The organism is Aliivibrio sp. 1S128, assembly GCF_001691065.1.
Classification (GTDB): Bacteria; Pseudomonadota; Gammaproteobacteria; order Enterobacterales; family Vibrionaceae; genus Aliivibrio.
In genome coordinates, this window is record NZ_MAJV01000107.1 from 1 (window position 1) to 115,343 (window position 115,343).

104 protein-coding genes and 1 pseudogene (1 of these 105 running past the window's edge) are annotated in these 115,343 nt (G+C 38.9%); 66 read left to right on the forward strand and 39 right to left on the reverse strand.

Annotated features, from left to right (window positions below):
• Together A6E03_RS14330 and A6E03_RS14335 are read left to right on the forward strand one after the other, a co-directional pair.
• The coding region (locus A6E03_RS14330; RefSeq protein ID WP_176703490.1) for a DUF2931 family protein at positions 1–261 on the forward strand (261 nt) is incomplete at its 5' end.
• Between the two features lie 5 nt (positions 262–266).
• A complete protein-coding gene (locus A6E03_RS14335) occupies positions 267–893 on the forward strand; it encodes a DUF2931 family protein (RefSeq protein WP_255310650.1) in 627 nt (208 codons plus the stop codon).
• A 37-nt stretch (positions 894–930) separates the two neighbouring features.
• Here the strand turns inward: A6E03_RS14335 and cra are convergent, their stop codons facing one another.
• The gene (gene cra / locus A6E03_RS14340) at positions 931–1,908 is read right to left on the reverse strand and encodes a catabolite repressor/activator (protein WP_065592715.1); all 978 of its coding nucleotides are present in this window, start codon (positions 1,906–1,908) and stop codon (positions 931–933) included.
• Positions 1,909–2,180: 272 nt separating this feature from the next.
• Between cra and fruB the strand changes: the two genes are divergently transcribed.
• Genes fruB through fruA form a run of 3 tightly spaced genes read left to right on the forward strand, consistent with a single transcriptional unit; the run spans position 2,181 to position 6,071 of the window.
• Positions 2,181–3,317, forward strand: a complete 1,137-nt coding sequence (fruB, locus tag A6E03_RS14345) for a fused PTS fructose transporter subunit IIA/HPr protein (RefSeq protein WP_065601122.1) — start codon at positions 2,181–2,183, stop codon at positions 3,315–3,317.
• 3 nt (positions 3,318–3,320) lie between these two features.
• Entirely contained in the window at positions 3,321–4,301 is a 981-nt protein-coding gene (pfkB, locus tag A6E03_RS14350) for a 1-phosphofructokinase (protein WP_065592717.1), read from the forward strand.
• 30 nt (positions 4,302–4,331) lie between these two features.
• Positions 4,332–6,071, forward strand: coding sequence for a PTS fructose transporter subunit IIBC (gene fruA / locus A6E03_RS14355; RefSeq protein ID WP_065601123.1), 1,740 nt, complete (start codon positions 4,332–4,334; stop codon positions 6,069–6,071).
• A 77-nt stretch (positions 6,072–6,148) separates the two neighbouring features.
• On the opposite strand, the gene A6E03_RS14360 is transcribed toward fruA, so the two are convergent.
• Positions 6,149–6,673, reverse strand: a complete 525-nt coding sequence (locus A6E03_RS14360) for a porin family protein (protein ID WP_065592719.1) — start codon at positions 6,671–6,673, stop codon at positions 6,149–6,151.
• 76 nt (positions 6,674–6,749) lie between these two features.
• On the opposite strand from A6E03_RS14360, the gene A6E03_RS14365 reads away from it, so the two are divergent.
• Both A6E03_RS14365 and A6E03_RS14370 read left to right on the forward strand, forming a co-directional pair.
• The gene (locus A6E03_RS14365; protein WP_065592720.1) at positions 6,750–7,364 is read left to right on the forward strand and encodes a LysE family translocator; all 615 of its coding nucleotides are present in this window, start codon (positions 6,750–6,752) and stop codon (positions 7,362–7,364) included.
• 154 nt (positions 7,365–7,518) lie between these two features.
• On the forward strand, positions 7,519–8,178 hold the full coding sequence (locus tag A6E03_RS14370) for an HAD family phosphatase (RefSeq protein WP_065592721.1): 660 nt from the start codon (positions 7,519–7,521) through the stop codon (positions 8,176–8,178).
• Positions 8,179–8,276: 98 nt separating this feature from the next.
• Here the strand turns inward: A6E03_RS14370 and A6E03_RS14375 are convergent, their stop codons facing one another.
• The 4 genes from A6E03_RS14375 to A6E03_RS14390 all read right to left on the reverse strand — a co-directional run bounded on the left by A6E03_RS14375 (position 8,277) and on the right by A6E03_RS14390 (position 10,788).
• Positions 8,277–9,107, reverse strand: a complete 831-nt coding sequence (locus tag A6E03_RS14375) for an SGNH/GDSL hydrolase family protein (protein WP_065592722.1) — start codon at positions 9,105–9,107, stop codon at positions 8,277–8,279.
• 12 nt (positions 9,108–9,119) lie between these two features.
• Entirely contained in the window at positions 9,120–10,001 is an 882-nt protein-coding gene (locus A6E03_RS14380) for a LysR family transcriptional regulator (protein WP_065592723.1), read from the reverse strand.
• Complete coding sequence (locus A6E03_RS14385; RefSeq protein WP_065601124.1) at positions 10,001–10,387, reverse strand: nitrous oxide-stimulated promoter family protein; 387 nt, start codon at positions 10,385–10,387, stop codon at positions 10,001–10,003. The genes A6E03_RS14380 and A6E03_RS14385 overlap by 1 nt, the downstream gene beginning before the upstream one ends.
• 185 nt (positions 10,388–10,572) lie before the next feature.
• Positions 10,573–10,788, reverse strand: coding sequence for a hypothetical protein (locus tag A6E03_RS14390; protein WP_065592725.1), 216 nt, complete (start codon positions 10,786–10,788; stop codon positions 10,573–10,575).
• Between the two features lie 326 nt (positions 10,789–11,114).
• Between A6E03_RS14390 and A6E03_RS14395 the strand changes: the two genes are divergently transcribed.
• The gene (locus A6E03_RS14395; RefSeq protein ID WP_065592726.1) at positions 11,115–11,633 is read left to right on the forward strand and encodes a YbhB/YbcL family Raf kinase inhibitor-like protein; all 519 of its coding nucleotides are present in this window, start codon (positions 11,115–11,117) and stop codon (positions 11,631–11,633) included.
• A gap of 48 nt (positions 11,634–11,681) precedes the next feature.
• Positions 11,682–12,467 (forward strand): AraC family transcriptional regulator, encoded by a 786-nt coding sequence (locus tag A6E03_RS14400; RefSeq protein WP_065601125.1) that lies wholly within the window; start codon positions 11,682–11,684, stop codon positions 12,465–12,467.
• A 75-nt stretch (positions 12,468–12,542) separates the two neighbouring features.
• Here A6E03_RS14400 and A6E03_RS14405 read toward each other — a convergent pair whose 3' ends face one another.
• Genes A6E03_RS14405 through A6E03_RS14415 form a run of 3 tightly spaced genes read right to left on the reverse strand, consistent with a single transcriptional unit; the run spans position 12,543 to position 14,881 of the window.
• Entirely contained in the window at positions 12,543–13,667 is a 1,125-nt protein-coding gene (locus tag A6E03_RS14405) for a M20 family metallopeptidase (RefSeq protein WP_065601126.1), read from the reverse strand.
• 9 nt (positions 13,668–13,676) lie between these two features.
• The gene (locus tag A6E03_RS14410) at positions 13,677–14,144 is read right to left on the reverse strand and encodes a YjiG family protein (RefSeq protein ID WP_065592729.1); all 468 of its coding nucleotides are present in this window, start codon (positions 14,142–14,144) and stop codon (positions 13,677–13,679) included.
• The gene (locus A6E03_RS14415) at positions 14,144–14,881 is read right to left on the reverse strand and encodes a nucleoside recognition domain-containing protein (protein ID WP_065592730.1); all 738 of its coding nucleotides are present in this window, start codon (positions 14,879–14,881) and stop codon (positions 14,144–14,146) included. The genes A6E03_RS14410 and A6E03_RS14415 overlap by 1 nt, the downstream gene beginning before the upstream one ends.
• A 465-nt stretch (positions 14,882–15,346) precedes the next feature.
• On the opposite strand from A6E03_RS14415, the gene A6E03_RS14420 reads away from it, so the two are divergent.
• A complete protein-coding gene (locus A6E03_RS14420) occupies positions 15,347–15,541 on the forward strand; it encodes a hypothetical protein (protein WP_065592731.1) in 195 nt (64 codons plus the stop codon).
• A gap of 135 nt (positions 15,542–15,676) precedes the next feature.
• A complete protein-coding gene (locus A6E03_RS14425) occupies positions 15,677–16,531 on the forward strand; it encodes a mechanosensitive ion channel family protein (protein ID WP_176703491.1) in 855 nt (284 codons plus the stop codon).
• Between the two features lie 71 nt (positions 16,532–16,602).
• Here A6E03_RS14425 and A6E03_RS14430 read toward each other — a convergent pair whose 3' ends face one another.
• Complete coding sequence (locus A6E03_RS14430) at positions 16,603–17,046, reverse strand: dCMP deaminase family protein (RefSeq protein WP_065592733.1); 444 nt, start codon at positions 17,044–17,046, stop codon at positions 16,603–16,605.
• Positions 17,047–17,255: 209 nt separating this feature from the next.
• Between A6E03_RS14430 and A6E03_RS14435 the strand changes: the two genes are divergently transcribed.
• The 5 genes from A6E03_RS14435 to A6E03_RS14455 all read left to right on the forward strand — a co-directional run bounded on the left by A6E03_RS14435 (position 17,256) and on the right by A6E03_RS14455 (position 22,776).
• Positions 17,256–18,641, forward strand: coding sequence for an MATE family efflux transporter (locus A6E03_RS14435; RefSeq protein WP_065592734.1), 1,386 nt, complete (start codon positions 17,256–17,258; stop codon positions 18,639–18,641).
• Between the two features lie 110 nt (positions 18,642–18,751).
• Entirely contained in the window at positions 18,752–19,303 is a 552-nt protein-coding gene (locus A6E03_RS14440; protein ID WP_065601128.1) for a sugar O-acetyltransferase, read from the forward strand.
• 192 nt (positions 19,304–19,495) lie between these two features.
• Positions 19,496–20,776, forward strand: a complete 1,281-nt coding sequence (locus tag A6E03_RS14445; protein ID WP_065601129.1) for a hemolysin family protein — start codon at positions 19,496–19,498, stop codon at positions 20,774–20,776.
• A gap of 293 nt (positions 20,777–21,069) precedes the next feature.
• The gene (locus A6E03_RS14450; protein WP_065601130.1) at positions 21,070–21,330 is read left to right on the forward strand and encodes a hypothetical protein; all 261 of its coding nucleotides are present in this window, start codon (positions 21,070–21,072) and stop codon (positions 21,328–21,330) included.
• Positions 21,331–22,776: an EAL domain-containing protein gene (locus tag A6E03_RS14455; RefSeq protein WP_065601131.1), complete on the forward strand. Its 1,446-nt coding sequence runs from the start codon at positions 21,331–21,333 to the stop codon at positions 22,774–22,776. It begins immediately after the preceding gene.
• A gap of 44 nt (positions 22,777–22,820) precedes the next feature.
• Here the strand turns inward: A6E03_RS14455 and A6E03_RS14460 are convergent, their stop codons facing one another.
• The 3 genes from A6E03_RS14460 to A6E03_RS14470 form a co-directional block, all read right to left on the reverse strand.
• Complete coding sequence (locus tag A6E03_RS14460) at positions 22,821–23,693, reverse strand: hypothetical protein (RefSeq protein ID WP_065601132.1); 873 nt, start codon at positions 23,691–23,693, stop codon at positions 22,821–22,823.
• Complete coding sequence (locus A6E03_RS14465; protein WP_065601133.1) at positions 23,693–24,409, reverse strand: ABC transporter ATP-binding protein; 717 nt, start codon at positions 24,407–24,409, stop codon at positions 23,693–23,695. The genes A6E03_RS14460 and A6E03_RS14465 overlap by 1 nt, the downstream gene beginning before the upstream one ends.
• A gap of 126 nt (positions 24,410–24,535) precedes the next feature.
• On the reverse strand, positions 24,536–25,135 hold the full coding sequence (locus A6E03_RS14470) for a DMT family transporter (protein ID WP_255310651.1): 600 nt from the start codon (positions 25,133–25,135) through the stop codon (positions 24,536–24,538).
• Between A6E03_RS14470 and A6E03_RS20105 the strand changes: the two genes are divergently transcribed.
• Entirely contained in the window at positions 25,115–25,327 is a 213-nt protein-coding gene (locus A6E03_RS20105) for a hypothetical protein (protein WP_065640704.1), read from the forward strand. The genes A6E03_RS14470 and A6E03_RS20105 overlap by 21 nt on opposite strands.
• A gap of 105 nt (positions 25,328–25,432) precedes the next feature.
• Entirely contained in the window at positions 25,433–26,230 is a 798-nt protein-coding gene (locus tag A6E03_RS14475; protein WP_065601134.1) for a RecX family transcriptional regulator, read from the forward strand.
• 87 nt (positions 26,231–26,317) lie between these two features.
• Here A6E03_RS14475 and A6E03_RS14480 read toward each other — a convergent pair whose 3' ends face one another.
• From A6E03_RS14480 to A6E03_RS14490, 3 genes are all read right to left on the reverse strand, one after another.
• Positions 26,318–27,541, reverse strand: a complete 1,224-nt coding sequence (locus A6E03_RS14480; RefSeq protein WP_065592742.1) for an HlyD family secretion protein — start codon at positions 27,539–27,541, stop codon at positions 26,318–26,320.
• Positions 27,534–27,917, reverse strand: a complete 384-nt coding sequence (locus tag A6E03_RS14485) for an MFS transporter (protein WP_065601135.1) — start codon at positions 27,915–27,917, stop codon at positions 27,534–27,536. The genes A6E03_RS14480 and A6E03_RS14485 overlap by 8 nt, the downstream gene beginning before the upstream one ends.
• Before the next feature lie 107 nt (positions 27,918–28,024).
• Positions 28,025–29,053 carry an AraC family transcriptional regulator gene (locus tag A6E03_RS14490; RefSeq protein ID WP_065601136.1) on the reverse strand — a complete coding sequence of 343 codons (1,029 nt, stop codon included), beginning with the start codon at positions 29,051–29,053 and terminating at the stop codon, positions 28,025–28,027.
• 163 nt (positions 29,054–29,216) lie between these two features.
• On the opposite strand from A6E03_RS14490, the gene A6E03_RS14495 reads away from it, so the two are divergent.
• A complete protein-coding gene (locus A6E03_RS14495) occupies positions 29,217–29,684 on the forward strand; it encodes a YhcH/YjgK/YiaL family protein (protein WP_065601137.1) in 468 nt (155 codons plus the stop codon).
• A 96-nt stretch (positions 29,685–29,780) separates the two neighbouring features.
• Here A6E03_RS14495 and A6E03_RS14500 read toward each other — a convergent pair whose 3' ends face one another.
• The 3 genes from A6E03_RS14500 to norR form a co-directional block, all read right to left on the reverse strand.
• Positions 29,781–30,812: a hybrid-cluster NAD(P)-dependent oxidoreductase gene (locus A6E03_RS14500; RefSeq protein WP_065601138.1), complete on the reverse strand. Its 1,032-nt coding sequence runs from the start codon at positions 30,810–30,812 to the stop codon at positions 29,781–29,783.
• 94 nt (positions 30,813–30,906) lie between these two features.
• Entirely contained in the window at positions 30,907–32,568 is a 1,662-nt protein-coding gene (gene hcp, locus A6E03_RS14505) for a hydroxylamine reductase (protein ID WP_065601139.1), read from the reverse strand.
• Between the two features lie 249 nt (positions 32,569–32,817).
• Positions 32,818–34,347: a nitric oxide reductase transcriptional regulator NorR gene (gene norR, locus A6E03_RS14510; protein ID WP_065592748.1), complete on the reverse strand. Its 1,530-nt coding sequence runs from the start codon at positions 34,345–34,347 to the stop codon at positions 32,818–32,820.
• A gap of 287 nt (positions 34,348–34,634) precedes the next feature.
• Here norR and A6E03_RS14515 point away from each other — a divergent pair, with 287 nt between their 5' ends.
• Genes A6E03_RS14515 through ccoP form a run of 4 tightly spaced genes read left to right on the forward strand, consistent with a single transcriptional unit; the run spans position 34,635 to position 39,167 of the window.
• Entirely contained in the window at positions 34,635–34,973 is a 339-nt protein-coding gene (locus tag A6E03_RS14515) for a cytochrome c (RefSeq protein WP_060992176.1), read from the forward strand.
• 5 nt (positions 34,974–34,978) lie between these two features.
• Positions 34,979–36,394 (forward strand): cytochrome-c oxidase, cbb3-type subunit I, encoded by a 1,416-nt coding sequence (ccoN, locus tag A6E03_RS14520; RefSeq protein ID WP_065592749.1) that lies wholly within the window; start codon positions 34,979–34,981, stop codon positions 36,392–36,394.
• The gene (ccoO, locus tag A6E03_RS14525; RefSeq protein WP_083190377.1) at positions 36,394–37,008 is read left to right on the forward strand and encodes a cytochrome-c oxidase, cbb3-type subunit II; all 615 of its coding nucleotides are present in this window, start codon (positions 36,394–36,396) and stop codon (positions 37,006–37,008) included. Before ccoN ends, ccoO begins: the two co-directional genes overlap by 1 nt.
• Positions 37,009–37,010: 2 nt before the next feature.
• Positions 37,011–39,167, forward strand: coding sequence for a cytochrome-c oxidase, cbb3-type subunit III (gene ccoP / locus A6E03_RS14530; RefSeq protein ID WP_065592751.1), 2,157 nt, complete (start codon positions 37,011–37,013; stop codon positions 39,165–39,167).
• Between the two features lie 93 nt (positions 39,168–39,260).
• Here ccoP and arsB read toward each other — a convergent pair whose 3' ends face one another.
• Together arsB and A6E03_RS14540 are read right to left on the reverse strand one after the other, a co-directional pair.
• The gene (gene arsB, locus A6E03_RS14535) at positions 39,261–40,304 is read right to left on the reverse strand and encodes an ACR3 family arsenite efflux transporter (protein WP_065601140.1); all 1,044 of its coding nucleotides are present in this window, start codon (positions 40,302–40,304) and stop codon (positions 39,261–39,263) included.
• Between the two features lie 173 nt (positions 40,305–40,477).
• Positions 40,478–40,819, reverse strand: a complete 342-nt coding sequence (locus A6E03_RS14540) for a helix-turn-helix transcriptional regulator (protein WP_065592753.1) — start codon at positions 40,817–40,819, stop codon at positions 40,478–40,480.
• A 211-nt stretch (positions 40,820–41,030) separates the two neighbouring features.
• Between A6E03_RS14540 and A6E03_RS14545 the strand changes: the two genes are divergently transcribed.
• Positions 41,031–41,390 (forward strand): hypothetical protein, encoded by a 360-nt coding sequence (locus A6E03_RS14545; RefSeq protein ID WP_065592754.1) that lies wholly within the window; start codon positions 41,031–41,033, stop codon positions 41,388–41,390.
• 83 nt (positions 41,391–41,473) lie between these two features.
• Complete coding sequence (locus A6E03_RS14550) at positions 41,474–42,133, forward strand: hypothetical protein (protein ID WP_065601141.1); 660 nt, start codon at positions 41,474–41,476, stop codon at positions 42,131–42,133.
• A 75-nt stretch (positions 42,134–42,208) separates the two neighbouring features.
• On the opposite strand, the gene A6E03_RS14555 is transcribed toward A6E03_RS14550, so the two are convergent.
• Entirely contained in the window at positions 42,209–42,673 is a 465-nt protein-coding gene (locus A6E03_RS14555) for an Lrp/AsnC family transcriptional regulator (RefSeq protein WP_065601142.1), read from the reverse strand.
• A gap of 149 nt (positions 42,674–42,822) precedes the next feature.
• Here A6E03_RS14555 and A6E03_RS14560 point away from each other — a divergent pair, with 149 nt between their 5' ends.
• Positions 42,823–43,791, forward strand: a complete 969-nt coding sequence (locus A6E03_RS14560; RefSeq protein WP_065601143.1) for a hypothetical protein — start codon at positions 42,823–42,825, stop codon at positions 43,789–43,791.
• 90 nt (positions 43,792–43,881) lie between these two features.
• Here A6E03_RS14560 and A6E03_RS14565 read toward each other — a convergent pair whose 3' ends face one another.
• Positions 43,882–45,006 carry a M14-type cytosolic carboxypeptidase gene (locus A6E03_RS14565; RefSeq protein ID WP_065592758.1) on the reverse strand — a complete coding sequence of 375 codons (1,125 nt, stop codon included), beginning with the start codon at positions 45,004–45,006 and terminating at the stop codon, positions 43,882–43,884.
• 55 nt (positions 45,007–45,061) lie between these two features.
• On the reverse strand, positions 45,062–46,216 hold the full coding sequence (locus A6E03_RS14570) for a PLP-dependent aminotransferase family protein (protein WP_065592759.1): 1,155 nt from the start codon (positions 46,214–46,216) through the stop codon (positions 45,062–45,064).
• Between the two features lie 116 nt (positions 46,217–46,332).
• Here A6E03_RS14570 and A6E03_RS14575 point away from each other — a divergent pair, with 116 nt between their 5' ends.
• Entirely contained in the window at positions 46,333–47,202 is an 870-nt protein-coding gene (locus tag A6E03_RS14575; RefSeq protein ID WP_065601144.1) for a GyrI-like domain-containing protein, read from the forward strand.
• Here A6E03_RS14575 and A6E03_RS14580 read toward each other — a convergent pair.
• A complete protein-coding gene (locus A6E03_RS14580) occupies positions 47,189–48,040 on the reverse strand; it encodes an EamA family transporter (RefSeq protein ID WP_065601145.1) in 852 nt (283 codons plus the stop codon). The two genes, A6E03_RS14575 and A6E03_RS14580, sit on opposite strands and share 14 nt — an antisense overlap.
• A 152-nt stretch (positions 48,041–48,192) precedes the next feature.
• Here A6E03_RS14580 and A6E03_RS14585 point away from each other — a divergent pair, with 152 nt between their 5' ends.
• Positions 48,193–48,810, forward strand: coding sequence for a DsbA family protein (locus A6E03_RS14585; RefSeq protein ID WP_065592762.1), 618 nt, complete (start codon positions 48,193–48,195; stop codon positions 48,808–48,810).
• Positions 48,811–48,863: 53 nt separating this feature from the next.
• Positions 48,864–49,723 (forward strand): annotated as a pseudogene (yghU, locus tag A6E03_RS14590) (glutathione-dependent disulfide-bond oxidoreductase).
• Positions 49,724–49,834: 111 nt separating this feature from the next.
• On the opposite strand, the gene A6E03_RS14595 reads toward yghU, so the two are convergent.
• Entirely contained in the window at positions 49,835–51,019 is a 1,185-nt protein-coding gene (locus tag A6E03_RS14595) for a putative manganese transporter (protein ID WP_065592764.1), read from the reverse strand.
• A gap of 347 nt (positions 51,020–51,366) precedes the next feature.
• Between A6E03_RS14595 and astB the strand changes: the two genes are divergently transcribed.
• A complete protein-coding gene (gene astB / locus A6E03_RS14600) occupies positions 51,367–52,701 on the forward strand; it encodes an N-succinylarginine dihydrolase (protein WP_065601146.1) in 1,335 nt (444 codons plus the stop codon).
• 103 nt (positions 52,702–52,804) lie between these two features.
• Here astB and A6E03_RS14605 read toward each other — a convergent pair whose 3' ends face one another.
• Positions 52,805–55,291 (reverse strand): molybdopterin oxidoreductase family protein, encoded by a 2,487-nt coding sequence (locus A6E03_RS14605; protein ID WP_065601147.1) that lies wholly within the window; start codon positions 55,289–55,291, stop codon positions 52,805–52,807.
• Between the two features lie 384 nt (positions 55,292–55,675).
• On the opposite strand from A6E03_RS14605, the gene nirB reads away from it, so the two are divergent.
• The 6 genes from nirB to A6E03_RS14635 all read left to right on the forward strand — a co-directional run bounded on the left by nirB (position 55,676) and on the right by A6E03_RS14635 (position 64,666).
• On the forward strand, positions 55,676–58,234 hold the full coding sequence (gene nirB, locus A6E03_RS14610) for a nitrite reductase large subunit NirB (RefSeq protein ID WP_065601148.1): 2,559 nt from the start codon (positions 55,676–55,678) through the stop codon (positions 58,232–58,234).
• Positions 58,235–58,257: 23 nt separating this feature from the next.
• Entirely contained in the window at positions 58,258–58,590 is a 333-nt protein-coding gene (nirD, locus tag A6E03_RS14615) for a nitrite reductase small subunit NirD (RefSeq protein WP_065592768.1), read from the forward strand.
• A gap of 9 nt (positions 58,591–58,599) precedes the next feature.
• Positions 58,600–60,069 (forward strand): NarK family nitrate/nitrite MFS transporter, encoded by a 1,470-nt coding sequence (locus A6E03_RS14620; protein WP_065601149.1) that lies wholly within the window; start codon positions 58,600–58,602, stop codon positions 60,067–60,069.
• 36 nt (positions 60,070–60,105) lie between these two features.
• Entirely contained in the window at positions 60,106–61,884 is a 1,779-nt protein-coding gene (locus tag A6E03_RS14625; protein WP_065601150.1) for a bifunctional protein-serine/threonine kinase/phosphatase, read from the forward strand.
• A gap of 155 nt (positions 61,885–62,039) precedes the next feature.
• On the forward strand, positions 62,040–64,184 hold the full coding sequence (locus A6E03_RS14630; RefSeq protein ID WP_083201867.1) for an LruC domain-containing protein: 2,145 nt from the start codon (positions 62,040–62,042) through the stop codon (positions 64,182–64,184).
• An 11-nt stretch (positions 64,185–64,195) separates the two neighbouring features.
• Entirely contained in the window at positions 64,196–64,666 is a 471-nt protein-coding gene (locus A6E03_RS14635; RefSeq protein WP_065601151.1) for a hypothetical protein, read from the forward strand.
• Between the two features lie 61 nt (positions 64,667–64,727).
• Here the strand turns inward: A6E03_RS14635 and A6E03_RS14640 are convergent, their stop codons facing one another.
• The gene (locus tag A6E03_RS14640; protein ID WP_065601152.1) at positions 64,728–65,918 is read right to left on the reverse strand and encodes a leucine-rich repeat-containing protein kinase family protein; all 1,191 of its coding nucleotides are present in this window, start codon (positions 65,916–65,918) and stop codon (positions 64,728–64,730) included.
• 224 nt (positions 65,919–66,142) lie between these two features.
• Here A6E03_RS14640 and A6E03_RS14645 point away from each other — a divergent pair, with 224 nt between their 5' ends.
• From A6E03_RS14645 to A6E03_RS14675, 7 genes are all read left to right on the forward strand, one after another.
• Entirely contained in the window at positions 66,143–66,943 is an 801-nt protein-coding gene (locus A6E03_RS14645; RefSeq protein WP_065592773.1) for a hypothetical protein, read from the forward strand.
• A gap of 168 nt (positions 66,944–67,111) precedes the next feature.
• Positions 67,112–67,765 carry a hypothetical protein gene (locus A6E03_RS14650; protein ID WP_065601185.1) on the forward strand — a complete coding sequence of 218 codons (654 nt, stop codon included), beginning with the start codon at positions 67,112–67,114 and terminating at the stop codon, positions 67,763–67,765.
• A 368-nt stretch (positions 67,766–68,133) separates the two neighbouring features.
• Positions 68,134–69,024, forward strand: a complete 891-nt coding sequence (locus tag A6E03_RS14655; protein WP_065592775.1) for a LysR family transcriptional regulator — start codon at positions 68,134–68,136, stop codon at positions 69,022–69,024.
• Between the two features lie 90 nt (positions 69,025–69,114).
• A complete protein-coding gene (locus tag A6E03_RS14660) occupies positions 69,115–70,209 on the forward strand; it encodes an efflux RND transporter periplasmic adaptor subunit (protein WP_065592776.1) in 1,095 nt (364 codons plus the stop codon).
• 9 nt (positions 70,210–70,218) lie between these two features.
• The gene (locus A6E03_RS14665; protein WP_065601153.1) at positions 70,219–73,314 is read left to right on the forward strand and encodes an efflux RND transporter permease subunit; all 3,096 of its coding nucleotides are present in this window, start codon (positions 70,219–70,221) and stop codon (positions 73,312–73,314) included.
• On the forward strand, positions 73,301–74,782 hold the full coding sequence (locus A6E03_RS14670) for an efflux transporter outer membrane subunit (RefSeq protein WP_083190374.1): 1,482 nt from the start codon (positions 73,301–73,303) through the stop codon (positions 74,780–74,782). The genes A6E03_RS14665 and A6E03_RS14670 overlap by 14 nt, the downstream gene beginning before the upstream one ends.
• Positions 74,783–74,923: 141 nt before the next feature.
• Positions 74,924–76,102, forward strand: coding sequence for a patatin-like phospholipase family protein (locus tag A6E03_RS14675; RefSeq protein WP_065592778.1), 1,179 nt, complete (start codon positions 74,924–74,926; stop codon positions 76,100–76,102).
• Positions 76,103–76,143: 41 nt separating this feature from the next.
• On the opposite strand, the gene A6E03_RS14680 is transcribed toward A6E03_RS14675, so the two are convergent.
• Positions 76,144–77,058, reverse strand: a complete 915-nt coding sequence (locus tag A6E03_RS14680) for a LysR family transcriptional regulator (protein WP_065592779.1) — start codon at positions 77,056–77,058, stop codon at positions 76,144–76,146.
• A gap of 189 nt (positions 77,059–77,247) precedes the next feature.
• On the opposite strand from A6E03_RS14680, the gene A6E03_RS14685 reads away from it, so the two are divergent.
• From A6E03_RS14685 to A6E03_RS14695, 3 genes are all read left to right on the forward strand, one after another.
• A complete protein-coding gene (locus A6E03_RS14685) occupies positions 77,248–77,559 on the forward strand; it encodes an Mg2+ and Co2+ transporter (protein WP_065592780.1) in 312 nt (103 codons plus the stop codon).
• The gene (locus A6E03_RS14690; protein ID WP_065601154.1) at positions 77,556–78,587 is read left to right on the forward strand and encodes an HlyD family secretion protein; all 1,032 of its coding nucleotides are present in this window, start codon (positions 77,556–77,558) and stop codon (positions 78,585–78,587) included. Before A6E03_RS14685 ends, A6E03_RS14690 begins: the two co-directional genes overlap by 4 nt.
• Positions 78,588–78,707: 120 nt before the next feature.
• Positions 78,708–79,220, forward strand: a complete 513-nt coding sequence (locus A6E03_RS14695) for a lipocalin family protein (RefSeq protein WP_176703492.1) — start codon at positions 78,708–78,710, stop codon at positions 79,218–79,220.
• A 47-nt stretch (positions 79,221–79,267) separates the two neighbouring features.
• On the opposite strand, the gene A6E03_RS14700 is transcribed toward A6E03_RS14695, so the two are convergent.
• Complete coding sequence (locus A6E03_RS14700; protein ID WP_065601156.1) at positions 79,268–80,527, reverse strand: hydroxymethylglutaryl-CoA reductase; 1,260 nt, start codon at positions 80,525–80,527, stop codon at positions 79,268–79,270.
• A 343-nt stretch (positions 80,528–80,870) separates the two neighbouring features.
• On the opposite strand from A6E03_RS14700, the gene speA reads away from it, so the two are divergent.
• Both speA and speB read left to right on the forward strand, forming a co-directional pair.
• Positions 80,871–82,763: an arginine decarboxylase gene (speA, locus tag A6E03_RS14705; RefSeq protein ID WP_176703493.1), complete on the forward strand. Its 1,893-nt coding sequence runs from the start codon at positions 80,871–80,873 to the stop codon at positions 82,761–82,763.
• Positions 82,763–83,689: an agmatinase gene (gene speB / locus A6E03_RS14710; protein ID WP_065592785.1), complete on the forward strand. Its 927-nt coding sequence runs from the start codon at positions 82,763–82,765 to the stop codon at positions 83,687–83,689. Before speA ends, speB begins: the two co-directional genes overlap by 1 nt.
• A 61-nt stretch (positions 83,690–83,750) precedes the next feature.
• On the opposite strand, the gene A6E03_RS14715 is transcribed toward speB, so the two are convergent.
• Positions 83,751–84,659, reverse strand: a complete 909-nt coding sequence (locus A6E03_RS14715) for a M15 family metallopeptidase (protein WP_065592786.1) — start codon at positions 84,657–84,659, stop codon at positions 83,751–83,753.
• A 358-nt stretch (positions 84,660–85,017) separates the two neighbouring features.
• Here A6E03_RS14715 and A6E03_RS14720 point away from each other — a divergent pair, with 358 nt between their 5' ends.
• Positions 85,018–88,074, forward strand: coding sequence for a DUF748 domain-containing protein (locus tag A6E03_RS14720; protein WP_065601157.1), 3,057 nt, complete (start codon positions 85,018–85,020; stop codon positions 88,072–88,074).
• Between the two features lie 82 nt (positions 88,075–88,156).
• Here the strand turns inward: A6E03_RS14720 and A6E03_RS14725 are convergent, their stop codons facing one another.
• Positions 88,157–89,209 (reverse strand): aldo/keto reductase, encoded by a 1,053-nt coding sequence (locus tag A6E03_RS14725; protein ID WP_065592788.1) that lies wholly within the window; start codon positions 89,207–89,209, stop codon positions 88,157–88,159.
• A 246-nt stretch (positions 89,210–89,455) separates the two neighbouring features.
• On the opposite strand from A6E03_RS14725, the gene A6E03_RS14730 reads away from it, so the two are divergent.
• On the forward strand, positions 89,456–89,665 hold the full coding sequence (locus A6E03_RS14730; RefSeq protein ID WP_176703489.1) for a hypothetical protein: 210 nt from the start codon (positions 89,456–89,458) through the stop codon (positions 89,663–89,665).
• Positions 89,666–89,694: 29 nt separating this feature from the next.
• On the opposite strand, the gene A6E03_RS14735 is transcribed toward A6E03_RS14730, so the two are convergent.
• From A6E03_RS14735 to A6E03_RS14755, 5 genes are all read right to left on the reverse strand, one after another.
• On the reverse strand, positions 89,695–90,486 hold the full coding sequence (locus tag A6E03_RS14735) for an ABC transporter permease (protein WP_065601159.1): 792 nt from the start codon (positions 90,484–90,486) through the stop codon (positions 89,695–89,697).
• Positions 90,487–90,654: 168 nt separating this feature from the next.
• A complete protein-coding gene (locus A6E03_RS14740) occupies positions 90,655–91,104 on the reverse strand; it encodes a PTS sugar transporter subunit IIA (protein WP_065592791.1) in 450 nt (149 codons plus the stop codon).
• The gene (locus A6E03_RS14745; RefSeq protein WP_065601160.1) at positions 91,101–92,357 is read right to left on the reverse strand and encodes a PTS ascorbate transporter subunit IIC; all 1,257 of its coding nucleotides are present in this window, start codon (positions 92,355–92,357) and stop codon (positions 91,101–91,103) included. The genes A6E03_RS14740 and A6E03_RS14745 overlap by 4 nt, the downstream gene beginning before the upstream one ends.
• 12 nt (positions 92,358–92,369) lie before the next feature.
• The gene (locus tag A6E03_RS14750; RefSeq protein ID WP_012552104.1) at positions 92,370–92,639 is read right to left on the reverse strand and encodes a PTS sugar transporter subunit IIB; all 270 of its coding nucleotides are present in this window, start codon (positions 92,637–92,639) and stop codon (positions 92,370–92,372) included.
• 284 nt (positions 92,640–92,923) lie between these two features.
• Positions 92,924–93,397 (reverse strand): hypothetical protein, encoded by a 474-nt coding sequence (locus A6E03_RS14755; protein WP_065592793.1) that lies wholly within the window; start codon positions 93,395–93,397, stop codon positions 92,924–92,926.
• 526 nt (positions 93,398–93,923) lie between these two features.
• Between A6E03_RS14755 and A6E03_RS14760 the strand changes: the two genes are divergently transcribed.
• From A6E03_RS14760 to A6E03_RS14780, 5 genes are all read left to right on the forward strand, one after another.
• Positions 93,924–94,583, forward strand: a complete 660-nt coding sequence (locus A6E03_RS14760; protein ID WP_065601161.1) for a response regulator transcription factor — start codon at positions 93,924–93,926, stop codon at positions 94,581–94,583.
• Between the two features lie 144 nt (positions 94,584–94,727).
• Positions 94,728–95,234: a hypothetical protein gene (locus A6E03_RS14765; protein ID WP_065592795.1), complete on the forward strand. Its 507-nt coding sequence runs from the start codon at positions 94,728–94,730 to the stop codon at positions 95,232–95,234.
• A gap of 50 nt (positions 95,235–95,284) precedes the next feature.
• A complete protein-coding gene (locus A6E03_RS14770; protein WP_065592796.1) occupies positions 95,285–95,944 on the forward strand; it encodes a fimbria/pilus periplasmic chaperone in 660 nt (219 codons plus the stop codon).
• Between the two features lie 31 nt (positions 95,945–95,975).
• On the forward strand, positions 95,976–98,390 hold the full coding sequence (locus tag A6E03_RS14775) for a fimbria/pilus outer membrane usher protein (protein WP_065601162.1): 2,415 nt from the start codon (positions 95,976–95,978) through the stop codon (positions 98,388–98,390).
• Entirely contained in the window at positions 98,383–99,282 is a 900-nt protein-coding gene (locus A6E03_RS14780) for a hypothetical protein (protein ID WP_065601163.1), read from the forward strand. The genes A6E03_RS14775 and A6E03_RS14780 overlap by 8 nt, the downstream gene beginning before the upstream one ends.
• Positions 99,283–99,341: 59 nt before the next feature.
• Here the strand turns inward: A6E03_RS14780 and A6E03_RS14785 are convergent, their stop codons facing one another.
• Positions 99,342–101,189 carry an SUMF1/EgtB/PvdO family nonheme iron enzyme gene (locus A6E03_RS14785; protein WP_065592839.1) on the reverse strand — a complete coding sequence of 616 codons (1,848 nt, stop codon included), beginning with the start codon at positions 101,187–101,189 and terminating at the stop codon, positions 99,342–99,344.
• Positions 101,190–101,736: 547 nt separating this feature from the next.
• Here A6E03_RS14785 and A6E03_RS14790 point away from each other — a divergent pair.
• From A6E03_RS14790 to A6E03_RS14845, 11 genes are all read left to right on the forward strand, one after another.
• The gene (locus A6E03_RS14790) at positions 101,737–102,516 is read left to right on the forward strand and encodes an AraC family transcriptional regulator (RefSeq protein WP_065601164.1); all 780 of its coding nucleotides are present in this window, start codon (positions 101,737–101,739) and stop codon (positions 102,514–102,516) included.
• A gap of 146 nt (positions 102,517–102,662) precedes the next feature.
• Positions 102,663–105,821, forward strand: coding sequence for a bifunctional proline dehydrogenase/L-glutamate gamma-semialdehyde dehydrogenase PutA (gene putA / locus A6E03_RS14795; RefSeq protein ID WP_065601165.1), 3,159 nt, complete (start codon positions 102,663–102,665; stop codon positions 105,819–105,821).
• A gap of 14 nt (positions 105,822–105,835) precedes the next feature.
• Positions 105,836–106,543 carry an aldehyde dehydrogenase family protein gene (locus tag A6E03_RS14800; protein WP_065601166.1) on the forward strand — a complete coding sequence of 236 codons (708 nt, stop codon included), beginning with the start codon at positions 105,836–105,838 and terminating at the stop codon, positions 106,541–106,543.
• A 114-nt stretch (positions 106,544–106,657) separates the two neighbouring features.
• Positions 106,658–108,154, forward strand: a complete 1,497-nt coding sequence (gene putP / locus A6E03_RS14805) for a sodium/proline symporter PutP (RefSeq protein WP_065601167.1) — start codon at positions 106,658–106,660, stop codon at positions 108,152–108,154.
• A gap of 198 nt (positions 108,155–108,352) precedes the next feature.
• A complete protein-coding gene (locus tag A6E03_RS14810; protein ID WP_065592803.1) occupies positions 108,353–108,712 on the forward strand; it encodes a glutathione S-transferase N-terminal domain-containing protein in 360 nt (119 codons plus the stop codon).
• Between the two features lie 928 nt (positions 108,713–109,640).
• Positions 109,641–110,546 (forward strand): siderophore ABC transporter substrate-binding protein, encoded by a 906-nt coding sequence (locus A6E03_RS14820; protein ID WP_065601168.1) that lies wholly within the window; start codon positions 109,641–109,643, stop codon positions 110,544–110,546.
• A gap of 91 nt (positions 110,547–110,637) precedes the next feature.
• The gene (vctD, locus tag A6E03_RS14825) at positions 110,638–111,573 is read left to right on the forward strand and encodes an iron chelate uptake ABC transporter permease subunit VctD (RefSeq protein ID WP_065592805.1); all 936 of its coding nucleotides are present in this window, start codon (positions 110,638–110,640) and stop codon (positions 111,571–111,573) included.
• Complete coding sequence (locus A6E03_RS14830) at positions 111,566–112,516, forward strand: iron chelate uptake ABC transporter family permease subunit (protein WP_065601169.1); 951 nt, start codon at positions 111,566–111,568, stop codon at positions 112,514–112,516. Before vctD ends, A6E03_RS14830 begins: the two co-directional genes overlap by 8 nt.
• Before the next feature lie 8 nt (positions 112,517–112,524).
• Positions 112,525–113,286 (forward strand): iron chelate ABC transporter ATP-binding protein VctC, encoded by a 762-nt coding sequence (gene vctC, locus A6E03_RS14835; protein WP_065601170.1) that lies wholly within the window; start codon positions 112,525–112,527, stop codon positions 113,284–113,286.
• A 35-nt stretch (positions 113,287–113,321) separates the two neighbouring features.
• Positions 113,322–114,125, forward strand: coding sequence for a siderophore-interacting protein (locus tag A6E03_RS14840; RefSeq protein ID WP_065601171.1), 804 nt, complete (start codon positions 113,322–113,324; stop codon positions 114,123–114,125).
• A gap of 193 nt (positions 114,126–114,318) precedes the next feature.
• Positions 114,319–114,576 (forward strand): YdcH family protein, encoded by a 258-nt coding sequence (locus tag A6E03_RS14845; RefSeq protein ID WP_141677010.1) that lies wholly within the window; start codon positions 114,319–114,321, stop codon positions 114,574–114,576.
• Positions 114,577–114,685: 109 nt separating this feature from the next.
• On the opposite strand, the gene A6E03_RS14850 is transcribed toward A6E03_RS14845, so the two are convergent.
• Positions 114,686–115,343 carry the 3' portion of a DMT family transporter gene (locus tag A6E03_RS14850; RefSeq protein WP_065601172.1) on the reverse strand. The gene runs 239 nt beyond the window's last position, so 658 of the gene's 897 nt are visible here — the last part of the coding sequence; its start codon lies beyond the right edge, outside the window — the gene reads right to left on this strand; it ends in the stop codon at positions 114,686–114,688.

The window sequence follows — 115,343 nt, forward strand, 5'->3', positions numbered from 1 at the left end:
ATTCACTATGCCACTACATACCATGATATACGTTGTGGAAAGAGTAACAGGCTTAAACCATATAAAAATAATATTTTATTAGGCTTAGCTCCAGATGGAATGATTTCTGTATTTCTTAATGGCCGATGCTTTGATAATGAACTTCAATTTAAAGTTCAAGCCGTAGAGTATAAAGTAGTTGATGATTTTGTTTACCCAGAGTTAAGTGAAGAAGCCCAAGCTTATGTTGATGAGCGTGGTGTGCCTGTTGGTATTTGGTGAGTCTTGTGATAAGTATTCATAAGTCCATTCTTATTATTTTTTGTTTATTGCTCAGTGCTTGTTCCGTTAAACATCAAGTTAAATCTCAGCAGTTAAATGAATGGACAGTTTCAACTATATCCCCTAAAAACTATATAGCTGTTGCTGATATATTACTTATTACAGGAGAGAAGAAAGAAGGGGGATGGACTGGTTTAGTTAGTAATTATACTACTGAATCTTTAAGCCCTTTGAGTTGGGATGGTGCTGAGCGTTATCATTCAGGTTATTCAATTCAAAGTACTGAATTACCTGGACTAGTCTATATTCGTTGGCATTCATTAGCGAATAAAGTCACTTACAATAAAGCAATTAGGATTTCCGACGATATTAGAAACAAAATGCGTGAATACCACGATATACGCTGCGGTTATTATAATTTATTACTCCCATATAAAAATAATATTTTATTGGGTTTGGCTCCTGATGGAATGATTTCCGTATTTCTTAATGGTGGATGTTTTGATAACGATCTTCAATTCAAAGTACAAGCTGTAGAATATAAAGTTGCTGATGATTTTGTTTATCCAGAGTTAAAAAAAGAATCTCAAGCTTATGTTGATGAACACGGTGTTCCTGTTGGTATTTGGTAAGTGAGAAAACTGGCTGCCGCAACAGCCAATTTAACGACTAGCGAATAACAATCTTCCTAGGAATTAACTCGATTCCTGCTTGATAACGCTTTGCTGAAGCATTCAACCCTAATGCCAAGGCACTATCAGCAATCAGTTCGAATTGCTGTGGTAGAGAATTTACTTTAATAGGTAAAAAATCAAGCAAACGGTTATCACCAAAGGTGCCAAGTTTCACTGTTCCCATCAACTCTGGCTTTTCAATGAGTACATCCAAAATACCTTCAAGTAGGATATAAGAAGTAGTGATAATCGCGTCTGGAATCGTGTCTTCTTTTATCCATTGTTCAAAGGTTGCTTTGCCTGATTCACTATTAAAGTGCTCGCCATAGCCAGTGATACTCATTAAGCCTTTTTCTTTGGCTTTAGCTTCAAATCCCAGCTGACGCTGACGAGATATATTCAGTTCAGGTAAAGCACCAATTAAGCCAATTGATTTTACGTTCTCATTAACCACTGATTTGGTCAGTTCGTAAGCCGCATCAAAATCTTCACTGATCACACAACCAAAGTGCTCATCATCTAATGAGCGGTCAATCGCGATAATGGGTGTGCCTTTTTCTTGAATCGTTAAATAATACTCACTGCCATCAGGTAGACAACTTGCAACGAATAGGGCATCAATACGGCGACTGATTAACGCGTGTGCGACATTCTTTTCTGTTTCAGGATCATCATCAGAGCAGCCAATTAAAATTTGATAGCCAGCTTTACGAGAATTGTACTCTAATAATTTAGCTAGCTTAGCGTAACTGGTGTTTTCAAGATCAGGAATGATTAATCCAAATGAACGGCTGCTGCCTGCTCGTAATGCTGAAGCGGCGTGATCTGGTCGATAATTATGCTCATCAACCACCGCCATTACTTTTAATTGGGTCTTTTCGCTGATGCGGTATTTCTGTGCTTTACCATTAATGACATAGCTTGCGGTTGTTTTTGAAACGCCAGCAAGTTTGGCTATTTGATCTAATGTCATGGTGCAGATCCTTAAATTTGTGGGTCGGATCATATAAATTTAGATCCAATCATTTTATGAGTTGAATTATATGCTGAATCGTTTCAGTATAAAAGCTGAAAGGATTCAGCAAATTTGAAAAGCGTGAAGTTTGCGCTATTTTTACTCTTAGTAATAAATTTTTTGAGTAAATGTATTTGCTGAACTTTTTTTTAATGCTTTGCTGAATCGATTTAGCAGGGTGTAAATATGACCTTATATTGATTGATAAACTAAGCGAGAGGCTAAGACCCATGCTGACACTGACAAAGAATGACATTACGTTGCAACAAGAAGCAACGGATAAGACAACAGCAATCAAAGCGATTGCAAAGCAACTAACAGAAAAAGGCTTAGTTGCAGAGAAGTACGTAGACGGAATGCTAAATCGTGAGCAACAAAACTCAACGTTTTTAGGTAATGGTATTGCTATCCCTCATGGTACAACCGATACCCGTGACTTAGTCAATAACACCGGCGTTGCTGTGCATCATTTCCCACAAGGCGTTAACTGGGGTGATGGTAATGTGGTTTATGTTGCCATTGGTATTGCGGCTAAATCAGATGAGCACCTAGGTATTTTAAAGCAACTGACTAAAGTATTGTCTGCTGATGGCGTAGAAGAGAAGCTAAAACAAGCGAAAACAGAAGCCGATATTATTGCTTTATTAAATGGTGACGTACAGTTTGACGCTGATTTTGACGCCTCATTAATTCAATTGCTTTTCCCTGCAAGCGATATGATTCAAATGAGTGCGGTTGCGGGCGGTTTATTAAAAAATAGCGGTAATGCAGAAAGTAAATTTGTTGCGGAATTAGTAACTAAAGAACCAACGCATTTAGGTAATGGTTTATGGTTGGTAAGTACTGACAAAGGCGTTAAACGCTCAGGTATGTCGATTGTTACTACCGCTAATAGTTGTGAATTTAATGATCTACCAGTTAAAGGGTTAATTGCGATTGCATCATGTAATTCATCTCATAAAGCATTCTTAACGACGATTATTAATGCAGTTTCTGAGCAGCAACAAGATTCGATTTTGTCTGCGACTTCAGAGCAATTACTTTCGATGTTTGCACCGTCTTCAGAAGATGTGGTTTCTGACGTTGATGCAGATAATACCGCGGTCTTTAAAATTAAAAATGCACATGGTTTACACGCTCGTCCAGGAGCAATGTTAGTTGCAGAAGCGAAGAAATACGAATCAAAAATCACAGTGTTGAATTTAAATGGTGATGGCAAAGCGGTGAATGCAAGAAGCTTAATGAAAGTGATTGCGCTTGGTGTTAAACACGGTCACGAGCTGCAATTTACAGCAGACGGTGCTGATGCAAAAGAAGCATTAGCAGGTATTGGTGCTGCAATTGCTTCTGGTTTAGGCGAGGGTTAATTGATGAGTCTTAATTCAAAAAGCAAAGTAGTTACTATCACGCTAAACCCTGCGTTAGATTTAACGGGCAGTTTAGATGCGTTATCGGTTGGCTCTGTGAGTTTAGTTAGTAAAGGCTCACTTCATGCGGCGGGTAAAGGCGTAAACGTTGCTAAAGTACTGTCTGACTTGGGTGCTGAAGTGACGGTTACTGGCTTTTTAGGCCGTGATAATGAAGAGCTATTCTGTCAACTGTTTGAAGAGATGAAAGCCAATGATGAGTTCATTCGTGTCGATGGTGCAACTCGCATTAATGTGAAATTAGTAGAGCAAGATGGTCGAGTGAGTGATATCAACTTTCCGGGTGTTGAAGTCTCTGAACAAGCAATTGCCGAGTTTGAAGTTCGTTTGTTTGAATTAGCAAAAACACATGAATTCTTCGTATTAGCTGGCAGCTTAGCAAGAGGCATTTCTCCTGAACAGTGTGCTGAGTGGATTGAAAAGCTGCATCAAATGGGTAAAAAAGTCTTATTTGATAGCAGTCGTGCTGCATTGGCTGCAGGTTTAGACGCTCACCCTTGGTTAATTAAACCAAACGATGAAGAGTTATCTGAGTTTGTTGGTCGTGAATTAGATACACCAGAGGCATGCCAACAAGCCGCTCAAGATCTTGCACAAAAAGGCATAGAAAATATCGTCGTGTCGTTAGGCTCTAAAGGCGTAATGTGGCTTGGGAAAAATGACCAAGAGCAACCAGAGTGGATGTATTCCCAACCACCTAAAATGAATGTGGTAAGCACGGTAGGTGCTGGTGATACGTTAGTTGCTGGCCTTTGTTGGGGTCACATGCAGCAAGATTGGGATCGTTCACAAATATTATCTTTTGCTACCGCTTTATCTGCTTTAGCTGTATCGCAGGTTGGCGTTGGTGTACCAAATATCGAAGACGTAAAAGAATTACAACAACAAGTAACCCTACACAACCCTATTTCTTCAAACGTGTAATCACGTTTAGTCATAGATTAAGGACAAATTATGAAAAATATAGCTATCGTAACAGCATGCCCAAGTGGTGTAGCAAACAGCATTATTGCTGCGGGTTTATTAGAACAAGCAGCAACAAAACTGAACTGGAAAGCATCGATTGAATGTCAATCAAGCGTGTTACCTGTTGATGTATTAACACAAGAAGTCATTGATTCTGCAGATGCCATTATTATTGCAGCAAATACAACGGTAGATAACACTCGATTTGTAGGTAAAAAAGTATATCAAGGCTCAATTTCAGAATGTACAACAGACCCTAAAGCATGGCTAGAAGATGCAGTGAATAAGGCCGTGGAATTAACCGAATCTGATGTTGTGACAACGTCAACGGTTACCGCTGATGCGACAGGTCCTAAGAAAATCGTTGCGATTACTGCATGCCCAACGGGTGTTGCGCATACTTTCATGGCAGCTGAAGCGCTAGAAGAAGAAGGTAAACGACAAGGCCACATTATTAAGGTAGAAACTCGTGGCTCTGTGGGGGCAAAAAATCAGTTAACGGACCAAGAAATTGCAGAAGCTGATTTAGTTATCATTGCTGCGGATATCGAAGTCGCCCTTGATCGCTTCAATGGTAAGCGCTTGTATAAAACAAGCACAGGTTTAGCACTAAAGAAAACAGAACAAGAAATGGGTAAAGCTTTCTCTGATGCGACTGTTTTCCAATCATCAGGTAAAGCGCAATCTTCTCAAACCGAAGAGAATAAAGGCATGTACAAACACCTTATGACAGGGGTATCACACATGCTTCCTGTTGTTATCGCTGGTGGTTTGTTGATTGCACTGTCTTTTGTATTTGGTATCGAAGCATTTAAAGAGCCGGGCACAATCGCTGCTACATTAATGGATATTGGTGGTGGCGCGGCATTTGCGTTAATGATCCCTGTTCTTGCCGGTTTCATTGCGTTCTCAATTGCTGACCGTCCTGGTTTAGCGCCAGGTTTAATCGGGGGTATGTTGGCTAGCTCAACTGGCGCTGGTTTCCTTGGTGGTATCGCGGCTGGTTTCATTGCGGGTTATGCGGCAAAATTCATTGCAGACAAAGTGTCCCTTCCTCAATCAATGGAAGCACTTAAGCCAATTTTAATCATTCCATTCGTGGCGAGTTTATTCACCGGTCTAGTAATGGTTTACATTGTTGGTGGCCCTGTAGCAGGTATCATGTCTGCACTGACAGAGTTCCTAAACAACATGGGTTCAACTAATGCGGTATTACTGGGTGTTATTCTTGGTTGTATGATGTGTTTCGACTTAGGTGGTCCAGTAAACAAAGCAGCATATACATTTGGTGTTGGTCTTCTGGCTTCACAAACGTACGGTCCAATGGCGGCTATTATGGCGGCTGGTATGGTTCCTGCGCTAGGTATGGGTTTAGCGACATTCCTTGCTAAGAACAAGTTTGAAGCCGGTGAGCGTGAAGCAGGTAAAGCCTCATTTGTGCTTGGCTTATGCTTTATCTCTGAAGGTGCGATTCCATTTGCAGCGAAAGATCCAATGCGTGTTATTCCAAGCTGTATGGCAGGTGGTGCATTAACCGGTGGTCTATCTATGCTATTTGGTGCACAACTACTTGCTCCACACGGTGGTCTGTTCGTACTTCTTATTCCAAACGCGATTACACCAGTATTCATGTACTTGGTAGCAATTGCAGCAGGTACTGCGGTAACGGGTTTCACTTATGCTTTCTTGAAAAATAAAGCGGATGCGAAAGAAGTGGTCGCTGCGTAATAAACAGATAATTTAAAACAAAATGGGCGCTTCCAAGTGTATTGGAAGCGCCCATTTTTTATGTTTGGTGATTGTCCTTAAAACATGAAGTTTACGCCAGCACCAATTGAAGAGATGTAATCGTCAGAAGCGAGTGACATATATTGATATTCAAGATTGAAGCTTACAGAAGGAAGCAGCATCATTGTTGTACCTACAGCAACATAAGGTTTAGTTGACTCCGCCTCTTGTTTTAAGGTTTGATTATTTACCTTATATTGATATTCAACATTGGTGTGGTTTAAGCCAAACTTTCCATAGAAAGAGCCGTAATAAGACATAGGAAAATACATTTTTGCAGCAATAGTGGCACCTGTCGCTGATGCTTTATCATTATTGGTTACAATATCATTCATTGATGCTGTCATGTAGTAACTTAGATCCATCGCAAGCATTGGTGCGAAATGATAGTTATAACCAACTTGAGTCATTAAACCACTACCATGTGAGTCATCAATTTTCAGGTTAGCAAAGCTTGGCTGAATGTAGATTTGGTGTAAAGTGTCTGTAGCTTGTGCAGAGGTTGTTGCACCTAGCAACAAAAATGGGAGTAACCTTTTCATTATAAGCTCGTTTTTTTACCTAATGCGCGATTTTATTGTGAATGAGACAAGGTTGTAAAGTAAATTAAGGATTGAAATGACATTAACTATTTGGTTTTCATTATTATTAGTATCAATGCTTGGAGCAATGTCACCAGGGCCGAGTCTGGCGACTGTTGCAAAGCACACGTTATCTGGCCGACGAATTAATGGTATTGCAGCTGCATGGGCACATTCGGTCGGTATTGGTATTTATGCTTTTGTGACGGTTATTGGCTTGGCGGTGGTACTGCAACAATCCCCAATATTGTTTAAAACGATCAGTTATTTTGGGGCCGCTTACTTGGCTTATTTAGGCTACGGAGCATTACGATCAACAGGAGGTATTGCCGCAAAGTTAGAATCTGGTGAGCAAGTAAGTCTTATTGAATCGGCAAAAGAAGGTTTACTTATCTCTCTTTTGAATCCTAAGATCGCTTTATTTTTTATCGCATTGTTCAGTCAATTTGTGGCTGTAGGTAATGACCCATTAGATAAAGCAATTATAGTGATTACGCCTATTATTGTTGATGGTCTGTGGTACACCATTATTAGCTGTTTGCTGTCGGCACCTAAAATTGTTGATAAGTTAAGAGCCCAAGCTAAATGGATAGATCGCCTTTCTGGTGTTGTGCTTATTTTATTGGCAGTGCGGGTTGTTTTTTATACTTAAATTCCTTGTTTAGTCATTGATACGAAAGAGGAAATAGATTGATATTAAGTGTTCACTTTTTTTGATGTGTATTTTCACTTAATATAACGCCTCAGTGCATACAAGGTATGCGTAACGCATTCTATTATTTTGTTATTAATACATAAGGTTTCTCATGACATTTCAAGCTGCAATTTTCGATATGGATGGACTGCTATTAGACACTGAACGTGTGTGTATGGGGATCTTTAAAGAGGCATGTGAAGCTCAAAATGTTCCATTTATTGAAGAACTGTATCTTTCTATTATTGGCTGTAATGCAAAGCGTATTGAACAACTGTTTCGCGAAGGTTATGGACCAAGTGTTGACTACCCAGCATTAAATCAAGAGTGGCGAGTACGTTACACTGCTGTAGTTAAGCATCAAGCTATCCCAGTAAAAGAAGGGATTATTGAGCTACTAGAGTGGCTAAAAGCAAATGAAATCCCAATGGCGGTTGCGACATCTACACAGCATGATATTGCAATTAAAAAATTGGAATTAGCCGGTCTTGATGGTTATTTTGATGTATTAGCGACGGGGTGTGAAGTTGAGCATGGCAAACCTCATCCTGAAATCTATTTCTTAGCGGCAGAGCGTTTAGGTATTGCTCCTGAAGTATGCCTTGCATTTGAAGACTCTAATAACGGAACTCACGCCGCCGTTGCAGCAAATATGATCACCTATCAAATCCCAGATTTAGTAGAGCCAAGTGCAGAGGTCATCAAACTTGGTCATCAAATCCTACCGTCTATGATTGATGTGTTGGTTGATTTAAAAAACCGCAAAGCCTAGCTTGTTTTGAACTAAATAATGTAGAAGTAAAAGAAAGGCGGATCACTGTGTAGTGTCCGCCTTTTTTGTTTAACGTGTATCAGTAGATATGATCAGGATTAAGATAATAGAGTTTCTAATTTAGGTTGAAGTACTTTAATCCAAGCAGAATAGGCATTAGCGTTTAAATGTAGATCATCACAGGTAAATTCATTCGATAAGAAGCTATTAGGACTCAGGATCTGATTAACGTTCAAATAATGAATATTGTGTTGCTGACAATAAGATTCTAAACGAGAGTTTAACGCTGTCACTTTTGGGTTTAAATGAGCGAGTTTATTACCACAATATAAAGTGCTTTGAACCAATATAGGACAATCATTCTTTTGCCAATAAGTTAGCATTGCGATGTAATTATCAAAAACAGAATCAACAGTAAAACCTTGAGATAAATCGTTGATCCCTGCCATGATTGAAATGAGTTTAGGTTTAACGGCTAGTGTCGTTTCTATTCGACGTAACATTCCAAACGTGGTGTCACCAGCAATTCCTCGGTTTACGTGCGGAATGTGAGTAAAAACATCTTGCCATGGTCCCCATTCAGTAATTGAGTCACCAAATAGAACCATATCTACTTCAGGCGTAAATGTCTGATGTGAGTCGACTAAATGAATATAACGGCTCATGCTATGTCCTCGTTGAGCGATATCTATTTCTTTGCAAAGAAACTTAACTTGCTGGGTTGGATCTTCGATGGCACCCAGTTTTGGCAATAGTCCATCAATCTGAGAGGTAAGAGAGCTTAGTTTGGTGGTGAGTTGTAGTTCTTCTTTTAAAGCATGTAGCTCATTGATTAATGTATACACTGAGATAGATTGAAATTGGTGAAAAAGATCATATAAATCAATGCTATCATTTTTCAGTAAATAAGCGGTTAGTTTTGTTTTCATTGGTAGTTGTCTCTATAACTTTTCAAAAGTATGTTCAATCTCGTCTAACATCCATTCCATGGCATTACCTATGCCACTATCACGACGTTTTACCACTCCAATTTCAATCTGCAAGGCATCTGGAATATGGTAAGTCGACAATCGAATGGTTTTGTTTTGATACCATTCAGATTCTAATACGTGTTCAGGAACGAGAGCCCAACCAACATTACGGATCACTAATGCGGTTATGTAATAATAACTGTCGATGTACCAATGATTGGCAGAGATGGCTTTTTCATGTGAGTGACCAACTCTATCTCGAATAACTAATTGTCGGTGTTGGTTTAACTGGATGAGAGTCGGGGTCTTGTGTTCAGCAAGAGGATGTTCTGGGGAGACGACCAATGCTTGATTGAAAAAGCCAAGAGCGCGGTATTCTAACGAATCAGATAAAGTATTCACGCGAAATAAAAAGCCAAGGTCAGCTTTTTTTTCTTCTACCCATTTTGCAATATCTGCTTGAGACCCATTAATAATTGTCAATTTTAATAAAGGAAAAGTAACCGATATTTTTTGGAAGAAATCCTCAAATACATCAATAGGAACGGCTTCATCCAAAGCAACCGTTAATGCTATTTCTTCACCGGTCGCAGCGGTATCTGCACGAGCTTGTAGGCGTTCACACTGTTCAAGAATTGCCTGAGCCTCAATAAACATATCTTCGCCATCTTGTGTTAAAACAGGTAAGCGTGCACTCCTATCGAATAGATCAAATCCAAGGTCAGCCTCTAAATTTGCAATTGCGGTACTTATTCGAGACTGTGCCTTCCCCATTTTACGTGCAGCGGCAGAGAATGAACCACATTTAACTGAAGTAACAAAGGCATTGAGTTGATCTAATGTCCAATTCATTATTTTTCTCTTTTCTGTAGGCGGATATGACGATTAGAGCAATTAGGTGAAGGCTTAGGATTAACGACTCTTTTTTCTGAGAGTAAATGTCTAATGGTTAATATTGGATGATAAAGTAACATTCGAGGACCAGAAAAACGCATTACTAATCGCATCTGCTCTTTAGGCTCAGGCTTATAGCAATGGATAGGGCAGGTATTACAAGTGGGTTTGTTTTCACCGTATGGACAGCGATCTAAACGTACTTCAGCATAATCCATTAAGGCTTGGCATTCTGGACACAAGGAGTGAGAGTGGTGGTTTTTTTTGCAATAAATTTCAATCATTGCAGAAACGGTTTTAAATTCCGTATTAAGCTTTCCAAGCAGAATATTGCTGGTTTTCATGCATCACTCGTTCTTAATCAGTCATTATTGAACCAGTATAAAGGGGAAATGATATTGGGTGAAGTGTTCACTTTTTCAGAGATCGATTCTAGCTTAGTATATCTTTATCCCATAAAGCATATTGCTCCTAAGTATATGCGCTAAAAGCCATTTAGTTTATTTCTGAATGGCTTTTTTATTTGTGATTATTTATCTTCAGAAGTGTAGCTTGAATATGAACAGTAATAACAGCCGTTTGATTTTGGGTATATTTCTTTAGCTGCATTTAGTGCAGTACTGCACGCAGTATGATACCCAAGTGGTTCACACTTTGTAATGCCAGGGCTGTGGGTGCATGTTGCGGTGTGGACTTCATGATCGCCATTATCTTGTTCGTTTTTATCAACATAAAATAAACTCATAATTACCTCTAAAAATAATATATAAACGGATATCTGAATAATCACAATACGCTTATTAAAAGCGGTTGATAGCTAAAAACATGAATAGTTAGATGGGCGTCACTACAATCAGCGATCTTTTTACGTGTTCACTATTTTAGTATTTAATGTTTTGATCTGTGATTTTGTACCGAATAAAACACCTCATACGTAAAGGTTACTATAAGTATCATTTAATATTAATTATTAGTTATTAATGATACTTTGTGGTAATTCTGTCTGTGTAAATAGACTAATATTGTTTTTGTACTTACTTAACTCTCTTTCTAAAAGTAAAGGAAATTATTATGAACAAAGCATTATTAGTGTTACTTACTTTAGCGTCTTTCTCTAGCCAAGCTTTTGAGGTATCAAGTAAAGATATTCACGAAGGTCAGCTAATGAACAGTGAATTCACCTTTTCTGGTATGGGTTGTACGGGAGCAAACATATCCCCTCAACTAAGCTGGAAAGATGCACCAGAAGGAACAAAAAGCTTTGCTATTACCGTATTTGATCCAGATGCTCCAACAGGCAGTGGTTGGTGGCATTGGTTAGCACTTAACATTCCTGCGAATGTAAGCAGTGTTGCCCAAGGCTCTCCAATGAAAGATATACTACAAACTAAAAATGATTTTGGCACAATGAGTTATGGTGGCGCATGTCCTCCTGCTGGTGATGGGATGCACAGATACCAATATACAGTGTGGGCATTACCACAAGAGAAAATTGATTTACCGGCAGATATCTCACCTGCGGTAGTCGGTTATACATTAAATAGTATGGCATTAGACAAAGCGGTGTTGACTGCCACTTACGTTCGTTAGTTGATTTTATACAAAGGCTAAGAATGATAAATAAACGAGGAGTATGATATGGGTAATACGTTATTTAAAGTACAAACCTATTCAGGGTTGAATGATCAGCATTTACGTAACGTTCATATTTATGCTCCGAGTATTATTTGGGTTAAATCGGGCTGTAAAACCGTTTTTCAAGGAACAGATTCATTTGATATTGATGCACGATCGTGGCTATTAACCTCAGCTAACCAAGAGCTGAATTTCGTTAATAAAGCCTCTTATGAACATTTCTATTCTGTTCAGCTTTCTTTTTTATCAGCGCCACTAAAAGAGATGCTAGAAGAGAGTCAACATCGTGAGGTTAATCGTGAGCATGTTCATGCATTAAAAATCTCGTCTGCGTTAGCTTATGGCTTTACGATGTTACTTGAGATGAGTACACACTCACTAAGTGAAGAGGTACAAAAACTGCATGTAATGGCTTTCTACCAACAATTAGTAGAGTTAGGTGTATTACATGTCCTATTTTCTGAATCTCATGCCTCTTTTCAAAATCAATTAAGCGCTTATTTCTCAAGAGATCCAGCTGAACCTTATCAGCTTGAAGAGGTTTGTCATGATTTTTCAATGAGCAGAGCGACACTAATCCGTCGCTTACAACGTGATGGAACCAATTTTAGAACGGTATTATCGAACGTTAGAATGGGTCATGCACTGTCCTTAATGCAAGATAAACGGCAAACCCAGTTAGATTTGGCATTACAGTGTGGTTATCAATCGGAAAGTCGTTTTAGTCAGCGTTTCCATCAGCAGTTTGGGATCACTCCGAAGCAGTATATGAAGACGGTGGTGTATTGATTAGGTTGTATAAATAAAAAAACAGCGAGCACTTAGGCTCGCTGTTTTTATTTTCAATCATGAATAAGTAGAGGTCTACTTAGCCAGTTTCGTCAGCACACTCATCAATAATTTAATGCGAGGTTCGATTGATTCAAGCAGTAAGTACTCATCAGCACTGTGGAAACCTGCACCGATAGGGCCTAAACCATCTAATGTTGGAACACCTAAAATTGCCGTGTTGTTCGCATCAGAACCGCCGCCCACTTCTTGCCAGTTAATACTGATTTCAAGCTCTTGAGCTGATTCTTCAATCATCGCCATTAGGCCTTCAGTTTGAACTGACGGAACCATTGATGGTTTGTAGGCTTCACGTTCTACCGTGATAGATACGCCATCAACAAACGGTGTTTGAGTCATGCCATGTAATGCCGTATCCACTTGGTCATATTCAGCGTTATCCCAGAAACGAACATCAATCACTGCTGTTGCAGAATCAGGAACGATGTTCGCGCCAGCACCACCAGAAACCACACCTACGTTTAACGTAGTGCCTGATTCAAAGTTAGTCATTGCGTTCGCCGCTAAGATCCAGTTAGCCATTTCAGTGATTGCACTGCGGCCATTTTCTGGTTCATTACCTGCGTGAGCTGCTTTACCGCTGAAAGTCACTTTGTAGTTAGCCATGCCTTTACGTGCTTTAACTAAGCCGCCATCAGCACGTGCTGCTTCTGCAACTAATACGTTTTTCGCATTCTTCGCCGTTGCTTGGATCCAATCGACAGAATCTAAAGAGCCAGTTTCTTCGTCAGGATTCATACATACGCAGATAGACAGTTTATCTATTACAGCCTGGTCTAGATTACGCAGTGCATAAACTACGTTTAATAGGCCAGATTTCATATCAGAAACCCCTGGGCCATACGCTTTTTCAGCATCCATAGACATTGGGCGTTCAGCCGCAGTACCTACAGGGAAAACCGTATCCATGTGGCCAATCATCATTACATCAATGTGCTCAGCGTCTGGCTTGTTGCGAACTTCAAGACCAACACCTGCTTTACCACAATCAACGCGTTTTACAGACCAGCCGTTCATTGCTTCGTATTTAGCTGCCATGTGGTTAGCTATTACTTCGATGCCTTCAACGGTGTACGTTCCGCAATCCACATTGATAAGAGGGCGTAGTTCTTCTAAGTAATCGTTTAAAGAAAAGTTCATCTTGAATCCTTATAGAATCATGTTCATAACAAACATCGCACCGAATGCATTCAGTACAGAAATAGCGATCATTACAGGGATATAACGGCCTTCAGTACCGATAGGACCCATGATACGACCCATGTATTGCACTTGAGAACCCATTAGATAAATAGCAGGAGCAAGAATCGCAATGTGAGTACCATTCAGAATGCCTTGGTCAAACAGTGTGATAACCACACCTACCGCACCACCCATTGACATCCATGCGCCAATTAATACTGCAGCAGCTTCACCCGGTAAGCCAAAGATAGCCATAATAGGAGAGAACAGAGTGCCCATTAAATCCAATGCACCTGTAATTTGCAGTGCTTTGATAATAACGAATGCCATTAATACGTTAGGAACAGTAGAAGTCGTTGCAATAACCCAGCCTTTTTTAGCGCCTTCAACGAAGATGTCTGTCACCATTGGTTTTTTTGCTTTAACGTCGCTCATTATACTGTCTCCTCAGTCATTTTCTTGTCTTGTTTATCGTTGTCTTGGCCTTCTTTACCCTCAGTAATATTTAGGTAAATACGGAATAAGTTTGCGCCTACAAATTTGAAGGCAAACATCACAACAACAGCAAGACCGATAGAAGAAGGAACGGCTAAAGAACCATCTGGGTTAGTTAATGTAAATAATACCGCACCAGAAGAGAAGAAGTTAACAATTGCTGCACCAGCTGTAAATTGGAACATAGTGAAAACATCGGTTTCACGCTTGGTTAGGTGCTTCTCATCTTTTAACTGACGAGTCATAGCCGCACCCGCATCCGTACTTTGTAGGGAAGCGATTAAAGCGAGACCAGAGTTACCAGGAATGCCCATTAAAGGACGAAGAAGAGGAGTCAGAAGCTTACGAGCAGCATCAAGTGCACCGTAATGCTCAAGAACGTTGATCATACCAAGAGCAAACATAACAGTAGGAATAAGAGTCAATGCGAAAATGAAACCGTCACGAGCACCACTACCGCCTTTGCCGCGTAATGATGTTGTTGCTGCTTGGACGCCGTCTGCTGTTTCAGAAACAGAATAAGCGACTTGGCCAAAAGACCCATTTAGTGTGGTGAAGTCAAGAACACCGTACCATTCATTAGATTGCATTACGCCAGAAAAGAACACAACAGCGAAGGCTAATGCCACATAGCTGCCAATACCGACTTTACGAGCTTTATCAGCCGATTGAGTCATAATTACCTCGTTTAATTTAAGATTAGGAATTGTGATGGATTAACCATTTAGGGGTATTGTGAGGGAATGAGTTTTTCATGATTTGATTATTATCAATAAGTATTTCTAAAAGTATAAGATTACATAAGTAGTTTTTTATTTTGTGATCTATCTGAAAATGTAGGTTTTTATGTTGATTTATTAGAATTTTGTATGCTTAGTTGGAAATGGTAGGTAGTTGTATTGTTTTGTAGAGTGGTACATCTTTATTGTAAGTGATACTTGCGATAGCGTAGAGTTAATTATCTATAAGTTGTTGTTATTTTAACGTGTTATCACTTTTTTGAAGAAAACATAAGGAGAGGTTTGAATTTATTTAGAGTGTATCGTTTTTTTGTGAGATTGTTAGACCGATTATAGTTGTTCATCTTCGATTCAGAAATAGAGTGCTAAAGTGAATGCTCATTTATAAAAGAGAGTCATATTATGAAACAGCTATTAACTACTATTGTTGCTTTATTGGTTGGTTTTTTTGTATTGGTTTCGAGTTTATTTTTTGCGATTGGGTTTAGCATTGTTGCTTTTATTATGTCGAAAACGAACAGTAAAAAAGTAGATCAAATAATGGATAGAGAATCAAGAATCATCGAAGGTGAGTATTCTGATGTGACGAATTCTTAGTCATTGACGTTTAATTCGTTGTATTTTAGTGAATCAAGTTCGAGGAAATAGAGAGATAAGGGTGAAATTATCGCGTACCTATGGGATATTTACTGCGGATATTAAGTATGCAGTAATAATTTAGAAGAGGTGAGCGTGGAGAGACTGTTACTAGTCATAGATTTCTTATTAGCACATAAGATGATTTTTAGTGTGCTGATTATCAGTTTTATTTTTCTATTACGTCATTTTATGGTGAAGCATATCCGAGGAGATATTGCATTTTTAACCGAAGATCAGCGTAAGTGGATTTCTCGAACTAAAAATGGTTCGTTCAGCTTCCTTCTCATTATTTTATTTATTCTGTGGCAATCAGAAATTAATGAATTTGCTTTATCAGTGACGGCCATTGCCGTTGCTATTGTTGTTGCCTCGAAAGAAATAATTTTGTGTTTTACCGGCTCGATTCAACGAGCCAGTTCTCGTTCATTTCGTATCGGTGATTGGATTGAAGTTGGTTCTTTGAGTGGAGAAGTCATTGAACACAATATGATGGCGACAGTGATTCAAGAAATTGATTTACACCATGGACAATACGATTACACTGGAAAAACAGCCACTCTTCCTAATAGTATGTTCTTCACCTATCCGGTCAAAAACCTCAATTTTATGAAGCGCTATGTTTACCATAAGTTCTTTATCTGCGTGAGAGACTTTGTCAATTTGTACCCAATGTTACCTGAGTTACTGCATAAAATTGACGTCCATAGTGAAGATTTTATTGATGTTGCTCGCCGTTATAACAGTGTGATTGAAAAGCATGCAGGGGTTGATCTTCCTGGTTCAGAGCCACACATTCATATCACTACAACCTCAATGGGTGAGCAAAAAGTCTACTACATGATTTTCTGTCCTACAGAGAAAGCCTCTCATTTAGAGCAGCTTATCCGTCAGGATTTTATGGAAGCGTACGAGAAGAGATTTCCGAAAGAAGAAAAAGAGAATTTATAAAAGATAAGATTAAATCCTGTCTTGCTTGTTCTTTTCAGAACTCGATATATCAAGACAGGAAGTAAGGTTAGTTATTTCAGAGTATCTAATGGCAACCAAGTGACTTCTACGCCTGCTTGTGCAAACATATCTTGGCTAATTTGAATTTTTTCACCCCAGCGAGATAAAAAATCTTCAGTTTGCTCTGGGCAATATACCTTTGAAATATCGGTTTGAATGATTTTTGCCGCGCAGTTAGGGCAAGGAAAATGAGTAACCCAAATATCACAACCCTCTAAATCTCGCTTAGCAAATAAAATTGCATTCTCTTCAGCGTGCAGTGTTTTTAAATATTTCAGTTCACGCTCATCAGTATCAGCACTGTCTGACACACCGTGTGGATAGCCATTGAAGCCAACAGAAACAATACGGTTATGCTTAGTGATCACCGCCCCGACTTGTGTAGAAGGGTCTTTACTCCACGAACCGACCAATTCTGCCATTTGGAAAAATCGTTTTGCCCATTTAGTTTCCATCATTTCGCCTTTTGTCTCTATAGTATTAGTCAATATAAATTTATCTATATCATAAGCTTATAACACAGTTTGTGACTGTCAATAAGTGTAAAGCATCAATCGTTATTAATAATGCTCAATCTATCCGAAAACCGGATGGATACCAACTTTTTCAATCTTAAATACTGTCATAGAATCGCCTCAATTCATTGTTGTTACTGAGGTAAATTATGACAACATTTCATGCAGACTCATCCATTACTCGTACTTTTTGGCGTTATGCCATCCCTTCTATAGCTGCAATGGTGGTGAGTGGACTGTATCAAATTATCGATGGGATCTTTGTTGGCCATTATATTGGTTTTGAAGGTCTTGCTGGAATTAATATGGCCTGGCCTGCTATATGTATATTAGGGGCTCTTGGTGTCATGATAGGCATGGGAACCGGCAGTGTAATGTCTATTTACCGTGGTGAGAATAAATTAGACAAAACGAAAGTCGCGTTAACTACGGGGATTTGGCTATTAGCAATATTAAGTATTGTTGCTATTGTTTGTATTGTCTTTTTTGCTGAAAATATTTTGCATGCTCAAGGTGCTGAAGGTAAGAACTTTGATTTCGCGATGGATTACATCAATGTCTTAATGTTTGGTGGTTTTTTTACTGCGTGTGCAACGGCATTACCTATGCTAGTCAGAAACGACGAAGCTCCGAATGTAGCGACATTTCTATTGGTTGTTGGTGCGTTAATTAATATTGTATTAGATTATCTATTTATTGGTGTTATGGGCCTTGGCTTATCAGGTGCGGCATTGGCGACACTTCTTGCTCAATCTGTTGTAACCGTTCTTGGTATTCGATACTTCTTTACTAAACGTTCAAGTATTCAGTTATCACTTAAAGACGTTTTGTTTTCTAAAAATAAAGCAAAGCAATCACTAGCATTAGGTTCATCTGCATTGGTGATGTATATGTATGGCAGCTTTGTTGTAGCTATGCATAACGCGTTAATGATGCACTATGGTTCAGCTACAACAGTAGGAGCTTATGCGATAGTTGGTTATCTGTTTATGTTGTATTACCTACTTGCGCAGGGTATTGCGGAAGGTGCTCAACCGCCAATCAGTTATTATTATGGCGCTAAAGAAAATAAGAAAGTATATCAGATATTTAAATTGGCGCTTAAATGGGTAACGATTACCGGAGTAGCGTGGGTTGGTATTTTAAATATTTCACCAGAGCTAACAACGGCATTATTTACCAACGGCGATCAGTCATTAATTGCTGAAACCATTGTTGGTATTCGTTATCACCTGTTTGCCATATTTCTCGATGGTATTATTGTGTTAGTGACGATTTACTTCTTATCTGTCAGTGAAAGTAAAAAAGCGATGGTGATTTCAATCAGTAACATCATAATTCAATTGCCATTTTTACTTATCTTACCTAAATGGTTTGGAATTGATGGTGTATGGTTAGCGATGCCTATTTCTAATATTGCTTTGATTATCTGTATTACGCCGATGGTGTGGGGCCATTTAAAAGCACAAAAGATCATCAAACCATTGCCTTTATCGCACGTATTTGAGCATCAAAGTAGTGCATCAGTAGAATAGGGCAATACTTCAAAAAAGAGGAAGTATTTGATCTCATCATTTACTCTTTTAAATTAATACCAATCGAATAGACTCTGTGAGCTATTCGATTTTTTATATAAGGAAGAAAAATGACAGAGTTTGAGAAAATGATAAATGGAGAGATCTTTAATGGTGGTGATCCTGAGATAGATGCCATTAGAAGTCGAGCTACTCAAACTTTATTTGCGTTTAACCAAGCAACAGAACAACATAAGCGTAGCGAGTTGCTTAGTGAGTTATTTCATCAGTTTGGAAATAGCGTAATTCAATCTCCATTTTCTTGTGAGTTTGGTAAAACCATTTCGATTGGAGAGCAAACGTTCATTAATATGAATGTGATTATGCTTGATGGTGCGCAGATTACGATTGGTAATAATGTATTAGTTGCACCAAATGTTCAGTTTTATACCGCGTCACATTCTCTTGATTATAAAAGTCGCCGACGTTGGGAGACTTTCTGTAAGCCAATTGTAGTTGAAAATGATGTGTGGATTGGGGGAAGTGTAGTTATTAACCAAGGCGTGACGATTGGGGCTCGTTCAGTGATTGCAGCCAACTCTGTAGTAAATCATGATGTTCCAGCGGATTGTTTATATGGTGGAAGTCCTGCCAAATTTATTAAAAAATTAGATCAAAAATAGCGATTAATATATAAAATAGTGAACGGTTAATGTTGAATTATTTCAACTTATTTCTATATGTACATAGTAAGATTGTTGTTTAAAAATAGTTCAATATAATGATTGACCTTCTTGTAAATCAGGAATATAAGTGTAGAAAATTTCAGCATACTTTATGTTGATTTTCATTATTTTATTAATTCGAGGTTTACATTGGATATTGCCATTTTACTTTTTTTAATTGTGATTAATGGTGTGTTTGCTATGTCTGAGATTGCACTCATGACAGCAAAAAAGAGTCGATTACAAAAACTGGCAGCAGAAGGAAGTTCATCTGCAGCTAAAGCAATCAAATTGGCTGAAGAGCCAACACAGTTTCTATCTACTGTGCAGATAGGAATAACCGTTATTGGTATTCTTAATGGTATTTTAGGCGAAGCCGCACTGGCAGGGCCAATATCAGAGCTGATCATATCGTTAGGTGTTCCTGTAACGATAGCACCAACTATCTCAACTATTTCTACGGTTGTTGTTATTACGTACGTTTCTATTGTTGTTGGTGAATTAGTACCAAAACGTATAGCACAGTTCCATGCTGAGCGTATATCTACAGTTATCGCACCATTAATTAGTGTGTTAGCGTCTATTTCTAGACCTTTTGTCTTCTTACTCTCGATTTCTACGGATGCTTTGCTGCGCTTGCTTGGCCGCTCAAATCAAGATGGCGCTTCTATTACGGAAGATGACATCCATGCTCTGTTACATGAAGGTTCTGAGCAAGGCGTCATTGAGAAAAAAGAGCATACAATGGTACGCAATATCTTTCAGTTAGATGATCGAAAAGTGGCATCCTTAATGACGCCAAGAAGTGAGCTTGTTTATTTTGATACTGAACAATCATGGGATGAAAATTTACCCAAGTTATTGCGTTCAGATTATTCAATTTACCCTGTGACTCGTGGTGGAATGGATAATGTTCTTGGGTTTACAACCGCTCGGTTTTTATTGAAAGCTGCGCACCAAGAGCATAGAACTAAATGGGTAATGCGTAATTTATTACCATGTTTAACTATTTTAGAAAATAAATTTGCCAGTGAACTGCTTGAGTTATTGAAAACAACAGGTGATGAGATTGCATTGGTTGTTGATGAATATGGTGATGCTCAAGGGATCGTGACTCAAAAAGATTTACTTGAGGCATTAGCGGGTGAATTTAAATCCGAAAACCCGAATGATTCATGGGCTGAACAAATATCAGAAACGGAATGGGTGCTTGATGGTTCCATCCCTACTACGGTGTTGAAATATACCTTAAATTTAGACTCGTTACCTGAAGAGAAAGAAGCTGATTACCAAACATTAACGGGAATGTTTATGTGGTTAACAACGAATGTTCCTATGATTGGTGACACTATTCAGTATCAAGGTTGGAATTTTGATGTTCTTTCAATTGATAATAATAGAGCAAATAAAGTAAGAGTTACTCAGGTTTGAAAATAGAATCAATTCAGTAACAACCGAATTACTACGATAACTATATCGTAGTAATTTTTTTATCGAACTGGTTACTGAGGCTGTTATTAAACAAAAAGAAAGGATATGTTGAAAGCGATGAGAGATCGTATAAGTGCTTTCATTTGTAATGCATCACACTGTCTAGTTAATGGTGCATTTAGTTATAAATGATTAGTGATATAAATAAACGTTATGAATAATATAAAAAATTTATGGATTTTTAAGCCTTGCTTGTTTTTCGTTTTTTTTATTACAATGTATTATCCGTTTAAATGTCAGGCGCGAAAATAAATATTAAATATCAATATTTTGCGGGTGTGGCAAAGCGTTCTTATGGCGATTGTATTAATGAAAGTGAAACAGTAAAAAGTGCGGATATTTATAAAAAAGAAAATAGCGTAGGTGTTATTGTCAATAAAGTAGGAAAGGTAGAAGTGTTATCACCTTCGATAAATTTATTGTATAAGATATTATCTGAAGTAATGAATATAAAATATATATGGACAGTTACTGTATTGGAAGACGTAATCTAAATGAAATTTATTTTTAATAAATATGTGGTTAGCGTTATTATCATCTTTATTTTGTTTGAATATGCAATCTGTGTCGATTATCAACGGTATGTTGAATCAAATATCAAAAAAACGATTGAAAAAATTGATCTAAGGTTTGATAAAGCAGCAGCATCAGTAGATGAACTCATCGATCTCAAAGGCAAAACTTGCGAAGAGATGATGTTGCCATTACAAAAAAAGGTGGCACGTTCTTCGTCAATTAATAGTATCTCAGTCATCCAAGATGGTCAGTATTTTTGTAGTTCGATTGTTGGTAGTAATATATCGAAAAAAAGCATACCAGAAAAAGAGATACACATAAAAGAGAAGAATCTGTTAACGGGTCAACCAAGCATTTCATACTATCATCGCTATGATGATGAAAATGGACTTCAATTTTATATGAAAGAAATACCTTTAGAGTTAGAGGATTCTCGATTTGGGCAGATCTCGTTATCAAATTCACAATATGTAATATCGAAAGGGAATGTATTTAGCATTCATGCTTTAACTGATGAGAAAGTATATTCATCAAATAAGTATGACTTTCATTTATTGTTTAAATACGATAGATGGAGTTCTATTAAATCTTATATCGTTGATAAGCGACTAGATATTGTTATCTCATTGTTAATGTTGATTTTAATGCTGGCGTTGTTACGTATTTTGTCGAACACAAGTACGCGATTTAATTTTAATTTTTATAAATTAAGGAGCGCAATTAGACAAAATCAGATAACGCCGTATGTTCAACCGATAGTCAGTGCAAAAGAGCAAATTATTGGTGGTGAGGTATTAGCTCGATGGATTAAACCGTGTGGCACCATCATATCACCTCTGGAATTTATCCCTCAAATGGAGCGGTTTGGACTTATCGGTGAAATGACAAAATCGATCCTACGCCAGCTTCATGATAGTTATAAAAATTCGAGTCATAATGGTTTAAGAATAAGTGTAAACCTGACTGAAAGCTGTCTTTATAATGATGAGATTTATAGCTTATGTAAGCAGTTATCTGAAAAGTGTATTTTAGTCTTAGAATTTACTGAATCAACCGAGTTTGAAAATAGAGAAAAAATCACAAGTTATATGCAAAAATTTCGAGCGATTGGAGTGAAGTTTGCATTGGATGATTACGGTACTGGTTACTCTTCGTTGCAGTATTTAAATTATTATCAGTTCGATTTTATTAAGATTGATAAATCATTTATTGATGATATTGAAACCAATTCACAGTCACTTAAAATACTGGAAAATATTATTTTATTGGCGAATAATCTGGATATTAAATTGGTTGCGGAAGGGGTAGAGAATAAGAATCAACAACAGATATTAAATGAGTTGAAGATCTCATCACATCAAGGTTTCTTGTACTTTAAACCAATGCCACTTAATGATTTTAACGTGATAATTAACGCTAAGTAAAATGATAGGGAGAGGCGATTGTGTGTCTCCCTCTCCCTTATTATTTACTTATTCAATAACCAACTTGGATTTAATGATTGCCAAGAGATCTCAGTAGTTCGATACAACGAAATACTAATGAACAGTGAAATAGCACCAAGTAAACTATACAAGCTTAAGAATCCAATCCCTGCTTGTGAAAAACTCATGAAAGGATCTGAAGAGAGTAAAATCGTTGTTGGGATTTTATATATATGAGTTAGAAAGACGGCAATACCATCCCAGTTTAACACCCAAGTTGAAAGCAGTTTCAGTGCATAACCGCCTAATAGTAAGATAATTAAAGGTGAATTACTGACTTGAGATACCGCTAAAACTAATCCTGCAATAGGTAACATCACCACACTAACCAGTAGCATTCTTCCCATAAATTGCAGCCAATTGGTAATCACTGACATTAATGAGGAGTGTTCATGAAGCATCACTAATACAGTGTCACTTGATAAGCTCATTATCCAAAAGAATAGATTAGCGATAAGTACCAGAGCAGAAAAAATCAATGGAATAACAATTAAACCAAAAGCCAGTTTTATCGCGTGCGTATATTGGCTGGAGATAGGCATGCTACGCCAAAAGGCAGAGCTGCCTTCATTACGCTCTTTTCGTAATGTTTTTGAAAGGTAAGTTGTTGTTAGTGCTAATGATAAAATACCAACGATAAAGCTTAACCCGAGCTGTAGGTCATTTGAAAATTCAGAACCAAACGGAGTGACATTTCCTTGAGTTTCGACTGAAATAAACAAATTATCTTGTAGGCTAGTGTTCATCATTAAGCTAATGAAAAGTATCGCACCGCAAAGAAGAATAAACAGAGGAACACGAGTAATCGTCTTGTGTTCAATCAGCTCTTTTTCAAGCATATATAATGATGGGCGCATTAAATAGATTCCTTTTGAAGGGCAATAAAGAATTCAGCTAACGTACCTTGAGGTATGTTATTCATGCTCTCTTTCTTTACACATTTACCTTGTTTTAAGATCAATACATCCGTCAATAGATGCTCAATTTCGGCCACCTCATGGCTCGCAATAATTAAACAGCGTTCTCCTGCATCAAACCAAGTCGTTAAGTGCTGATAAAAAGTGTCGCGATATAATAAATCTAATCCTAAGGTAGGCTCATCTAAAATCAGAACTTTAGTATCGGTTGCTATCACTATCGCTAAATGGACTTGCACCTTCATGCCTTTTGATAGTGAGCTTATCTTGCTATTTAATTTGATATTGGTATTACTCAACACAGAAGTCGCTTTATTAATATCAAAGCTTGGGTGGATCCCCGAGGTATATTTTAAAAGTTGTTTTACACTCATCCATTCAGGTAACACGTTCACATCAGAAATGTACGCTAAATGCTGCATTAATTCGGCGTGTTGATCGATAGGGTGCAGACCATTAATACTGATCTCACCCTCATAGCGATGAGCCCCCAATAGGGCGTTAATCAATGTCGATTTTCCCGCGCCATTATGACCGAGTAAACCAAGCACTTGGCCAGCCTGCAAATCAAAACTGATATTACTTAATGCTTGTTGATTCTTATTTGAATCTGAATAGTGTTTTGAGACGTTTCCTACATGGACAAGATAAGTCATTCTGTGCCTTACATTATTGAATTACTTAGTACTATTGAGTAGAAATACCATGATAAGTTCCATAAAGAAAGAAGAGGGTGAAGATCATCTGTATTAGATAAGTATTCACCCATTCTAGAATGTGCTTTATTGAGTCGCTTTAGCTAAGTGAACTTTGGGTTTTCTTATTACTAAATAGACCGCAATAGCCGCAAGCGCGAACCCTACTGCCCCTTGCGTATCAAACTGTTCACCAAAGATTATCCATGCTTGAAATGCCGTCATTGGCGGAATGAGGTAAAAGGTAGAAGCCACACTTGAAGAATCACCTTGTTTGATTATATAAAGCAACAATAGAATAGCCGTAACGGAGACAACTAACACTAACCACATTAATCCAAAAATGAATTGCGCATTCCATGTCACTACCATCGTTTCATTTAATAACGCGACAGGTAAAAAAACCAATGAGGCAGCGCTGTATTGCCACACCATACTGCCAATGAGATCTGAATTCTGGCAGTATTTTTTTTGATATAACGTACCAAAAGTAATTCCAATTAAGGCAATGAAGGCAAAAAGATACGCAGTGTATTGGTTGCTGGTGTCTTGCCATTCCATGTTACCTTGCAGTACCAACGTGATCCCAAGTAAGCCAAGGAATAGACCGACCCAATGCAGGGGAAGTAAACGTTGTTGGTAGCTCGTGATCGCTCTGGTTATACCGTGGCAACTATTAATGTTCATCGAGAATTTCAAGCAAAGACGTTAAATGCGCCGTCTGATATTGATTTATTATCTCTTAGCAAAGCCATGTTCTGTACTCAAGATCAATTTAAGCATTGCATCCGTATTAGCTTTGCCTCTTATCGCGATAATGAAAAATGGAACAACGGGATAAAGACATTGGCTAAAATTATTGCGGAACACTGTAAATAAATCCCCTCAACCATCATCTATGACGTAATTAGCGTAATAGATGGCATCTTAGTTTGAGATACGTTAGATTCGGTTCTCATTAGCTCACCAAAGTCAGAGGTTACCATGTTCAGTCAACGTCCCGTTAAGCCAGCTAAAACCATTGATAATGTCTATGGTAGTGCCTTTTATCACCTTGAAGCTAAAGATCGAACCATAAACGAATTACGAAAGAAATTGATTGCGAAAACAGACAATCAAGAGTGGATTGATACGGTTCTGAATGACTTAGTTGAACGCGGTTATTTAAAACCAGATAACGATTTTGCCATTAAATTTGTTGAGATGGCTTTTAGTTCTGAAAAAGGCAGTCAGTTCATTTTGTCTAAGTTGAGAGAAAAAGGGATCAATGAATCGATTGTTAACGAGGCGATTGCTTATGTGACAAATCGCGATGAAATTTGCGAAGTGACTTTACTTAATAATCGATTAGCGGACATGAATTTAGAGTCACTCTCTAGTGATAAATTGTACGCAACCTTAACCAAATATGGGTTTAAATCAGCAGACGTTCGAGAAGCGATAAAATCTCACCCAGTGGCGTCAACGTTGTCATCAAAAATGAAAATTAAAGCCGACAAAGCTGATATTGTAAAAGAAATAGAAAAGCTGGCTCGTAAGCTAAAAGGTAAGTCAATTATCAAGCGAGAACTAAAACAAAAACTGATTGATATATCGAATTTTGATGAAGAAATTGAAAAATTAGAATTGGATGGAACCATTGATTTTTACGAGAATTGCCAAGCAAGATTGGATAAAAAACGCTTTGATTTAAGTAAATCAAAAGAAAAAAGCAAAGCGTATGCCTACCTTTATTCTCATGGTTTTAGTTCTGATGAGATCAAAGAAACATTAAATAATTAGATAAAGACCAGTTACGCTATACCTGTTAGAAAAGCCCTATTGTTCAAAATAAAGGACAGCAGGGCTTTTGGTATGATTAATGACTATCTACAGTGAATAGAAGAAGTAAATTTGCGATTTCATTCGAATGATAATGCCGCGAATAACATCTAAGAAAGCCATAAAGCCAACGGGTTTTTCACCTGATATCCACGCTAAACCTACTGAGCCAACAGGAATATCATAGCCTTGGTCTTCTTGCAGTTTCAAACGAACAAAATGGTGCTTGTTATTGACGTTTAATCCCGTAGTTTGGCGAACATTGGTTTCACGACCAAGTAAATTAGCTTGTGCTTCCCCTGTCGCTTCGATAATACCTTCTACTTCTGCGATGAATACTTTACCCGGATAAACCGCACTTGAAAACTCAGCAGGGCGACCCACTTTGACATTACGAATGGCTTGGTGGTTAACTCGCATTAATACATATTTTTCATTGGTGTACATTTGCATACGAGGGACAGTACCTACGTATTGCCCTTCACGAAGAATGAAGTTAGTCACATAGCCATCAGCAGGCGCATAGATCTTCGTATTGTCTAAATTCCATTGTGCTTGGGTGACGTTTTCTTTCGCATTAGCTAATTCATTTTCTTTGGCTTTTACACCGAATTTCGCATTGTCTAAATCCAAAATCGCTTTTTCGTTTGCTAATTTTGCTTTGTCTAATTGAGCAACGGCACTAGCAACATCAATTTCACCGATAGAAACTAACGTGCCTTGTTCATCTAATGCGCTTTGTGTAATCGTATTTTTTACTTTACGATTTTGGTCTACGTAGCGTTTTAGCGTGATTTTTTTGTATTTTAAATCTTGGTTTTTAGATTCGATTTGTTTTTGACTTACGACAATGTCACTTTCAGATGCTGAAATTGCTTGGTGTGCGAGTTTTACATTTTGTTTGGCGACATCAAGACCGACTTCACTGGCTTCTTGTGACACATTCGCCTTATTAAGCGCGATTTGATAAAGCTCGTCATCCAGTTCATACACCAATTGGCCTTTCTTCACTTCTTGATTTGGTTTGATATAAATGGTTTTGACTGTGCCCTTAATCTGGGTACTTGCCGGTCGTAATTGAATGTGAGGAGATTGGACGACGGAACCACCAGATAAATCCATTGGCGTATAGTTCAATAAACCAGCCCATACAAACAACAACCAAGATCCGCCGCCAATGTAAGCAAAACCTTGTGTGAATTTATTCCAAGGCATACCTATCATTCGCAGTAGGTAAATAAACAAAGCCCATACCGCTAATCCCTCAAGCATTGTGGTTCTCCTCTTGAGTTGATGCTGCTGTGCCGGTTTCTATTATTGGTGTTTGCGCTTGCGCTTGTGTCTGTAATGGTGAAGTCGGTTGATGCCAAATATCACGAATTTTAATTAATGCTTTTTCTGCATCGACAAAAGCACAAATGACCGCTAATACCCAAACCCAATGCCAGACAAACCCTATCCAAGTGAGGGCAGTAATTAATCCAATTTGTTGGTGTTGTTTACTGTGTGCTTTGTTAATTGGTAATTCATGAAGTTTCCAAAAACCATAAGCAAGCGCAATAATACTTCCAATCATAACAACGCTTGCAACAACATGTAGCCCGAGATCCTGACCTGATCCAACAAAGGGCATACTGACTAAACTCATAAATGATTTACCTTCAAAAATAATGAAGGGTAAGCATGGGGGCTAATGGCACATTTAGTCGATACGATAGGTTTAATTCTATCTATATTTTAGCATTTGTGATGTATTTAACTGTTTTTGTTTGGTGTGATTAATGTGTTTCTGTATTGAATAGGAGTCACACCATACAGACGTTTGAAAGCAACAGAAAAAGACGCGGTATTTTTATAACCAACACGTTGAGCAATGTGGTGAATTGATAAGTCACTACTCATTAAGGCGATGGCTTCATCACAAATACTATGCTGAACAATATCCGTAAATGAAATACTTTGATCCTGTAAGCGGCGTTGTAAGGTTAATGGGCGCATTCCCATTTTTTCTGCGATAAATTCAAGTGTTGGATAGCCAAAAAATAGCGCGTATTTTGTTAATTCAAAGACAATTTTTAAAATATCTTGAGGAAGAGGAATAAGCATATAACTCATGGCTTGTTCAACAGTAAATGCTTTTACCTGAGACGCAGGTAACTGAAATTTTCTTGGGTAAGTGATGTCTTTTACAGGAAACCAGACTTGAGTATTTGGACTGTTCCATACAATAGGACAGTTAAAAATAGCGTCTATTTCGCCTAATGCACCAATAGGCCCTCCTGCTAAGTGAATAGCTATTGGCTGGTAATTATTGCCATGAAACAATTGAAGTAAACGTAAGAAAGATCCTGCGGCTAATATACTTTCATGAATGCGAGCCTGAGGAATTAATGTGGGTGTGAGTATTCGCCATTTAGCGATAGAACCACTTAATAACATATTAACTTGAACGCCTGACTGCAGAGCATTATGCACTGTATTTAGGCGTTTTATCGCCATTCCTAAATTAGTCGAACTTGCAAGCAATTGCACAAAAGGGCCAAACAGTGTCAAGCTACCTGATTGAGTTAGCTTTGCGGTATAGGCAGGGTCTTGAGTTAAGTGCTCAATTTTACAAAGTAGAGATTCTAGATCTCTTAATGGCATTAGTTTTAATTGATAATCCAGTAAATGCGATGGGATATTAAAATCAGAATGAGTTAAGCCATAGTGCTTCATTGCATGATCAATCAGCATTTTTGCGATATGAACGCGAACAAGATAAGTCGCACTGAGCTTTGCCATGGAACCCCTTCAATGATCATTTTTGGTTATCGTAGAGGTGATTATATCGAACCTTATTGTAATTTATACTTATGTTGTGAATTTATTAAGAAAGGTAAGGATAATCAATTTATTATGCTACTATTTTCAGCAACCTATTATAGGTATTTATTGAGAGGTTATCGTGTTTAGAGGTAAATGGAGTGACGATATTCAAGGGGCAGCATTACACCCTGTTATCATTGAGATCATTCAAAAAGTAAAAGAACAAACAATAGAAAATACAGAAGTAGGTAGCTACCCATTAGAAGATGAGTCAGTCTATTTTATTGTCGATGATAAAACCGAGTTAAGAGAAAAACGTCGCTCTGAAATTCATCACAAATACCTTGATGTACAATTGATATTAGAAGGCACAGAAACCTTTGGATACAGTGACTATCCGTTACTGTCGATTGAAGATGACTATCTTGCAGAGAAAGACATCGCTTTTAGCAATGATGTTCAAGATGAACAATTTGTCACATTAACGGCGGGAGAGTTTATTGTCTTTAATCCTAAGCAACCGCATCGACCATTAGTGGCCGTTGATGATAAACCTGCGGCGGTGAAGAAGCTGATTATTAAAGTGAATAGTGCGCTGTTGGTGTAGTTATAGCTATATATCTAGAGTTAAAGCCGATGATTGATTTACCTTATAAAATTAGTTATTCATCGGCTTTTTTAGATTTATTGTAGAGCGAGTAACTTACACTAAACTGACTTCAACATCTGATTGAACTTGGCTTGAACATGCAAGCGTATAACCCTGAGCTAGTTCTTCTTCGCTTAGTGTTTCAGTACTGGTGCGGCTTACTTCACCTTTATCTACTTTACATTTACATGAACCACACATACCGCTGCGACAGGCGATAATGATCGGAACGCCGCTTTCTTCTAAAACATCGGCCAGTGTTGCCCCTTTCGTTATTTCTTTTGAAACGCCAAAAGCAGGGACTTCAAATTGCACTACGCCAGTGTTTCCTGCCGTTTCTGTTACTTCGGCTTCAATCGGGGTAAAGCTTTCTTGGTAGAAGTTATCCATGTTTAATCCCATGGCTTCAACATAGGCTTTCATGTCTTGCATAAAGCCCGTTGGGCCACATAAGAAAACCGTTCTTTCTGTTAGATCTGGGCACAGTGTGGCTAACCATTCTTGATCTAATCGCCCTTGAGGATAATCAGTATGTTGAGGATCTTTTAAGAGAAGCTGCAAGTTAAAGTTAGTGTGTTTTTCGTTTAGATACTGTAATTCATCAAAATAAATCGTGTGTTCTGGTGATCTCGCCATATGAATAAACGTGATGTCCACATTGGTTTTATTTGCTAACCAAGTTCGTGCCATCGACATGACAGGAGTAATACCACAACCTGCACTCAATAATGCAATTTTAGGTTTAGCTGAACAATCAACAGAGTTGAATGGACCAGTAGGAGCTAGCGCTAAAATGCTCTCGCCTTCATTGAATTGATCAATTAAATAGTTAGAAACTTTACCGCCATCAACACGTTTAATGGTGAATTGCAGGAAATCTTGATTTGGTATTGAGCTAATAGAGTAAGCTCGGTATTCCATTTTCCCGTTTAATTCAACGCCAAGACTGATGAATTGTCCCGGCTTAAAATCAAACGTGTTGTTATTGTCTGAAGAAAGTTGAAGGCTGATAGTATCATCGGTCTCTAGCCATTTTTTATCACAGCGAAGTTGAGCGGCGGTTATCGGCCAAATAAATTGTGTCATGGTTTTTCTCTATTCAGTTTATTTCAAGGATTGGTATTAGCAAAAATGCCCCAGATAACTGAGGCATACATTCATTAAGTGCGAAAAGCAGCGATTATGCGGCTAAAATCGTTTTTAAATCGTCTTCTACGTTGCTAATGCTACGCATATCGAATTTCTCTTGCATGATTGCAAGTAGGTTATCGGTTAAGAACGCAGGGGCCGTCGGGCCTGTGTAAATGCCTTTTACGCCAAGAGCGAATAGAGTTAATAGAATAACAATCGCTTTTTGCTCGAACCAAGAAAGTACCAGCGTTAATGGAAGTTCGTTAATGCCACAATCAAACTCTTTCGCGAGTGCAAGTGCGAGTTGAATCGCTGAGTAAGCATCGTTACATTGACCAACATCCAATAAACGCGGGATACCATTAATATCGCCGAATTGGTTTTTGTTGAAACGGTATTTACCACAAGCAAGCGTCAAGATAACTGAATCTTCAGGTGCTTGAGCAGTAAAGTCTGTGAAGTAGCTGCGTTCCGCTTTGTCACCATCACACCCGCCAACAAGGAAGAAGTGGCTGATGTTGCCTTCTTTTACTTGTTCAATAACCGCAGGCGCTGCTGCCATTAGAGCATTACGACCAAACCCAACCGTGATCATTTGTTCAATCTCATTATGTTTGAAGCCTTCTTGCGCTAGTGCACAATCAACAACCGCTGTGAAATCGTCACCTTCTAGGTGAGCAACGCCAGGCCAGCCAACAATGCTACGGGTGAATAGGCGATCGGCGTATAGACCTACATTTGGGTTCAATAGGCAGTTAGACGTCATTACGATTGCGCCAGGGAAGTTAGCAAATTCTTTTTGCTGGTTCTGCCATGCGCTGCCGTAGTTACCTACTAGGTGAGGGTACTTTTTCAGCTCAGGGTAAGAGTGAGCAGGCAGCATTTCACCGTTAGTGTAAACGTTGATGCCTTTGCCTTCTGTTTGTTGAAGGATTTTTTCTAAGTCATGTAAATCGTGACCAGAAACAAGAATACATTTACCTTCGATGGTTTTAACGTTTACTTGTGATGGCTCTGGGTGACCAAAGGTATCCGTCTCGCCTAAATCTAGCATTTCCATGATGCGGTAGTTCATTAAACCGATTTGCATAGAACAGTTTAGTAATGCGCTTAGCTCAGTTGGGTCCGTTCCCAACCATGCCATGATTTGGTGGTATTCAGCAAAAACAGCGTTATCAGTTTGGCCAAGAACACGTGCGTGCTCCATGTAAGCAGCTGCGCCTTTTAAGCCGTAAAGACAAAGTAGACGTAGACCAATCACATCTTCATGCTCTGAATCGTGACCACGGTTAACGGCCGCTTGTGGTGCCAATGCGATTAGTTCTTCTACGTTTGTTGGTAAATCAAATAATGCCGCAGGAGAAAGCTCAGATAATTCTGTGTTTGATAACAATGCCGCTGCACGAACTTGTTCTTCAAGTTGTTTTTTGTAAGCGTGCGCTTGTAATGCGAATTCGATAACACGTTCAGGGTCAAAGTTAACGTTTGTTAGTGTTGCGAAGAAGGCTTTTGGTGCCCAGTGATCGATTTCATCAATTACTACGTTTACTTTACGACCTTGTTCTGCCCAGAAAGAAACCCCTTGTAGTGTGTAAACTAGAATATCTTGTAAGTCAGATACTTCTGCTGTTTTACCACACATACCTTGTGCAAAAGAACAACCTTTCGTTGTCGGCGTTTGAATTGTTTGCTCACATTGGATACAGAACATAGTTGGAACTCCAGTCATTGAATACTTATTGTTCAAATCATGCTAGTTCAGTGTGTTCTACTTTATATAAGAAGATTGCTGAACCCGTCTTGATTTGAATCGACATTGATGAGTTCCTTATTGCACAAGGCGTGCCAGTTTTAAGTTATTGATTTTAAAGTGTATTTATTTGGTTGTAATATTGCTCGATGTACTTATAACATCGGCAATGTTGTTATAAGTACATCACTAGAGGTAATTGATTGATTTTTATAGCCCGAATTTTTTTCCCATTCGATATAAATTACCTCTGTCCATTTGTAAAAATTCAGCCGCTTTTGACCAAGTTCCATTCGATTCGGATAAAGCGTGTTCAATGAGTTGTTTTTGATAACTTTCTACAAGCTCTCGCATTGGTTGGCTTTCTTTAGGTAAAAGCAGTGATGTATTTTTAACATCGGCCGGGTGTTCTATATCCCCAAGAAAGTGCGCTAAGGTAATGGTGGTATCACTTTCTTGGATAGCTCTAAGTCCTGCACGCATTAATGTATGTTCAAGTTCTCGTACATTTCCTAACCACGGACTGTTCTCTAAATGCGTTAATGTACGTGGATGAATATGAAGATTAGGCACGTTAAATTGGGTGCGAACTTTATCTAATAAATACCCCGCTAATACAGAGATGTCTCCGTCACGATCACGCAGTGGTGGCACATTTATTGGGAACACATTTAAACGGTGAAATAAGTCAGCTCGAAAGCGTCCAGCTTCTACTTCTTGTTCTAAATTTCGATTGGTTGCGGCGATGATACGCACATTCACCATCACGTTTTTATCCGAGCCAACACGTTGAACTTCACCTTGTTGAATAACTCGTAATAATTTGGCTTGAATTAATAGGGGCAGTTCTCCTATTTCATCCAAGAAGATCGTGCCGTTATCCGCTAATTCAAACTTGCCTGCTCGATGGTTATTTGCGCCAGTAAATGCGCCTTTTACATGACCAAATAATTCACTTTCTGCGAGAGATTCTGGCAGTGCTGCACAGTTTACATAAATCATTGCTTGGTCATTTCGAGAAGATTGCTCATGCACTGCATGTGCGACTAATTCTTTGCCAGAACCGGTTTCACCGCTGATCAATACCGCATAATCTGAATGAGCTACCATTTTGATATTATTGCGTAATCGTTCTATTTGAGGGCTAATCCCAATCAATTCGCCTTTTTGATTTCGGGCTTGTTGGATTAAGGCTTGGTTGATGGATTTCTGTTGTTGGTTACTGTTTTTAAGAGTCTCAATCAAGGCTTTATTATGTAAGGTTGCCGCCGCTAATGCCGCGAAGGTTTCAATGGTGATGTTATCTATCTTTTTAAACGCCCCAACTTCTAGTGCGTCTAAGGTTAATACGCCAACTAACGTATCTTCCACGTATAAGCTGCATCCTAAGCAGTCATGCACCTCAATGCTTATGTGTTCATCCACTAATAATTGGCCATCAAAAGGGTCTGGTAAATCTGAATTTGATTCAAATCTAACTGGGTGTTTACTCTCTAAAATTGCTTGTAATCTAGGGTGTACCTTTGGTGGAAAGCAACGGCCTAATACTGCGGTGGATAGACCTTGCACGGCAACCGGTTTTAAGCACCCATCATTATCCAATACAAACAGGGCACTGGCATCACAAGGAAACACTTGATGAATCGAAGAGATTAAGCGTTGATAGTGCAGATCACTGGATAGGTTAGAGCTAAGATCCAATGCGATTTGCAATAAGACTTTTTCAATAGAAGGATTCATTGTGATACACCAAAATAGAAACAGAAAACAAGAGTATCAAATGATGTTAAAAATACATCATTCAAAGGTTAATCTATATCAAGGAAAAGTGAATTAGCAGATAAAACTATCATTAATAGGCGCTATTGGCTCTTATACCTTGTATTTAGGCTATTTAAAATAGTGAGTTGTGCACGAGTAAGTCACATTTAACGTGTATGTTTACGACTTTATCTGACGTAAATTAAGCACTCTTGAAATAAATAACCTACGCTTATTGTTATTGTTGATTCATAAGGGTTTTAAATATGAATAAGTGGTTTGTCGTTTATTTTGCTTTTTTATTTAGTGGTTTTCTTTCTGCTGAAGAGTCAAATCAGTTTGAGATTGGAAAACAAAAAGCCAAAGTATGTATGACTTGTCATGGTGCTGATGGCATTGCATTGATTGATCCCTACCCAAACCTACGAGGCCAGCGCGCTTCTTACCTTGTGTCTGCACTAAAAGATTATAAATCCCGCGAGAGAACGAGTGGGTTAGCCATTCTAATGCAGCAGCAAGCAGATACTTTATCCAATCAAGATATGAAAGATATTGCCTACTATTACTCGATGTTAGGTTCTGAGTCTCAAGATAAAATGGAGTGAAGGCGATGACAGATATCAGGGATTACGATACAAAAGTTGTACGCTATTTTATTATTGCCGCGGTGATTTGGGCGGTTATTGGCATGAGCGTTGGTGTCATGCTCGCCGCCCAGCTTTATTGGCCATCACTCAATTTTGATTCACAATATTTTCAGTTTGGACGGTTGAGACCACTGCATACCTCAGGTGTTATTTTTGGGTTCGTCGTTAATATATTAATGGGGACCTCGCTGTATATTGTTCAACGAACAAGTAAGATTGAGTTATTTAATAAAAGCCTGTCTTGGATGGTGTTCTGGGGATGGCAGTTTATTTTAATTCTCGCCTTGATAACCCTGCCATTAGGATACACAACGACGAAAGAATACGCAGAGTTAGAGTGGCCAATCGATATATTAATCGCCTTAGTTTGGGTGCTTTATGCGGTCCTGTTCTTCGGTACTATTGCGAAACGAACCGTCAGCCATATCTTTGTCGCCAATTGGTTTTTCGGGGCATTTATTCTCGTTATCGCGATGATTTTTATTATTAATAATTTGGCATTACCCGTGTCGATGTGGAAATCTTATTCTGTCTATGCAGGTGCGCAAGATGCCATTGTTCAGTGGTGGTGGGGTCACAATGCAGTAGGTTTCTTGTTAACTGCGGGCATTATTGCCATGAACTACTACTTCATTCCTAAAGTGTCAGAACGTCCTATTTATTCCTACCGTTTATCTATCATTCATTTTTGGGGATTAGTGGGCTTTTATACATGGGCGGGAACGCATCACCTGATCTATTCCTCAGTACCAGAGTGGGTGCAAAATATTGGTATCGTCATGTCGCTGATTTTGTGGATCCCATCATGGGCAGGCGCATTCAATAGTGCGATGACCTTACTTTCTAACAAAGCAAAATTGAAAAAAGACTACATTATGTTGTTCTTTTTCTCGGCCATTCTTTATTACTGCTTAGCGACGTTTGAGGGACCATTATTGGCGATTCGTTGGTTTAACATGGTTGCTCATAATACCGAGTGGATCATTGGTCATGTGCATTCTGCTGCCTTAGGTTGGGTTGGTATGTCTGCCATTGCTGTATTTTATTACTTTATTCCTCGTTTATGGGGAAAAGAAGATTTGTGGTCACTCCGTCTACTAAAATGGCATTTCTGGTTCGCTCATATTGGGGTTGCCCTTTACGCGATAGCCCTTTGGGTTGCAGGGATTGGTGAAGGGTACATGTGGCTTACCCAGCTAGATAATGGCTCACTTGCTTACAGTTTTGTGGAAGCGATGGACTTTAAAGCGCCGTGGTTGTTTGTTCGATTCCTTGGTGGTGTGTTCTTTGTCGTCGGTTTATTGATGATGGTCTTTAATCTGTATAAAACGGTTACCTCAAATTCGGTTCCCACAACAGCAATGGAGGGTAAATCATGATCTTAAGTAAAGACTTTACCCAATCGGTGTTCATCTTAATTCTTTCAACGGTTATTGTTGCGTCTTTTTCGCTATTAGTTTGGGTTGTGCCTAATGTATTTATGGCTTCTGATTTAAAGAAAATATCCTTGGCTAAACCACTGACGGCGATTGAACTTGCAGGACGAGATATTTATATCAGTGAAGGGTGTCATGTTTGTCATACTCAAATGGTGCGTCCGTTAGAAGCAGAAATACTGCGTAATGGTCGTGCCAATAAAGAAGCTGATGATATTTATGAGTTTCCAAATTTATGGGGCTCAAAACGTACCGGTCCTGATTTGACGAACATGGGACGTAAGTATTCCGATCAATGGCATGTGATTCATTTAATGAACCCTCGAAGTGTGATACCAACGTCTATCATGCCAAGCTATCCATGGTTGTTTGAACAAACACTCGATGGAGAGGCCATTTCTGACAAAATGCGAGCGTTACGTACGCTTGGTGTACCTTATACGGACGCAGACATTGATGGAGCTCGACTTCAAGTCATTGGGAAAACTCAAGGTGAAGCGTTAATCCGTTACTTGCAGAGCTTGGGTGTTGATACCATGCAAGATCAGGGAGAATAATTATGACTGGATTTTGGAACGTATGGGTCATTAGTCTTACTGTTATCTTCTTAGCGCTAATGGTCTATGTGGTGATTAAATATTGGCGTACCAATCACCTTGCCGATAAAGACAAAACGATTGATTCATTTGATGATATTGATGAAAACGACGGACCACCGCCACGCATTATGTTTGTGGGCTACTTTGTCGCTTTTGCTTGCTCTTTGGTTTTCCTCGTTTTATATCCGGGGTTAGGTAACTGGCAAGGGCTGTTAGGGTGGCAGCAAAGTGATGATACGGTTCAGGATCACAATAAGTCTTTGGATGAACAAATAGCTCAATTAGGTGAGGCTGATTTAACGGTACTCGCTGCCGAACCAAACATTGTGGCTTCCGGTAAAGGGCTATTTCAAACTCACTGTGCGGCGTGTCACCGAGCGAATGGACAAGGTCAAAAGCACTTCCCTAATTTAATTGATAATGTGTGGTTATATGGCGGGTCTGATGATGCCATTTTGCATTCGATTCAAAAGGGGCGTTATGGAGCAATGGCCGGGTGGATAAATATTCTTCCTAAAGAGGATATTCAAAACATCTCTTATTATCTGGCTTCTTTACAGCAGCGCCCACTTAATGCCCCTTCATTAAAGATAGACCTTGGTAAAACCGCCTTTATGAAAAGTTGCATTGCGTGTCATGGAGTGGATGCAAAAGGAAACCAAGCGATTGGGGCACCAAATTTATCTGATAATGTGTGGTTGCATGGAGGAAGCATTGAAGAAATACAGCACACCATTAATTATGGTTTGAATAACATCATGCCTGCGTTTGAAGAGCAACTCAGTGATAACGATATCCTAGCGTTAGGGGCTTTTATTACTGCTCAACGTGTGGCTTATGATGAAAAAATGGCCGCTATTCCACAAGAGGAATTAACACAAGGCGAATACCTTGCTTATGCAGGGGATTGTGTGGCTTGTCATAGTGCTGAAGGAGGTGAGCCATTTGCAGGAGGGCTGCCTTTTGTTACCCCATTTGGAACTGTGTATTCAACCAATATTACGCCTCATTACACAGAAGGGATTGGTGATTACAGTTATGAAGAATTCAAAGCGGCCCTTTATGATGGTAAAGGAAAACATGGCTACCTGTACCCTGCAATGCCTTATACGTCTTATCAATATGTGACAGAAGAAGATGTAAAAATACTGTGGGATTATTTGCAATCAATACCTGCGGTTTCACGTCGTAATGATGAAAATAGCATGATGTTTCCGTCAAATATTCGATTAGGGTTGTTAGGTTGGAATATCGTATTTATGGACAGAGACCCTCTTGATTTAACCAGCAACATACCAGAAGGGTCCACAAAAGAAGAGGCGGATATTTGGGCTCGTGGTAAATACTTAGTTGCGGGGCTTGGGCATTGTTCGGAGTGTCATACGCCACGTAATATTGCTCAGGCATTAGAAACGGATAAGATCTTCCAAGGTAATATTATTGACGGTTGGAATGCACCAGATATTTCGTCACGTGAGTTATATCAAGATCGTTGGGATGTGAAAACCCTGACTGATTTCTTACATACTGGGCATTCAGATAAAGGCTCTGCGTTTGGTGGGATGGCTGATGTGGTTAAGAACAGCACCAGCTTTATGACGCGTGAAGATGTTGAAGCAATGGCGACGTATCTATTGGTGGGCGATGAGAACAATACTATTCCACCAAATACGAAACAGTTGCAACCAACAGGATTCACAGAAGAAGCCAAACAATCTGATATGTATCCTTTATTTGTATCCACTTGTGGTGCGTGCCATGGTGAAGACGGTAAAGGGCGAGATCCTATTGCTCCGACGCTGTTAAATAACGGTATTATCATGCACCGAGATCCATACAATACCATTGCGGTGGTCATTCGAGGGCTTGAACCAAGTTATCTTAATGAAGAAAGAAACTTTATGCCGATGGTGAGCTTTCAAAATATATTAACGGATGCTCAGTTATCTGAATTGATCTCTTTTATTCGTAACTACTTGGGTGATCGCACAGAGGTTGTGACTATTGAAGAAGTGAAAGCGGTACGAGAAAAATTACAACAAGCAGGTTATGCTGGCAATTTCCATACTACGCCTGACATGTACGATAAGCGTGATCGTAATATTAATGTGGAATAGTTATTTTTAGTACGATAAGAATAGAAAGATAAAAAATGGGTCGTTGATAGATAATATCAACGACCCATTTTAATTTGGTAATTTAACTTAAAACTAAGCCACTGCTTTCACTTTATATGTACTTTTCAATCTCAATGCGACATTTACTAAGGCAATTAATACGGGTACTTCGATTAGAGGCCCAATAACGCCTGCAAATGCTTGGTCTGAATTCAAACCAAATACCGCAATAGATACCGCAATGGCTAACTCAAAGTTATTGCCCGTTGAAGTGAATGCGATAGATGCATTTTTATCATAAGGGATCCCTATTTTCTTACCGATAAAGAAGCTAGAGAAAAACATTAATACAAAGTAGATCGTTAGTGGAATGGCAATGCGAACCACATCCATTGGTAGCTCAAGGATCATTTCACCTTTTAAGCTAAACATCAGAACAATCGTACCCAATAGAGCAATCAAGGTGATAGGTGAGATTTTCGGAATGAAAACCGTGTTGTACCATTCTTCCCCTTTTTTCGCGACCAAGATCTTACGGCTTAAAAATCCAGCTAAAAATGGAATACCTAAATAGATAAGTACACTGTGTGCAATATCCATCATTGAGATATCAACAACCATACTTTCATAGCCAAAGATCGGTGGTAGAACGCTGATAAACAACCACGCCATTGCACTGTAAGTGACGATTTGGAATGCAGAGTTAATGGCAACTAATGCCGCACCATACTCTTTATTACCCCCGCCAATGTCGTTCCAAACTAATACCATTGCAATACAGCGAGCCAAGCCAATAAGGATGATACCCACCATATAACCAGGATGATCGCCTAAGAATGTCAGCGCAAGAATGAACATCAGAATAGGTCCGACAATCCAATTCATAATAAGTGAAAGAGTAATGGCTTTTTTGTCTTTCATGACAGGGCCAAGTAAATTGTAATTCACTTTCGCCAGTGGTGGGTACATCATTAAAATCAAACCAATGGCTAAAGGTATGTTGGTTGTGCCGACCGACATAGATTCATTCCATTCAGCAACTTGAGGAAACTGAACGCCAATAAGAACGCCGATAGCCATCGCTAGAAAAATCCATAGTGTTAAGTATCGGTCAAGAAAACTGAGCTTAGGTTGCATAAAACCTCCTTACGGTTTTATCTAATAAATGATTAGTTTCGTAAATAGTGCGCATCAATCGAATATCGTCGAATTACGATTGATATAACTAAAAATAATCACGTTCTCATTCATACTAATTATAGGCGTTAAATAAGTAACGTGATGATGTTTGAATTTTTAATGATTAGAAATTACATTAAAATTTGATTCATTAATTGATCAAATTGCGCAATGCATTCTCGATTAATTCGGTAACACATTTTTGGTGGTATTGATTCAGCAGTGATAAAACCTGCTTGTTTTAACACTCTTAAATGCTCGGATACCGTTGATTGAGCCAATCCTAACTCAGACACTAAGTCACTGTTTAAGCAGCCACCTGATTTCTCTAATGTCGATAAGATTTTTAAAATACGAACACGGGCAGGGTGCGCTAAGGCTTTCGCTAAGGCTGCAAACTCTTTTTCTTGCTCTAGGTCGTGACCAGAACTTGAAAAAGTGCATTTATCTGTCGGTTGGCATTGAGTTGTCATTATCTGCTTATTAAGTTAATCGTTAAATTACGATTGATAATAGTCTGATTAAAAAAGAAGGTCAAGTAATGCGTACCGAAAAATAAAATTCGTTTCAGTAGAATCGTGATTAAGTTCAAAATTTAATCAATAAATAGTGAAGTTCACACAAGTTTTTCATATAACGACCGATACAGTATTTAGATAAATAATCATTTTGTAGGGTAGATAAATGTTAAATGGAATTTCAACTCATTCAATGGCAAATCCTTATTCAAGATCTATTGCGAATTTGAGTTCAGTCCCTGTATCTACCTCATCAATAAATACAATTAAGGTTCAAGATAACCAAGTATCATTATCTAATGAAGGAAAAGCTTTATTGTATGCACTACAAGAAATTGAGCGAGATAATCAATTTAAAAAACAACAAAATACAGACGTGACAGAGCAAGTAGAATCATTTGCTCATGGTGCACTAGGTATTGATCATCCGGATACAATCGAAGAGGAAAATGATTCTTCTTATTCTGCCGGTCAATACGTTTCAGCTGCGCTTACTGTCGGCGGTATCTTATTAGCGTTAGTGTAGTCATTAATTTTTTATAACTAGTTGTATTTATTTTTATAAGTGACGTAAGGTAAGTCATGTAACTTATTTTATAGGCAATACTTATGGCTAGATTAGCAATGGCAGTGCAAGCTTTATTGGCGATTTCAATTTTCTACTTGGGCTACACTATTTACTCTTTTACGCATTCAATCAATACGGTTGTTGATCGCTACCCTGAGTTAATGAAAGAAGTTCATAAAACCGCGGAGAAACTTGAAATAGAACAATGGTTGTTATTAGCAAAGCATATTGAGGAACTGACGCCTCAAGTTCTCACTTTAGTTAATGAAGTTAAAAATACGGTGGGTGATGTAAACCTAACCGCCGCCTCGCTAGACAGTAAAATCCCTCTTATTCTTAATGAAGTAAAATCCATTCGCACTGAATCTTTGCCTGAGGTTATTACGGTAATGAACGCGGTCAATGACAAGACAGTGCCGGCGGCTTTGGTAGAATTAAAACATTATCGTGAGCAAGTTTTCCCTAAAGCGTTTGTAGAGAGTAAGGGATACCGAGTAACGACCATTCCTGCGGTAATCAAAGAGTCGGAAAGATTACGTAAAGAAGTCCCACCTATAATGATCAAGGCGGATCAGATTATTGATAAGACTGAAGAACTTTCTCAGCAAGCGACTCAAGGCGCGGTAAAAGGCGTGATTTTATCACCGTTTAATTTATTAAGAGAAGCAGGTACAGAGATCCAATCTAAAGTGCAACAATAAATAGCAAATGAGAAGTAATAAAGAAGCTGATTATTCGATCGGCTTTTTTGTTTTTCTATCAAACTTATGTGTTATCTATTCTGTGATTTGAATTTCTGTAGAGAATTTGATGGTTCTTAATGAGATGGACGTATGAAATTTACGAATGTTCAAATCGGTATGAAGCACGCGCTCTACAAAGTGTTCGTAGGCTTGTATGTCTTTAACTATGATGATTAACATGAAATCGTAGTTACCAGATATTTGATAACATTGGGTCACTTCTGGTGCAGCCTTCATTGATTGACGGAAATTTTGATATATATCACCTCGATCTCGCTCCATTTCTACAGAGACTAAGAAGGTCAATTTCTTTCCTGTTAATTCAGGGTTAACGAGGGAGACATCCCCAATAATTACGTTATTGTCGCGTAATCTTTTAATGCGCTTCAAACAAGCAGGAGCCGATAGACCGACAAGCTCGGCTAATTCAACATTAGGAATTCGATTATTTTTTTGTAAACGAACTAAGATATTACGATCAATTCTGTCTAATTCCATAATTTCTTATAACTCTATTTTTTACACTTAATATTTTTCAGTATAATTAAAATAAGAAATTAATTGTACTTTTTATGGCTGCTTTTGAAATATACGTCACGATTAAGTTGATAGAATAGAGTCTTCTTACATTCACATATGGACGTGATATGACTCCTTTTCTTAATTTTTTCAAAACGCTCTTTCAAGATATTATTAACGTAACATGGACACTGTTTAAGATTATGATACCAATCATTATTCTTATTAAAATAGTGGAAGAGATGGGAGGGATCGTACTCCTTAGTAACTTATTAAGTCCCTTAATGGAAACGGTCGGTTTGCCAAAGGAAATGGGCTTAGTATGGGCAACGACGCTATTAACCAATATTTATGGTGGGCTAATCGTGTTTATTAATACCGATATGCCATTAAGTGTGGCTCAAGTCTCTACATTGGGCAGCATGATGCTGTTAGCCCACTCGTTACCGATTGAAGCGGCGATAGCGAAAAAAGCAGGGGTGAATTTATCCATGACCTTACTCATAAGAATTGGAGGTAGTTTTGTACTTGCTTGGTTACTTCACCAAACATATCAAACAGGTGATTATCTTAACCAACCTGCAGTGACCTTATGGCAGCCGGATGCAGTAACCGATACGAGTTACTTGGCATGGGGGATCGGACAAATTAAAAACTTCGGCGTTATTTTTGGGGTTATTTCTGGGTTGTTGTTTACGTTGAAAGTTCTGAAATTACTTGGAATTGAAAAACTGATGGCCGTTTTATTAAGGCCTTTTTTGAAAATATTAGGGATAAGTAAAGAGGCAACCAACCTAACTATTATTGGCATTACACTAGGATTGTCGTTTGGTGGGGGATTATTGATTAATGAAGCCAAAACGGGACATATACCTGCAAGAGACGTGTTTACTGCCATTATGTTGCTCAATTTACTGCACAGCTTAATAGAAGATACCTTATTGATCCTATTAATTGGTGCGGATTTTAATACGATTTTTTGGGGACGATTAGTGTTTTCTGTGGTGGTTATATCAGTCATTTCTGCGGGTGTGAGAAGATTAAGCCCTCAATTGTGTGAAAAATACTTCTATCGTAATGTTGCTTTAGCTCAGTAAGGTAGAAAATGATTAGGACACAAAAAAGCCGATCATAAGATCGGCTTTTTTCATTTTATAACCTGTCGGTTTGGGGATGTTAGTGGCTAATTAAAGCTCGCCAACGGTTGCCCAAACGGCAGCTAATACGTCTTGACCAAAGGCAACGCTTCGCTCAGGAGACCAACCATACAGCTCATCAGCGTGGCTAATGTGATCTTTAAATGGCATTTCAACAGTATAAGAAAGACAGTTGAATTGCTCACCAACCCAGTTAGAACCAACCGTTAAATTTGCAGTACCCGGTGCGTCTTTATCGTAACCAATCTCGTCTTGGAATTCAGGAGTGATAACCAATAGAGCTTGTTTGAACGTAGTTTCTAGTTTCGCAATGCGGTCATTGTAAGAAGGAATACCTTCACCACCAGCCACGAAGTTGTATGGAATTGCTTCATCACCGTGAATGTCTAAAAACATATCCACGCCGGTCGCTAACATACGTTCACGAACTAAGAATACTTCAGGAGATCTTTCCATTGACGGCGTTTGCCATTCACGGTTTAAGTTCACGCCAATCGCATTAGTACGCAAGTGTCCACGGATACTGCCATCTGGGTTCATGTTAGGAACAATGTGGAATACTGCGCTATCCAGCAGGGCACGGCCAACGGTGTCAGTTTCATCTAATAAACGAGATAATAGACCTTCAATGAACCATTCAGCCATTGTTTCGCCTGGGTGTTGACGGCCTGTGATCCAGATGTTTTTCTTACCTTCAGCAGGTTCACCGATAGTCAGAATACTAATATCATTATTGTCTAACGTAACGCCCAGAGTTTCTAATTGGCAGCTGTGATGCGTTTGTGCACCGTGCAATAAATCTTGGTGGCGATCGTACGAGTAAGGTGCAAAGTACGCAAAGTACATTGAACGGTACTCTGGCATCACATTAAAGCTAAGCGTATCACCATCAAATTCTGTTGGAATGCGGAACCACTCTTCACGATCATAAGATGCGACAACATCATAATCTTGCCAGCCTTCAGGGTAAGCAGAATTTGCCAATCCTAAGATCTTAAATGAATGCTGCTGTTGAGGTTGGCTTTCTAGGCGAAAGTGAAACCATTGAGCGATCTCAGTTTGATTATCGGCAGGGATAGTTAATTGGATATCATCTGGCGTATTTGCCGCGACTACATGGATATTACCACTTTCAAAATTACTGAATATTTTCATTTATATACAACTCAAATTATAAAGATTATGACCATTAGTTTGTAATTGCAGAGGACTAATTTAAGGTCTCATTTAATACTTTAGCTAAACGGCTTACCGCTTCAACTAATTCTTCAGCATTAGCATTAGTAAAATTTAAACGTAGTGCTGACGGTGCGCCTTCAGGTTTTGGATAAAAAACAGGGCTTGGAACCACCGCAACGCCATTGGCTATTAATGTTTTAGCTAGGGCAAAGGTATCGCAATCTGGAAGAGATAACCAAATAAACATACCGCCATCAACAGGGTTTAGTACGCAGGTTTCAGGCAATTGCTTTTGCAGCTCTGCGAATAAAACATCATAACGAGTTTTATACAGTGCTTGAATCTGTTCCATGTGCAGACCAAAATCAGCGTGTTTTAATAAACCAACCAGTAGTGCTTGCATTGGTACGCTTGAATGCAAATCAGCACCTTGTTTTACTTTAATCAGTGGTTCTAAATAACTTTTCTTACCCGTTACCGCGCCGATACGTAAACCCGGAGAGGCAATTTTTGAGAATGAACGCAGCACAATAGAATCGTCTGGGCAGAAGGTTGACACCATTGGAAGCGCTTCACCAGTAAATCGAAGTTCTCGGTACGGCGCATCTTCAATGAAGGCGACCTTGTATTGAATACACAGTTCAGCCACTTTTTTGCGTGTTTCTAATGACCAACATACACCCGTTGGATTGTGGAAATCAGGCACGGCATAGAACATTTTTGGTGAATCTTGAATAAAGCATTGCTCTAGCTCTTCAAGATTAGGGCCAAAATCTGTTTGAGATACGGTTGCAATATTGGCTTGAACCAACCCAAATACTTGCATAGCGCCAAGGTAGCTCGGCGCTTCCATTACTACGGTATCATTTGGGTTCACATAAGCTCGTGCAATAAGATCTAAACCTTGCTGAGAACCCGTACAGATCATCGGCATGTGCGTGTCTGGTAATTGGTAGCTTTCCGTTAGTAATTCTAACAGAGGCCCATAACCTGCTGTCGCCCCGTATTGAAAGACTTCTGGCATATCAGATAGGCTTTCTAATGTCGGTTTCATTAAGTCAATTGGGAACGTCTTTTCATCAGGTAATCCACCTGCAAGTGAAATGACATTCTTGTCCGTGGCTGCCGCTAAAATCTCTCGAATGTAAGACGATTGGATTTGTTGCAGTGAATGAGCTATTTCCATATATGTTCCCAGTAAAATTAACGTATTTATTTTATCTCTTGATACTACAAGGCGTTGATTAACTTTGTTTGTCCGTTTATGCTTATAAATATGTCCATTTATGCTATTTTGAATTTATGAGCCAACAACACATATCAAGAATTAATGACGTCTTGTTTTATATTCATCAAGACATAAGTCAAGAACTTGCAGCAAAAGACTTGGCTGAAATCGCCGCCTATTCGGAACAGCATTTTCACCGTATTTTCAAACAAGTGGTGGGAGAGTCTATTCATCAATATATTCGTCGAACACGCATGGAATATGCGGCGAATCAGTTAATGTTTGATACGAACTCAACCGTTTTGGATATTGCGAATACGTGTGGGTTTAGCTCGTTATCATCATTTAGCCGGGCATTTAAATCGACGTTTGATATGTCTCCCGGAGAGTGGCGCAAGCACGATTTACAAGTATCAGATAAACCGTACCTGAAAGATCCTGAAATTGCTGACGGGTATTTAAGTGTGGCGGATAGGGTGTTGCCCCAACCCAAAATTACAGAGGTTTCAGAATTATTAGCGGCTTATGTGAGGCACGATGGTTATAACCGTTCTATCCGAAATGCATGGTTAGTATTAAAAGCGTGGGCAAATTCAGAAAACCGTGACTTCTCAACTCAGTTTGGTTTACACCATTCAAATCCAGCATGGATTAATCTAGATAAGTGTCGATATGTGGCGTGTATTGCGATTGATAAACCGCTGAAATATCGTGGTGTGGTAAACCAAATGGTCATTCCAGGAGGGTTGCATGCGGTATTTCGATTGTATGGTGTCTATGGCCAATTATTACCACAAATTAGTACGGTATTAGAAAAATGGTTACCGGCGTCAGGTTTTAAATTGAGATCAACGCCGGCGTATGTTCGTTATCACCGAAACCATTTTCTAAATGATGAAGAAATGTTTGAATTGGATTTCTATTTGCCGATTAGTTTTTACTAGCCAGATTGTGATTATCTGTTTTTCTTATTTTAATGCTTGATACCATGATTGAGATGATAACAATAATTAAGGCACATTTTTGACCGTTTGAAATGGGCTCATGATAAATCCACACTGCCAAAGCAAGATGGAAAGTAGGCTCAATATATTGAAGTAAACTTATCTTACTTAATGGTGTTTTAAGTATAGAGATACTTAATAATAAAATAGGAATTAATTGTAATGGGGCAGAACCCATTAATGTTGCCCAATTAATAACACTAAGCCCTTCTGAATGCGTCAAGATATACCATAAAGCAAGTGGTGCAAAAATGATGTGTTCAAAAAAAACTGCCCCAAATGTATTAAATTTCATTAATTTTTTTATCGCAATATAACTTGCAAAAGAGAGTGAAATTGCCAAGCTCAAAACAGGTAATTGCTTATCTAAATATACATAACTGATAATAGCGAATACCATTAAAAATAAAGCAATTTTTTGTGGTGATCCTAGAGTCTCTTTAAAAAAGGCAAAGCCCATAAAGAAGACGAAAACAGGGGTAATGTAAAATGCTAATGATGCGGCCATGATGTTATTGGTGATGGTGGCATAAACAAAACCAAGCCATGATAAATTCATTAGAATACCCGCTACAAAAGCGAGAGAAATATTTCTAACGCTACATTGCGCTTTATCTAATAAATTCGGTTTTAAGCAGAATACAACGATTAAAATAATGGCAGACCAAAAGATACGGTTAGACAGAATTAATGCAGGGCTCATCTCACCTAATTGATGAAAGTAGATAGGGACCAACCCCCATATCATAAAAGCTAAAGCCCCAAAAAATGTATACATAAAGAACCTTTTTAAAATCAATAATAGAGCAATAATTACGCACAGTTGCGGTGGCGCTGATTCTATGCCCTTATTTGAAATTTTGCTATTAAGTTATGCATCCCATATGATGAAAGTAACGATTGCTGATATTAATATAAAGGGATTAAATTATGTCAGAAGAAAAAGCAACACTCTATTACGTATATGACCCAATGTGTTCATGGTGTTGGGGCTATAAACCAACCTGGGATAAAGTAAAAAAAACGGTGTCTGGTGATATTGATATCGTGTATGTCCTTGGTGGGTTAGCTCCAGATTCTAACGAACCAATGCCTAAAGCAATGCAAACTCAAATTGCCTCCTACTGGCAGAAAATAGAAAACTATCTAGGCACTGAGTTTAACCATGATTTTTGGGAAGATAACACCCCTCGTCGTTCAACCTATCCATCTTGTCGCGCGGCAATTGCTGCTCGTGAGCAAGGGGCAGAATTATCAATGCTTGAAGCTATTCAACAAGCGTATTATTTGAATGCCAAAAACCCAAGTGATAACGAGGTTTTACTCGAATGTGCCCGTAATATTGGGTTAAACATGGAACGCTTTGAATTGGCGTTATTATCGCCAGATACCCACCAAATGTTATTAGATGAAATTGCATTTACTCGATCGATAGGCAGTAATGGCTTCCCTTCCTTATTTCTTAAAAAGGACGGTGAGTTTACTGAAATGCCAATTGATTATGAAAAATCAGAAGGAACCGTTGCTTTACTAAAAAGTCGTCTATGATTAATGCTAGAAAATAATAAATTTTCGATTTCCTCAGTGGATAAGGAACCATAATGACCACAGATTATACTCCTCCAAAAATTTGGGTTAATGACACTAATGGTGGCAATAAGTGGGCTAATATAAATAGCCCTGAATCTGGTGCAAGATATGAGAAAAATCTTCCTATTGGGGAGCATGCTTTACAGCTTTACTCCCTTGCCACGCCTAATGGACAAAAGGTAACGATTCTTTTAGAAGAGTTATTAGCATTGGGAGTGAAAGAGGCTGAATACGATGCGTATCTGATTAATATTGGAGAAAGTGAGCAATTCTCATCAGGGTTTGTTGATGCAAATCCAAATTCAAAAATTCCAGCGTTAGTGGATCATTCGATTGATCCTGAAGTTCATGTTTTTGAATCGGCTTCTATCTTGGTTCATTTAGCTGAAAAATTCGGTCACTTTTTACCAAAAGAAGGCAGTGCAAGAATACAAACGTTTAATTGGTTATTTTGGGCGCAAGGCTCTGCCCCATTTTTAGGGGGGGATTTGGTCATTTTTACGCGTATGCTGATGAAAAGCAGGAATACCCAATTAACCGCTTTTCAATGGAAGCGAAACGCCAATTAGACGTTCTTGATAAACAACTAGCGACGAATACGTATGTTGCAGGTGAAGAGTACAGCATTGCAGACATGGCGATTTGGCCGTGGTATGGCAACCTAGTGCTAGGTAACTTGTATGATGCGGCTGAGTTCTTGCAAGTAGAGGGCTATACCAATGTAGTGCGTTGGGCAAAAATGCTTGATGCAAGAGAAGGCGTTCAACGAGGGAAAATTGTAAACCGTTCTTGGGGTGAAGAGTGGGAGCAAGTGCCGGAGCGTCATAGTGCTGCGGATATTGATGTGGTGTTAAACAAGAAGCCAAAATAATCATAGTGACGATGTTTAGATCAAAAAAGGCGACAGTTGAATACTGTCGCCTTTGTTTTTTATTCGCACTTATTTAGTTAACTACTCTATCTAAATGAATCAGTAAGGTGGTTACATTTCAAATAAGAAGTAGTAACCATAACCAACCACAAAGGCAGGGACTGCTGAGTAGAAGGTCGCGACCATTGCCGCTTTTGGTGCTAATGCAATCGCTGGGAAAAGTGCATCGCCATCATTTGAAATTGCATTTGAAAGCTGTGCAGACATCGGCATTGCACCAGATAGGTACAGACTCGTGACTAATATTTGAGGACCACAGCCCGGTAATAAACCAATCGCTAAACCAATTAAAGGCATCCACATACCGTAACCTAAGAATACGGTGTGTAAATCGACACCTGAGAAATAGGTAGTCAGTTCAAAAATTAAGAAAGCCACAATCACCCAAGCTGAAACAAAGTTAGTGTCTTGCGCTGCTTTTTGAATAGGATGAGAAGTCACACATTTATTGTCTTCAGAAACTGTTGATTGATAATCGCCGATCTCTTTGGTTAATGACCATAACAACATACTACCAATGGCTAACGCAGCGCCAATCCACTCAATCGTGTGCTCAGGAACATGAAGCAATTGGTTGATATCAACTTGGAAAGAGCCTAACACCGCAACGACAGTCGCAGGAACCAATACCCACTTCCAAAATGCACCTTGTAGATTAATCGCTTTAACTTGTAAGCAAGGAATATCACGCTTAGGTTCTACCATTTCTTTTGCTTCTGGGCGTAAAAAGTCGTCTTTATGCAGGGCGTTTACGATGATGCCAGATACGGCACCCACAACCACACCTAACGCCATCACACCAAATCCGACTTTAGGTTGTGCAGCAATCAATAAGAAAGCCGCATCACCCATGGTAGCCGTTAAAACAGCAACCACTGACCCAAAGCCTACTTTGCCACTAATGTATTGCGTGGTAACAACGATGGCGCCGCCACAGCCCGGTAATGCACCAAGTAAAGAAGAGAAAACAACTTGGTTGGTACGAGATTTATTATATAAGGCCGTAATGCGGTTGGTTTTACCCATAATATTAGATAGGTAATGATAAATGACCAACGTGAAGGCCACATAAGTAGAAACTGCCCAAAATGCATCAGAAAGAGTCGTGACAGTGATGGTGCGTGTTGTTTCTGCCGCGACTAACGCGAGTAATGTAATAGGCAATAATAGACGCTTGTGTTGCAGTGAGAACTGCGAAAACGAGAACGATTGTGAAAATGAATTAGTAGTCATCATAATTATAAAGCCATCAGTAAATGCGAATGATTATTAGTATATGCAAATGAGAATTATTATCAACAATCATTTTAATAGGAATTACCTATTGATATGTGTTTTTTGTTTCTTATTTTAAAAGAGAAGAAAAAGCTGCATAGTTATTTAATTACAGAGAATAGTTAATTAAAAGCGAATAAATGTTAAATAAAAGTTGTGATTGTGCGCTTGTTTGATGAGATTAAATGCTGCCGAATGAATTAGATTTGCTAGTATCTTGAACAATCAAACTCAATAGAGTGAATTGGACGATTACTTTTTATTATAGGTAAGCCAAGAAAAAACACAGAACAATTATGAGGGAATATATGAAAGCAGTTGAAGCGAACTTTGATGGTCTTGTTGGACCAACGCATAACTACAGTGGTTTATCGGTTGGAAATATTGCCTCTAAAAATAATAAATCGGGTGCTTCAAACCCAAAGCAAGCGGTGAAGCAAGGCTTAGAAAAAATGAAAGCCCTGTATGATATGGGGTTTGTTCAAGGGGTATTAGCGCCTCAAGAACGTCCTGATATTGCTACGTTACGCCGTTTAGGCTTTTCTGGGTCAGACGCTAATGTATTGCAACAATCACATCAATATTCTCCTCAGTTACTCGCGGCTTGTAGCTCGGCATCAAGTATGTGGACAGCAAACGCAGCGACCGTATCCCCAAGTGCGGATACGACGGATGGCAAAGTTCACTTTACGCCTGCAAATCTCATTAATAAATTTCATCGCTCAATTGAAGATGAAGTGACCGGCAATATTCTAAAAGCCACGTTCGCAGATGAAAAACACTTCTCACATCACGAAGCCTTGCCACACAGTGATTACTTTGGCGATGAAGGCGCAGCGAATCATACACGTTTTTGTAATGAGTACGGCGAGCAAGGTGTCGAGTTTTTTGTATTTGGTAAGAGTGCATTTAATGACCGTTACCCAGCACCTAAAAAATACCCTGCGAGACAAACATTAGAAGCGAGTGAGGCGATTGCACGAACGCATGGTCTACGTGAGCAATTTACGGTCTTTGCACAACAGAACCCAGACGTTATCGACCAAGGGGTTTTCCATAACGACGTTATTGCTGTCGGTAATAAGAATACGTTATTTTGTCATCAACAAGCGTTTTTGAATCAAGAAAAAGTGAAATCTGATTTAAGTGCTTCTTATGGTTCTGGCTTTAATGTTATTGAAGTGCCAACTGATGAAGTGTCGCTTCAAGATGCAGTAGAAACGTATTTGTTTAATAGCCAATTAATAACAAAGCCGAATGGTACAACCTTGATCATTCTTCCACAACATTGTCGTGAGAACCCAAGAGTGTGGGCTTATTTAAACGAGCTTGTAGAGCAAAAACGTGGCATTGATGAGCTACATACCTTTGATTTAAAACAGAGTATGCAAAATGGGGGCGGCCCAGCCTGCCTTCGTTTACGTGTCGTATTGAATCAAGCTGAACAGAAGGCTGTAAACCAGCAGACATTAATGAATGATATGTTATTTTCAACGTTGAATGCGTGGGCGGATAAACACTATCGTGATCGTATTGAAGACAAAGATCTTGCGGATCCTCAATTGCTATTAGAATCACGTGCTGCACTCGATGAGTTAACGCAGATCATGCAGCTTGGCTCTGTGTATCCGTTCCAGAAATAACATTACGTAAGTCTTTAAAATACGCCAATGGCTTCGATATTCCATAAAATCGAAGCCATTTTTATTGATATTGATGGACATTGTATGGCGCTTACACCGTTAATTATGATGAAAACATGGTTTTAATGTTATCTTTTTCATTATGTTGATAGAGATTAAATAACCATGTTTTTTGTGCATTAGTGGTTTTTTCACTGACAACAAAAGCAGAATGTAATTTGGTATTACTGATGATAGCGTGTCGGTATTCATGAGTTAACTCTGAGGTTAATTTACTCTCTTTATTTATGTTATCGAGCAGAGAGGAGAGTTGAATAATAAGCGCCATGGTATTTTGTTTACTGGCAATTCTATATAAGTACCCCCCATTAGTTTTTTCGCATACCCAATACTCAATATTATCCATTTCTACTTTATGAGGAGTGATAAACAAGGCTTCACTGTTGTAGTGCCATTGTTTAATATTTACTGGGGTATGCTTAAATTCTGGCTGACCTGAGTCGGGGTCTACGACATCGTTAATCAACAAACAAGGTTTACTGTTTTGTGCGGTCGCGCTGTTCCAGTGAATAGGAATAAACAGTGAGTTTTCGCTTATCTCTTCGGTAACACAGACGCGAGCTTGAATTGCGCTGTTTACATTGTAAATTTCAGCTATATGGTTGTTTTCAAGTTGATACTCAATGGCGGTTTTAGGGTGGATTTGCACAAAAGGTTCCGCTGTGTGAGAAGCTAAGGTTTCAGATAAACCAGTGCGACTCATGGTATGCCAATGATCACGAATACGACCTGTATTTAGCAGTAAAGGATAGCTCATAGAAGTGGCATTCTGAGGCGATGAATAGCTTATCGGTACAAATCGTGCTCGTTTATCTGGAGTAAAGAACTGCGCGTCTGAAAACAACCGTATGTGTTGTATATCTGCTTTTTCTTGTATATTTGGTTGCTGTTCTAATACTGGCCATTGTTGAGGAGTCAACTCGCTGTATCCTTTATCATCCAGAGTAGTTAACCCAAGTAAGTGTAAATCTCTTGGCTGCTTGTCCTGTCCTAGTGTCGTCATTTGAGCATATTCTTTAAATATTTCGCCTTCATGACGATAAGTAAACGCGGTTTCAAATCCCATATTCTGAGCAACTTGAGAGATTATCCACCAATCCGGCTTGGCCTCTCCTGGGCTTGGTAAAATCCGACGTTGACGTGAGATTCTGCGTTCTGAATTGGTTACTGTGCCTGATTTTTCACTCCATCCTTGGGCGGGAAGAACCACATCGGCAAAAGCCATGGTATCGGTATTATCCATACAATCGGACACGACAACCAATGGGCACTTTTCTAACGCCGTCATTATTTTTTTACTATTAGGTAAGCTCACCACAGGGTTCGTTGCCATTATCCATACGGCTTTGATTTTTCCTTCTGCCATCGCATCAAACAAGTCTATGGCTTTTAAGCCTTCTTTTGTTGCTAAGGTATCGGTTTTCCAGAAATCAGAGATAAGCTGATGGTGCTTGGGATTATTAAATTCCATGTGTGCTGCAAGTGTATTTGCTAAGCCACCCACTTCACGTCCCCCCATTGCATTGGGTTGCCCTGTGATCGAAAAAGGCCCACACCCTTGATAGCCAATTTTCCCCATCGCCAAATGGCAATTGATTATCGAATTAACTTTATCTGATCCTTGAGAAGATTGATTGACTCCTTGAGAATAAATGGTCAGTATTTTTTTGTTTTTCGTAAAAATATCATAAAATTCAGTGAGTTCATGTTCTTTTAAACCAGTAATGTCAACAATGCTATGTTCTTTTTTTGCTAACGTTAAAGCCGCATCAAACCCTGTGGTATGTTGTTCAATGTATTCGTGATTAAGTTGTGTATTCTCTGAAATATGAGTCAATAAGCCATTAAATAAGGCGACATCAGATCCCGATTTTATTGCTAAATGGTGATCGGCAATATCACAGGTTTCAGTTCTTCTTGGATCAATAACAATAACGATTAAATCTGGGTTTGATTGTTTGGCTGCGCGTAAACGTTGAAATAAAACAGGGTGGCACCACGCGAGGTTTGATCCTGTAATGATCACGGCCTCGGCGTGTTCGATGTCTTCATAGCAGATTGGAACGGTATCGCTGCCAAAAGCACGTTTATGACCAACCACACTCGATGCCATGCAAAGGCGTGAGTTACTGTCGATATTGGCACTGCCTATAAATCCTTTCATCAACTTATTGGCGACGTAATAATCTTCTGTTAATAATTGGCCTGAAACATAAAAAGCGACAGAATCTGGCCCGTTTTCATCTATGTTTTTTTGAAATTTATCAGCAATATGTTGTGTTACGTCTGTCCAATGAGTGCGCTTTCTTGTTTGTTTTTTATCATGGCGGATCATTGGATAAAGCAGACGACCTTCAGTGCCAACCGTCTCGCCTAATGCGGCGCCTTTAGTGCATAATCGTCCAAAATTGGAAGGATGAGTTTTATCCCCTCGTATCTCTAATTTGCCATCAGAAGTCGGAATCGCATCAATGCCACAGCCTACACCACAATAGGCACAGGTCGTTTTTATCCATTTTTCATTGCTCATTATCCAATCCTTAATAATTTTAGCTTAATAAAAAGAGAGCAAAATATGAACCATTATTTAATACGTTAACAATAAAGATTTTAAAGTAAATAAATAATTTTAAATCAGTAACTTACAAATGTTTGTTCAGATTTTATTTTTTAGGATTGATTGATGTAAAAGAGAAAGAATAAACAATTGCACTGTTTTAGTTAAAAATGCACCACAACAGTACATTTATTATTAATTTCTACTATTTATAATGTTGTTTTTTTCTTTCTATATAGGAGTGGTTGTTTTTATCTAATTGTTTATATTAATTAAATTTACTTTTATTAATTGTGTTGTCATTAGTTGGCACTCTCCTTGCTGAATGTGTTTATACATTTTACAAAGGATAGGCCGATGAGAAAGCAACGGATTGTAGTGGTAGGAAACGGCATGGTGGGTCACAAATTCATCGAGACATTACTTGCTTCTGGGCAAGAAAATAACGAAATCATTACCTTCTCTGATGAATCTCGATTAGCGTATGACCGTGTGCAATTAACGTCATATTTAACAGGCAAAACAGCTGAGGATTTGGCGTTAACAACCGATACGTATTATCAAGAAAATGGCGTTAGTTTTGTTTTAAATGAAAAAGTAACCGTCATTGATGTTGAGAACAAACAGGTGATTACGGAGAGTGGACGAACAGAACCGTATGACAAATTGGTACTAGCTACTGGCTCGTTTCCTTTTGTTCCCCCCATCCCTGGAAATAACCAAGAACATTGCCATGTTTATCGAACTCTTGATGATTTAGACGCAATAGAAGCGTCGAGTAAGAAGAGTAAAAAAGGCGTGGTTATTGGTGGTGGTTTATTAGGGTTAGAAGCGGCGAATGCGGTTAAGAATTTAGGGCTAGAAACACACGTTGTCGAGTTTGCACCACGCTTAATGGCGGTGCAGTTAGATGATGGAGGTGGCGCGTTATTACGCCGTAAAATTGAAGGGCTAGGCGTTGCGGTTCACACAGAGAAGGCGACAACAGAAATAGTGACTGGTGAAGAGTCTCGTTATCGTATGAATTTTGCAGATGGATCTCATTTAGAAACCGATATGATTGTGTTTTCTGCCGGTATTCGTCCACAAGATGGGTTAGCCAAAGAGACCAATATTCAATTAGGAGAGCGTGGCGGCATTGTCATTAATAACCAATGTCAAACCTCGGTTGATCGTATTTATGCGATTGGTGAATGTGCATTGTGGCAGCAACAGATTTTTGGGTTAGTGGCACCGGGTTACCAAATGGCAAAAGTCGCGGCTAATCATATTTTAGGAGAAGCAGTAGAATTCGCTGGTGCAGATATGAGCACCAAACTGAAGTTATTAGGCGTTGATGTCGCCAGTATCGGCGATGTTCATGGAAAAACAGAAGGCGCACAGTCGTACACTTATCATGATGAAATTGAGCAAGTGTATAAGCGACTAATCATCTCAAAAGACGGTAAAAAAATTGTTGGTGCTGTATTGGTTGGAGATGCGGATGCCTATGGGACATTACTGCAAATTAAGCAAAACGACATGCCATTACCTGCACAACCTTCGGTCTTAATCTTACCCAATGTGAAAGACGATGAATCTGCGGGAATGGGAGTAGAAGCCTTGCCTGATACTGCTGTCATTTGTTCGTGTTTTGATGTGACGAAAGGCGATATAAAACAAGCGGTTTCTTCTGGCTGCACCAGTATGACAATGCTAAAAGAAAGCACCAATGCATCAACCGGTTGTGGTGGGTGTTCAGCGTTAGCAAAACAAGTATTAGACAGTGAATTGAGCCAACTAGGTGTCGAGGTTAATAACCATTTATGTGAACATTTTTCTTACTCTCGACAAGAAATGGCCGACATTATTCGTATCAATAAAATCAAAACATTTGATGAGATATTAGAGAGTCACGGTTCTGGTTTAGGCTGTATTACCTGTAAGCCTACCATTGGCTCTATTTTAGCCTCATTTTGGAATGATTACGTACTTGAAGATAACCTTGCAGAACTGCAAGACACCAATGATATCTACCTTGGTAACATGCAAAAAGACGGTACGTATTCAGTGGTCCCACGTATTGCTGGGGGGGAAATTACCCCTGACAAATTAATTGTGTTGGGGGAAGTCGCCAAAGAGTTTGGTTTATACACCAAGATCACTGGTGGACAACGCGTGGATTTGTTTGGCGCTCATGTTAGCGAATTACCTATTATTTGGCGAAAATTGATAGATGCAGGCTTTGAAACAGGTCACGCTTATGGGAAATCAGTGCGAACGGTTAAGTCTTGCGTTGGCAGCACATGGTGTCGGTATGGAGTGAATGACAGTGTTGGTTTAGCAATAAAAATAGAGAATCGTTACAAAGGCTTACGATCTCCTCATAAAATAAAATTTGCCGTATCAGGGTGTACTCGTGAATGCGCAGAAGCCCAATCGAAAGACATTGGTATTATTGCTACAGACAGAGGCTGGAACTTATATGTGTGCGGCAACGGTGGAATGCGACCACGTCATGGGGACTTGTTTGTTACCAATTTAGATGAAGCTACCTTAGTGCAATACATCGACCGATTATTAATGTTTTATATTCGTACCGCTGATCGCTTGCAACGTACTTCTGTTTGGCTAGAGAACTTAGAAGGAGGCTTAGAGTATTTACGATCGGTCATTGTGGATGATTCTCTTAATCTTGGCGAAACCCTAGAGGCAGAGATGGAGCACAACATCGCTCAATACCAATGTGAATGGAAAACTACGATTGAAGATCCTGAAAAACTAAAACGATTCCAACATTTTATCAATAGTAAAGAGACGGATGATGGGGTTGAGTTTGTAAAACAGCGCGAGCAGAAGTTCCCTAAAAAAGGGCTGCCTGAATTAGAAGAAGGCTTGAGAAAGCACGAAAAAATGATTGAAACAAACAACGTTTAGTTAGCTAAAATAAGGACGGATTTATGAGTGATTGGATCACGGTATGCAACAAGAATGAATTAACGCCGCAATTGGGGGCATGTGCTAAAGTACTCGACCAACAAGTGGCAGTGTTTTATTGCAAACGAAGTGAACGTTTATATGCGCTATCAAATTATGACCCTATTGGAAAAGCCAATGTAATATCAAGAGGCATGATGGGCTCTCTAGAAGGCGAACCCTATATATCATCACCACTTTACAAGCATCATTTTCATTTAGAAACAGGGGTTTGCATTGAATTACCGGAAGTGACATTAACAACTTATCCTGTGCGTATTTCAGATAACCAAGTACAAATTAAGCTAGTTCATTAAAAGGAATTAATGATGGAAGATAAATTTTCTCTGTTTTCATTTTCAGGCAAGATGAAAACGCTGCATTTAAGCTGGATGGCCTTTTTTATTACTTTTGTGGTGTGGTTTAACTTCGCGCCTTTATTGCAAATGGTAAAAGAAACCTTGGGGTTAAGCACAGAAGAAATCAAAACCTTATTGATTTTAAACGTCGCTTTAACCATTCCAGCTCGTGTCATTATAGGCATGCTGACGGATAAATATGGGCCCAGATTGGTCTATTCAATTTTATTGGCGGTGTGTTCAATTCCTTGTTTCATGTTCGCTTTTGCTGATTCATTTATTGAAGCGGCTATTGCCCGTTTTTTACTTGGCTTTATTGGCGCAGGGTTTGTGATTGGTATTCGTTTGGTTTCTGAATGGTTTCCTCATAATGAACTTGGTACTGCTGAAGGGATTTATGGCGGCTGGGGCAACTTTGGTTCGGCAGCGGCGGCATTTAGTTTACCAACCTTAGCGTTATGGTTTGGAGGAGATGAAGGGTGGCGTTACGCGGTAGCAATTACGGGGGTAATGAGTCTGTTATTTTCTTTCATTTTTTATTCTCAAGTAACTGATACACCAAAAGGCGCAACTTACTTTAAACCGACCCACTCAACTGCGATGGAAGTGACTTCTATAGGGGATTTCTATTTTCTTTTGATAATGAAAATACCAATGTACGCGGCGTTAGCATTATTAACATGGAAGTTATCGTCATCGGGGATTGGAATGTTATCTGATACCGTGGTTAATGGGGTGTATTTGTTGTTAGTTGGGATTTATATCTACGAAATAACACAAGTTTGGAAAGTGAATAAAGCCATTTTTAGTAATGATGTTGCACCACATCATCGGTATAAATTTAAACAAGTTGCGGTATTAAATGTGCTTTACTTTGCAACGTTTGGATCTGAATTAGCGGTAATATCTATGTTGCCATTGTTCTTTTCAGACACCTTTGAATTAACCCCTGTAATGGCGGGTATGGTTGCTTCAGCGTATGCCTTCATGAATTTAATGTCTCGTCCTGGTGGCGGTTGGATCTCCGATAAATTTGGCCGTAAACCAACGTTATTGATATTAACCGCAGGGTTAGCCGTCGGTTATTTTTTGATGGGACAAGTCAACAGTGAATGGCCGTTATGGTTAGCCGTTGCTGCCGCAATGGGGTGTTCTTTCTTTGTGCAAGCCGGTGAAGGCGCGGTGTTTGCAACCGTCCCCTTAATTAAACGCCGCATGACAGGACAAATAGCGGGTATGACAGGCGCTTATGGCAATGTAGGTGCTGTGGTTTATCTTACCGTGTTGTCTTTTGTTAGTTACCAAACCTTCTTCTTAGTGATTGCCGCTACCGCCGTTTTAGGTTTTGTGGTGCTGCTTAAAATGGAAGAACCAAATGGAAAAATAACGGAAGTGAATGAAGACGGTAGTATTACGTTAATAGACGTATCTAACTAATTATTATCGTGATTAACAGACAGGGAGGTTTGTTAAATGAAGAAGGTTGTAGACTTACAACATGAGTTAGTTTTACGTGTTGGTGGATACTCAACTCAAGGAAAACGAGAGAACAACCAAGATGCCTTCATTGTTAAGCAAGCCTTATTGTCTGAGCAACAATTTAAAGGGCACGTTGCGTGTATTGCGGATGGTGTGAGTTGCAGTGATAAAGGTCAGCAAGCAAGCCATACCGCCGTCACACAGTTTGTTGATGATTACTTTTCAACCCCAGACAGTTGGGGGGTAAAGCAAGCCGCAACCAGTATATTATCAACCATTAATTCATGGTTGTATCAGCAACAGAAAAACAATGAATTGCTACATAATGGTTGGTTAACCACATTTTCTAGTGTGATCATTAAATCCAATACCGCGCATATTTTTCATGTGGGTGATAGCCGGGTGTATCTTTACCGCAATAAGAAATTGCAACAAATAACCAAAGATCATCAACGACAAGGGATTAAACATCATCAATATTTAACTCGAGCATTGGGGATGGATAGTCATATAGAAGTTGATTATCAATCCATTGCATTAGAGCAAGGCGATAAATTTATTCTGACGACCGATGGCATTCATGATGTATTGAATGAGCATCAATTGAGTGTTGAACTGGTCACAATAGCAGAGAAAAAGAGACCTTTAGAATCTATATCGTCACATTTATGTTCATTAGCGATAGAAAAAGGATCGCTAGATAATTGCAGCAGTCTATTGATTGATGTTGTTAACTTGCCACGTAAATCCCCACAGGAATTAATTCAATTATTGAATCAATGTCATATTCCTCCTGTATTAAAAGTAGGTCAAAAAATTGATGAGTATCGAGTTCAACAGATCTTGTATTCAGGTGTCCGTAGTCACGTATATCAAGTGATTAATGAAGAAACGTCTAAACGTTATGTGTTGAAAGTTCCGTCACAACAATTTGCAGAAGATCGTGATTATTTGAGTTCTTTTATTCAAGAGCAATGGATAGGAGAAAAGGTAAAAAGCAACCGTATTATGCGTATTTACCCACGCTTGCCTACTTCTTCTTTTATTTATCATGTGTGTGATTACCTTGAAGGAATAACGGTACGGCAATGGATGTTTGATAACCCACTTCCAAGGCTTGATGAAGTACGAGCAATTATTAATGGTGTAATGAAAGCGGTGAGGGTATTACAGCGTTTACATATTGTACATCGAGATCTAAAACCCGAAAACATCATGATCATGCCAGACGGTCATATCGTGTTGATTGATTTTGGTGCGGCAACGGCTGATGGATTTGAAGAAGCATTATCAACCATTGAACTCCAATGCCCATTAGGTGAGGTGAATTACAGTGCGCCTGAATACATTAATGGCGATAAAGCGACACACCAATCAGATATATTCTCTATTGGTGTGCTTTGTTATGAGTTACTAAGTGACAACAGAACGACAGGCAGAGGAGCGGATAAAACGTTACCTTACAAGCACATTACTCAACAATCGTTACACGCTAAAAGACATCAAGTATGGACGTACCATTCATTGTTATTCCAGCGAGATGAAATACCCGTTTGGGTAGATGAAGCCATTAAAAAAGCGTGTCATGCTTTACCATCCCAACGGTATCTGCACATGAGTGAATTTATGGCCGATTTAAATACGCCAAATGCTCAGTTATTACGTAATAAGCAAGACCAACCACTAATGGAAAGGGATCCCATTCTATTTTGGAAAGGTGTGTCGATTGTTTTAGGTATTATGGTACTGATTGAATTTGGGTTATTAATATAGACTCATCGTTATTATCAATTTGATTCTCAAAATAGAATTATAGTGTCTTTCATTTTGATAGTGATAAATGAAATCCTTTAATAAACAATGCGTTAAATTTTAGGCATGCTCTGTGCTTCTTCTCTTATACAAACTAAGTATGATGAAGGAACATTATGATGCAGAACTATTTTATACCTTATGTGACAGCCTTAATTGTTGTATTAGGTTTCAGTGTTCAATCACAGGCGGCTGTTCCATTTGCTTCTTGTCCAAGCCAAGCCTTTATGGTGCAGAACCCATCAGGAACTCCGATTGCTTATGGCATAAGCCTTGATGTAGGTAGCTATAATACGTTGTCTTGGGAGATCGGTGACGGAAAAATCAATGGTGTTGGTTACAGTGTCCATGATGATTATATCTATGGATGGGATTATGGCGCACAAACACTGACTCGAATTGGGTCTGACTTTATATCAACGCCCTTATCTGTTGCGAATTTAGAACTTGGTCCAACGTCATTTTATGTAGGTGATGTATCAACCGTTGAGAATGCATGGTATGGCTACCGAGTGAATAAAGGGTTCTTTCGAATTGATTTAGTCACACTTGTAATGACGAAAATTGCGAGTTCAGCCACCGTTGGTAATCTTAGAATTTTAGACATGGCTTTTCATCCTGATGACGGTCTTCTTTACAGTGTCGATAATAACGGTTATTTGTATAAAATCGCTCCCGATACTGGCATTAGCACTCAGTTAAACCAAGTCATTTCTAGCAGTAACGTTGGTCATAGTTTGGCGTTTGGGGCGCAATATTTTGATGTGGATGGCAACCTATACCTTAGTAATAACGGTAATGGCTATATTTACAGGGTAAGTATTGATGAGCTCAACTCTAGCTCTGATTTTTTCGCTTATGGACCATCAAGTAATTCAAATGATGGCGCCCGTTGTGCGTTTGCTCCTGTTGGACAAAATGAGAACAGTGATTTTGGTGATGCTCCAGATACTTACGGCACACTGTATGATTCGTTTGGCGCTCGTCATGGCATAACAAGCTTAACATTAGGTGCAATTGTTGATGGAGAAAGTGAGGGCTATGCGTACCCACTGTCAGATGACGTTTCGGATTCAAGTAATGATGATGATGGTATCTCTTTCCCTGTGCCTCTAGAAATCAAAGAAACCAGTTTTATCTATGCCGACGTTAATGGTGCAGATGGAGAGGGTGTAATCAGTGCGTGGATTGATTGGGATCAAAATGGTGAGTTTAATGATGATGAAATTATTCTTGATAGCGTATGGGTTGATGATGGCCAAAACCAATTGTACTTTGAAGTACCAAGTTGGGCGCTTGCAGGCGAAACATGGGCACGTTTTCGTTTAAGCCATACTTATGATGTAGGCCCTAATGGGGGGGTAAGCGCTGGGGAAGTTGAAGATTATCAAGTCATTGTTACTGACCAAGGCGTTTCTGTTGAACTTTATCCTACGGGATCAGGATACACCACTTTTGCATATGAAGATCAGTACCCTAAAGTGGGTGATTACGATATGAATGATGTACTTATGAACGTCAAATATACGGAGTTTAGCCACAGTAACCAAGTTATTCAGCTTAAAATTGAAGGTAAAATAGCCGCAATCGGTGGGACTTATCATTCAGGATTCGCGATTCGTTTACCGGGGATAAGCCCAGATAAAATCAAATCAAGTTCAGCAAAGCTGTTCATTAATGGTGAATTAAAAAATACGGAAGTGCTTGAAAGTGGAACAATAGATGCCGTGCTTATTGTGCATGAAGATCTTTGGTCATTTACTGAATCAGGCGAAGAAGATGGATGTGATATGTACCGAACTCAGTCTGGCTGTGGTACGCAACACCGTCCAACATGGTCATTAATCGTTCCATTTGAAGCGCCTATTCCACAATCTCAAATGCCAGAATTACCTTACGACCCATTTATCTTTGCTACTCCTGGTTATTACTATGGTGGTACGAGTTTTCAAATAGGGGGAGGAAATCCGGGGAGAAGCGTCGAGGTTCACCTTAAAAATAACAAACCGACGTCAAAATTTAACTATGGTTACGTTGGGCACAGTGATGATGCAACCAACGTTGCTAATGACACCTACTTTCATACCAGTAATGGTCTTCCGTGGGCAATTGAAATACCAATGGATTGGAAGCACCCAAGTGAGTCTGTCAGTATTTTAGACGCTTATCCCCAATTTGCTGATTTCGCTCAAGATGAAACAGGGCAAACTGCACCAGATTGGTATATCACTCCAAATACGGGCAAAACTTATATAGATTAAGGAGATAGACTATGAATAATATAGGAAATATAATGAACCGTTTGGTTTTGATACTTGTCCTTGGTCTGCTTACTGCGTGTAATAGCGACAGTGGCGGTTCAGATAGTGGTGGTGGATCAAATTCATCTGGGTCTTCACCTTCTTCCATGTCGGTATTGGATTTAGAGATAAGTACTGAGAACCGTTTGACTTCTGTTTACACTGTGGATATTGATGTCGATATATCTGAAATATCAACGAAGGATGCATTTATCTCGGTATGTGATAACAGCACCGCGAAAGGCGATTTATCTAAAGTAGACTTTGATATGTGCTTACTTAAAGGAAAATTAGAACAAGGTGTTGGAGCGTTTGATCTTCGTGTTGCGAACCATTGTGAAGAGTTAGTTACTATTATTTGGATAATGGAGCAAGACCGTGATCCTCTTATTTATACCTTATCTCACAACAACGAAAAAGAGAGCTCGTGGGTAATTAATTAACAAGACCTATAAAGTAATCAGATAAAAAACAGCCCTTAATGTTAAGGGCTGTTTTTCGTTATTAGTTAGCGCATACACTCATTAAATCATCGATAAAGTAATTCAGTGCTCGTTCTTCGATGGCTTTGATTTTTGTTTGCTGATCGTCGTTCAGCATGTGATACATACTTGCTGCACCAAAATCACCAAAGATAATATTTGCGTCAGCATCAAACAGCGTATTGTGCGCATATAAGTCGCCATGGCACACTTGATTATCATGCAGGTGATTAAACACATTACGCATTTCATTGGTCATTTTATTGATGTGTTCAAGTGATAAGGTAAACCCTTCAGGAAAAGTATCACGCGTGCAGCTTTCTAAACTTGGTGGTAACCCTAAGTTTTTGTAATGCGCTGGGATCAAATTCATGATTAATGCTAAGTAATTATCTTCACTTACTTGCGCTAATGATTGCACCACGCTTGGGTGATTACCGACTTTCAAACACGCTTGCAATTCATCCTCAGGATAACCGTCACTTGTGACTTCGCCCTTAAATACTTTTACTGCAATATCTTTAGGGAAATCAGTAGTTTCGTTATTCCAATGTGCTTTAGAAATTACACCAGAAGCGCCTTGGCCCAATACCTTTTCTAAGGTGTAGCTTGAAGAGGCAATACTAGGTACTGATTTTACTTTTAAATCAGATTTACAGAATGGATTACCCGCAAACGCAAACCACGCCAATTTTGGTAAATCAAACAGTTGCTCTGGGCATTCGACTAATTGGTTTGCTGAAATGCGCAATAACTCAAGATTGTGTAGCTGAGATAAATTACTAGGTAGCGTTGTTAGGTTATTCCCCGCTAATGCGAGCTTTTGCATTAAATGACACTCACCTAAAGTATTTGGTAAGGCGTCAACTTGGTTATCCGTCAATATTAACCAGCGCAATTTAGGCGGAAATACGTTTTCAGCAACGTGCTTAATGTTACATGATTTAAAACCAATCATTTCTAAGTTTGGCAGTGTTGCTAATACATCAGGAAAAACAGTAAATGGGTTATTAGAAGCAAAGAAGATTTTTAGTTTAGTTAACTGGGTGATTTCTTCTGGTAGCGTGGTTAATTGATTATTCGATAAATCTAAGATCTCTAAAGAATCAGCCAAAGATAAAATTTCTAATGGAAATTCGGTTAGGTTGTCACTTAATTGAAGTCGAGTAATACCTTGTAATTCACCAGAGGTTAACTGAGCTAATGTATGCAAACTTATCTTCCTAATATTGAAATGTTAACGGAAATTAGCCGTGGATTGTACGGTTTTTAGAGTCAGAAATCTATTATATCAATTTTGGTATAAATGATATAACGAGATGGCATTAGTCGTATATTTAATATTAACGTATTGTTGTTTTATTGAGCATCAAATGATGCATATGAATGAAATAGAAGTAAAGGGATCTTACTTCGCAGTATTAGGAGAAGACCCAAATGACGACAATAGTAAAAAAATCAATTTTAGCTGTGGCGCTCACCGGCGTATTTTCAAGCGTTGTTATTGCAGAAGAGAAAGAAGTGCAGGATATGTCTGATCCTTTAGCTGTTTATACTCAAGCAGGTGCGGGTTATACCGATAAAGGATTGAACTTAAAAGTAGGTCAAACATACGATACTGGTAGCGAAACTAGTATGGGCATGAATATCATCGAAATTAAAGGCATCGGTGGTGAAGCGGTTGGATGGAATGGGGATGCTCGTAAAAATAACGATGACAGCATAGATTCCCTTCGCTACCGTAATTTTACTGTCGATTTAACCAATGGGCGCGGCGCTCAGGTTGATGTCGATTGGAACTTTGATACCAATCAAGGCTCAGCTTCTTACAGTTTTATACAGGCACTTCCAAAAATGGGACCTGTTAGTTTATACCCTTTAGCGGGATTAGGTTTGGCAGCTGGTGAAGCATACGATCCTCAAGATGAAGGGGCAGCACAAGCACAAGATCGTTATGACTTGCATGGATCTTTTTATGTTGCCGGCCTTTACAGTAAAATTGAAATTACCGATAAGATCTGGATTAACTATAATCCAATGTATTTAGGAACTATTTCTGGTTCTGAAGAATATAAAGATAATGCTTATGGTATTGATAATGATGCAATTTTAACTCATGAAGCTGCAATTAGTTATCAAATAACCAAGCGTTCAAATGTTCGTTATTTTGCTAATTGGACAGAAGATACACACTATTCAGATGGCGATCACCGTATTGAATTTAACTATCAATTTTAATAATGGCATGATTAAGCATTGTCGTTGCTAACGTGTGTTAATAAACCAATTCATTGTTAAATGGGTTGGTTTTTCTGTTTCTATTAATATTCTTTTATTGAGCGTTTAATGAACTACCTATCTAAATTAGATTATGCTTTATTTTCATTTTTACTTCTGTTTTTTGTCATGACATTACCATCAGTTTCTGCAGAGGAAAAACACCAAGACGATCCAACAAAAATAGTGACCAAATTGGGTCTTGGTTACAACGATGATCTTACTATTTCTGGCTCTATTGGGTTAGACCCTGTGCGAATGGTGAACGTCAGAACAAATGCTGATGGGGATGATTGGCGTATTGGTGGTTCATGGTTATTACCGATAGGTATTGTTAATGTCAATTTCAGTCGCACCGAATATGATAACGATGCCTATAAAAATAATTACAGCATTGGTACATTTATTCCATTGTCTTATTTTGGTATTGAACCAATGGGATGGCAGATTTTTCCTATGGCGGGCTACGCTTACAATGATGGTGAATTTGCCGTTGAACAACAGAGCGAAATGCAATCGGGTGATTACGTTTTGATGTCTAATTCAAGCCACAGTGGTTATTTAGGAGCGTTTGCGTTAAAACCACTAACAGACACGTGGAGTGTACTTGCTTTTGGTGGAGGGGCGTTAGGCTCTGATGATTACAGTAGTTATTGGGGCGGTGGTGGTTTGAGCTATAAGATAAATGAAAACCAATCGTTTAATTTTTATGGAGTCGTCAGCGAAGATGACTTTGGTAGTAATGAAAAGGTCGGCGTCTCTTACACTTACGAGTTTGAGTAATCATTTGAATATGTTGATAGATTATAATAAACAATTTACGGATTATGTGAATGTGCATAACCATCAACGTATTTTTATTATCTCATTGATAATTAAACTCATTTCTGTATTTTTGGTAGTCGGTCATGGTATATAGCGGTTAAATTTTGATGAGGTTCTATATATAATTCAAAAACAGGGAAGATAGAATCTGTCTCTATTCTTATGGTTCTTTAGGTCACTGGCTAATCGTCATTGCTTATACAGAATATAACAAATTTGTCATATAGGTCTCAGTCGTCACTATTTCATTATTCCTCTTATAAATGCGACTAGAATTGTCACAATATTTATGACACAGTCGAGGGCTTGCTCATTGGAGAATTAAGATGAAAGTTGAAGATTTAACCTTATTTACTGTGGTCGTTAAGCTTGGCAGTTTTACTGCGGCGGCTAATGCTTTGGATCTACCAAGAGGGAACGTAAGCCGTAGAATAAGTGAGTTAGAACAGCACTTAGGTGTGGCATTATTTTTTCGTACTACTCGACAATTATCTCTGACTCAACATGGTGAAGCTTACCATCAAAAATTATTGAAAGCCTTGGAAGCATTGGAACAAGCTAACGATGCGGCTCAGCAAGTGTCCGACTCACCTAAAGGAAAGATAAAATTTGGTTTACTCCCGCAAAGTGACGGTCCATTGCAAGACATTATTTTTTCATTTCAAGATAAGTACCCAGACATTGAGTTAGACATTCGCATTATTAATAATGGCTTTTTAGAGATGTACCCTCAAGGTTTAGATCTGGCAATGCATGGAGGGGAATTGCATAACAGTAATATTATTGCGAGGAAAGTTTTTGGACTTAAACGCGTGTTAGTTGCGAGTCCTGAGTTCCTCGCATTGAATCAAAATATCAATAAGATACAAGATATTGAACGGTGCGACTGCATTTGTTATCGCTGGCCAAGTGGCGAAATAGAAAACCAATGGCATTTGAATGATGAATACCTACAGATAAAAACCAAACTCACCAGCAATAGTATTGATTTTGTGAAAAATTCCATTATTCATGGCCGTGGAGTCGGTTTTTTACCACAAATGTTGATTGGTGATGAAATTCGTAATGGACAGCTCATTCATATCCTACCAGAATATTGTTCTGCAAAAGAAGATATTTGGTTGCTTTCACCTGAAAATAAAGGGATATCCCGAGTAACGCGATTATTAATAGATCACCTATTAATTGAAATACCTAAGTTGGCATTATTGTCCTGAATTTTGAGACAGTGTTTGTCACGTTTGCTAGCTTATCTCGGCCCTTTATCTCTATACACTGGCTCTAACGTAAAATCTTAGGAGTCAGTGATGAAAAAAACACATTTAATAAGTGTATTAGCGTTATCTAGTGTAGCGTTAGTCGGCTGTAATCAAACTCAGCCTTTGGTTATAAAGAAAACACCACGCCCAATTGAAGTTGTCGAGTTAAGTTCACAGCAAACTCATAGCATTAAACAGTTTTCTGGTACGTTACAAGCCAGTGAGACTGCGGAGTTGTCATTCCGTGTTCCCGGCACTATTCATCAAATCTTAGTACAAGAAGGCCAACGTATTTCTAAAGGGGATGTGATTGCACGGTTAGACCCACACGATTACAAAATATCAGTATTAGAAATAGAAGCGCGACTAAGTGAAGCCAAAGCCGCACACCAATTAGCGAAATCAGAATACCTTCGAGTAAAACAAGCCACTCAAGATGATGCGATAGCAAAAGTGAACCTTGATCGCGCATTAAGCGGCTACAAACGCAGTGCTGCAATGGTAAAAGTGGTGAAACAAAACCTAATCAGAGCAAACGATGCGTTAGGTTATACCGAATTAAAAGCCCCATTTGATGGCGTGATCTCGAATCAAAAATTTGAACAGTTTGAGCAAGCGATTCCGGGGATCAGCGTATTTACCTTACACCAACCAAACCAGTTAGAAGCGGTGATTGATGTACCTGAAAACCTCGCGCATTTATTCCAAGAAAATCAAAGTGCCAATATCAGTTGGTATCAAGAAAAACAGATTTACAGTGCCTCATTAAAAGAGGTTGGAACGCAACCTCATCCTATTAAGCAAACCTACCGAGTCACTTTTCAATTAGATGGATTTGATGTGTCAGAAAAGCCGGCCTATTTACTTCCGGGTAAAGCCGTAAAAGTATCAGTTCCTTTTGCCTATGCAAATAATGCGTACTGTTTACCTTATTCTGCACTTATCGGACAAAAAGACGAACAAAAAGTCTTATTGGCGAATGACCATGAAATTGAAAGCAGACACGTAGAACTGGCTTCATTAGATGCAAACCAAGCGTGTATTAATACGGGACTAATGGTTGGCGATAAAGTAGTGGTTACGGGTGCTGATTATCTAAAAGACGGTGACCCTGTTGGTCAACTGCGCTTTGTTACTCAATAGGAGGTTATGATGAATTTAGCTGAATTTGCTATAAGACAACGAACCTTCGTTATTTTCTTTACCGTGTTGTGTGTGATAGCGGGTGGGTTATCGTATTTTAAATTGGGTAAATTAGAAGACCCAAGCTTTACGGTAAAAAGTGCCGTGGTTGTCACGCTATATCCTGGCGCTTCTGCTGAAGAAGTTGAACAGCAAGTGACAGACAAAGTCGAAACCAAATTACAAGAAATGGGTTCGCTTTGGAAATTACGATCGCTATCTAAACCGGGTATGTCGATGGTGTTTATTGATTTGAAAGAATCGATTTCATCAAAGCAATTACCTCAAGAATGGGATTTATTACGCCGTAAAGTTTCGGATGTGAAGCTTGGTTTACCAGCCACAGCACAGATAAGTATTGTGCAAGATGAATTCTCTGAAGTGTACGGCATGCTTTTCTCTGTTTATGGAGAAGATACGTCACCTGCCGATTTACGTTTATACGCGAAAGAGTTACAACGTCGTTTAAAAACGGTCGATGGGATTAAAAAAATTGAGCTACATGGTGTTCAAAACCAAGTGGTGAATATTGATATTACCGATGAGCGTTTAGCGGCTTATGGTTTATCTACCGTTCAAGTATTGAACCAATTAAATAGCCAAAACATGGTGTTCGATGCAGGCAGTATGGCAGCAGGTCATGAACGTATTCGTATTGATCAAAGTAGCTCATTCCAATCGCTGCAAGATATTCAAAATTTCACCCTAAAAGGGGGGATAAGTGAGCTAGGTACAGGACTTATCCGATTACAAGATGTTGCAGATGTATCAATGGGTTATCAAACGCCTGCGTTATCTCTAAGTCGTTATAATGGCATTGATGCCGTGACGTTAGCGGTGAGCCCTGTGAGTGGCATTAACGTAGTGAGTTTAGGCTCTAGTATTGATGAAGTGATTGCTGAGTATCAATCAACATTGCCTGTTGGCGTTGAAATTGGGGTTGTTGCTTTTCAGCCCGATGAAGTACAAAAATCGATTGATAATTTCGTTTTAAACTTATTAGAAAGTGTGCTGATTGTTGTCGTTGTATTGTGGATCTTTATGGGATTCAAAAGTGCGACCATTGTTGGAACCAGCTTGCTCGTTACGATATTATTAACGCTTGTTTATATGTATCTAGCGAGTATTGATTTACAGCGAGTCTCATTAGGGACCTTCATTTTAGCTCTGGGTATGCTGGTTGATAACGCCATTGTTATTACCGATATGTACACCTCAAAAGTAAAAAGTGGCATTGAAAAAACCAAAGCCGCGACCGATTGTATTCACGAAACGGCATTGCCATTATTAGGGGCAACGTTCATTGCCATTATGGGTGCGAGCCCGGTGTTATTTTCTCAAACCGATGCGGCTGAGTTTGCCGGGTCTGTGTTTAAAATCATGTGTTCATCGTTGCTGCTTTCATGGCTGGTTGCAATGACCATTACGCCACTGATGTGTTGGTTATGGTTAAAACCAGAAGTGGGCAGTGAAGAGGTCGTGAAGCCAAGTCGTTTTAAAAAGGTGATAGGTTGGACAGTAGATAATCCTAAAAAAGCGTTGTCTGCGGTGGTTCCGTTGCTGTTAATGACGGCGGTGGTTATCCCTCAAATCTCGGTTAACTTTATGCCAAGTTCGGATCGTCCAGTTGTATTCCTTGATTATTGGTTGCCAAATGGCGCTAAAATTGAAGAAACCTCAAAAGACATGAAGCGTATAGAAGCGTGGTTATTAGAACAACCTGAAGTGGATTTAATCTCAACTTATGTGGGCGCAAGTGCTCCTCGATTCTCAGTGACGGTAGAGCCAGAACCGTTTGACCCAAGTTATGGTCAAATAGTGATTAATACGGCTGATTACGACGCAATTAAACCGTTAATTAAACGTGGTGATGCGTGGTTAGAGAATGAATTTCCTCAAGCTGAACCAAGATTCCGTTCATTGAAACTGGCAACGAAAGATAAGTTCAGCATTGAAGCGCGGTTTACAGGGCCAGATCCAGATGTATTACGTGGATTGTCTCAAGAAGCTCAAGCGATTTTTAACGAGAACCCATACACCAAGTACGTGCGTGATGATTGGCGTCAAACCAGTAAAGTATTAGTACCCATCATTAACCAAGAACAGGCGCGTCGTGCGGGGATTAATCGTGCCGATATTGCAATGGCATTAAAACGCTCGTCAGATGGCATGATATTAGGAGCAATGCAGCAAGGTGATGAGTTAATTCCATTACTATTAAAAAGCCCTGAATCAAGTATGGCATCATTAGAAACCATCCCGGTAAAATCATTGTTAGGTATTCATTCTGTACCATTAGGCCAAGTTGTTGATGGATTTGAATTGAAAAATGAAGAAAGCATGATTTGGCGACGTGACCGTGTGCCATCAATTACGGCTCAAGCGGCGATTACAGATCAAACCGCAGCGAAAGTACGCTCACAAGTACTCGAAGAGATTGAAGCAATTCAACTGCCTTATGGTTACACATTGGAATGGGGTGGTGAATATTATGACGAACATCGTTCAATCATGGATACCTTCTCACAACTGCCAAAAGCATTGATCTTTATGGTGGTTATTTTGGTGGCTATGTTTAACGGCTTTAAGCAACCAGTGATTATTCTAACCACCGTGCCTTTGGCGGCGACGGGGGCAAGTTTAAGTTTACTGTTGTTTGATAAACCATTTGGTTACATGGCGTTAATTGGTGCAGTAGCGTTGTCTGGCATGATAGTGAAAAACGGCATTGTATTGATGGACCAAATTGAACTAGAACGTAAGCAGGGCAAGTTATTAGATGATGCGATTAAAGATGCAACGTTAAACAGAACCATGGCGATTTCATTAGGCGCATTAACCACGGCATTAGGCATGATCCCATTATTATCAGATAGATTATTTGACCAAATGGCAGCAACCATTATTGGTGGCCTTGCAGCGGCAACGTTCTTATCACTGCTAGCAATGCCTGCAATGTATAAATTGTTCTATAAAAATGATCGCTCAAATGCCGATATAAATGTCGAAATGACATCAATCAAAAACGAAATTAATATGAAGGATATCAACCATGAAAATGCATAAAGTATCGACAATAACGAAAGCATTTTTCTTGGCTGGTATATTGACAGGTTGTAGCATGACACCAGATTATACTCCGCCAGAAATGACCATGAGTGAAGCCTATACCCAGATTGAAGGCGTAAATGGCTCACAAACATTATCAAGTGATCTAGCGTGGTGGAAAGGGTTTAATGACCCAATATTAAACCAATTGGTTGCAGACGCGCAGCAGCAGAATATTCCGTTACGAATTGCTTCTGAGCGCATTAAAATGGCGCAGTCTTATCATGAAATGGTGTCGTCATTTAAAGTGCCAACCGTTAGCCTTGGTGCTGGGTATGTCAATTATCAAATCAGTGAAAATGATCCTTTATTAGGCGCTGCGGTTTCGCCTATTGGGGTACCTGCTGCGGCTCAACCTCTTGTTGGTTCTAGTGTGACATTAATGGACCAACAACAAGATGGTTTTGGTGTTGGTGCTACCATTGCTTGGGAAATGGATTTATTTGGTCGTATTGATAGCCAAGCTGATGCGGCTGAAATAAGAAAAGAACAAGTCGAGATTTACCGTAGTGGGCTAAACACCTTGGTAACGGCGGATGTGATAAGTAACTATTTGCAATATCGCGGCGCAATAGAGCGTAAAGCGATTGCAATGGGAACGATTGAAGATCAAAAAAGCACGTTGAAACTGGTAAGAAAAGTGGTTGATAACGGTTATGGCTCAGAGCTTGATATCTCTCAGGCAAGCGCCATGCTGGCGGCGACAGAGGCGATTATTCCCCAACTAGATATTGCGGCGAATATTCACAAACAGCGATTGGCTATTTTGTTAGGGCAACCGACCCGTTCATTAAACCTAGGTGATGATTCAATTGAACAAGTCACTCCAGAATTAGCCGGTATTATCCCTACTGGGCTGCCGTCAGATTTATTGCAACGTCGCCCTGATGTTCGTATGGCAGAGCGAGAAATAGCGGCAATGAATGAAGAGTTAGGTGCCGCTATCGCAAGTCGTTATCCGAAAGTATTTTTAACCGGCACGCCAGGACTCGTTGCAGGAGATTTTGATGATTTGTTTAACAGTGACTCTTTTGGTTGGATGGCAAGTGCGGGCGTAAGTTGGACGGTATTTGATGGTGGTAGAGGCGCCGCAATGGTTGATATTCAAGAAGCCCGTCTTGAAACATCAGTGCTTACTTATCAACACGCAGTAAATGGCGCCTTTGCAGAAGTAGAAACACTGCTGTTTGCTTATGGTAATAGTCAGAAATACCAAGCAAGTATTACTCAAGCACAGCAACAAACAGAGACCGCGTTAAGCAAAGCCAACGCTTTATATAACGCAGGCTTGATTGATTATCTGTCGGTATTAGATGCACAACGACAACACAATATGATGAAAGACAGAGTCGTGGCCGCTAAGTTACAAACCGCGCAATCAGTGGTGGGGTTACATAAAGCTCTGGGTGGAGAGTGGGAGATCTAGCGTCACACAGTAAATGGCTTACACCGTGAACTTTCATTGATAGCTCACGGTGAGAGTTGCATCAAATCACCACGTTATTACGGCTATCAAAGTACCGTTTACGTGCTCCTTTACGTTTTCTCAACATAAGAGAATGACACTATGTCCATTATTTCAATACTTAGGCAATGGCCTTTGATTATTTTATGCACTACATCTTTAATTGGTTGTGCTGCGCACGTCCCTTTTTCGGCCGTTCCAAATGAACAAAACGATCTGGTGTATCCGTTAGGAAAAGACAATTTACGTTATTGGGGAGACAGCAGTGATCTGTTCTTCGATGAAGTTTATTTATCTAATTTCCAACAAGAAAAAGACGACCATCATTACTTAGCGCTATCTGGTGGTGGTGCAAACGGAGCGTATGGCGCAGGTATTTTAACCGCATGGAGCGAGATGGGTGGAAGACCTGATTTTGATATCGTGACAGGGGTAAGTACTGGAGCATTAATTGCAGTTTTTGCGTATTTAGGTGAAGACTATGATGACGAACTCACTGAGTTTTATACCACAACTGAAACGGATGATATTTTTATTACAAAACGAATCCTTAATGTGTTGAGTGGAACGGCATTGTTAGACAGCTCACCATTGGAAAACACAATAAGAGAAACCGTCACAACAGAATTGCTTGATAAAGTGGCTGAATATAATGCCCAAGGTCGCTTATTATTGGTAGGCACAACCGATTTAGGCAGTCAGCGATTGTCAATTTGGAACATGGGGGAAATTGCGGCATTAAAATCTGACGAGAGCCAACGCTTATTTGAAGACATTATTTTAGCGTCAGCATCAATTCCTGGAGCGTTCCCAGCGGTGCGGATTAACGTTGAAGGAAAAGACGATACTTACCAAGAGCTTCATGTTGATGGTGGGGTTACAAGACAAGTTTTTTTAATCTCTGATTCTTTATCAGTAGTGAATAATCAAAATAAAAACCATCATATTTATGTGATAAGAAATGGGGAATTTGAGCCTAAAGTCGATGATCCAGAATTGAACTTGAATTACGTGGCTTCACGCTCATTGTCTACGTTAATTAAGTATCAAGGTCGAGGAGATGTCATGCGAATTTATAATTTAGCACAGCGATCAAACATTGATTTTTATTTTAGTCACATGGAAAGTGATATGGCATTGGCGGTAGAGCAAGACCCTGATCAGCCGTTTGATTCTACCTACATGCAGCACTTATATAAATATGGGTATGAACAAACTCTAATCGGTAATGTCTGGGATGATAAACCACCCCAATTTAATACCTTTTCGGTTGATCTTTAAGGCTTTGGCTTAATGAGATGCCTTGACGATGTGATGTTAAATTAGGTCATTTTAGGAGGAAGGATATTATCCACAATTTTTTCTATCCACTTAAATTTGGCCGAGTTCATGTGCTTGCTATTGTAGAACAAGCCTACTTTAATTTGGTTTCTTTTTTGTTCATCATCAATAGTCACATAAGAAAATTTGTGGTTATTTAATGTTTCTAACAAGCTTTTTGGGGCAATAAAAATACTGTCTCTGTGTTCGATGTAATTAAGCAGAGGGTTTACCGTTTGGCTACGGAAATTAGGATGTTTAGTCACTTCTTGAGTTGAGAACGTTTGTGCCAACATAGTATGTAGATTGAATTCAGGAACAATTAAGCCAACCAAATCGTAATTATAAATATCTTGTAATGGAATGTGCTGATGAGCTAAAGGGTGATCAACGCGACAGATCCCTATAAACGTTAGTAAGCCAATGGGTACTTGTCTAAGCTCTTTTGATATATCTAATGGGTAATAATTGATTGCAAAATCAAACTCCCCATTAATCAATTCGGCAGCGGTTTTTGGACTAAAATTATGTAATTCAATGTTTAGATTAGGTGCATCTTTGTTTATTGCTTCACAGATCTGATAACCATGAGTTTCAATAATAAACCCATTCATCGCAATCTTCATTTGCCCTGTTAATTGTTCTGGAGAAAAAGAATCTCCTTGCAGTGTGTGCTGCAGATCAGAGAAGATTTTAGGCAAACTTATCGCCAGTTCTTCAGCCTTTGGGCTAAGTTTTAATCCTCTCGATTGACGAATAAACAGTGGGTCATCAAATTCTTCACGTATTTTTGCTAAGGTACGGCTAACAGCGGGTTGGCTGGTATTTAATCGTTCTGCTGCTTTGTTTGTGTTTTTTTCTTGCAGCAGAACAAGTAATGTTTTCAGTATATTTAAATCCAGTTTTGAGATATCCATTGCTATTTTATTCCTCGCACAATACACATTCTTTTAACTTATATCATACAACTTTAAATATCAAATTTGTCATATCAGATATACAGTTTCGCCATTGGTTGCGTTGATGATTTTGGGTAACGTGAATTGTTTTTATTCATGGATACATACGTCTCAGGAAGAGTCATACGTTTTATTTATAGGTGATTTATGAAAATACATCCAACCAGTTTAGAATTTGATACTCTGCCGAGTGTTTATCCATTGCTTGATTCAATTATGTTTATGTGGTTTGTCGTTTTAGTTACTGTCGGCATACTCACGTGGGTAGTCGTTAAAGTTTGGCATATACATTCGCTTCCTAAGTATTTGGCAAAAGAAAAAGGGTTAGCTCAAGCTAAATTGATTTTTTGGATGTGTATTTTAGGCCTTATATGGAAGCCATTATGGGTGCTGGCTGTGCTCGCAATTGTGACGGATTGGGATAAAGTTCAATCTTGGTTCAAAGGAGCGCAATCATGAAAGAGATTATGCTGCCTTACATCTTAATTGTGTGGTTATTGTTTAAATTTAAGGTACTTAAACCTACAAGTCGTAATTATTTCATTACTACTTTTGTTGGGGTGATATTGGCTCTGGCTCTGTTTTTGGGTCATCGTTTTTATTCTCCAGCAGATTTAACCAATTCAACCACAGTGAAAGCGCCTCATGCTGTACTCTCTCCATCCGTTGGTCAGCATATTGATCAGATCTATATTGATCACAACCAACACGTAAAAAAAGGGGAAGTACTTTACCTACTTAAAGATGACAAAATCACGTCTGCCATTATTGAGGTGGAATCTGCTCAACTTGAGGTAGAAAAAAGCGTTGAAGCCAAACAAGTGGCATTACAACAAGCAGAGCGCAATCATAAACGTAATGTAGGAATGAAAGAACACGTATCGATTCGTGATACAGAAGAGTCCTTAGATTTGGTTGAAATGTTGATTGCAGATATTCATGTACTTGAAGCGAAGCAGCTTGGGTTAGAAGCGCAATTAAAAAACCTAAATTTTGAATTAGACCGTTTAACGATTACTGCTCCTTTTGATGGCATGGTGACGCACATATTTATTGCTGATGGATCTCGCATTGGTTCACTTCATTTATGGGATACCAGTAAAAAGTTTGTTGAAATGCGCATTCCCGATCAAGCGTATAAAAACATTAAACCAGGACAATTTAGTGAATTTTTTGTAACGGCATACCCAGGTGAGATTTTTAGAGCAAAAGTACACAGTGTTGTGAATGCAACGGGTGAAGCTCAAGGCAGTTTGTTACCTCAAGAGCAATCGGTATCTAGCCATATTCAACGAGGTTCTGCACCTGTAGGCCGAACTGTTATTTTAGAAATAGACCAACATACGATGGATATGCTACCCATTGGTGCAACAGGTTCAGCGTGGATAAGTGCAAATAAACCATATTCATTATTAGGTTTTATTGATGTTATTGGCGGAGCAACCGTTCGTTTAACTGCGGCAAAGTCTTATTTACAAGCAATGTAAATGGATAGAGCTAAATAGGTGTGATAAAAGAATAATAACGGCAAGTGATCTTTTTCATCATGGCTGCTGTATATAGTTTACCTACTTAAGTTAAGGGAGTTAACGATGATTAAAAACACAATGAGAATATTATTTGCAGGGATAAGTATGTTAGCGCTTAGTGGTTGTTTGGGAATGCCAAAAGGTGTTGAACCCGTATCAGGCTTTGAGCTAAACCGTTATTTAGGTAAATGGTATGAAGTGGCGCGGCTAAACCATTCTTTTGAAGAAGGGTTAAGCCAAGTCAGTGCCGAATACAGTGTTAATGAAGATGGAAGCGTTAAAGTCATTAACCGAGGCTATTCAAAAGAAGATCAAGAATGGAATGAAGCAGAAGGGAAAGCTAAGTTTATTGATGCAGAAGACCAAGGCTATCTTAAAGTCTCGTTTTTTGGGCCTTTCTACGGTTCATACGTGGTGTTTGAATTAGATAAAGAAAACTACCAATATGCGTTTGTATCAGGCCCTGATCTCGATTATTTATGGCTACTATCTCGAACCAAAGAGGTTGACCAAGAAGTGATTGAGCGTTTTGTATCAACAGCTCAATCTCTAGGTTTTAAAACAAATGAACTGATCTTTGTTGAGCAATAATTGATTGTCGCGTTAGTTAATGGGGGTTGGGAAATCCAACAGATTAACTAGCGCGCTAATTTATGATGCGCTCGTGAAAAGTGACCCGCACAAAATGCCCCCACAATGGATAGCTCGCCAGCAAGACATAATGCTGCACACACTTCCGCTAATGCTTGAGATTTACCTGAACCATGTAATCCCATGATTTCCAAACAGGCTTTTTGACTTGGTAATCCGGTACCGCCGCCAACCGTTCCTAACATTAGGTTTGGTAGTGTCACACTTGCGTACAGCCCCCCATCTCTATTCACTTCAATTCGTGTCATACCCACGGCCGATTCAGCCACGCAAGCCGCATCTTGGCCACATGAAATATATAACGCAGCCAATGCATTGGCGTAATGCGCATTAATTCCAATAGTGCCACTGAGCGTTGCGCCAACCGTACTCATTTGAGTAAATTGCATCATTTTTTCTGGCGTGGTGTGTAAATATTTCTTAACCAGTTCGGCTGGAATATGCACTTCTGCGGTTACTTTCTTACCGCGAACGCTACGAAGAGACTGGCTGCTGGCTTTTTTATCGCCCGATAAGTTGCCATCTAAATACGCATTTTCAGGCGTTATCGGAGAGTTATCCATGATGAATTCAAAAATAGCGTTAGTCGCAATGGTCACCATATTTTGACCAGAAGCATCACCGGTTAAAAATTCAAACACCAAATAGACATGATTGCCTTCAATACTGATATTAATATCACTGAGTTTACCGTGAGAGGTAGTCGCTTCAGCCAATTGTTTGAACGTATCGTATTGAGTGACGGCCCATGCCACAAATTGCCCAGCTTCGGCTAAGTTGTAAAATGCAAAGGCAGGAGTACGAGTGACGCCTTCATTTAATAACATGGCACTTGCACCACCGCAGGCAGTGATCAGCTGCGAACCTCGGCTATAAGAAGCGACTAATGCTGCTTCTGTCGTCGCAAGGGGAACGAGGTAATCGCCTTTGGCAAATAAACCATTCACGCGTAAAGGGCTAGTCAATCCAACGGGCACTTTGACTGTACCAATAAAGTGCTCGATGTTTTTTTCGTAGGCTTGGATTTGTGCTTGAGTATGCACATCAAGTAGCTCGGCTTGTAACGCAGGATCCGCTAATTTGTCCCAACGACGGATAAGGTTTTTATCGGTTAGGTAAGGGCTAGGTGTTAATTTCTTGGTTGGTTTTTCAAAATGAGGCATGAGCAATTGCTCTAATTTATCTGCAGAGATATCACTCCCTAAGATTGATACATAGTCACGGCGGTGCAGATTCAATTTTGGCATAAAAAACGTATATAACAGAAAATGTTGGGGATGATTTTACTGAGTAATAAATCAGAAACAAGGGGTAGATATAAACGGTTACATTTTGCTTGTATGTGTGATGCTTTTTAGTGCTAAAAGGAGGCTGTAAATAAGGCCATTATATTTCACATTTATCGACAAGTTTTTTTGATTATCACGATAAATATTCATTATTGGACTACCTTTTAATAATGTTAGTTAATGCCGTCAACACTTCGTTAGATTACGATGTTTGTTGGGTTATGCCTCGATATTCCAACGAGGTATTTTCTGTTGATGGCCCTATTGTGTGAGGTCTCTAGATTTGGAACATTCGGTTAATTTGGAACGCATCCGTGCTGAGTATAATGTAAAGCATTGGAGCCAAGGTTTTTACGGTATTGATGATAATGGTGAAGTGTATGTTTCACCACGCAGTGAATCAGATCATCAAGTCCCACTAAGTCATATTGTGGATCAATTAGAGCAGCGAAATATTGGATTGCCTGCTTTGGTTCGTTTTCCTCAAATCGTACATCAGCGTGTGCATAATATTTGTAGTGCATTTAACCAAGCGATTGAAGAATACCAATATGAAAACCATTATCTTCTTGTTTACCCTATTAAAGTAAACCAACAAAAAGAAGTGGTTGATGAAATTCTTGCAAGTCAGGCACAATTAGAACAAAAGCAATTAGGCTTAGAAGCGGGCAGTAAGCCTGAATTATTAGCCGTATTAGCATTGGCTCAAAAAGCGAGTTCAGTGATTGTATGTAACGGTTATAAAGACCGTGAGTACGTACGCTTAGCGTTGATTGGTGAGAAACTTGGTCACAGTGTTTTTATCGTTCTAGAAAAATTATCAGAATTAGATTTAGTTCTATCTGAAGCCAAAGCATTAGGGGTTAAACCACGCCTTGGTTTGCGTATTCGTCTTGCTTCTCAAGGTGCAGGAAAATGGCAAGCAAGTGGTGGTGAAAAATCGAAATTTGGTCTGTCGGCCTCTCAAGTATTGACGGTAATTAATCGTCTAAAAGCAGAAGATCAGCTTGATATTTTAGAGTTGGTGCATTTCCATCTTGGCTCACAAATGGCAAACATTCGTGATGTTCGTAATGGCGTAAGTGAAGCAGCACGATTCTATTGTGAATTACGTGACATTGGTGCTGAGCTAAAATACCTCGATGTTGGTGGCGGTTTGGCGGTGGATTACGATGGTACTCGTAGTCAATCATCTAACTCTATGAACTACGGTTTGGCTGAGTATGCACGCAATATCGTGATGACCATTGGTGACATTTGTCAGCTTTACTCACAACCAATGCCAGTGATCATTTCTGAATCTGGACGTTCGCTAACCGCGCATCACGCGGTGTTAATTACCAACGTTATTGGTACAGAAAGTTACACGCCAGAAGCAATTGAAAAGCCTCATGGTGACGATCCTCTGTTATTACACAATATGTGGCGTAACCTAGAACAGCTAGAGAATGGCAGTGATGACCGTGCATTAATTGAGATCTATAATGATACTCAATGTGACGTAGCCGAAGCGCATAATCAGTTTGCAACAGGCATGATTAACCTTCAACACCGCGCATGGGCAGAGCAAATATCTTTACGTATTAACTACGAGTTAAGCGTAAAAATGAGCACAAAAAACCGTTACCATCGTCCTATTCTTGATGAATTGAGTGAGCGTTTAGCGGATAAATTCTTTGTGAATTTCTCTTTGTTCCAATCATTACCTGATGCATGGGGTATTGATCAGGTTTTCCCTGTGTTGCCATTAAGTGGTCTGGATAATGCCGATGAACATCGCGCCGTTGTACTGGATATTACGTGTGACTCTGACGGTATTATTGATCAATATGTAGATGGTCAAGGTATTGAAACCACGTTGCCAGTGCCAGCATGGAACCCTGATGAACCGTACTTAATGGGCTTCTTCTTAGTGGGAGCATACCAAGAGATCTTGGGTGATATGCATAACCTATTTGGTGATACCCACAGCGTGGTTGTGAATGTTGATGAAAACGGCGAAGCGAATATTGATTACATCAATGAAGGCGATACCGTTGAAGATATGATGCGTTATGTGCATATCGATGTAGATTTGATCCGCCAAAACTACAAAGACATGGTAACAGCGAAAGTGGCAAAAGAAGAACAACAAAGCGTGCTTGAAGAGTTAGAGCAAGGCTTGATGGGTTACACCTATTTGGAAGATTTTTAATGAACGATTTATTTACTAAAAAAGATTATTCATTGTACTCAAATGCAATGACATTTATGCGTCGTCCATTGGTGCAAAATCCTATTGATAACGATGCTGATATTGTTGTATTAGGTGCGCCATTAGACATGGCAACCTCTGGTCGTCCAGGGGCGCGTTTAGGGCCTGATGCCATTCGTCGTGCATCGGTAAATCTAGCGTGGGAAGGCAAAAAATTCCCATGGGATTTTAATGTATTTGATCATACTAAAGTGATTGATGCCGGTGATTTAGTATTTGATACTGGCGATGCTGAAGACTTTACTGTACGCCTTGAAGCTGCGGCTGATGCAATTCTGGATAGCGGTAAAATAGTACTAGGTTTAGGTGGTGATCACTTTATTACTCTGCCATTACTTCGTTCTTACGCGAAAAAATACGGTGAAATGGCATTGATTCATTTTGATGCACATACTGATACTTACAGTCATGGTAGCCGTTACGATCACGGTACTATGTTCTACCATGCTCCGAATGAAGGTTTGATTTCGCCTGAGCATTCAGTGCAAATTGGTATTCGTACAGAGTATGACCAAAAAGATCATGGCTTTAATGTGATCAATGCGATGCAAGCGAATGACATGAGTGTTGATGCAATTATCGAACAAGTAAAAGGTATTGTTGGCGACAAGCCAGTCTACCTAACCTTTGATATTGATTGTCTTGATCCTGCGTTTGCTCCGGGTACAGGAACCCCTGTGTGTGGTGGCTTGAACTCAGATAAGATCTTAAAAATCATCCGAGGTTTACAAGGTATCAACATGGTTGGTATGGATGTGGTAGAAGTATCACCTGCGTATGACCAAAGTGATATCACAGCATTAGCCGGCGCGACGATAGCTCTTGAATTATTATATGTTTGGACGGCGAATCGTTTAAACAAATAAGAATTATAAGCTTTGAGTAAAAATAAACCCGTTGAATGAGAGTTCAACGGGTTTATGCTTTTCAGGATTTAAAGCAGCGAGATTCTGATACTTGTGCTTTCTTGTTTATTGCTTGCATAACCGCGCTAGGATTTGCTTTATACAGTCTATTTAACGAAGTCGTTGTCTTTAACTCTGTTTGTAAGTATGAACTGTAATCTTTGAATTTATTCATATTTTCTGAGCCATAGTTGTTCTGGCAAGATTGAACCCAATTAACGTAGCTCGTAAAAAATGCAGATGCCTCTTTGGCTGGCATTGCTGTCATCAAATACGCCATATCTCGGCTGGTCTGAAAGTGCTGAAAATCAATTGGCGTGTCCCAATAGCCACCCCAGTAAATGAATCCGTTTTTAGCAAAAAGAGTAATGACCTCTTCAGCAAATCCTTTTCTATCTTCCTTACCTAAACGTTGTAACATTCGGTTTGAATATTCGTGGCCTTTTAACGGTTTAAATGTTGCGGTTCCCCAAGAGGTAAATTCGACAAAAGGGTTTTGCAATGGATTGATATCAATCGCAACGCCATAGGCGTGTAATGAGAGAGACGATTTGCCCGTAATAGGGCGATAGTTAAATGCTGAGGTGTTATTGGCATCCATTGATTTAATATCGTTGCCAGCGTAATACTCGATGGGTTTTGCTTGGGCAATAGGGAAATGTTGTCGGTATAACTCACTAAAAATACGGTCAACAGAAGGGGCTACAGCATCTAGAACTACAACGGAACCTGTTTTTGTCTGACCTTTAAAATCATAGTGCTTGAATGAGACATTTCTTAAGCGGTTACATTGGATTGGTGCTTTAGTCGCCATTACGGTTTTAGTTGTCATCTCTTTGCATTGTGCCGCACTTAAATTGGCTACATTTGCTAACGAAGGCGTAGAGATAAAGCCAAGGATCAGAGAGCTGACAAGATAATATTTATTCATGAATCATCCTAGCGAATTGAGTATTGATTGTTTTTGGATGACTATGCCATGCTTTACTTTATGATCCTAGTAAGAAGAAAATACGTATTATTTATCTGAATATTGCTGTGATCTTCATCCCAAGTTAAATATATTGATATTTTGTGACGAGATGAGATGAGAGTTGTAGACATCACCATGCGGTAGGGATAAAATTTTGACACTATTTAGTCGGTGTCCATAGCGAAAAAATAATTATTATTTTAATGCTTCTATGGCGCTCGGAAGAATATATTTATTTGGATAAGTTTCTGAACGGTGATTTATCCAAATGAGTATTAAAGTATTGTCGATATAGACGTAGGAGTAGAGAGTCATAATGTCGAACAAATTTAAAAAAGCAGTTGCTAGTTTTCGTTCTTTTCCAAGAGCGGTAAGATGGACTACGTATACAGTAAGCGCATACCTTTTCTATGCCGCTTTGTTAGGGTTACTGGTCCCTTACATTGCAAAACAACAGATCCCAGAGCAAGTGTCTAAATTGATTGAGCGTCCTGTTACGTTAACCGACATCACTATCAATCCGTTTACGCTTCAATTAGATCTTCATCAATTTGCTATTTTGGAAGACACCAAACCCTTCGTTAAATTTGAACATGCCAGCGTTCAGATCAATTTCTGGCAATCCATTTTTAACGCGGCTATTTCGGTTGAGAATATTTCCCTTGATAAGCCTTACATTAATCTTGAACGTGTAAATAATACGGATGAATTATTATTTAATTTCAGTGATATTATTGATGCTGTTGCACGTAATACGGTTACTTCAGAAGACGTAGAACCAACCCCAAAAACGGATGAGGTTATTGATAGAAAGGCCCCGTTATTCCCAGTGCTAATCAAACACACCGCCTTAACTCAAGGTGAGGTTCGCTTATTAGATGGCGTCACAGGTACTCAACTTGCTTACCCAAATATTACTATCACGCTTGGTGAATTTTCGACTCAAAGTTTATTGACGGATGTAGAGAAAAAGAACGATTACCGCTTACACATTACCGATGTAGATTCTGGTACGGTTGAATTGACCGGTCAGGTTCAATTAAAGCCATTAGAAGTTGTGGGTAATATTGATGTTCAGCATATTCAGTTACCACGCTTATGGGGCTTTATTGAAAAAGACATTATTGCCAAATTAACCTCGGGTAATGTGAATTTTTCATCGAACTACCATTTGGCTCAAACCATCGGTGATACCGAGCGTGATGATTCGATGAGCATCACTACAGATAAGGGCATATTCTCTGTTAATGATTTGAATTTTAATGCTGAGGCTAAATCGATTGTCTCTTTGCCTGATTTTTCAGTCAATGGTATTGCGACGAATGTAGAGAAGCAAACCGTTAACATTGATTCTGTTACTTCTCATGGTTTAAATGTTTCAGCAAAGGTTGATGATAAAGGGGCCGATCTTGTTAGGTTATTCACTCCTAAATTTATTACTGAAGCACCAAAAGAAAATAAAGCAGAACCTGTAGAAAAAGAACCAAAATCAACTGTTGATGCTCCTTCATGGTTAGTGACACTGGATGGCGTAGAAATTAAAGACTACCAGTTAAACGTCGAAGAGAAAGTCGTGACTAAAAAAGCCAACCAATGGCAGATATCTCCAATTAACTTAACCACAAGTCAGATCGTAAGTGATTTATCTAAACCGATAGATTTTGATTTCTTTACTTCTATAAATGGTAAAGGTGATATCAGTGTTAAAGGCCAAGCCGATGCCAAACAACAAGCAGTATTAGCTGATATTGATGTGAAATCATTGAAGTTAGCGCAATTCCAACCTTATCTAGCAACTGCGGTAAATGCGAGACTAACCAATGGTGAAATCAATACACAAGCGAAGTTAGACGCTAATGCTAAAGGTAAAGTAGAAGTGAGTGGTGGCATTCAAGTTAATCACCTTTCTATCCGTGATAAGAAATTAAGAAAACCCTTTGTTAAGTGGCGTTCACTGGCGGTGAATAAGTTTAATTTAGACTTACAAAAATCAAAACTAAGCATTGATACATTAAGTTTAAGCCAGCCTTATGCCCGAGTGGTGATAAACGAAGATCGTACTACTAATATTGGCGAACTAATTGTTGCTCAACCGAAGAGCAAAAAGAAAAAAACAAAAGCAGTTAGTAATAAGAAAGAGAAGCCATTTGCATTAAGCGTTCGGAAAATAGCGTTTAATAATGGTTCGGCATTCTTTGCCGATAACTCTTTAACGCCTAACTTTTCTTCGGGTATCGAACAGCTAAAAGGAAATATTGGTCATGTATCGAGTATTCCTGGTACTAAGGCAACGGTAGATATCAGCGGTAATATTGAAAAATATGCACCAGTAAAGGTTAAAGGTGAGATCAATCCATTACTTAAAGAGCCTTATTTGGATTTAGATGTTATTTTTAAAAGTGTCGAATTAACGACGGTAAACCCATATTCTGGTACGTATGCAGGGCATTACATAGATAAAGGTCAATTAACGTTAGCGCTTAACTATAAATTAGAAAACAACCAATTAAAGGGTGAGAATCACGTCATTATCGACCAACTACAATTGGGTAAAGCCAGTGATAGTGATATAGCGACTTCACTGCCGTTAGAGTTAGCAATCGCTTTATTGCAAGATAATAATGGGGTGATTGACTTAGGGGTTGAAGTTTCTGGTGATGTGAACGACCCTGAATTCAGCCTTGGTGCTGCTATTTGGAGTACGATTTCTAATATCATAACTAAAGCCGTTACTGCACCATTTTCTTTCATTGCTGGTCTTGCCGATTCAGATGAAGAATTGAATGTGATTGCGTTTGATTTTGGTGCGAATACGTTAACCGCGGAAGAGCAAGAGAAGCTACAAACGTTAGGTAAAGCATTAGAAACTCGACCAAAATTAAAATTGACGGTTGATGGTGCGGTGAATGCACCAGAAGACAGTAAAGCGTTAGCGCTAACGCAGTTTAATCAATTGTTGGCGGATACTGCAGAAATTAATATTACAGAATTACCAGCGAATTTAAGTGCAACGACGATGCCTGTTTCAGGCGAGCTTTCAGATGCCTTACAACGCTTATACAAACAAGAGTTTGGGGAAAGTGCAAGTTCAGTAGAAGACAAGATTGAAGACGAGCAAGATAAAAAAGGCGTAGAGTTAACAGATGAAGAGTTAGCGAAGCGTTGGCATATCGCGTTGTATAACTTAGCGTTAAATAAGCAAGAAGTAGATAACGGTGAGCTAGGACAACTGGCTCAACAACGCGCTCAAGCAGTAAAAGCCTATTTGGTAGATATCGTTAAAGTCGATGCATCTCGTGTGTTTTTACTCGATAGCCGATTCGATATAGAACAAGACACGAGCAGTGTATTACTATCGTTAGAAGCTAAATAATATCGATTAGATAGCTGTAAAAATGACGAAAAAATAGCGCACAATTAAAGGGATGCGCTATTTTTTTATCTAGTGTTTATCATTAAAACGGCATTGGGTATTTTCTAAAGACCGTATTAACATCAGCTAATACTTCATCATTTAATGGTTTAGAAAAGGCGTCAATGTCCTCTTTTAACTGCTCTAGAGAAGTGGCACCAATAATGGTAGAAGTCACGCCATCAATTTGGTCACACCATGCTAATGCAAGCTGACAAGGTGTATAACCGTGTTTTTTTGCCACCTCCATGTATGCCTTAACTGCTTCGTTTGCTGCGGGAGTATCACGGAAGATCCCATTACGTTGTGAATAGGTCCAACGGCTGCCTTCTGGCATTTTTCCATCTAAGTATTTGCCACTTAACATACCGCCTGCTAACGGCGACCACGGTAAATAGGCCACGTCTTCGTGAAGGCAATTTTCAATTAAATAAGGCCAATCTTTAGCGTGTAGTAAACTGAATTCATTTTGAATTGATACCATTCTTGGTAAATCGTATTTAGCACTCAGTTTAAGGTAAGTGTTGATGCCCCAAGGCGTGTCGTCAGACAATCCAATGTGATGAATTTTACCGGCTTTAATGCATTCGTTTAATGCTTGTAAGATCTCAAGCATATCGGCTTCTTCTTTCTTCGCATCAAAATCACTGAATTTGAATTGATTCGGAAATTGCTTACCAAAATGTGGTGATGTACGGTTAGGCCAATGCAATTGGTACAGGTCGATATAATCGGTTTGCAGACGTTTTAATGAGGCATCTACCGCGGCAATAATGGCTTCACCTGTGATAGGTCCTGCATTGCGAACCCAAGGTAAACCAGGGCCTGCAATTTTTGTTGCTAGCACAATCTCTTTACGGCGTTCAGGATTTGCGGCAAGCCAGTTACCAATAATGGTTTCTGTTTTTCCATAGGTATCAGGAGAAGGAGGAACCGCATACATCTCAGCTGTATCGATAAAATTAATACCTTGACTAAGCGCGTAGTCAATTTGTTGGTTGGCATCTTCTTGAGAGTTTTGTTGACCCCAAGTCATGCTACCTAGGCAGATACGAGAAACAGAGAGATTACTGCTACCAAGTGTTGAATATTCCATTGAGCGGGTTCCTTAATCTATTTTATTATTATCTTATCGTACTTAAACCATCTTTTGTGTTTTTTGTTTTTGAGTGTTCAATAAATCTCATAATCATGAAATTTAGTTGATATTCGTTGCTTCAATCCCATAAATGGAAGTGTTGGTTGCGGTTCTTGTTATTGTTCCATAATTGATAGTATCAACGCATAAAATAGAACAACAGTTATTGGCTTTTATGGTCTTGCTTTAGCGATGGTTATTTATGTGATTGCCAAAGCAATGGTCAATGAAGTGGGCATCAAACGTGACATTCATGGCGACGCATTACTCGCAACGATGCTGTCTATCCAACTCTATATCACGAGCATAAACGATGGATTAGAAAGAACGTTTTTGCGTGGTTGGGAGCTTACCGTTACGTTGTTTATTTTGTTTGCGTTATACCAACTAACAGAGAAGGTTCAACGTAAATGAGCGTAGAACCCAATAATAAGAGAAAAGGATTAATCAGTCGGTAGTGATACCAACACTTTCCCTTCTTTTGTAATGCTATTTTTAATGGTGAGTTGCAGAGTGATGGTGACAGAAATAGTCAGCATGACAAAAATGGCGATTAAAATCAGTAATTGATATTTGATGGCAACCATTGGGTTTACACCGCCTAAAATTTGGCCTGTCATCATGCCCGGTAGCGTAACTAATCCTGTGGTAGCCATTGATGCCATGATAGGAGCAAACGCTTTTTGCATCGCAGCACGAACAAACGGAATTGACGCATATTGAGGAGATGCCCCTAGCGCAATCGCTGCGTGATATTCACTTTCTCGCTCTTTAAACGAAGTGAAGAGATTTTGCAGTGCTACGATATTGCCACTCAAACTGTTGCCCAATAGCATGCCTGCAAGAGGGATCAGATATTGAGCACTGTAAAATGGAGTAGGTTGAATAATTAATCCGCTCAATAGCAGGAGCAAAGGCGATAAACCGATAAGAAGCCCTATAAGTACAGGGAAGAAAATATGACGTTTTGGAAGCTTGGCTTTAGACACAATAGAGCTAGAGCCAATGCAGATCATCGCGATGATCCAAACCACATTTAATAGGGGATTATCCAGTTGAAACACAAATTCTAAATATAAACCAATGAATACAAGCTGAGCCACCATTCGAAGCACACTGACAGTGATATCTTTAGCGAGATTTAATTGATAGAAACGATTGATAGAGAATGGGATAAGGAGAGTCAGGCTGAATAAACCCATGAGTGACCAACTAATGTCTAAGGCTGATTGCATTGGTGTTGTACTCGTAAAATTGAGGTTTTATTATTATCTCAAGAATGCGTAAGTTTCTAAACATAATAATTGGTTTTGTGGCTTTTAGTGCAAAAAATGAAATAGAAGGGGAAATAAAAAAGCCGCTGAGCGATAAATCGGTCAACGGCTTTGAACGTAGCTAGAGCATTAGTATTGCTTCATGATCTCAGCAATTTCTTCGATTGAATCAGAATTAATGATTTTTTCAATATCGTCGTCATTTTGGAACAGTTCAGATAACGCCATAATCGTATGAATATGACTGTCTGAATCCATTGCCGCTAACGTGATAGAAATGAACACATCACCGTTATCTTCAGATTCTAAATTCACGCCATTTTTAAACACAGTGACTTGCAGTGCCGCTTCATTTACGCCGTCTTCAGGACGAGCATGTGGCATGGCAATTTTAGGAGCAAGAACATAATACGCACCAATTTCTTTATGTTTTTGTTTAATTGCCTCTAAATAACTTTGTTTGATTTTTCCTTTTGCTAATAGCGCAGAACACGTTAAATCAAGTGCAGTATCAACCGTTAGGTTTTTATCTGAGGTAATAACAATGCCGTCGTTACCAATTAAGTCAAATAAACTCATGACACAATCCATCCTAGAAGTAGGCCAACAACACCAAAGTCAAAATCAGAGAACGTTGTCGCTTCTAATCCTAAACCACCAAGAACAGGAAGAAGTAACATTGGTAAGATAGAAATACAGATACCTTGGGTAAACGCACCTAATACCGCGCCACGTAAACCACCCGTTGCATTACCATAAACACCCGATGCTCCACCCACGAAGAAGTGAGGAACAACGCCAGCAACAATAATGGTCCAGCCCATCATGCCTTGCACACCCATCATTAATAGGCCTGCAGAGAATGAAGATAAGAAACCAATCAATACTGCATTTGGAGCAACAGGGAATACCATTGGGCAATCCAGTGCAGGTTTAGCACCAGGAACTAATGTGTCTGAAATGCCTTTAAAAGCAGGAACGATTTCAGCGATTAGCATTTTCACACCTTGCAGAACAATGTACACACCACCAGCAAAGGTAAGTGACTGCATAAAGGTAAATACAACCCAGTTTTGGCCATCAGAAACGGTTTCAACAAATGCACCACCAGCAATAATTGATGCGAACATAAAGAACACAAACATGGTTGTTGCGACGGCTACTGGTGTATCGCGTAAAAACATTAAGCTTTTTGGTACGTTAATGTCTTCTGTCGATTTTGATGTATCACCAAATTTACTGCCAATGTAAGCGGAAACAATGTAAGACAAAGTAGAGAAGTGACCTATAGCAAGTTGGTCAGTGCCCATTACTTTCTCTGTGTACTTTTGGCCTAACGCCGGCATGATAACCATCAATGAACCAACAATTAATGAACCAATCGCCACTAACAACGTTCCTTGAATCCCTGCTGTTGATAAAATTACCGCAACAAGCATAGACATGAACATTGTGTGGTGACCCGTCAGAAATATATATTTCAAAGGAGTGATACGAGCCAATACAATATTAACGATAAAAGAGAAGAACATGATTAATGCCATTTCATAACCAAACGCTTCTTGTGCTAATGCCACAATCGCTTCGTTATTTGGAATAACACCACTTACACCAAAGGCTTCAGTAAATACGGTTGAAAAGTTATTCAATGCGCCAATAAGAGCACCAGCACCAAAGCCAAGGATTAAGAATCCCATTACGGTTTTAATGGTGCCTTTTAAAATAGTAGAAAGATCAGATTTTTGTGCAACTAGGCCAATAAACGCAATAAGACCTACCATGATTGCTGGCTCTTTTAATAAGCCGAGCATGAATTCAAAAAAGTTTGCCATAGTATTAAAACCTTACATGAATGCTTTCAATTGTTCTTCGATTGACGCTTTATCAAAAATATTTTTTAAACGAATAATATTTTGCTTTCCAGCGTCTTCTAATTGAACGGCGATGTCAGTTGCTGCAACCCAGATGTCTGCATTGCTTGACGCTGCTGATGATAAGTCTTCATGATCAATTTCGGCTTCAAAACCGATTTTTTTTGCGACTTCTTTTACTGCCATTTCCATCATTAATGAAGTACCTAAACCGTTGCCACATACCACTAAAATCTTTTTCATAATATTAATTCTCAGTTGGATAAATCAAAATGCAAAATTGCATCGCTTGAAGTTTGTGTGAGAATCATAATGGAATAAAACCGATCTAAATAAGATCTCGGTCACATACGCAAAATGAGATTGTGATGGAGATCTATTATTTAAGGCTTTGTTGATAGAAAAGAAGTTAATAATTTAGACTAAATAAGTTTAGTGGTAATCGGTATTATAGGAAATGTGATCTAGGCAAGGATTAATAATGGAAACGATATAACATCATCTCCATTGATATTTATATGGAAGGCTTAATATTTTCCATAGTCTTTAAGTATTTTATTAAACATATTATTAATTTCTTTTGTTTTTTTATTTCTCTTAGTGAGATCACTTAATGATGTTGGTGATTTTTTTGTATTTCTTGCTGCATCAAGTTGTTCTAGTTTATCTTTCATTTTTTGAACGGTAGGCCATAACATTCGAATTTCTTCGCCATCAACCGTTGTAAGTACAACCATATTTTCAGACTCAACCTGAGTAATCGTTAATAACCCATGTTTTGCTGATTCAAATTGTTCACCTACCATAATGGATTCTGGTGGCACATCACGATCAGTCACTAAACCATTTCGTAGCTTCGCAGCGCTGATGGCTCTTACATTACCAGTGTTATCAAAAGCGATAATAACAGTGTGGCAATTATAATAATCTACAACGGTTACATAGCCATGCTTGTTTGTTTTGAATTTAGCTCCGTTAACCATATCAAGTGGAGCTTCCATTTTCTTCACTACGTGTCCTCTCTAAAAATTTAAACACAGTAATTTTTTAATATTTTTATTGTGTTTTTCTACTGCATGATGGAGAGCGGTAACGCTTTCATACTTAAAAATAGGGTATTAAGGAAGAAGATGCTAACTGATAATGAGTAAAAAAATCTACTTTTTATTGAGTTTATAACAACATTAGTATGAAATATTAAGGAGGATTTTAGCTGAAATAAAGAGAAAGGTTTAAAGCGTAAATCATACTTCTCTAAGTGTATTTTTTGATTATTACTAGAGACTTCTTATTTTCTTAATGTTAATTATATCATTGATATATAGTGTTTTTATATAATCAATGTCTGCGGCTGACTTCAATTTTTTAATGGTTAAAATTCGCAAAATATATCTTTGTAATGATTAGTTTTCTATATTTGGCATTAGGTTGTTTTCAACGGACTAGTAGTGATTTTAAAAGTCGAAAATATGGCTGAATTTTTATTAGTACGCAGCAATGATAATTTAATTATATACATAGGCGGCCATGACTAAAACCAATGAAATATATATTGTTTCAGAGAATGTTGGATGGGCTGATGCAATGAAAGGCTGGCTCTCTAGAATTTTTAATGATTCAGCTTTTTATCATGTAAAGACAATAGATGAATTATGGGACTTATCTAATATAGCGATTGTTATTTATGATAAAGAAACCCTTGGAAACCCTTGTTTAAAATTAGTATCTCCAGGGGCTAGGGGCGGAGAATGGCTAATCGTGAATGGAGAGCGAGATGATATTGAAGCGTGTCCTGGTTTAATCGCTTTAGGCTTTTCAGGTTTAATTGTGTCTGAATCAACAATTGAAATGTTACCTAAAGCAATACGAACTATTATTGATGGTGAATTATGGTTTAGCCGAGAGGCGCTTTCTTTATCTCTTAGGCAGATTATTCGAGTGGGTAAGCATTCTGGAAGTACAGTAAATATCTTAGCGGTGAAATATAAACTGACCCAAAGAGAGCAACAGATTTTTTTATCGTTATTACAGGGGTTTACTAATAAAGAAATAGCACTAAAGATGTGTGTAAGTCCAAGCACAATAAAATGTCATGTCTCCAATATTTTATTAAAAACAGGTAAGCACAGCCGTAGTCAACTCAGTTCATTATTAGTAGATAATGTTTCAGAATATAGTGTGTCTTAAATTTCTCAATATAGGCCATAAATAAACGGTTTTAAGCACCAAACTGGCCATTTGGCCTATGTTTTATTTTACCTTTGCCCCTTATATTTGTTGCATGCAATCATCTTGGATTGTACAAAATAAGTCAACTAGGGAAGGAAGAATATGAACCGTTTAATTGGTGGCGTTGCGTTAGCATTGTTATGCTCAACAGGAGCAAGTGCAAGTACGTGGGTTGTCGGTAGCGATGAAGGTCGCGCAGATTTTTATGTGAAATTTAATGGTGAAGTTCCAAAACGCTGTGAAATGCGTGCGAATCAAAATTTAGAAACATTAACTTTTGATCTGGAAAAAAAATCAGACACTAAGAAATTTGCATTTAAAGCATGGTGTAACTCGTATGGCAGTAAAGGGAAGTTAGTCATTGATGGTTTCCAATTTAAGAATGGTAACGGTGATGTAATTCCAATGACATATAAGTTTAATGGCGATGAAAAAATAAATACGGCTGACACAGTATCTATACGTATTGATCAAGTTATCGATATTAGTAACGACATAGATAAATCAATGTCTGATCGACACGAATTAACGATTAAATCATCACCGCAAAAAGGTGCGCGCCACGGTGAATATAATGGTGCAATGTACGTAAGTTTATTCCATATGTAATTTACTCTTCGCAGTTTGGGGAGAGAAACGACTCCCCAATGAGACCTGTTATGAAAAAACAATGTTATGCCCTGTTATTTATAGCCTTATATTCTTTTCAAGCATCTTCGTTTGAACTTTTTCCAATGGTTAATTTTTTTAGTGATTCTGGAAAAAATACGTCTGGTTTTTTCAAAATCACGAATACGTCATTACAACAACTTCCTATCGAAATTGTGGTTAATCAAAGATTGATTAGTGGAGACCAGCCCGAAGAGCTTATCAATACTGATGATATTTTCGTTTTTCCACCTCAAGCCATGATCGCTCCGGGATCATCTCAAACGGTCAGAGTTCAGTTTGTTGGTTCTCCTAAAAAACATGCCGAATCGTATCGCTTAATCGTAAGCCAGTTACCCTTAAAAGATGATATGGGCGATGACAGCATTCAAATGTTATTTAGGATAGGAGGGTTAATTTTTGTGTCCCCTCAGAATGCAGAAGAGAAGATAGTGAGTCACATATTATTAAATGAAAAAGCAGAACCAGTACTTAAGATTGATAATTTAGGTAGTAGTGTCATTGAGATCAGTAAACATTCATTTAAAAACGAGTGGAAAGAAAATTCATACACTTGGAAATGGGAACAAATTGAACCTTTTATCCCTCTTCATTATTTGGTTCCCGGCCAAAATGTCAGTATCCCCGTTACTGAATTAGTAGAGCAGTAAATTATCACCACGGATGGTGGAGTAGGTGCCCATGCGTCATTTGATGCTGCTATTTTGTTCTTTACTGTGTTTATCATTACCAACTACAGCGGCATTTAATGTCACCCTTCCTATTGTTTATGGTGATTCTGAATTAGGGCAATTGCCAGTGCGAGTTGATGGCATGACGCTAACCGCGCTATCAATACCAGACTTAAAAAAACTACTTTCTGGGCGGTTAAGTGAGAGTTGGTGGGCAGAATTAGAAGCTAAAAATACAGATAAAAACGGTTTTGTTAGTACTGAATTACTTTTTAAGTTAGGTGTGTCTGCTAAATTAAATCAAGATACATTAGTGGTCGCTTTGTTTATTTCTCCAGAAACCTTAGCTGAACAGAATATTAGTTTAGCGAACCAATATCCCTTATTCATACCATCAGAAAGTGGACGTTTTGCTTGGCTAAATAGTTTTAATGCTCGTTATGACTCGATATGGAGTGATTCACTTCAAGAATCCGCTACGTCTATAGATTGGTTATCTCAATTGAACATCGGTGGTTCTAATGGACTTAATGTTCAAATGGCAAATTATATCGATAATGATGACGTTGGAACTGATTTTCATAGAGGTGAATGGAAAGCGTTTTATGATAATCCTAATGCCCCAATGCGAATTTCTGTTGGTGATGTATCGACTGGAGAATCGGGACATATAAGCAGTATAGCCATTGGAGGTCTTACGATAGAAAGTCGTTATGCGGATCTTCAACCTAATAGAGATATTAGCCCCGAGAGTAGTCAGCAATTATTTCTTTTAGAGTCAGCCGATGTTGATGTTTATGTTAATGGAGAAAGGATCTCTGGAGGTAGACTTGAACCTGGGAGATATAATTTACAAAAGTTAATGTTAGGCAATGGTGCAAATGACATCACTGTTTATGTTACCTACCTTTCTGGTAAGCAAGAAACATTGGTATTCACTCAATTTTATAATAGTCGCTTACTAGAAAAAGGGTTGTTTGATTATTCATTCTCAACGGGGCAGCCATTCAATTATGGTGAAAGTGGTATTGAATACAATGATATGTGGGTAACTACGGGATTTGTTGAATACGGTTTCTTAGATTGGCTAACTATTGGTGCGAACGGGTTAAGCTCCGATGATGGGGTTGTTATTGGTAGCGTAGTGACACTAAGTAGTGATTGGGGAAATATTACAGGACGTTTCTCTATGAGCCACATTAAGGAGCAAGAAACAGGGAATATAGTATCAATTGACTATGAACATAGTGTAATAGGTCGAGGTGAAACTCAGTCGCCTAACTTACGTTTAGCAATAGAATATTCAGATGATTTCACAAGTCAACCTTGGGCTAAGAATGATTACATGAATCAGTTTGCTCGGTATTTAGGGAATTACTATTGGCAAATAAACCCACAATTTGATTTTACACTGTCAGGAAGGTTAACGACTTTTTCAGAATTAAAAAATGAATTTACCGCTTCTTCTTTGGTTAATTGGCGTAAAAATAATTTATCTATCGGGGTAGGGGTTGAATATGAAGAGTCTGAACAATATTCAGAGGCTGACTCTCGACTGTTATTTACAGTAGATTGGAGTTGGTATTCATCAAGCGATGATTACAGAATTGGACTTTCTTATAATGCTAAAGATGAGAGATCTCGTTTTTATTTAAGCAATGAAGGGTCTGAAAAAGTCGGGGATATGGGTATAAGAGCAGAAATAGAAACTGACCCATATCAAGAGAAGCAAAATATATTAGCAAGCTATACCAATAATCGTTATCGATCTGAAGTTGAAATTACAAGGAATAATTCAAAATCAACAGATGATGACACTTATCAAGCATCCTTTAGAGCCAATACTGCAATAGGTATTGTTGATGGTGATATTGGTTGGGGAAGAGCGTCATCTGGCCCATTTGTTGTGGCTGGTTTGCATCCTTCATTGGCGAATAATACAGCAGATTTAGATGTGGACCAAGATGGAACGGCAACGGCTCAAGCGACATCGTTAATTGATGGTTTATACCCATTAACTCAACCTTATGCTAATAATCGCATTGATTATAATATGAAAGATGCCCCTTTAGGTTATGACTGGGGAGAGGGGCAGATCACTTTCATGCCAGGGGTCGCTACTGGGCACTTTATGGAAATAGGGTCAGATGCATCTTATACCATAAAGGGGATCTTGGAATTTATTGATGGAGAACCACTTATTTATTATCAAGGAAAGATAGATGGGGAGGGGCAAAGTCTTCCTATATTTACCAATAAAAAAGGTCGATTTTTTGTTCAAGGTTTAATTCCTGGAAAATACGTTATTAAGATTGATGGAATTAAGACGTTATCTCCGATTACTGTTCAAGTTTCTAAAGGACAGAATAACTTGATCGATGTCGGAACCTTTCATATCACCTGTAAAGGAGTATGTAATGAATAGTAAAGAACATAAGTGCCAGTGGATTCAGTATATATTAGGTGGGTTAATTATCATTTTTTGTTCTCCAGTACTTGCTAATAATATAGTGACATGTGGAGGAGAATGGTCGGTGTCCGTTTCTAATAATCCAGTTGATACATCGCTAAGAGATAGGGGCGACTTTTGGTTTCCTGCGTCTATTGAATTGAGTAAATCATTAGCAATGTGTGTGAAAACGGTTGAAATTGAATCTATGGGGCGAGGAGTAGATCGTATTGTTAGAGGACCACAAGGAGATGTGGCGTCTTCATTGTCTGATGAAAAAAGAGTTCCTTTAATTCAAAATGGCAAAGGATCTTATGTATTACAAACTCTGGGTAAACGCCGTATTAATTTTTGGCTATATATTTCTAAAGGAAAGCACCTTTCTCCTGGAATGTATAACAGTGAGTTACGATTTGCCATTAACCCGAAGATAGAACATAACTCTGAGCGTTATGCATCATTCCAATACACGGCCAAGCCTTATGTGAAAGCGAGACTTAATGGGCAAGGTCAAAATGGGTTGAGCTATACGGGAAGTAGTATACGTTTAGATATAGGGAATTTAACGAAAAAAAATCATCATACTTTAGATTTTATTGTGCAAAGTAATACGAGCGTGAAGGTATGGTTAACGTCTGAAAATAAAGGACAACTGGTTAATATGGATACGCCTCATCGAACAATCCCTTATTTTATTATCATTGGTGGGCGACGAAATACATTAGCATCACCAATTGAATATAACCTTTACAATACCTCTAATTTGAAAGGAGTACCTTTAAAAATAGGTGTTGAGAATGAAGCTTCACCTTATGCAACGGCTGGTATTTATCAAGATGTGATGACAATGAGCCTATTTGCCCAATAAAGTGTGATATAAAAAAGCCGCTGTAGAATCAGCGGCTTTATTGTATGCATTAAAGCAGATTATAAAGAACGAACAACACGGAAACCAGTATAGTTTGCACTTGTCGAAGGTGATAATTCTAGTGACTCATACACTTTTGCTTTTGTTGGAGCAAAGTTCCAAGCTCCACCACGAACGATACCTGATTTAGCGCTTGTCCATTCCCAAACGTTACCCGCGGTATCATAAATACCATAAGGGTTAGCACCAAAACTGCCTACAGGAGACGTTGATTTATTTGCCCAAGACGATCCACCCCAACCAGTATTTGCGTTACCTGAACCGATGTCAGAACCCCACCAGTAAGCGTCTTTACTTCCAGCACGAGCGGCAACTTCCCATTGTGATTCAGATGGTAATGCGTACGTAAACCCAGTTTGTTTTGTTAACCAATGAGCATAAGTTTCAGCATCAGTTTTAGAGATGCAGACCGCAGGTGCATTTTTTGATTGTTCAAAGCCCGGTTTACGCCAGTTTTGGTTTTGATGACGTTTTGTTTCACCGCCATTAATTGCGTTACAGCCGGCTCCTTTTTCAGCTTCAGTGATGTAGCCTGTGCTCGCAACAAATGCATTAAATTGATTTACAGTAACAGGGGTTGCTGCAATAGAGTATGCTTTTGAAATATTAACATCGTGCTTTGCATTTTTACCTATATGGTAATTACCAGACCCTATCACAACCATTTGTGGCGCTTGTTGATTGTTTGTTAGAAGGTCTGCAAATTTCTTACCTGGCTTTGGGCTATTTTCTTGAACCTTTAGTTCAGCCCAAACCGTCATATCTTTTGCTAGTGTCATTTGACGGCTATATGGTTCAAAACCTGATTTCTCTACGGTAACTTGGTGCTGACCAGCAGGCAGCATTACATCAACAGGCGTATTGCCATAATTAACACCATTTACCGTTACATTGTCACCATGACGGTTTGAGCGAATAGTAATACCAACCCATTTCTTCTCTTTTTTGATTTTGTCATTAGACGCTTGGTTTGTACTTTGTTCGATACAGTAACGGTTTTCTAAACCAAGTAATTGGCATGCTGCCGTTGAGTTTGGACGAGCACGTAATGATGCTTGTAATTTAGTGGTATAACGATTATTGCCATTGAAGCCACTGTCGATAATTGCATTGTCTAGCACGTGAATATTTAAAGACACATTATCAACATGTTGCTTTACGGTATCCATTTCAGTGAAGCCATTAATCAGCTGTTGCTGGAAATTATTTACTGCTTTTTGCATGCTCAATGTTTTACCTTGGCTTGCACAAGCTTCTAATGTCATAGACATTTTACAAGTAATCGTATGAACGACATCGAGAGTGTCTTGAGCGGCTAATTCTTCTTGTAGGCGTAAAACTCGCGCTTCTTGACGAGATTCTCCAAGAATTTCTAACTCATCTAAAGAGCGTTGTTTTTTAGTGCTGCTTTCTTTTAATACACGAGTTTGTTCTTGAATGTCTTGTTGGATGACAAGTGTAGCAGCTTGGTTTTCTTTTACTTCTTTCCAAGAGTCTTGGTATTGCTTTTGAAAAGGAGTGATATCAAGATCAGGGTCACTGATCATACGATTATACTGTTCATCTAAATTACGTTGAGCAAGCTTACGTTTATCATCTAGCTGATCGGCTTTTTTGTCTAAAGCATCATTTTGATTACGTAAATCACGAAGTTGATTTTGATTATTCGTAACAGTGCCTTCTAATTGTTTTACTTCACTACGCTTATTGGTTAGCTTCGCATCAATTGACGCAACAGAATCGACCGCCAGAGCAGTTGATTGAGTGTCAGTATTAGCAAGCGCGACAGAGGTAAAAAGTGCCGGCGATAACAGTAGTGCTAGAGCGGGTAGTCCTTTACGGTTCATAATTTTTCTGCTTTTAATATTAGACATAAATAAATTGTTCATTCGGAAAATGAGTGAATTAACTGTATCTGCATAGTTAATTGATTGAACAGTAAGAATTACTGATTTCAACCATATCCATGACGGTTAGTCGTACATCGATACTGATCTGCCTAGGTCATTGAGTAGATAAAAACCTAAGAAGATGAGTATCTGTTATTTATAGTTTTGAAAGTAAAATTTAAAGCAATTTTCATACCAAGGTTGTATGATTTATAAATAAGGTGATTCCTATTTCTTGATCATCGTTTCGAGCTTATAGAAGCATGATCAAGGCTGTAACTGAGATTGCACTTTCTTAAATATGATTGATTACTCTAATTCGTTGTAATTTTTAGTTTTTAGAATCAAAAATAGAGATTTTCATACTAAAGTATGATTGAAATCACATTGTCAGTATTATAGATAAACATGATCATGCTTTCGGTAAGATATTCATAATAGATTGTTATTATGATCTTCGTTACACTCTAAAGTCTAAAATGAACGTTATATAAATGGATTTATCATGGTTTTAGATTGGATTTCACCAGCTCAAATAATTATGCTGCCAGAAGAACGAGAACTACATGCTCACGAGCATCATCAATTAGTTATTGGTCTTAAAGGACAATCTGAGTTTGAAATTAATGGTGAAAGTAGTGTTATTTCTTCAGGAAAAGTAGGAGTTATCCCTTCACATCAACAACATTCTTTTTCAAGTTTGTACCAATCTGAAATATTAGTACTTAATTTTCCTCAACATTTTCAAGATGAAGAATTGGCTTTACGTGTTAATGCACTTTTTATTCATCCTGGTTATTATCAATTAGATGCTCAAATTCAGAATTTAATTCAGTTATTAGTGTGTGAAATACAGGCTAATTTAGATGATCATCTACTTAGTCGGGCGTGTAGTGATACGATTATTGCCTTACTGCACCGTCATTTAATTGATGAAAATGTGGAACGAAAGCAGAATCGTCTAAATTCAGATGTGATCGACAATTTTATAACGCAGCATATCGGAAGTAAGATCACGGTTGCTCAGTTAGCAAGCACAGTTTTTCTTGGTGAGAGTCAATTTTATGCCATTTTTAAACAAGAGTTTGGTAAGAGTCCTCATCAATACATTATTGAGAAGCGTATTGATTACGCCAAGTTATTACTTATAAAAAGTAACTTAAATATTGGGGATATTGCACAACAAACGGGTTTTGCGAATCAAAGTGCATTTAGTCATGCATTTGTGAAACATAAAGGACGTTCACCCAGTAAATATCGTTTCGCACACTTTATTCGTAACTGAAAAATACCGCGTTTGTTCTCATTTTGTAACAGTATGGGTAATTTAACAATTTAATCGGAGTTTTTGACAAGTAATTTTTGTAAATAGAAAATAGACTCTTTCGCAATTAGCTTTAATAACGAACCGATTAAGTAAGAGGAACAGGTATGTTTCAAGCGAAAGATGTATTGTTGTCATCCATTATTGACCAGCCTTTATCGGTACTATGGTCAGCAATTTCCCCTCTTTATATGGTAGATGAAGCCAGCTGGATTCAAGAGCTCATTCCATTAGCCCAACCAAGTGAGCATGAAGCTAAAGTCATGCGAGAACAGGCGGCTGATCTTATTCAACGTGTACGTGATGATAAACAAGCCGTACAGATGATAGATGCCTTATTGTTGGAATATAGCTTAGATACAAAAGAAGGCATCTTATTAATGTGCCTTGCTGAATCGTTGATGCGTATTCCTGATGCTGCAACGGCTGACGCTTTAATCCGTGATAAACTCAGTGTTGCGGATTGGAAATCACACCTGAAAAATTCAGATTCTATGTTTGTGAATGCCTCTACTTGGGGGTTATTACTTACCGGCAAAGTAGTGAGTATGGATGTAAAGTCTGATGGCTCACCATCTAATGCTATCAGTCGTTTGGTGAATAAATTTTCAGAGCCTGTTATTCGTCAGGCAATGAACCAAGCGATGAAAATAATGGGACACCAATTTGTCTTAGGTAGAACCATTGAAGAAGCCCAAAAGAAAGGTAAACCTTTGCGTGAAAAGGGCTATACCTATTCCTTTGATATGCTAGGAGAGGCGGCATTAACTCAATCAGACGCTCATAAATACTTTAAAGATTATATTGTGGCTATTGAGAGTGTAGGGCGTGCTGCCAATATTGCGGGTTCTTCTGATCCTACGGTATCTATAAAATTATCAGCCTTGCATCCCCGTTATGAAATGGCGAATAGAGCCCGTGTAATCGGAGAAATGTGTGATTCTGTCTTACAGCTTCTTGAGCGTGCTCGTGAACTTGATGTAGGTATCACGATTGATGCAGAAGAAGCTGATCGGTTAGAACTGTCTCTGGAATTATTTGAAAAACTATACCGCAACGATATTGTAAAAGGATGGGGTAAATTTGGCATTGTAGTACAAGCGTACTCAAAGCGTGCCCTACCTGTTTTAGTGTGGCTAACGGCATTAGCAAAAGAGCAGGGAGATACCATTCCACTTCGCTTAGTAAAAGGAGCGTATTGGGATACAGAGCTGAAAATATCTCAGCAATTTGGTTTTGCTCGTTACCCTGTATTCACACGTAAAGAGTCAACCGATGTGTCTTATCTTGCTTGTGCTCGTTACTTATTAAGTGATCACGTTAAAGGCAATATTTTTCCTCAGTTTGCTAGCCATAATGCTCATACAGTCGCTGCGATTTCTTCTATGGCAACGCATGATGAGTTTGAATATCAACGTTTGCATGGCATGGGTGATGCGTTATATGAACATGCAATGGCAATGTTCCAACGCAGTGTTCGTATTTATGCACCTGTTGGCAGCCACAAAGATTTATTGCCGTATTTGGTTCGCCGTTTATTAGAAAATGGCGCAAACAGCTCGTTTGTTCACCGTTTGGTTGATGCAAGTTGCCCTATCGAAAGTTTAACAGAGCACCCAGTTGATACCTTATTGGCTTGCCCATCGTTTGAAAATCAGCTGATCCCACTACCGCCGCATATTTTTTCAGATCGTAAAAATTCATACAGCATTAATTTTGATGTTGAGAGCGAAGCAGAACCGTTTGAAGCGTCAGTCAAAGAGAAAATGGATTGCTATTGGAAAGGCGGGCCGATTGTTAATAATTCGCGCAATTACGAAAGCATGATCAAGGAAAGTGAGTCTGATTTGCATGTTATCACGTCTCCTTATGATCGCAGTAATGAAGTGGGTTCATTAGTATGGAGTTCTCAAGAGTCGGTTTCAAACGCACTAGAAATGGCTCATGACTATTTCCCAACATGGCAAGCGACGTCAGTGACTGAACGTGCGGACTATTTGGATCGCTTAGCTGATAAACTTGAAGAAAATATGCCAGAGCTTGTGGCACTGTGCCATAAAGAAGCAGGAAAAACGATTCATGACAGCATTGATGAAGTACGTGAGGCGGTTGATTTTTGTCGTTACTATGCCGTTCAAGCCAAATTAAATTTCAGCAATCCAGAAACGATTGTTGGCTTTGATGATATTTCTCACCAGATAGCTCGCCAAGGCCGTGGTGTGTTTGTGTGTATAAGCCCATGGAATTTCCCACTCGCTATTTTCTTAGGTCAAGTGACCGCCGCATTGGTGGCGGGTAATACCGTTGTTGCAAAACCGGCAGAGCAAACGTCACTGATTGCCGTTCGTGCGATTGAGCTTTTATTAGAAACGGGGATTGCGCCACAAGCGATTCACTTATTACCGGGTGATGGTAAAACAGTCGGCGCGCCATTAACGTCAGATCATCGAGTGGCAGGTGTTGCGTTTACTGGCTCAACAGAAACCGCACAATTAATTAATCGCACATTATCAAATCGTATGTTTGAAGGAAAAGGTGTTGCTCCGGTGCCATTTATTGCTGAAACGGGTGGTCAAAACGCAATGATAGTAGACAGTACTGCATTGCCAGAACAGGTAGTTCGAGATGTTGTTCGTTCCGCTTTTGCTTCTGCTGGTCAACGTTGTTCAGCACTTCGAGTATTGTTTGTTCAAGAAGACATAGCAGAACGTATTCTGAATTTGATTAAAGGCACAATGGCCGAATTGAGTGTTGGTTTACCTGAATTGCACAGCACGGATGTCGGTCCGGTGATTGATCCAAAAGCAAAAGAAAAGCTGCTTGCGCACATTGAGAGAATGACAAAAGAAGGCAAATTACTTGCTCAAGCGACATTACCTGAATGGGCTGAGAAGGGGGATTTTGTTCCACCAAGTGCGTTTGAAATTGATTCGATTAGTCAGCTAGAAAATGAACAGTTTGGTCCAATTCTTCATATTGTTCGTTTCAAAGCCAGCGAATTAGATAAGATTGTCGATGATATCAATGCGACTGGATTTGGATTAACGATGGGGATACACAGTCGTAATGAAGTCACTTATAGCCGCATAGAGAAAAACATCAAAGTAGGTAACTGCTACATCAATCGTGATCAAGTTGGTGCGGTGGTGGGAGTTCAAGCCTTTGGTGGTCAAGGACTGTCAGGGACCGGACCAAAAGCGGGTGGACCTCGTTATTTATTCCGTTATACCCAAGCAATCGCTTCTAATTCTGTAGCAACCAAGTGAGAAAGGAGAGACTCATGACATCTATTACACAACTTATTGACTCTGCTCTTTCTCAACCAGAGAAATCATGGGCGCAATTGTCAGTATCGACACGTTCAGAGAAGTTAATTGAATGGTCACACGCATTAGCTGAACACCCAAAATTTGGTGTGCTTGCTGCAAAGATGGTACGTTTTCAATGCCAAAGAGCGCAGCAGTTAATTTCAGAAATACAATTAATGCCGGGGCCAACAGGGGAAAGTAACGAACTCTATACCGCACCTAGAGGTGTTTTTTACATCACTTCGGATGAAAATTCATCAGTTGTTGCATTGGTGGGACAAATAACAGCAGCATTAATCGCAGGAAACGCTATTATTGTCGGCCTTCAAAATAAGGAAGAAATGATAGCGTCTGTTATTGTCGAAGGTTTGCATCAAGCGAATGTGCCAAAATTAACGGTCCAACAGATAGATGCTAAAGAAACAGACATTGATGATGTTCGCTTAGCCGGTGTTTGTTTTGTTGGAAGCAAACAAAAAGAAATACAACTGAATCAACAATTAGCAAAACGAGATGGATTATTAGCGCAACTGATCGCAGAAACGGATCAAGAACGTCTAACAAACATCACAGACCCTCATTTTGTTCTACGCTTTATTACCGAGCGTACTCGAACAATAAATGTGACAGCAGTTGGCGGAAACGCAACTCTGCTAGAGCTTGGAGGTGGCAATCACTGATATTCAGTGGTTGAAAACTCCACCGTCGTTATTACACCATAATAATAGGGTCTTGATGCTCATATACAGTGATAACGACGTTAAATTTACTGTCAATCAAATAAAGGAAATAAAATGATAGAAAATAATTTCGCCATTACAGGTACGTTTATCGCCTACCTGATAATGATGCTCGCTATTGGAGTATACGCTTATAAACGAACAAACAGCTCATCAGATTACTTTTTAGGTGGTCGTACATTAGGTCCTTGGCCAGCGGCGTTATCTGCTGGTGCTTCAGACATGAGTGGTTGGTTGCTATTGGGTTTACCTGGATACGCTTATGCAGCAGGACTTGAGTCATTATGGCTTGCTGGTGGTTTATTACTAGGTACTTGGTTGAATTGGTTGATTTGTGCTAAACGTTTAAGAACGTACAGTATCACTACTGATGACGCGCTAACTTTACCTGAGTTCTTATCACGTCGTTTTAACGATAATTCAAAACTTATCCAGACAATTTCTGCATTGTTTATTCTTTTGTTTTTCCTTTTCTATACCAGTTCAGGTTTAGTTGCAGGTGGTAAGTTATTTGAAACTGTATTTGGTCTTGATTACAAAGTTGCGGTCGTGATCGGAACGGTTTGTGTTGTGTCGTATACTTTATTTGGTGGTTTCCTTGCGGTTGCTTGGACGGATTTAGTTCAAGGTTTATTAATGTCAGCGGCATTGATGATCGTACCAATTGCAGCAATGCAAGGTGGTTTAGGGCAACTTAGTAGCGATTTAACCGCGATTAATCCAGAGTTAATGACGTTATGGACAGGTATGGATGGAACGCCACTAAGTGCGATTGCCATTATTTCATTAGCAGCATGGGGACTTGGGTATTTTGGTCAGCCTCATATTTTAGCTCGTTTCCTTGCTTCTCGTTCAAATAAAGATTTAACAACAGCTCGTCGTATTGCGGTTGTTTGGACAGCGCTTTCAATGGCAGGCGCGGTATTAGTCGGCTTGGTTGGTTTGCTGTATGTAAATGGCTCTATGAGTGGTGAAGTGAGCGATGGTGAAAAAGTCTTCATGCTATTAGTGAATGCGATTTTCCATCCTGCGATTGCGGGTATTCTACTTGCCGCTATTCTTGCAGCAATCATGAGTACTGCAGATTCACAACTCCTTGTGTCTTCTTCTGCATTGTCTGAAGATTTGTACAAGCAGTTAGTTAAGAAAGACGCAACGAGTAAAGAAATCGTTAACGTAGGTCGTTTTGCGGTTATTGGTTTATCATTAATTGCACTTGCATTAGCGATGAATCCTGATAGCTCAGTACTTGGTTTGGTGTCTTATGCATGGGCTGGTTTTGGTGCTGCATTTGGTCCTGCTATCATTCTAAGCTTGTACTGGAAAGGCATGAACCGTAATGGTGCGCTTGCTGGTATTGTTATTGGTGGCTTTACGATTGTTATCTGGAAACAGTTAACTGGCGGTATGTTTGATATCTATGAAATTGTACCAGGGATCATCTTCGCAACGGTGGCTATTATAACAGTAAGTAAGTTAACCGGTGAACCAGAAGAAAAAGTACGTAAACAACACGAACAGTTTGAACGTAATCTTATTGAATTTGACTAACTTTAGTTAACTAATAAAGTCCCAATAGATAGTTCTCTTTTGGGGCTTTTTTGTGTGTTGAATATCAGGAAGTTGACAGGTTATTTGCTTATTATTATAAGTTAAATCATCTAATTAATGGCATTGATATAAGGCTCTGTTACAATCGCGTTAGTTAAATGCAACAGATAATAATTATTATTCACTAGGAGTGTAAAAATGAAGTTAATCCGCTTGGTGCTTGGCAAAGTTATTTTGGGATTAGATTGTGTGTTTACGCCTTCAGGGGTCAAGCGTGATCCTGCTAAACAAACAGAAATTGATGCAGAAACCGCAAACTATTCGCTATACCAATTTGAAGCGTGTCCATTCTGTGTGAAAGTTCGTCGAACAATTAAACGCCAATCATTAAAGATCGAGCTGCGTGATGCAAAAAATAATGAACAATATAGATCTGAATTATTAGCGGGTGGTGGGCGCGTAAAAGTACCGTGCTTACGTATTGATAAAGATGGCGAAACAACATGGATGTATGAATCGTCAGATATTATGGCTTTTTTAGAAGAAAAATATCCTTAGTTTTCACAGCGTTAAACTAATACTTTAGTGGTAACTAAGAGCGATCATTTTTAGGGTCGCTTTTTTATATGTATTTATTATGTAAAATAGTAAGAGTTTCACTTGTGAGAATTGGCTATTAATAGTTCTATTGTTAAATGTTTTTATTACTTTATGAGACTCAAGTCACAAAAAGCTTGGTTTTAAGTTAATGTTCAGTTAAACTGTTCCTCGTGACTTGATTCACAATAAAATAAAAACACATTAGGCTAGTTATTATGGAAAAAATGAGTATGACTCATAAATGGTCAATTAAAAATTGTCCCAAGGATATAGAGAGCCAAGTTTTATCTGTTATTGGATTAATCGATAAGAAAGGTTCAGCATCAGACATGGATCTCTGTAAGATCTTCGGTGAAGTTCTATGGAGTGATGGGAAATATTTCAATTCTCACGCATTTCGCTTCCTATTTGATCATGAGACTCTTTCATGTGAAGTAACGAAGAGACACTTACACTAAAGTAAACAAGCTATGTATTTTTAAGGCCATTATTATTCCCCAATAATGGCCTTTTTTAATGTCTGTACTAATCCAATTCATTATCTGCATATTATTCTCTTTTATATTAATTCATCTAAGTTCTACTTGTTATTAAAAACGCTCTATTGTTCACTGCCGTACAGGCCGTTTAGAAAAGATTTTGAATTTGGGCAACAAGCTGTTGCCCATTCACTTCCGTACAGGTAGCTTAGAAATGTCAGTGTGAGGGTTCTTGCCTCTTTCATTTGTTCATTGCCGCACAGGCTGTTAAATGTGCAGGCACGAACATTTATAAACCTTACTTATTGTGCGCGTTTACAATCTTTACTTTTTTCTTGTAGCGAATGAGAGTTATTTTCATTATATTCAATAGGAATACGAATGGTTATCACTTGAGTGTAAATAATATGAAAAGAAGTATCGCTACAATGTTATTGGGTTTACTGGTTTCTGCGTCTTCTTATGCAGAAATGATCACGGTTTCTCATCAATTAGGTAAAACTACACTTGAGACGAAACCTCAGCGTGTTGTTGTTATTGGAACAGGCACCCTTGATGCACTTGATTATTTTGGCATTAAACCGGTAGCGGTAACTCAAGCGACAACCATGCCGTCTTATCTTCTTAAGTACACAACCAACGAATTTGCTTCATCAGGCAGCCTTAGTGAGCCTGATTTTGAAACGATTTACATGCAAAAACCTGATGTGATTATCATGGGGTCTCGTGCTATTAAAGCGTACAAAGAATTGTCTGAAATCGCGCCTACCATTGTATTTTCTGTCGATTCAAAAGGGTATTGGGAAAGCACACAACAACAATGGCGCATGCTAGGGGATGTATTTGAAATACAACCGACAGTTGAAGCGAAAATTGCCAGTGTCGATGCTGAAATAACGAAGATAAAGACACATAACCAAAGCAATAATGTAGCGGCACTAACTGTTATGAGTGCCGGTGGCAACATCACCACTTTTGGTGCTCAATCTCGTTTCTCTGCTATTTATAAAGATTTTGGCTTTAAAGAAGCGGCGAAAGGGATTAAAGAATCTAACCATGGTGACTTAGTATCTTATGAATTCATCCGTGATGTGAACCCAACAAATTTATTGATTGTTGATAAAGATAAGCTAATCAATAAAGAAAAAAGCCGCACTCGTGAAGAGTTTGCCAATCCATTGGTAAATGCGACGGACGCCTACAAAAACAACAGCTTAACGTACCTTGATATTAATGCTTGGTATATAGCCATCGCAGGGGTTACAGCAACAGATCAGATGATTGAAGACGTAAAGCAATCTATTCACCTTTAGGATAATAATTCCTAATATTCTCACATTTAATTTTCCTTTAAAGCGTGTTATTTCTCTGAGATAGCACGCTTTGTGCAGGCTGAGGTTAGCTTTGAAAAAGTTATTGCTTGTTCTTGTTTTACTGAGTATTGCGTCTGTATTTATTGGTGTGGCTGACTTATCACTGTCGGCTATTTTTAGTGGCGATACTGATGCTTTAGAATTGTTACTGATCAGCCGATTACCTCGATTATTCGCAATTTTATTATCTGGTGCCGGGTTATCTATTGCGGGCTTAATCATGCAACAGATCAGCCAAAACCGATTCGCTGCACCATCGACATCAGGTACGATCGAATGTGCGATGCTGGGTTACGTACTCAGTTTAGTGATTTTTGGTCATGGCGATAATTTACTGCTTATCTTTGGTATGTCTATTATCGGAACGTTAATATTCATTCAATTTATCCATCGTGTTCAATTTAAAAATGCCATTTTTGTGCCATTAGTGGGCATCATTTTTGGTAATGTCGTGTCATCTGTCGCGACATTTTTAGCTTACAAATACGATGCGGTTCAAAACCTGTCAGCATGGACAGTGGCTAATTTCGCGAACATTCTTCAAGGCAATTACGAGCTGCTTTATATCGCCGTTCCGATTTCAATTATCAGTTACTGGTATGCGACTCGTTTGTCTGCCGTGGGCATGGGCAAAGACTTCGCGACGAATATTGGCCTGAATTACAAACAAATTTTGTTTATCGGTATTATGTTGGTATCGGTGATGTCAGCAACGGTCGTCATGATTGTGGGTCAACTGCCGTTTCTTGGCCTGATTGTGCCAAATTTAGTCACTCAATTTTATGGTGATAACTTACGTAAAAATATTCCATTAACGGCGATTGTAGGGGCGATTCTTATTCTTGTGTGTGATGTGGTTGGGCGCATCGTTATCTTCCCTTATGAAATTCCTATCTCTATGATCATTAGCATTCTTGGCGGTGTCGTGTTTATTGCTTTCATCGTTAAAGGAAAACAAAATGTCTGATTCAATTAAATTAACAGGGTTAGCATTCATTACGGTTCTGTTTACGTTTTTATTTATTGGTATTGGGTTAGATGCATCAAATTACGAGTATTTCTTATCTCGTCGTGTACCTAAAGTATTGGCGATGATTTTAGCAAGTATTGCGATTGCTCAATCGTCGTTGGTGTTTCAAACCATTACTCATAACCGTATTTTAACGCCAAGTATCATGGGGTTTGATGCCTTGTATTTGTTAACTCAGGTCTTGGTTGTTGTGATTTTTGGTTCATTTAGTGTGTTCATATTGAACCCATTTTTGAACTTTGCCTTGTCTGTTTTTATTATGATCGGGTTTTCGTTATTGCTGTTTGGTTTTTATTTTAAAAAGAACAACAGCAACGTCATTACCTTGTTGTTATTAGGCGTTATTTTTGGTCAGTTGTTCTCAAATATTTCTTACTTTTTTATGATGTTAGTTGATCCAAATGAGTTCTCTACCATTCAAGGCAGCATGTTTGCGAGTTTTAATAACATCAATAAAGATCTCGTTTATTTTTGTGTTATTCCTCTACTACTTATTAGTGCATTGCTTTTTAGAATGTCTAACGTGTTAGATATCTTTTGGTTGGATAATGACAACGCCACGAGTCTAGGCGTTGATGTTGGTAAGGTAACTAAACAGGTGCTGATTTTAGTGGCGATTCTAATTTCGGTATCTACTGCGTTAGTTGGCCCTGTGATGTTCTTTGGTTTATTAGTGGCAAACTTAGCTAAAGAATTCTTTCATACTTATCGTCACCGAACCCTATTAATGGGTAGCAGCTTAATGGCGATGTCGATGTTGTTATCGGGCCAATGGGTAATTGAGAATGTCTTTAAGTTTGAAACGACCTTAAGCGTAGTGATTAATTTTATCGGTGGTTTGTATTTCTTATCACTGCTTGTTAGACAAAAAATTCAATAGAGAAACGCATGATTTCATTATCTCAACTATCAAAATCATTTGGTCAGCAAAAAGTGGTTGATCAAGCCTCTGCCTCGTTCATTAAAGGTGAAGTGACGTCAATCATTGGACCTAACGGCGCGGGTAAAAGTACCGTATTATCAATGGCGAGCCGTTTGTTAGCAAAAGACAGTGGTAGCGTATTAATTGAAAACAAAGAAGTGGTCGATTGGGACACAAAAGCGTTAGCAAAAAAACTGTCGGTACTTCGTCAATCAAACAATCTTAATATGCGCTTTACCGTGCGTGAATTGGTTGCTTTTGGGCGGTTTCCTTACAGCCAAGGCAAGCTAACGAAGCATGATAACGAGGTGATTGATAACGCGATTAATTACCTTGATTTAACGGACATCCAAGATAAATATTTAGATGAATTGAGTGGGGGGCAACGTCAATTAGCCTTTATTGCAATGGTTGTTGCTCAAGATACGGATTACGTGTTCTTAGATGAGCCATTGAATAACTTAGATATTAAGCACTCATTGCAAATCATGAAAAATATCAAAACATTGGCTCATGAATTAGGAAAAGCAGTAGTAATAGTTATTCATGATATTAACTTTGCATCGTGTTATTCAGACAATATTGTCGCGCTGAAAAAAGGCAAAGTTGTGGCTAATGGTACGGTGGCTGAAGTGATAAGAAAAGACGTATTGTCTGAGATATACGAAACTGAATTTGATATCCATGAAGTTAATGGACAACGTATTTGTATGTACTATGGTCAGTAATAGACGATGTACAAAATAAGATAAGGAACACGTTTATGAGTAAGCCATCACCACGACTATTAACGGTTATTAGTAGCGTACTGCTAACATCAAATATGCAGCGTATTACGTTTAAAGCCGATGATTTATCTGATTTTGAAACCGAGAGTGAAGGCGGTTACATTAAGCTGTTGTTTAATGAGAATGGTGGAACGGATCTTTCTGGTATTGAAGAAGGCACTCGTCCAAAAATGCGTACCTATACCATTCGTCATTTGCGCCAAGAGCAGAATGAATTGGATGTGGATTTTGTACGTCATCATCATTCTGTTGATTGTGTGAGTGCTGATAGTGGCGGTTTTGCATCTAATTGGTCGCAACAAGCTAAAGCTGGCAGTCAAATATCCATTGTTGGTCCGGGTTCTATCAAAGGTTTATCGAAAGAGGCCGATTGGTTTTTCTTAGTAGCAGACATGACGGCATTACCTGCCTTGTCTGCAAAATTAGAAACCCTGCCATCAAGTGCGGTGGGGTACGCGGTGATTGAAATTAACCATGAATCCGACAAGCAAGCCTTAGCTAAACCGGAAGGAATGAATATTGTTTGGATTATTCAATCAGAAGTGAATTCTGAGAACGGCGGGTTGATTAAAGCGGTTCGTGCTCAAGAATGGAAACAAGGTCGAGTGGCGGTATGGAGTGCGAGTGAATTCAACAGTATGAGACAACTTCGTACGTATTTTCGTAATGAAAAATCCGTCGATAAAGACGATATTTACATTAGCAGTTACTGGAAAGAAGGCTGTACTGAAGATGGTCACAAAGTGGCAAAACATGAAGACCAATTAGCGGGTAATTAATCCGTTATCCCTACATGTTATTCATAATGATGCTTGAGCGATCGGTAAACTACGAACTTGTATATGATTCATAATTCGATGAATTATAATTATCTACTTTATCGATTCTCTTCGTCACTTTGCGCTTTATGCCACATTTCTTTTAGTGAAATTCTTTATACTGATGACTTATCTGATTGAAAAGGGAATGCCGATGCTAAATGAAAACCATGCTTTTATTTTAGATTTTCCAGAGCTTAAATTAGACATTGTTCAGCTCAACCATGCCGATGCGACATTCAAAGCGGATCTTCAGCAGTATCATGAGTTGGATTATAAAATCCGTCAGTTGGAAATATCGGGAAGTCCGATTGATGATGACAATATGCATGCACTAAAGCTTCAACGTATGGAGCTAAAAGATATGTTATACCAACAATTAACTAAGCATCATGAAGAAGCGAGTCATTAAGTTACTCAGTCATTTATATTAAGCAATGACAAAACCATCGATTAAATAATTACAAAAAAGCCGACTTATCATAGTCGGCTTTTTTATCGCATATACAACGCTGAACTTGCTAGATTTTAAGGAGTATTTTAGCTTCTTTTTTGGCTTTTTTGACTTTGATCTGAGCCAAAATAACACCAGAGATCACCATTAAGCCACCCATCAAATGATAGCTCTCAATCTTCTCACCTAATAGAACCGCAGCAAGTGATACTGCAACGACGGGCAGTAAATTCATAAACATCGCACTGGATTCTGCACCAATAACGTCAATGGCTTTAACCCACATCCAAGGCGCTAGAATAGACGCAGCAATAGATGCATACATGATTAATGGGATAGCGCTTTCTGTTGGCAATAAGTTATCACTGGTTAACCATAATGGCGTCAGCATAGCAACTGCAAATAGCCCCTGCATGTAAATTAACTGCCAACTCGTAATTGGCATTTTCCAGCGTTTCAGTAATACGCAATAAGCTGCGTAACAGCTAGCGGCAATAACCATTAAGCCATCACCTTCAGTAATAGGCTGATGCAAAAAGAAAGTAATATCGCCATGGCCCAACATGAAGGTAAGACCAAAAAGTGAAATTATCGCACCGACAATACTTAATTTAGAGATACGTTTACCCAATAATGGCAAACTAAGGAAAATACTGATCAGTGGCACTAAAGAGGTAATGAGTGACATATTAGAGGCTGTAGTCGTTAACCCTGCGTAATATCCT

Excerpts from the sequence above, each read along its gene's own strand:
- cra (WP_065592715.1), bottom strand. The coding sequence starts at position 1,908 with ATGACATTAGATCAAATAGCCAAACTTGCTGGCGTTTCAAAAACAACC.
- fruB (WP_065601122.1), top strand. The coding sequence starts at position 2,181 with ATGCTGACACTGACAAAGAATGACATTACGTTGCAACAAGAAGCAACG.
- pfkB (WP_065592717.1), top strand. The coding sequence starts at position 3,321 with ATGAGTCTTAATTCAAAAAGCAAAGTAGTTACTATCACGCTAAACCCT.
- fruA (WP_065601123.1), top strand. The coding sequence starts at position 4,332 with ATGAAAAATATAGCTATCGTAACAGCATGCCCAAGTGGTGTAGCAAAC.
- A6E03_RS14360 (WP_065592719.1), bottom strand. The coding sequence starts at position 6,673 with ATGAAAAGGTTACTCCCATTTTTGTTGCTAGGTGCAACAACCTCTGCA.
- A6E03_RS14365 (WP_065592720.1), top strand. The coding sequence starts at position 6,750 with ATGACATTAACTATTTGGTTTTCATTATTATTAGTATCAATGCTTGGA.
- A6E03_RS14370 (WP_065592721.1), top strand. The coding sequence starts at position 7,519 with ATGACATTTCAAGCTGCAATTTTCGATATGGATGGACTGCTATTAGAC.
- A6E03_RS14375 (WP_065592722.1), bottom strand. The coding sequence starts at position 9,107 with ATGAAAACAAAACTAACCGCTTATTTACTGAAAAATGATAGCATTGAT.
- A6E03_RS14380 (WP_065592723.1), bottom strand. The coding sequence starts at position 10,001 with ATGAATTGGACATTAGATCAACTCAATGCCTTTGTTACTTCAGTTAAA.
- A6E03_RS14385 (WP_065601124.1), bottom strand. The coding sequence starts at position 10,387 with ATGAAAACCAGCAATATTCTGCTTGGAAAGCTTAATACGGAATTTAAA.
- A6E03_RS14390 (WP_065592725.1), bottom strand. The coding sequence starts at position 10,788 with ATGAGTTTATTTTATGTTGATAAAAACGAACAAGATAATGGCGATCAT.
- A6E03_RS14395 (WP_065592726.1), top strand. The coding sequence starts at position 11,115 with ATGAACAAAGCATTATTAGTGTTACTTACTTTAGCGTCTTTCTCTAGC.
- A6E03_RS14400 (WP_065601125.1), top strand. The coding sequence starts at position 11,682 with ATGGGTAATACGTTATTTAAAGTACAAACCTATTCAGGGTTGAATGAT.
- A6E03_RS14405 (WP_065601126.1), bottom strand. The coding sequence starts at position 13,667 with ATGAACTTTTCTTTAAACGATTACTTAGAAGAACTACGCCCTCTTATC.
- A6E03_RS14410 (WP_065592729.1), bottom strand. The coding sequence starts at position 14,144 with ATGAGCGACGTTAAAGCAAAAAAACCAATGGTGACAGACATCTTCGTT.
- A6E03_RS14415 (WP_065592730.1), bottom strand. The coding sequence starts at position 14,881 with ATGACTCAATCGGCTGATAAAGCTCGTAAAGTCGGTATTGGCAGCTAT.
- A6E03_RS14420 (WP_065592731.1), top strand. The coding sequence starts at position 15,347 with ATGAAACAGCTATTAACTACTATTGTTGCTTTATTGGTTGGTTTTTTT.
- A6E03_RS14430 (WP_065592733.1), bottom strand. The coding sequence starts at position 17,046 with ATGGAAACTAAATGGGCAAAACGATTTTTCCAAATGGCAGAATTGGTC.
- A6E03_RS14435 (WP_065592734.1), top strand. The coding sequence starts at position 17,256 with ATGACAACATTTCATGCAGACTCATCCATTACTCGTACTTTTTGGCGT.
- A6E03_RS14440 (WP_065601128.1), top strand. The coding sequence starts at position 18,752 with ATGACAGAGTTTGAGAAAATGATAAATGGAGAGATCTTTAATGGTGGT.
- A6E03_RS14450 (WP_065601130.1), top strand. The coding sequence starts at position 21,070 with ATGTCAGGCGCGAAAATAAATATTAAATATCAATATTTTGCGGGTGTG.
- A6E03_RS14455 (WP_065601131.1), top strand. The coding sequence starts at position 21,331 with ATGAAATTTATTTTTAATAAATATGTGGTTAGCGTTATTATCATCTTT.
- A6E03_RS14460 (WP_065601132.1), bottom strand. The coding sequence starts at position 23,693 with ATGCGCCCATCATTATATATGCTTGAAAAAGAGCTGATTGAACACAAG.
- A6E03_RS14465 (WP_065601133.1), bottom strand. The coding sequence starts at position 24,409 with ATGACTTATCTTGTCCATGTAGGAAACGTCTCAAAACACTATTCAGAT.
- A6E03_RS14470 (WP_255310651.1), bottom strand. The coding sequence starts at position 25,135 with ATGAACATTAATAGTTGCCACGGTATAACCAGAGCGATCACGAGCTAC.
- A6E03_RS14475 (WP_065601134.1), top strand. The coding sequence starts at position 25,433 with ATGTTCAGTCAACGTCCCGTTAAGCCAGCTAAAACCATTGATAATGTC.
- A6E03_RS14480 (WP_065592742.1), bottom strand. The coding sequence starts at position 27,541 with ATGCTTGAGGGATTAGCGGTATGGGCTTTGTTTATTTACCTACTGCGA.
- A6E03_RS14485 (WP_065601135.1), bottom strand. The coding sequence starts at position 27,917 with ATGAGTTTAGTCAGTATGCCCTTTGTTGGATCAGGTCAGGATCTCGGG.
- A6E03_RS14490 (WP_065601136.1), bottom strand. The coding sequence starts at position 29,053 with ATGGCAAAGCTCAGTGCGACTTATCTTGTTCGCGTTCATATCGCAAAA.
- A6E03_RS14500 (WP_065601138.1), bottom strand. The coding sequence starts at position 30,812 with ATGACACAATTTATTTGGCCGATAACCGCCGCTCAACTTCGCTGTGAT.
- hcp (WP_065601139.1), bottom strand. The coding sequence starts at position 32,568 with ATGTTCTGTATCCAATGTGAGCAAACAATTCAAACGCCGACAACGAAA.
- norR (WP_065592748.1), bottom strand. The coding sequence starts at position 34,347 with ATGAATCCTTCTATTGAAAAAGTCTTATTGCAAATCGCATTGGATCTT.
- A6E03_RS14515 (WP_060992176.1), top strand. The coding sequence starts at position 34,635 with ATGAATAAGTGGTTTGTCGTTTATTTTGCTTTTTTATTTAGTGGTTTT.
- ccoN (WP_065592749.1), top strand. The coding sequence starts at position 34,979 with ATGACAGATATCAGGGATTACGATACAAAAGTTGTACGCTATTTTATT.
- ccoP (WP_065592751.1), top strand. The coding sequence starts at position 37,011 with ATGACTGGATTTTGGAACGTATGGGTCATTAGTCTTACTGTTATCTTC.
- arsB (WP_065601140.1), bottom strand. The coding sequence starts at position 40,304 with ATGCAACCTAAGCTCAGTTTTCTTGACCGATACTTAACACTATGGATT.
- A6E03_RS14540 (WP_065592753.1), bottom strand. The coding sequence starts at position 40,819 with ATGACAACTCAATGCCAACCGACAGATAAATGCACTTTTTCAAGTTCT.
- A6E03_RS14545 (WP_065592754.1), top strand. The coding sequence starts at position 41,031 with ATGTTAAATGGAATTTCAACTCATTCAATGGCAAATCCTTATTCAAGA.
- A6E03_RS14550 (WP_065601141.1), top strand. The coding sequence starts at position 41,474 with ATGGCTAGATTAGCAATGGCAGTGCAAGCTTTATTGGCGATTTCAATT.
- A6E03_RS14555 (WP_065601142.1), bottom strand. The coding sequence starts at position 42,673 with ATGGAATTAGACAGAATTGATCGTAATATCTTAGTTCGTTTACAAAAA.
- A6E03_RS14560 (WP_065601143.1), top strand. The coding sequence starts at position 42,823 with ATGACTCCTTTTCTTAATTTTTTCAAAACGCTCTTTCAAGATATTATT.
- A6E03_RS14565 (WP_065592758.1), bottom strand. The coding sequence starts at position 45,006 with ATGAAAATATTCAGTAATTTTGAAAGTGGTAATATCCATGTAGTCGCG.
- A6E03_RS14570 (WP_065592759.1), bottom strand. The coding sequence starts at position 46,216 with ATGGAAATAGCTCATTCACTGCAACAAATCCAATCGTCTTACATTCGA.
- A6E03_RS14575 (WP_065601144.1), top strand. The coding sequence starts at position 46,333 with ATGAGCCAACAACACATATCAAGAATTAATGACGTCTTGTTTTATATT.
- A6E03_RS14580 (WP_065601145.1), bottom strand. The coding sequence starts at position 48,040 with ATGTATACATTTTTTGGGGCTTTAGCTTTTATGATATGGGGGTTGGTC.
- A6E03_RS14585 (WP_065592762.1), top strand. The coding sequence starts at position 48,193 with ATGTCAGAAGAAAAAGCAACACTCTATTACGTATATGACCCAATGTGT.
- A6E03_RS14595 (WP_065592764.1), bottom strand. The coding sequence starts at position 51,019 with ATGATGACTACTAATTCATTTTCACAATCGTTCTCGTTTTCGCAGTTC.
- astB (WP_065601146.1), top strand. The coding sequence starts at position 51,367 with ATGAAAGCAGTTGAAGCGAACTTTGATGGTCTTGTTGGACCAACGCAT.
- A6E03_RS14605 (WP_065601147.1), bottom strand. The coding sequence starts at position 55,291 with ATGAGCAATGAAAAATGGATAAAAACGACCTGTGCCTATTGTGGTGTA.
- nirB (WP_065601148.1), top strand. The coding sequence starts at position 55,676 with ATGAGAAAGCAACGGATTGTAGTGGTAGGAAACGGCATGGTGGGTCAC.
- nirD (WP_065592768.1), top strand. The coding sequence starts at position 58,258 with ATGAGTGATTGGATCACGGTATGCAACAAGAATGAATTAACGCCGCAA.
- A6E03_RS14620 (WP_065601149.1), top strand. The coding sequence starts at position 58,600 with ATGATGGAAGATAAATTTTCTCTGTTTTCATTTTCAGGCAAGATGAAA.
- A6E03_RS14625 (WP_065601150.1), top strand. The coding sequence starts at position 60,106 with ATGAAGAAGGTTGTAGACTTACAACATGAGTTAGTTTTACGTGTTGGT.
- A6E03_RS14630 (WP_083201867.1), top strand. The coding sequence starts at position 62,040 with ATGATGCAGAACTATTTTATACCTTATGTGACAGCCTTAATTGTTGTA.
- A6E03_RS14635 (WP_065601151.1), top strand. The coding sequence starts at position 64,196 with ATGAATAATATAGGAAATATAATGAACCGTTTGGTTTTGATACTTGTC.
- A6E03_RS14645 (WP_065592773.1), top strand. The coding sequence starts at position 66,143 with ATGACGACAATAGTAAAAAAATCAATTTTAGCTGTGGCGCTCACCGGC.
- A6E03_RS14650 (WP_065601185.1), top strand. The coding sequence starts at position 67,112 with ATGACATTACCATCAGTTTCTGCAGAGGAAAAACACCAAGACGATCCA.
- A6E03_RS14655 (WP_065592775.1), top strand. The coding sequence starts at position 68,134 with ATGAAAGTTGAAGATTTAACCTTATTTACTGTGGTCGTTAAGCTTGGC.
- A6E03_RS14660 (WP_065592776.1), top strand. The coding sequence starts at position 69,115 with ATGAAAAAAACACATTTAATAAGTGTATTAGCGTTATCTAGTGTAGCG.
- A6E03_RS14665 (WP_065601153.1), top strand. The coding sequence starts at position 70,219 with ATGAATTTAGCTGAATTTGCTATAAGACAACGAACCTTCGTTATTTTC.
- A6E03_RS14670 (WP_083190374.1), top strand. The coding sequence starts at position 73,301 with ATGAAAATGCATAAAGTATCGACAATAACGAAAGCATTTTTCTTGGCT.
- A6E03_RS14675 (WP_065592778.1), top strand. The coding sequence starts at position 74,924 with ATGTCCATTATTTCAATACTTAGGCAATGGCCTTTGATTATTTTATGC.
- A6E03_RS14680 (WP_065592779.1), bottom strand. The coding sequence starts at position 77,058 with ATGGATATCTCAAAACTGGATTTAAATATACTGAAAACATTACTTGTT.
- A6E03_RS14685 (WP_065592780.1), top strand. The coding sequence starts at position 77,248 with ATGAAAATACATCCAACCAGTTTAGAATTTGATACTCTGCCGAGTGTT.
- A6E03_RS14690 (WP_065601154.1), top strand. The coding sequence starts at position 77,556 with ATGAAAGAGATTATGCTGCCTTACATCTTAATTGTGTGGTTATTGTTT.
- A6E03_RS14695 (WP_176703492.1), top strand. The coding sequence starts at position 78,708 with ATGAGAATATTATTTGCAGGGATAAGTATGTTAGCGCTTAGTGGTTGT.
- A6E03_RS14700 (WP_065601156.1), bottom strand. The coding sequence starts at position 80,527 with ATGCCAAAATTGAATCTGCACCGCCGTGACTATGTATCAATCTTAGGG.
- speB (WP_065592785.1), top strand. The coding sequence starts at position 82,763 with ATGAACGATTTATTTACTAAAAAAGATTATTCATTGTACTCAAATGCA.
- A6E03_RS14715 (WP_065592786.1), bottom strand. The coding sequence starts at position 84,659 with ATGAATAAATATTATCTTGTCAGCTCTCTGATCCTTGGCTTTATCTCT.
- A6E03_RS14720 (WP_065601157.1), top strand. The coding sequence starts at position 85,018 with ATGTCGAACAAATTTAAAAAAGCAGTTGCTAGTTTTCGTTCTTTTCCA.
- A6E03_RS14725 (WP_065592788.1), bottom strand. The coding sequence starts at position 89,209 with ATGGAATATTCAACACTTGGTAGCAGTAATCTCTCTGTTTCTCGTATC.
- A6E03_RS14735 (WP_065601159.1), bottom strand. The coding sequence starts at position 90,486 with ATGCAATCAGCCTTAGACATTAGTTGGTCACTCATGGGTTTATTCAGC.
- A6E03_RS14740 (WP_065592791.1), bottom strand. The coding sequence starts at position 91,104 with ATGAGTTTATTTGACTTAATTGGTAACGACGGCATTGTTATTACCTCA.
- A6E03_RS14745 (WP_065601160.1), bottom strand. The coding sequence starts at position 92,357 with ATGGCAAACTTTTTTGAATTCATGCTCGGCTTATTAAAAGAGCCAGCA.
- A6E03_RS14750 (WP_012552104.1), bottom strand. The coding sequence starts at position 92,639 with ATGAAAAAGATTTTAGTGGTATGTGGCAACGGTTTAGGTACTTCATTA.
- A6E03_RS14755 (WP_065592793.1), bottom strand. The coding sequence starts at position 93,397 with ATGGAAGCTCCACTTGATATGGTTAACGGAGCTAAATTCAAAACAAAC.
- A6E03_RS14760 (WP_065601161.1), top strand. The coding sequence starts at position 93,924 with ATGACTAAAACCAATGAAATATATATTGTTTCAGAGAATGTTGGATGG.
- A6E03_RS14765 (WP_065592795.1), top strand. The coding sequence starts at position 94,728 with ATGAACCGTTTAATTGGTGGCGTTGCGTTAGCATTGTTATGCTCAACA.
- A6E03_RS14770 (WP_065592796.1), top strand. The coding sequence starts at position 95,285 with ATGAAAAAACAATGTTATGCCCTGTTATTTATAGCCTTATATTCTTTT.
- A6E03_RS14775 (WP_065601162.1), top strand. The coding sequence starts at position 95,976 with ATGCGTCATTTGATGCTGCTATTTTGTTCTTTACTGTGTTTATCATTA.
- A6E03_RS14780 (WP_065601163.1), top strand. The coding sequence starts at position 98,383 with ATGAATAGTAAAGAACATAAGTGCCAGTGGATTCAGTATATATTAGGT.
- A6E03_RS14785 (WP_065592839.1), bottom strand. The coding sequence starts at position 101,189 with ATGAACCGTAAAGGACTACCCGCTCTAGCACTACTGTTATCGCCGGCA.
- A6E03_RS14790 (WP_065601164.1), top strand. The coding sequence starts at position 101,737 with ATGGTTTTAGATTGGATTTCACCAGCTCAAATAATTATGCTGCCAGAA.
- putA (WP_065601165.1), top strand. The coding sequence starts at position 102,663 with ATGTTTCAAGCGAAAGATGTATTGTTGTCATCCATTATTGACCAGCCT.
- A6E03_RS14800 (WP_065601166.1), top strand. The coding sequence starts at position 105,836 with ATGACATCTATTACACAACTTATTGACTCTGCTCTTTCTCAACCAGAG.
- putP (WP_065601167.1), top strand. The coding sequence starts at position 106,658 with ATGATAGAAAATAATTTCGCCATTACAGGTACGTTTATCGCCTACCTG.
- A6E03_RS14810 (WP_065592803.1), top strand. The coding sequence starts at position 108,353 with ATGAAGTTAATCCGCTTGGTGCTTGGCAAAGTTATTTTGGGATTAGAT.
- A6E03_RS14820 (WP_065601168.1), top strand. The coding sequence starts at position 109,641 with ATGAAAAGAAGTATCGCTACAATGTTATTGGGTTTACTGGTTTCTGCG.
- A6E03_RS14830 (WP_065601169.1), top strand. The coding sequence starts at position 111,566 with ATGTCTGATTCAATTAAATTAACAGGGTTAGCATTCATTACGGTTCTG.
- vctC (WP_065601170.1), top strand. The coding sequence starts at position 112,525 with ATGATTTCATTATCTCAACTATCAAAATCATTTGGTCAGCAAAAAGTG.
- A6E03_RS14840 (WP_065601171.1), top strand. The coding sequence starts at position 113,322 with ATGAGTAAGCCATCACCACGACTATTAACGGTTATTAGTAGCGTACTG.
- A6E03_RS14845 (WP_141677010.1), top strand. The coding sequence starts at position 114,319 with ATGCTAAATGAAAACCATGCTTTTATTTTAGATTTTCCAGAGCTTAAA.